Genomic DNA, 115,343 nt, shown 5'->3' with positions numbered 1-115,343 from the left:
TGCTGCTCAGCAACTATTTTTGTGTCAGAAAATCAAGGTAGGATTGAAAGTGTTGCAACAACTGAAAGCTATCGTGGTCGTGGTTTAATCGGCTATATGCTGCAGTATATCCAACAGCAATCAGTCAAGCTGGGGTTGGACGATCTTTGGATATTACCGATTAGTGAACAGGTTGCCGAAGTCTATGAAAAGGCAAATTTTAAATCAGTTGGCTCCATAGCATCGATTCATGCGTTTACAGAAGGGAAGAGCATTCAAGACATCCGCCAACAGGCTTAAATAGCTACACATAAAGCTCGCCAAATTCCTCAGGTCTCAGTTAACAGCATTGTTTATCCATTGTCATCTATCGCTTTGATATGAATTTGCGAGATGCAACTATACATGGCTTAGTTGGAGCAGGTGGATAGGTGTTAAAGGATAAGTAGGAATAAATGAAAACTAGTAAAATCCTGAATAGTATCGACTATTCGGGATTTTTGTTTTATTGTTAAAAAGAAGGATTTTCAATTATTAAAAGTTTTTTACTTGAAAAAATGCCGTATTCGATTTATTGTCTTTAGAGATACTTGTTTAATGGACTTGGAGGATATGAAATGCACGGAATTTATATACGCTATAATGTCTCAGATGAAACCCCAGCAGCACAATGGCCCAAAAAAATGGATGCATTTGCGTATGTTCAACGAGGAAAACCACAACAAGACAATGATAACTTGCTGTCAAAAGAGGAGCTAAAAAACCATGCCATTCGCTATATTAAAAGCTTGAAAGACAATGCAAGTGTCCATTTAGTAGAGCAGCGCAACGGTGAAATTGAACATTTTGATCGACGCTACATGGAGTCATTAAAGTTAAAGGAAAGCATCGATTCTCAACTTATTAATCTAGAAGAAATACGCTTATTATTGCAATTAATGAATGTCTTGAATTTATCCCATGCTTTTGGAGAAAATGCTGGCAAGCTACTTCGTCAAATAACGCCATATGCCAAAGAGGTAGAGCATCCAACATTCCAAACAACACGCGTGGAGCGCCATTTTTATTCGGAGCTAATTGAACAAATTGAAATGGTTTACGCACGAATTATGCGTCAACACAACCCATCTACTACGGAAATGCAACAATCAGAAAAGCTCTGGACAACAGTCTGTGAGCAAGCAATAGAAAAAGTAGAAGCACGAATCGAACGTTTATCATCTATTAAGTTAAAACATGAGAAAAATTTACTAGAGTTTAGTCACTTAAAACAGCAAAATATCGAAGCGAAGGAACGCTTAGATCTAGCTGTCCATGAACTGGATGCCATTTTAAATGTATTAGAATCATAAGAAAAGCATGTCTCTGTCAAAATCAGAGACATGCTTTTTATGTTGTTGTCGGATAGAAGGACAAAAGTGACGGTTAGTGCTGTGAATGTAGCGGTTAGCAGTGCGAAAGTGGTGGATAGCTTCGTAAGATTGACGGATAGCTATGCTTTACTTCGCTTTCTCCTCTGTTTGATCCCGCTTAGTTTGGCGTGAAAGGCGGATTAAATCCAATCCAAGCAGCACAACAATAATATAGAATAGAGGACTTGTGAACGATAGGCCAATTTGTGACTGACCGCCAAGTAATGTTAAAACAATCCATAATCCAACTGTATACAATGTTAATCCGATATAAGCCTTTTTTGATAATCTTTTATATCTACCCTTGTCGAAGGCTAGCTGAATGATGACAAGCCCAACTAATATAAGCAATACTATTTTTTTAGTCAGCATCGCAGCAATAGCTGTATCAGGGAAGAAATCATTAACGAATAATAACGTGAAAAATACTAGAATTACAAAATTTAAGATTGTCGAAAGCTTCATGCCATTTCTCCTTAGTTGTCAGAATACTTTTCTATTGTAACATGGTTCTAATGAAAGCAAAAAATAATACTTTAAAGAAGAGTTTGAAAAATTTTGAAACTTTTCCTGAGGTACATCCGTATAGTAGGTAATATGATGAAAAGGGGTGAGCAACTTGACGCTATTTGGCTATTCACTCGAGCAGATCTTTTTGGTGGTTTTGATTTTCGCTGGCCTTGCCACAGTATTGGTTATGTTTTTTGGTGATGCAGTCGAAGGTATTGGGGAAGGACTACCCATTTTTAATCCGAGTGTCATTCTATCTTTCATTACGTTGATGTCAGCAGCAGGTTTTATTTTAGAAAAACTAGCCTTGTTCTCTAGCGTTTGGAACATTATTGCTGCATGTATCATCGGTGCTATTTTAAGTTCTATCTTTTATTTATTTGTTCTCGTTCCACTACGTTCCGCTGATGTTTCTTTAGCTTACACAGAGGAATCGCTAGGCGGGCAATTAGGAAGAGTTATTGTGCCAATTCCAGTAGATGGTTTTGGCGAGGTTGTTATCGAAACGACAAGTGGCATGATTTCAAAACGGGCAACGGGCTATGATAATGAAGCTATTGACTATGATGAAACGGTTCTTGTTGTGGATGTGAAGGACGGAACACTTTTTGTTAGAACATACGAGAAAAAATTTGTTTAAAGGAGAGATATGTCTATGTCAACCGATATCTTAATTGTTTTAGGAATTGTAGCATTTGTATTAATTGCCCTAGTCGGCTTATATGTGACAAAGTATCGTACGGCGGGTCCTGATGAAGCACTGATTGTGACAGGTAGCTATCTCGGCTCTAAAAATGTACATAAGGATGAGTCGGGGAATCGTATTAAAATCATTCGTGGGGGCGGTACATTTGTATTCCCTATTTTCCAACAAGCACAGCCGTTAAGCTTACTTTCTAGTAAACTAGAAGTGACAACGCCTGAGGTGTATACAGAGCAAGGTGTTCCTGTTATGGCAGATGGTACAGCCATTATTAAAATTGGCGGTTCCATTTCAGAAATTGCGACAGCAGCAGAGCAGTTTTTAGGAAAGCAAAAAGCGGAGCGCGAAGGGGAAGCACGTGAAGTATTAGAAGGTCATTTACGTTCAATTTTAGGGTCTATGACGGTTGAAGAAATTTACAAAAATCGCGATAAATTCTCACAGGAAGTTCAACGTGTTGCTTCACAAGATTTAGCAAAGATGGGTCTTGTCATTGTATCCTTCACGATCAAGGATGTACGAGATAAAAATGGCTATTTAGACTCACTAGGGAAACCAAGAATCGCACAGGTAAAGCGAGATGCTGACATTGCGACAGCAGATGCAGAAAAAGAAACACGTATTAAACGTGCAGAAGCGTCTAAGGAAGCACAAAAGGCAGAACTAGAGCGTGCGACGGAAATTGCAGAAGCAGAAAAAGAAAATCAGTTAAAAGTAGCTGAGTTCCGACGTGAGCAGGATATTGCTAAAGCGCGTGCTGACCAAGCGTATGAGCTTGAAACTGCTCGTGCCAAGCAGGAAGTAACGGAGCAAGAAATGCAAATTCGCATTATCGAGCGTCAAAAGCAAATTGAATTAGAAGAAAAAGAAATTTTACGTAGAGAAAAGCAATATGACTCTGAGGTTAAAAAGAAAGCAGATGCAGATCGCTATGCAGTGGAGCAAAATGCCGCAGCTGAAAAGATGCGCGAGCTTGCACAGGCTGATGCGGAAAAATATCGTATTGAATCATTAGCAAAAGCAGAGGCAGAGAAAATTCGTTTGGATGGTCTTGCCAAAGCAGATGCAGAGCGAGCACAAGGGGAAACGGAGGCAGATATCATTCGTTTACGCGGTCTGGCGGAAGCTGAAGCTAAACGTAAGATTGCCGAAGCCTTTGAATACTATGGTCAAGCAGCTGTGCTGGATATGGTTGTGCGCATGATGCCAGAGTATGCAAAAGAGCTTGCAAGCCCACTTGGCAATATCGATAAGATTACAGTGGTCGATACTGGTGGTGGAGAGGGAAGTGGTGCGAATAAGGTGACATCTTACGCAACCAATTTAATGTCTACACTTCAAGAAACATTAAAAGAAACTTCTGGTCTCGATGTAAAAGAGCTGATCGAGAGCTATGCTGGGAAGCACACATTGCGTCCAGAATTAGAGCAGATTGCTTTAGGCCTTGAAAAAAAGCAGGCACCTGAAGAAACGAAAGAAGCGGTGGAACAATCCTAACAAAAAACGAGGCTGGGACAAAAAGAAAAAATGTTAGACCAAGATATAATTGGTCTAACATTTTTTTGATTTAGGAAGGCATATTTAACTGCTTGAAGTGGAAAAGTTAATATTCATTTTTATTGTTTTTCAATATAATCGAGTTATGTCCCAGCCTCTTTTTTTATTGTTGTTGCTGCCATTCACTTACAAGCATGCCATAAATAACGTGATTTACATAATGATCGTAGAGCCATTCTGCAGCTCAAATGGTTCCTTCTTGCATGAAACCAAGACGTTCTGGGATTGCGCGACTTTTGTGGTTGGCTTCAGCAACACGAATTTCAACCTTATGAAGCTTCAATGTTTCAAAGGCATATTGTAATAAAGCTTTTACTGTTTTCGTCATGATGCCATGCCCTTGTGCTCCTTCGCTCAACCAATAGCCAATAGTGCCTATTTTATTGCTCGGGTTAATCGCGTTAAAGCCTGCAATGCCAACAATTTCATTTTTAAAGAGAATGACCAGGGAGAGGCTACTGTTCGCTTCATGCCCCTTAATACAGCCATCAATATAGGCTTTTGTATCCGCCAGTTCTTTCGTGAAATCCAGCCATGGTAGCCATTCTTTCAGATATTCCCTCGAGGCATCCGTTAATGCAAAAACCTTCTCTGCATCCTCAGGTGTGATCATCCGTAAAACTAAATCTTGGTTCATGGTAATCTGCATTATTGTTCACCTCATTTTTATTTTAATGCATTGTGCATAAAGCCTTTCATTTCTCGGCTAAGTAAAGTTAATTCTTCTATAATTTCGCTGAAATCCTGTACGAGCTGTGCTTGCTCATTTGTTGCATCATTGATTTGTCCCATATTTTGCTTGAGATTATCAAGATTTCTATTGATATTTCGTAATGATGATTCTATATTTTCGGTAGCACTAGATGTCTCAAAGGACAGTTTTCGAACTTCTTGTGCCACAATATTAAAGCCAGCGCCATGCTGTCCAGCACGTGCAGCCTCGATGGATGCATTTAAACCTAGTAAATTAGTTTGGCGAGATATACTTTTAATTAAATCTGTCACGGCATTTGTTTTTTCAGAGTCTTCTAGGGCATGCTGTGCTTGCTTATTAATTTCCTCACTAGTGGCCGCTAATTCCTCAGAATGGGAAGCGATTGTATGTACTTTATCCTGTAGACTGTTGACGATCTTATCCATCGTAGCCATATAATCTTCAAGTTTGAGCTCATTATCTATTGGTAAGCCAAAAGCTAATGCGCCTACTACTTGACCATTTTCACGAATGGGGAATGAAAAAGCATTGATTGCTACACCATAAACATCCTCTGGTATCACCACATCTGCATTTTGTCCATTAAAGGCGATGAAAACATTTTGGTCATTGGCGTTAACTTTTTGTCCATCATGGTAGCCGGAATCCACACGTTTACCTGCTAAATATTTAACGACTGTTTCACTTTCCTTTTCAACAACAGCTACAATGGCTTCTTGCTTTAATGCTAGATGAATATAAGGTGTTGCGAGGGCTAAAGCTTCAATAATTTTCATAAAAATTCCTCCAAGTCTCGTCAATGAAAATGGTTGTGTCATCTATCTTCATTGTGACAATGGTTCTAGATGATTACTTTTACTGTAGCACAATATTTGCCAAGTCAAAATAACTATTTATTTTTTTATTAAAAGACGTTTATACAAATTTGATATGCTTTTATTTGTCAATTATTTTTTGTGATTCATAGGTGGTAATGTGGGTCTTTTTGTCTGAAATTTGACAAGGAGACGTGTGTTTTGCGAAATATTGTATTAGAATAATAGTAGCATGTGGAAGAAGCTAAGGAGAGAGTTTCATGGACTATATACAAAAGGGTACGAGGGCGTTTCATAAAGCGAATTGGGCCTTATTTTTAGCAGGCTTTATTACGTTTGCTAACCTATATGTAACGCAGCCATTACTACCAACGTTTTCAGAAGCATTTGACGTCTCACCAGCTGTAGCAAGTTTATCTCTTTCGGTAACTACCTTTGCATTAGCGGTGAGTTTAATCATTGTCAGTTCGTTATCAGAAGCATGGGGAAGAAAATCATTGATGACGATTTCTATTTTTGCCGCTTCTGTCCTGACCCTAGCTCTTGCATTTTCACCTAACTTTGAAACAATTTTAGTTTTGCGTGTTGTACAAGGCATCGTTTTTGCTGGTTTACCTGCAATCGCTATGGCTTATTTGGGAGAAGAAATGGAACCAGCAAGCTTAGGGGTTGCTATGGGCTTATATATTAGCGGTAATTCAGTAGGGGGACTTAGTGGCCGCGTTATTATTGGTACCTTAACGGACCATTATAACTGGCATACAGGCATGATAGTACTAGGAGGAATCAGCCTGCTAGTTAGTTTGTTGTTTGTCTGGATGTTACCAAGCTCCAAACATTTCAGCGCGCGACCTTTACAATTAAAAGCATTAACCAAAACCCTACTGCAACATTTAAGAGATCCTTCTATGCTGTGTCTTTATGGGATGGGGTTTCTTTTAATGGGAAGCTTTGTCACACTCTATAATTATATTGGCTTTAAACTAATGGCGCCTCCCTATAATTTAAGTGCCACAATTGTAGGTTGGATATTTGTCATTTATTTAGTTGGGACATTTAGCTCAGCATGGTTTGGCAGTTTAGCCGATCGTTTTGGTCGCCAACGAATGCTTTTACTGGCCATTGCCATTATGTTAGCTGGAGCTATAGTAACGCTCAATGGGCTCCTTACTTTAAAGGTTATAGGGATAACAGTTTTTACCTTTGGCTTTTTTGCAGCTCATTCAATCGCAAGTGGCTGGGTGAGCAAACGAGCATCCCACGATAAAGCTCAAGCATCTTCTCTCTATTTATTTTTCTATTATTTTGGTTCAAGTGTTGGAGGAACGGTAGGAGGCGTTTTTTGGATGAAATATGGGTGGATGGGTGTTATCGTGATGATTGCTCTGTTTTTATTCATTGCTTGTGTCCTATCATTTTTATTAAAAAGATTCATTGTTAGACAACGTATCACAACATGATGTGAGGTGTCATTTTGCAGGAATTATTTTTATACTTTTTCATTATCCTAGCAGCTTCTATTTTACAAACCAGTACAGGTTTTGGCTTTTCCGTTATGGCTACGCCTTTTTTACTGTTGCTTTTTACACCACAAGAGGCGATGCAAATAAATATAATACTGTCCCTTGTTATTTCGTTTTCTCTCATATGGAAGGTGAGACATGATATTGATGTAGCGTTGCTTAAAAAGGTGATGATCGGTAGTGTTGTAGGTGCTCCTTTTGGTAGTATACTCTTTGCCTTAGTCGATGTGACGACATTTAAGCTGCTCATCGCCATCCTTCTTATAGGGCTTACGATTCTGTTGATTAAAAATCTCTCTATTCAACAAACAAGGAGTAGAGTTTATGGCGTTGGTTTTATATCAGGTATGTTCACAACAAGTATTGGGATGGCTGGACCACCACTGTTGCTCTATTTTGCGAGCACACATAGAAATAAAGAAACCATTAGAGCTGTTTCACTAGCCTACTATATATTTATCTATCTTATTAGCTTACTTTCTCAAGTCATTTTTGAGGGTACAAGTAAAATGGTTTGGGTATATAGTATGTATGCTTTGCCAATTGTTTTCTTAGGACTTATTTTTGGACAAATGCTATTTACTCGATTAAATCAAAAATTGTTTAAAATCTTAATTTATTTTCTATTAGTAGCAGCAGGCTTAATTTTGTTGATCCAAAGTTTATGGTCAATGCTATAACAACAAAAAGAAGTATGGAAGGATGATACATCCTCCCATACTTCTTTATTGTTAACCCATAATATTGTAGCCAGCGTCGATGTAGATCGTCTCACCAGTCACACCACGTGATAGGTGAGATAGCATAACAATCGTCATATCTGCTACTTCATCTTGTTGAACATTACGTTTTAAAGGAGCTGTTTCTTCAATTTTGTGTAAAATTGTGTTAAAGGAAGGAACACCTTTTGCAGCAAGTGTACGAATAGCACCAGCTGAGATAGCATTGACGCGAATATTATCTTGGCCAATATCAGCAGCAAGGTAGCGCATAGAAGCCTCTAATGCAGCTTTTGCAACGCCCATCACATTGTAGCCATCAAGTACTCGTTCTGCACCTAAGTAACTCATCGTAACGATAGAGCCACCCTCTGTCATGTATGGATGAGCTGCTTTTGCTGTGGAAATAAGTGAATAGGCGCTTGTATCTTGTGCGAATGCATAGCCTTCTCGAGTTGTTTCAAGGAAGCGGTTGTGTAAATCTTCTGCATGCGCAAAAGCCACTGAATGGACAATCCCATGAATAACGCCAACCTTTGAGCCGATTTCTTCAAAGGCTGCTTTTGTGCTGTCGTCACTATTCACATCACATTGAACAACAAGAGAATCGGGTTGTCCGATATTTTCTAATTGTTTTTGTAATTTTTTTAATGAGCGTTCTTGACGATACGTAAAGATGACATTTGCACCAACGTCAAATAAACGTTTTGCAATGCCCCAAGCAATACTGCGATCATTTGCTACGCCCATGACAACAATGTTCTTATCTTTTAATTGTAATAAATTATCCATCATTATGAAGAACTCCTTTGTGAGATAATATCTGTTATTAGTACCAACTACTAAAATCTTATCATACATAAAATATCGTTGCAATAACAAGATGAAAAGAGAAGTAGTTTAGGGAGCAAAAAAAATTCATCTCTTTGCAGTAGAGACGAATTGAAAAGTATGCTATTTTATTTTGTTACACAATGATCATACAAATCTACTGCTCGATTAACAGCACTACTGACAGTGATTCGAAAGCAATTTTGTGACCGAATGACCTGTGCCAATATTTTGATTGCTCTTGTTTGATTTTTATGGAATAAAGCATTGTCAGTTTGAAAATCATCGTCTAAAAAGGCAAGATAATAAGGTATTCGGTTTTGTGGTTTTAACAAATCAGATTCTGCACTTTTTTCAAGTGTTTTGTACACCCATAAATCGATGGCATTTCCTAAGTGGAAGGCCGCAAAATACTGAAAATCATCATTCTCGCATTCTTTTATTTTTTGAATTATCTGAATTTTTTTGAAGCTCATCTAATAAGAATGTATTGATGGAATAATAGATGGCTTTAGAGGGATTGAGAATGAGCTCATCGGTCTGCTGCGATTTTAAGAAAACCCAGTTATTTAACACGTTTGCCCATGCGTCCACAGTATTCAAACATTTCGCACAAACATCGGGAAATATTGATTGCCACTTTGCAGCAAGATTTTTAAATCTATTCATATGGTCTTGATCAATATAAAATAAACTATGCTCAACTTGTAACTGCTCAAACATTCACATTCCTCCAATAGATTGGTATGTATAGCAATGGACCATATACCTATTATCTTGATGCAAAAGATAGCAATTTTTTAATCAATAAGAAGGCATCCCCTAAAGGATGCCTTTTAAGATATACATCAATTGAAGACTATTCAAATTTTAATGAGTCACCATCGAATGTTTCATCTGCTACTTTGATAGAGTCTGTTGGACAACCTTCAAAAGCGTCTTGCATATCTTCCAATAGATCCTCTGGAACTTCAGCAGTTCCCATGTTATCATCTAAAATAACGAAGGCAATGCCTTCATCATCATAATCATAAATGTCTGGCGCTGCGGCTCCACATGCGCCACAAGCGATGCATGTATCTTTATCAACTATTGTGTATTTAGCCATTTTATTCTCTCCTTTAACGATGTTCCTATAAAGCTTCATACTCATTTTAAAGATGTTTATCTTACATTTCAACTTAAATACTATTAAATTGGAGGAATTTGCGTCAATGTTTCATCAAATTTTATTGCAAATCTTTCAAAAACTCAATAAAGAGCGGACGATTTCGGCTGCCTATCATGTCCTAAGAGGGAAGCGTTCAGGCCAGACGATTCAAGATATTGGCCTTTTTCAACTGCATCAATATTTTGGCCTATTGCCAAAACTATCTCGTACTACATTTGATGAGGCTGTAAACTTATTTGTGCAGAATAGTTGGTTAAATGTGCAGGAATCTGGTCATTTTTACATGGAAACGCTAGGATTACAACATGCACAACAAACGCCACCCTTTTTCTTTGATGGTTGGCACTATCGGGGAAATGAGCATGTGTTTTTTTCGAGGCTCTCTCTCATTGTACAAAGTTTGTCACATCAAGCTGCAGCTGTTCGTACCTTTTCACCGATTAGTAGAGATACAATGATTCAAGCGTGGGTGCGAACTTTTTTACAGGCACATCACTATAAGGAAGGTCATTTACAGCAGCAATTATTGACAGAATGTAATCATTTGCTAACTATTCTCCCTGTGTCAGATGCAAGCAAACAGCTTGTTCTGTATCGTTTAAGTGGTTATCAATTACCAGGATGGACATGGCAACAACTTGCAGATGAACGGAAGGAAACTGTAATGGATAGTCAATTAGCTTTTATTGAAACCCTACATATATTATTAAATGAAGTGCATCCAAAAATCGATGATTACCCATTACTAGGGCATGTGGCAGAAGGATTAAAAGTTAAAATATTGCTAACAGATTCTGCACAACAAACCGCACAATTATATGAACAAGGTTATTCGATGGAGCAAATTGTTCATGTGAGAAAACTAAAGCAAAGTACAATTGAGGATCATTTTGTGGAATTAGCTATGTATGAACCGAACTTTTCTATTGGCCCATTCGTCTCCTATGATGAAGCTCAAAAAGTGTGGCAGGCATCGAAGCAGTATCAAACAAAAAAATTGAAAATATTACATGAAGCTTTAAACGATATGAGCTATTTTCAATTAAGGCTTGTCCTTGCGAAAGGAGAAGTATAAATGGAACTTGAACAATTATTGTATAAGCATTTTGGTTATTCATCATTTCGACCAGGACAGAAAGAAGTCATTGAGGCCTTACTGCAAGAACAAGATGTTATTGCGTTATTGCCAACGGGAATGGGAAAATCACTCTGCTACCAGCTACCAGCCTATACACTAGATAAGCCTGTACTAATTGTTTCACCATTACTCTCATTAATGCAGGATCAAGTAGAAGAGCTGAAGCGTTTTGGGGAAAAAAGGGTGGTAGCTTTAAATTCCTTTTTATCGCTAACAGAGAAACGTTATGTATTACATTATTTAGAGCAATATCGTTTTATTTTTACTTCCCCAGAGATGCTGCTCCAGCAACAGGTACAAGAGAAACTGACGCAGATGAAGCTAGGTTTAATCGTAGTAGATGAGGCACATTGTATCTCACAATGGGGCTTTGATTTTCGACCAGATTATTTACGAATAGGTGACTGGCTATCGAGAGAAAATCGTCCGCCAATTTTGGCATTATCTGCTACAGCAACAAAGAAGGTTGTTCGAGATATATGGGAAACTCTATCTCTCAAAGCTCCATTCGAGTTTATGTATAATGTTGACCGCCCGAATATTCATCTTGGTCGTGTAGTAGTGGAGGATAAGGCTGATAAAGCTAGATGGCTCATGCGCCATGTTACGGAAACGGCAGGACCTGGTATTTTATATGTTTCCTCACGTAAACGGGCGCAACAATATAGCGAAGCCTTATTACAAGCGGGCGTTCGTGTTGCTGCGTATCATGCTGGCTATGGGGTGGAGGACCGTCAATTTATTCAACAGCAATTTATAGCTGGTGAACTTGATTGGATTGTTGCAACAAATGCTTTTGGCATGGGCATTAATAAGCTTGATATACGGCAGGTCATTCATGAATCAATGCCTGCCAATATAGCGAATTATATGCAGGAAATTGGACGTGCAGGACGGGATGGTCATTCTGCACTTGCTATTTTACTGTATGCTGAAGGTGATGAGGAGCTGGCTAAATTTGTTGTGACAGGCGATTTACCAACTTTACATCATGTTGACCGCTATCAGGAGCTGCTATCTCAGCAAATACAGCCAATCCAAATGCTGAAAAATGGGGAGTTAAGTGAGACAGCCTTCCGTGTGTTAGACTATTGGCTGCAGCGAGAGTCTTCGGAACAAGTGAAGGTCCGATTAAATCATTTAGCACTAGAGAAATACAATGCAGTGAATGAAATGCTTCAAATCATACAGACAAAAGACTGTATTCGTGAACATTTAGTCGGGTATTTTGGGCAAAAATTGCAGAAAAAGCCGGAAAACTGTTGTGAAAATTGTGGAATCCATTATGATGTAATCAAGAAAGTACGCTTAAAAGAGAAAAAAAAAGTAGAAATGGCAACGTGGGAAAGTCGATTGCAACAACTATTAATGGGTAATTAGACTAAAACTGACGGTCATTTACTTTTTTCTTAAAATTCGTCATAATAGAGATGATAGAAAGCGTAGTAAGGTTGGGGGAAAGGCGAATGAATAAAGAAGATTATCGCGATAAAATAGAAGAGCATCGTCAATCATTTGAAGATGAGCAAAAAGAACAGCAATCCTTATCAAGAGTTTCCAGAATGAATAAAAACGGTAATAAAGACAAAAAGCCCAAAAATTCGAAACGTAAGACACCGTTAATGACGATTCTTTTTGTTATTTTTATCTTGATACCATTAACAATTCTTATTTATTTTTGGAAATTTTATGAACCTGGAAAAACAATTGAACAAGCCGAAAAGGATACAGCTGAACAGGTTGTCGAATTAGATCCTTCAGAAGCATCTGCGTCAGATAAAGATAAGGATAAAGATGATAAGGGTCAAGACGCTCAGGGGGATAAGAAGGCTCAAGAGCAATCTCAAAAAGATGCTGATAAATTAGCAGCGGAGCAAAAAGCTGCTGAAGAAGCGAAAAAGGCTCAAGAGGCGAAAAAGGCAGAGGAAGCAAAAAAAGCCGAAGAAGCTCGAAAAGCTGAAGAAGCAAGAATAGCTCAACAACAAGCAGAGGCAGCAAGAAAAGCAGAAGAGGCTAGAAAAGCGGAAGAAGCAAAACAAAATGCTAAAGCAACGACACATACTGTAAAAGCAAATGAGAACTTATACCGAATTGCATTAAATCACTATGGCGATGGCAGTGAAGCGACTTTAGCTAAAATTCGTGCTGCTAATGGGATGTCCTCTAATACTGTAATGGTGGGGCAAGTCATTAAGTTACCTTAATAGAATTTTTCTTTCGTTATATAGTTTTTCTAGTATAAAATTACAGACAAACGTTCACACCAAAACGTACGTCTGATTTAGCAAAAAGGCGATTCGTTTTTTAAGAAGAATCGCCTTTTTGCTGTCGTAAGGAGAAGTGAGAAAATGCTATATTTAGGGCTATTTCTTTTGGTAGTCATCGCCCTTCTACTTTATATGTGGAAGGTGGCACATGAAAATAATGTATTGTCTCACCAGCTTTCATTACAGGGTGAACAGGAGAAGGTACGATTATTTTTTATTTCAGATGTTCATTTACGTAAAATAAGTAAGAAAATGATTGCACAGTTACAGGGACATCATTTTGATGCAGTAATTATTGGCGGTGATTTTGCGGATAGCCGTACACCGATTGATCGCATTCATGGAAATTTAACATTATTAACGTCCCTTGGACCAACCTATTTTATTTGGGGCAATAATGACAGAGAAATTGGGGAAGAAAGACTGAAGGACATTTTACAGGCATACCATGTTCAAATTATTGTCAATGATGCCGTACAACTGCCGCTTAAAAATAGCTTTTGGTTAAGTGCCATTGAGGATACAACCGTAAAAGAATATAGTTTTGAAAAAGCTTTTGCAAAGATAGGAGATCAGGATTTCGTTGTTTTCATCGCTCATAATCCAGAGGTTTTTGCGAAAGTTCGGGCTAAGTTCCGTGCGGATCTAATGATGGGGGGACATTTACACGGAGGGCAAATCCGATTCGGCCCATATGGTGTCCATCCAAATGGTTCCTATCGTCAGCGTGATGGTGTCATGACATTAGTAAGCAATGGCTATGGGACGACATTAGTACCTTTTCGATTTGGTGCAAAGCCCCAATGTCATATAATTGATATTGATATTTCGAGTAAATAAACAACCAAAACGTGTGAGAAAGCGTATAATAAAAAGGTATCGTCTATTCTATGATAATGTGAAAGCATGGAGCAGCAATTGTTGCTGTTCAAATTCGATTGGAGTGTCAAGAAATGCAGCAAGCAGATGCAATTATTGTTGGAGGAGGCCCATGTGGCTTAGCAGCAGCAATAGCTTTGCAAAATATTGGTTTACAACCTATTGTGATTGAAAAAGGAAATATCGTCAATGCCATCTATCATTACCCTACACATCAAACATTTTTTAGTACGAGTGAACGGTTAGCCATTGGTGATGTACCATTTATTATTGAAGGACGTAAGCCGAAACGCAATCAAGCCCTTGTCTACTATCGAGAGGTCGTCCGTTTAAAAAATATACAAGTTAATCGCTTCGAAAAAGTACAAAGTGTTGTAAAAAATAATGATTTGTTCACTGTTACCTCCGAGAAGGAAACGTATGAAACGCCCTATGTTGTCATTGCAACAGGTTATTATGATCATCCGAATTATTTAAATATCCATGGTGAGCAGTTGCCTAAAGTTTTCCATTACTTTAAAGAGGGCCATGAATTTTTTGATACGGATGTTCTAGTTATAGGTGGCAAAAATTCAGCGATTGATGCCGCGTTAGAATTAAATAAAGCGGGTGCTCGTGTAACCGTAGCCTATCGTGGTAGCGAATACTCTTCAAGCATCAAGCCATGGGTATTGCCCGAATTTGAAGGGGTAGTCAAAACTGGAGAAGTTGACATGCTTTTTAATACAAATGTATTGGAAATACGAGAGCATGAAGTTGTTTTAGAAGTAGAGGGCCAAGAGAAAGTAGTAAAAAATGATTTCGTTTTTGCTATGACTGGCTATCATCCTGACCACTCCTTTATCAAAGCGATGGGAGTGGAGATAGAGGAAGAAACGGGTCGCCCTTATGTTACGCCTGAAACAATGGAAACCAATGTTGAAGGACTATTCATTGCAGGTGTTATTGCTGCAGGAAATAATGCCAATGAAATTTTTATTGAAAATGGTCGTTTCCATGGCGAATGTATCGCCCGAATTATTGAGCAGAGAAAAAAATAATGATCGAGGCTGTATAGGCATGTAGCTTATACGGCCTTTTTAGCAAGGAGGCAACTCAATGATTGGCTTGTATTGGCTCTTGAGTTATTTAATAGGAAACATCTTGACGGCTTATTTCGTTGGTAAGATATACGGTGTCAATTTGCAGGAAGAGCGGAGTAAAAATTTAGGCGCACGTAATGCAGGAAGTGTGATTGGGAAAACAGCGTTTATTTTGACGCTTCTTGGCGATTCATTAAAAGGTGTACTTGTTGTCGGATTAGGACGCATGTGGCAACTGGATGAATGGGTCGTTATTGGCGGAGCTGCATGGGTGATCATAGGGCATCTATTTCCGATCTGGCTGAAATGGAATGGAGGGAAAGGTGTAGCTACTTTTATTGGTGTGGGTCTTGCCTTATCGCCAAGTCTTTTTTTATGGATGATCATTGGTACAGCACTTATATCTGCATTTACTAGAAGTCTGACACTTGGCATGGTTGGTGGCTTTGTTTTTTATATAGCCGCAATTATACAAGCAGGGAAATTAGAGCCATATGTACTTTTAATCATGGCCATCGTGTGTATGCTTATTAAGCATATGTCTAATATTCAGGAATCATTGAAAAGAGGGAAGTGAAGGAAATGTATTGGTGTAAAATTGCCAAGACAAATGAGGAATTTGAGGCGATTGCTCGATTGAATTATGAAACATTTGTAGAAGAAATTCCTCAGCATGAGGTAAATGCATCGCGAAAAAAAGTTGACCGATTTCATCAGGAGAATACCTATGTCGTTGTTTATAAGCAAACAGAATTAATTGGCATGGTGGCGTTTAGAGATCAACGACCATTTTCTATTGATGAAAAGATTGGTAAGGTCGAGCAGTATTTATCGAAGGAAAATTGTGAGAAGCTTTGTGAAATTCGTTTGCTTTCCGTGAAGAAAGGTTATCGAACGGGTCGAGTTCTATTGAAGCTTACTCAGGCCTTAACTACATTCGCCTACGAAAAAGGCTATTCTGCGGCAGTGATTTCAGGTACAACGAGAGAGGAAAAACTATATAAGCAGATGGGTTTTAAGCAGTTTGCGCCAGCTGTCGGGGAAGAGGGGGCGATGTTTTTACCGATGGTGCTCACTAGGCATGAATTTGAACAATCATTACAACATAGACTAACGACGGAACCCTCTACATTTTATCCTGGACCAGTGAAGCAATTAGAGACAATTGCTTATTCAGAATTATCACATCGTTCATTAGCTTTTTATGCGCTTTATGAACGCGTGCAGAAGAAGTTGCTGCAATTATCGAAGGCCAATCATGTTGGTGTAATTGTAGGGACGGGAACGCTAGCAAATGAAGTGATGCTTGCACAACTAAAGGCACAGCAATTAGGAAAAGGGCTTATTCTAACAAATGGAGAATTCGGTGAGCGTTTACGGAAGCAAGCCGCTCGTTGGTCATTACAGTTTGAGGTGGTAGAAAAAGAGTGGGGAACGGTATTTGATGACAAAGAACTGGCTTCAAAGCTTGAGACGGGGTCTTATCAGTGGATGTTGGCAGTGCATGGTGAGACTTCCACGGGAACTTGTAATAACTTAGATATTCTTAAAAAGCTTGCTAAACAATACAATGTAAAGTTATGTATAGATTGTATTAGTTCGTTCGGTGCCATGCCGTTTTCTTTACAGGACTGCTATTTAGCTACGGCTGTGAGTGGTAAGGCCATTGGTGCATTAAGTGGGCTAGCATTTGTATTTTCGCAATCACTTGTACCCTCATCTGCCGATCTACCCGCTTATCTTGATTTAGCAAATTATCAGCAAGATGCCATACCATTTACATTACCTGCTGTATTACTGAGCAATGTGGAGACGGCATTGCAAGCCTATCCAGCACGTTATGAGCAGCTACAGCAACGCTTTCAATCGCTACTGCAGCTACCAATCATGCAATTTCAATATCCAACAATTCAATATCCGATGCTGATAACGGTTCAATTGCCTAATACTTATGCTAACCTACTTATGGATTTAGCATTAAATGGACTATTCGTTCATGGTGAAAGCCAGTATTTACGTCAAAAGAATTTCATTCAATTTTCTGTGATACAACCAGATTTTGATGAAGCTTTTGCTCGACTTAGCGAGATACTGAGCTATTATGAACAGGTGATCGAGGTGTGAGGAAAAATATTACAGGAAAAAGTCCTTTAAATTTAAAGGCGAGCCAGTTGTGTTAAGGCCTATTAATAATTTTAAACGTGCCTTTTGGCCATTAATACCTGTGGCGAATATGGCGCCTAAGTCTTCTAGCATTTTACCACCACCCACATAGCCATAAACACCTTCTGCAATTCCATTAAAGCAGCGGGAAACAAGTACAACTGGGATGTCTCGCTGTATAAGGCTTTCAATTCCCTTTACAACAGATGGTGGGACATTCCCTTGACCTAGTCCTTCTAGCACAACACCATCATATTTACATGCAAGCACGACATCCAATAAATCTTCTTCCATACCAGCATACACTTTTAGCATGGCGACACGCTTGGATAAATTGTTAACATCTACATATTGTCGACGAATTGGTGCGTGATGGAATAAGATTCGGGATTTAGTAATAAGTCCAATCGGTCCATATTGTGGAGATTGGAAAGTATTCACTGAACTTGTGCTTGTTTTTGTTGTATTTACAGCAAGATGAACCTCATCATTCATCACAACAAGCACACCTTTATCACGTGCTTCTTCATCAACAGCTACTCGGACTGCCTCCACTAAATTATAAATCCCATCTGCTCCAAGTTCGTTAGATGAACGCATAGCTCCTGTTAGCACAATAGGAATGGCTAAATTCGTTGTTAGCTCTAAGAAATAGGCGGTTTCTTCCAATGTATCTGTACCATGTGTGATGACCACGCCGTCAATTGGCTGTGCGTCAATTTGTTCCAAAATCAAGTTACGCAATAAAAGCATCTCTTTCGGCGTAATATGTGGAGAAGGAAGGTTAAAAGCTTCTATTTCTATAATGCTTGCTAGTGAAGCGAGTTTATTACTTTCCATCATTAGAGGATTTTCCTTATTTGGCATGACCGCTCCTTCAGCACTCATTGCCATGGAGATTGTGCCGCCAGTATGAATTAATAAAATTGTTTTTTTCATAAAAAATAAATCTCCTTTTAAAAAGTTTTTTTGTCATTACATGGTATAATAATAGCAGTCTATTGTTGAAAGGAGCCGGCATCATGATCATTTTATTATCTGCTGCCATTGCTCCCGGTCTAGCGCTTTTTAGTTATTTCTATTTGCGCAATCAGATGGCTACGGAGCCAAGAAGAACTTTACTACAAACGTTTTTATACGGCGCATTTTTAACGTTCCCAATCATGTTTTTACAGTATGTATTAACAGAGGAAGGGGTTTTTCGATATCTTTATCTTCAAGACGTACTATTTTCAAGTGTCATTGAAGAATTTTTTAAATGGTTTGTGCTATTAATTGCCATCTATAATCATATAGAATTTGATGACCCTTACGATGGTATATTGTATGGGGCAAGCATTTCGCTCGGCTTTGCTACGATTGAAAATGTTCTTTATCTACTTTCATTTGGCTTAGACACGGCATTTATGCGAGCCTTATTACCAGTATCAAGTCATGCTTTGTTCGGTGTCGTAATGGGCTATTATTATGGACGGGCTAAGTTTTCGAAACTTGTTAAGACAAAAGAAATGATTGCTATGGCGCTTTGTGCACCAGTCGTACTTCACATTCTATACAATACAATATTATCATTCAAAGGTCACTGGGTTTATTTAATGATTCCTTTTATGTTGTTTTTATGGTGGTTTGGCTTGCGCAAAGTGAAGCTTGCACATTATCATCTGGTGCAGCATTTGCATATGCAAAAGAAAATATAAAGCGTAGAAATCGTCAAAGATTTCTACGCTTTATTTCATTTTTATCATGTATAAATTACTCCTTTTGTTTCAAGCTATAAAAAAAAGGAGTGATAAAAGTGCGTTTAGTAAGCATACTTTTTGCTTTGATATTAGGAATTAGTATAATTGCGATTCCTCAAAATGATGCCAATGCATTTAGCGATCAGCAAATTACTCGGGGTGCATATGGAGATGATGTCGTTGAATTGCAAGCGAGGCTACAATACTTAGGTTTTTATAAGAGTAAAATTGATGGAAAATTTGGCTACAACACATACTGGGCTTTACGTAATTTCCAAGAAAATTATGGGTTACCAGTAGACGGAATTGCAGGCGCTAAGACAAAGAAAGCATTAACGGGCAATTCAGATTATGATGAAAAATGGGTGAAAGCTCAATTAAATGCAGGGAATCAATTTACTTATTATGGTGGGAAGCCACTTGATCAGCAAGTGAAAAAGAATACTAGTGGTGGCACTAGCAATAGTAGTGGAAGTAGTAATAATAATGGAACACAGACACAAGTTCCTCCCAAATATACAGAGCGTGATTTACAACTAATGGCGAATGCGGTATATGGAGAGGCAAGGGGAGAACCATATGAAGGACAAGTAGCAGTTGCTGCAGTTATTTTGAATCGTTTGGAAAGCCCAGATTTCCCGAATACTATTTCAGGGATCATTTTCCAACCGTTAGCATTTACGGCCGTTGCAGATGGACAAATTTGGCTTGAGCCAAATGAGCGAGCAAAAGAAGCGGTTATTGATGCCATGAACGGCTGGGACCCTTCAGAAAATGCATTGTATTATTTCAATCCAAAAACTGCAACGAGCAAATGGATTTGGTCACGTCCACAAATCAAACAAATTGGAGAGCATATTTTCTGTTCATAGAAAGGAGGAACCTAGATGAAAACTTGGCTCGTGGTCTTAACGATTGCCGTTATTGGGTTAGGGGCTTACAGCATTGATTTGCATGGAGATAAAGAAGATTTACAACGTACCGTGCTAGCACAATATACAGATAAGTTAACGGATGCATCTGAAAAACTTTCCCATCTTCAACGCTCGGTATCACAATCCCTGTTGTTTCAAGATGAGCAGGCGATTCACAATGAACTAGATTCGGTTTGGCGTTTAAGCTCAGAAGTTCGTTCTTCTATTGCGAATATTCCAATAGGACAAGAGCTATCAAGCGAATGGATGAACTATCTAGGTCGACTTGGCGATGAAGCAAAAAGGACAGCGAAAACAGGGGATTATGAAGCTTGGCGTGAAAAAATGCCCCAGGTTTCAACAAATTTACAATCTCTTTCCGATGAATGGACAGCTGCAACCGTCGATTTCTATAAGCATGATGGAAAAATGGATGTTTGGCTACAGCAAGTGGACAATAAAAATCCAAATAGCCAATTTGATACTGTAAAAGATACATTAAAGGGCTACGGCGAAAAGGATTTCCCGTTAACTTTATCTGAATCTGATTGGCAGAAAAAAATTGAGTTAAAGGCATTACAGGATGCGGTTATTACCGAAAAAGAAGCACTAGAAAAAGTGAAATACTTATTCCCAGTTATTAAAGATGCTACATTTACAGTTACAAAAAGTAGTGATACAGCACCATATCCTTTTTATCATATCCAATTCCACCAAGGGATTCGATTAGGGTATGTTGATCTAACAGAAAAGGGTGGACATTTATTATCCTATTTAGTAGAACGTCCTGTGGATGAAGCCAAGTTATCACAAGAGGAAGTTATGAAAAAAGCGCAGGAATATGTGAAGAAGTTAGGCATGAAAGATGTAGCCTATGTGGAATCACGCGAAAATCATCAAGCTTGGCATGTGACATTTGCTCGTGTCCATCCTGGAGATAATGCGTTAATCTACGCTGATGGTGTTCAATTGAAAGTAGCGAAAGATACAGGTGAGCTGTTAGGTGCAAATGCAATGGAATATATTCAAGAAGAAAATATTAAAAAGCAAACAGCTAAGCCGATTGATTGGAAAACGTTCTTCCAAGACGATATTCAAGTACAAGAGGTAAAAAATATCTACACAGATAATGGACAATTTGAGCAACGTCTTTGCTATGAGGTCATTGCATTGCGTGATGGTAATACGCAGGAAACATTTAGAATTGTAATTGATGCGGAAAACCATAATGTATTAAAAGTGGAATATCTAACTTAATCAATGATGCCTCCGCTCTGTATGAACTTGACATGAAAATACTACCAATTTTTATAGCCAAAATAAGCTTCTCATGAGATAATTAAACTATATTTTTCGCACGGGGAGATGCTCATGGAAATAAAAATTGGTACACAATTACAACTTGAACCAACTTATACAGAACGGTTGGAGAAATTCCGCTGTAAAGTTGTAGAGCAAAAAGATAATATTCTTTATATTGATTATCCGGTTAATATGGTAACAAAGAAAACGGCATTTTTAATAGATGGCTCAGAATTTAGAGCAACTTTTCGTACTGAGGATAAGCAATCCTTTGCCTTTAATACAGAGGTAGTTGGCCGTAAAGCAGGTAATATACCAATGATTATGTTGCATTGTCCAACACCAGAGGAGTTTATAAAAATTCAGCGACGAGAATATGTTCGTGTAGAGACACAAGTAGACGTTGCTATTCAGTTGAAAGACTATAAATATCAACTTGTGACTGTGGATATTAGTGCAGGAGGCCTAGCTGTCATGTTGAAAGGTCAAGTAGCTTTCACTGAGGGTGATGAAGTAAAACTAACCATTGTATTGCCATTTGCCAATGGAGATGTCAAGTATGTCATTACAGAAGCGCTGATCGTACGTATTTTTGAAAAAGAGGATAAACGCATTGCAACAATCCAACTAACAGATACAGATGACGTCGATCAACAGCATATCGTCCGTTTTTGCTTTGAACGTCAATTAGTCAATCGTCGTAAAGAAATGAACCCTTTTAATGTTTAATTTCCTTTATGAATATTTTGATGAAGCCCTCTCCTAGTAGAGGGCTTTTTTGAGGTTATATGATACAATAAGAGGTGCAGAAAGTAGGGAAGAATATGAAGAAAAACATTCAAATTGCGATAGATGGGCCTGCTGGTGCTGGCAAAAGTACAATCGCGAAAATTGTTGCTGAAGCACTTGGCTTTACTTACATTGACACAGGCGCAATGTATCGAGCAGTTACGTATAAAGCGATGCAACAAAACATACATTTAGATGATGAAGCAAAATTAGCAGAGATGCTTGAAGTAAGCACAATTGAATTAAAACCATCACCTCAGGGACAGCTTGTTTTTTTAGATGGTCACAATGTGTCAGCGGAAATACGCTCTAATGAGGTCACTTCATCAGTCTCACAAGTAGCTGCCCATGCGAAGGTTCGTGAACTATTAGTTGCCCAACAGCAAAAACTTGCAGCTAATGGTGGTGTTGTCATGGATGGCCGCGATATTGCTACACATGTCTTAAAGGATGCAGAACTAAAGATTTTCATGTCTGCAACAGTAGAGGAGCGTGCTAGACGACGCTTGATTGATAATCAAAAAAGAGGAATTGACTCCTCTCTTGAAAAACTTCAGGAAGAAATTGCACTACGTGATAAAAAGGATAGCGAGCGTGAAGCATCGCCACTGATTCAAGCTGAAGATGCGATCTTTTTAGATACAACAGCATTGTCCATTGATGATGCAGCACAAGCTATTTTAAAATTAGCAGAAGAAAAAATGCTATAAATCCTAAAATTTCAGACATTTTTTGAATTTAAAGGATTTATTTTTGTCTTTGTCTTCAATATCGAATAAAATAGTAAGGGAAGATGCGAAGGAGGGTTACATATGTCTGAAGAAATGAACTATGCAGAACAAACGTTTAACGAGGGTGATATCGTCAAAGGCATTGCCGCGCAAGTTGATGAAAAGGCAGTATCTGTATCAATTCCAGGTGCACCGTTTGATGGTATTGTACCGATTAGTGAATTATCAAGCTTACACATTGAGAAAGCGTCTGATGTCATCTCAGTTGGAGATGAATTAGAGTTGATGATTACAAAGGTTGAAGAAGAAAACTTTGTCCTATCAAAACGTAAAGTGGATGCTTTAAAAGCATGGGATACACTGGAGCAGCAATTTGCCGCTGAGGAAATTTTTGAAGCGGAAGTAAAGGATATTGTTAAAGGTGGTCTTGTCGTAGATTTAGGTGTACGTGGCTTTGTACCAGCATCGCTTGTAGAGGACTATTTCGTTGATGATTTTGAAGGCTATAAAGGGCAAACATTAAGCTTTAAAATTGTTGAGCTTGATAAGGATAAGAATCGCCTTATTTTATCTCATCGAGCAGTGGTTGAAGCAGAGAAAGCTTCACAAAAGAAAAATGTGATTAATCAAATAAAAGCTGGCGATGTATTGGATGGTAAAGTACAGCGTCTCGCGTCATTTGGTGCATTTATCGACCTAGGTGGTATTGACGGTCTTGTACACATCTCGCAAGTATCACATGAGCATGTGAGTGATGTGAGTGAGGTTTTAGCTGAAGGACAAGATGTAAAAGTAAAAGTTCTATCAGTGGACCCAGAAAATGAACGAATTTCTTTATCTATTAAGGAAACTATTCCTGGACCATGGTCCAATATTGAAGAACGTGCCGCAAAAGGCACTATTTTAGACGGTAGAGTGAAGCGACTTACTTCATTTGGCGCATTTGTGGAAGTATTCCCAGGCGTGGAGGGTTTAGTGCATATATCGCAAATTGCGCATAAGCACATTAACACGCCTCATGAAGCATTGAAAGAGGGACAAGAAGTACAGGTGAAGGTCCTTGATGTCAATGCTGACGAAGGCCGTCTAGCCCTAAGTATTAAAGAATTACTAGAAAATCCAGAAGCAGAAGAAGTAATCGACTATGAATTACCTGAAGAGAATACAGGCTTCTCATTCGGTGATGTCATTGGCGATAAACTAAAAAACTTTAAATAATGTATACAGCGAGGATGCATAAATGTATCCTCGCTATTTTTGTGGTTGATAGGATTATGAAAGTGAAGGATTTTAAGAAGAGGATAAAATCTTTGAAATGAAGGATAAAACTCTAAAAGTAGCAGATAAGAATCCTAAAGTGAAGGATAGCAATTATAAAGAGGATAGAATCTTTGAAATGAAAGATACAACTTTAAAAGTAGCGGATAAGAATTCTAAAGTGAAGGATAACAATTAAGAAATGGATAAAATCATTGAAATGAAGGATAAAATTCTAAAAGTAGCGGATAAGAATCTTAAAGTGAAGGATAGCAATTGAGGAGAGGATAAAATCTTTGAATTAAAGGATAAAACTTTAAAAGTAGCGGATAAGAATCCTAAAGTGAAGGATAGCGACTAAGAAATGTAAAATCTTTGAATTAAAGGATAAGGTTTTAGCAGCAGCGGGTAAGATTCTCAAAATAAAGGATAGTTAATTAAAAAGGCGATAAAACCTTTATGACATCTGATAGCACGCTTAAAAAATGAGGTAACACCGTTTATCACCATACATAGCATTCTACATTATGGATATGATATGATATGATATAATGGCATTTTTCGTGTATAATAGCGAAAGACAAGAAGTTGGAAGGATGAAGTACAGATGACGAAACCAGTAGTAGCCATCGTAGGTCGTCCGAACGTAGGTAAGTCGACGATTTTTAATCGTATCGTTGGAGAACGCGTTTCGATTGTGGAGGATATCCCAGGCGTAACACGGGACCGTATTTATAGTTCGGCAGAGTGGTTAACACACGATTTTAATATTATTGATACAGGTGGCATTGAAATAGGGGACGAGCCGTTTTTAGAACAGATTCGTCAACAAGCTGAAATTGCCATTGATGAAGCTGACGTTATTATTTTCATGACAAATGGTCGTGAAGGGGTAACGGCAGCAGATGAGCAAGTTGCTAAAATTCTATACAAAACAAAAAAACCAGTCGTATTAGCGGTTAATAAAATTGATAATCCTGATATGCGTGAAATGATTTATGATTTTTATGCACTTGGCTTCGGTGAACCTTGGCCAATCTCAGGTTCCCACGGTTTAGGTTTAGGGGATTTATTGGACGAATGTGCAAAACATTTCCCAAAAGAAGATGAAGAGCAATATGGTGATGATGTCATTAAATTCTCTTTAATTGGTCGTCCGAATGTTGGAAAATCCTCTTTAGTGAATGCTTTCCTAGGGCAAGAACGTGTTATTGTTAGTAATATTGCAGGGACAACACGTGATGCGATTGATACGCCTTATGCATATGATGGACAGGAATATGTCATTATTGATACGGCGGGTATGCGTAAAAAAGGAAAGATCTATGAAACAACCGAGAAATATTCTGTGTTACGTGCGCTACGTGCTATTGAACGCTCAGACGTTGTTTTAGTAGTGCTGAATGCAGAAGAAGGTATTCAAGAGCAAGATAAAAAAATCGCTGGCTATGCACATGAGGCTGGAAAAGCTGTGATCATTGTTGTGAATAAATGGGATGCCATTGAAAAAGATGAAAAAACAATGAATGTCTTTACACAGCAAATTCGTGAGCATTTCCTATTTTTAGATTATGCCCCAATTATTTTTGTGTCGGCGAATACAAAACAGCGCGTGCATCAGATTTTACCGATTATCCAACGTGTCAGCGAGAATCATGCGATGCGTATTCAATCCTCTATTTTAAATGAAGTGATTGAGGACTCAGTGGCTCGTAATCCTGCACCGACAGATAAAGGTCGTCGTTTACGTATTTACTATGCTACTCAGGTAGCGATTAAGCCACCAACATTCGTTATTTTTGTGAATGAACCTGAGCTTATGCATTTCTCATACGAACGCTTCTTAGAAAATCGTATTCGCGAAACATTTGACTTTGAAGGGACGCCAATTCGTTTAATTACACGTGCGCGTGCTTAAGGCAATAGCTATACACATACAATACGCCAACCCGACATTATTGTTGGGTGGCGTCTTTTTACAAGAAAGAACTTACTTAATAGACAACCCAGCAAAGGGAGGATTTTGTTATGGAAAAAGTTTGTGTGTTAGGGGCAGGCTCATGGGGTACTGCACTGGCAATGGTACTAGCGGAAAATGGACATGATACGCTTGTATGGACACATAGAGCTGAGCAGGCAGAAGAAATCAATCAACTGCATACGAATAAAAAATATTTACCAGAAACCATTCTACCTGTAAATTTACATGCGACGAGTGATATGGCGAAGGTAGCTACTCATGCAGAAACCATTGTTGTGGCTGTTCCAACCAAAGCGATTCGTGAAGTATGCGAGAAACTAACGGCTGAATTAACAAAAAAAGTGTTGTTTGTCCATGTTTCGAAAGGAATTGAGCCTGACTCATTAAAACGAATATCTGAAATTTTAGCAGAGAGCTTACCAGCTGTGTATGTGGAAGAAATTGTTGTTCTTTCTGGGCCAAGTCATGCAGAAGAAGTGGTGCTGCATCATCCTACTACGGTTACGGCAGCTTGTGCCAATATTGATGCTGCTGAAAAGGTACAGGATTTATTTATGAATCAGTTCTTTCGCGTCTATACAAATGAAGATATCATTGGTGTGGAAATAGGAGGAGCGTTGAAAAACGTTATCGCTTTAGCGGCAGGTATTACTGATGGCTTAAATTATGGAGACAATGCGAAAGCAGCACTTATCACGCGAGGTCTTGCAGAAATTTCACGGTTAGGTGTAAAAATGGGTGGTAATCCATTTACGTTCTCAGGGCTTACAGGTATGGGGGATTTAATTGTAACCTGTACAAGTGTTCACTCGCGGAACTGGCGTGCAGGAAATATGTTAGGGCAAGGTATGAAGCTACAAGAAGTGCTGGATCAAATGGGCATGGTCGTTGAAGGAGTCCGTACTACGAAGGCAGCCTATCAATTAGCAGAGAAATATGGTGTCGCCATGCCGATTTCCACAGAGCTCTATAGTGTGCTATTTAATGATGTTGAACCGAAAGTGGCAGTAGATGCCTTAATGATGCGTATGAAAAAACGAGAAATAGACGATATGAAGCATTAATATTAATTTTTTGATTAGACTTGTCATAAAATGGACATAAATAAGGTGTCTCAACGAATCTGTTGAGACGCCTTATTGTGTGCCACTAGTTGAATAGAAATACATGCTAAAAGAGTTGTCCATTTCTTGATAGTTATAGGACAACTATTTCTTTTTAGCAAAAGCACATAGTATAATATACTTTGATTGTGTCTTGACATTCAAAGAAAGGTGGTTTTTTGAAATGGGCCCGTTAGCTCATATGCCTGCGCTTGATGTAATGTGGGTGTCGTTTTATTGCATCGCATTTATGATTATATCAGTCGGCTTAATTTATTTAGCGCGAAATAAGATTTCAAATGTATTTTTACGAACAGTCGTAAATTTATGTGCATACATACTGTTTGGACTTGGCACATTTTTAATGGTACTTGTAGTTGCCACTTGGCCAGCATAAAAAATAATGAGGTGTCAGTAACATGAAAAAACTAAGTGCTTTGCTGTTGGTATTTGCAACCGCGATACTGTTAGTAGGATGTGCGTACCCAGAAGACGAAAAAAGGGCTAAGGTCACACCTGATGTCGATCAACTAGCTGCAGTTCAACGTGCCGTGGATGAATATCGTGAAGCAACAGGTGGACTAGTACCAATTAAAAATAGCGAGCTAGATACGGATATCTATATCAAATATTTAATCGATTTTGAAAAACTTATGCCGAAGTATTTGGCGACAATCCCTGGAAATGCCTATGAAAAAGGTGGTATATATCAATATATCATTTGGGACCCTGAAAATGAGGCAACCGTCAAATTAGTAGATTTAAATGCGGCAGAGCGTATACGTGAAATAGGTATTCGTAAACTATCTACACAGTATTTACCAATAAAAGGGTCAATTTCAGATAATGTTTATCAGATCAACTATAAAGATTTGGGTTATAAAACAGAGGTAACTGTAAAAAGTCCCTATTCTGGCGTCGAGTTACCACTTTTCATGACTGGTGATGGTGAATTACATGTAGACTATGCTGTGGATTTAGGACAGCTATTAAAAGAAGATAAGCCAAATGTAAAGCCAGGCGATGATATTCGCCAACTGCTTGTCGACAAATTTCCAGTGGTCCCTGCCTATTCTATTCCCTATACAGTGGACGAGAATGGAGAGCCTATCTATGATATGAAAACATATAATACGGATGTCAGAAAGGCGAAAGAACAACAAAAACAAGAGGCAGAAGCCGCCGAGAAAAAAGAAAAATAGCAAACAAGCTCCTTACATTTGTGAGGGGCTTTTTCATATTTGTCTACAGGCTCGCATATAGTGAAAAAGCGTAGATAAAGGAGGCAGAAACCTTGAGTGAAGCAGTATTTAGAGAAATTGCAGAGCGCACAAATGGCGATGTTTATATTGGTGTTGTCGGTCCAGTACGTGTAGGTAAATCAACATTTGTAAAAAAGGTAATGGAATCAGTCGTGTTACCAAACATTGTGGATGAAACGGAAAGAATGCGAGCACAAGATGAGTTGCCACAAAGTTCTCCGGGGCCAGTCATTATGACTGCTGAGCCGAAGTTTGTGCCTGCCCAAGCAACCCGTATTGTGGTCGGTGACGATGAAATGCCATTTCAAATTCGATTAGCAGATTGTGTGGGTTATATTATTGATGGGACAAAAGGCTATGAAGATGAAAATGGACCTAAATTTGTTCATACTCCTTGGCATACGGAGCCAATTCCATTTCAGGAAGCCGCTAAAATTGGCACAGATAAGGTGATTCGCGATCATGCGAATATTGGTATTGTCGTAACGACTGATGGTACAGTGAACGGAATCAGTCGACGAGCAGCAGAGAAGGCAGAAGAGGAAATTGTAGAGCAATTAAAAGAAATCGGCAAACCATTTGTCATCTTACTCAATTGCCAAATGCCAGCGAGAGAAGAAACGGTTCAGCTTCGCAATGAGTTGTTTGAACGTTACAATGTACCTGTTATTGCGATGTCCATTGATCAAATGAGAGAAGCGGATATTCAATATATTTTACAAGAGGCGTTATTTGAATTCCCAATTCGTACCATTGAAGTGGAAAAACCAGACTGGCTGGATGTATTAGATGCTACACATCCATTAAATGTTGCATTGATTGATTCGATGGAGGAAGTCCTATCTTCTGTGATGAAAATTCGAGATGTGCAACAGGCGTCAGATGCCTTCAAAGCGATTGACTTTATTGACCAAAGTGAGGTTGTTCATGTAGATGCAGGTGTAGGAACAGCTGTAATCCGTGTATCCCTACAAGGTGAATTGTATAAATCAGTTTGTAATGAATGGCTAGAAGAACCAATTGAAACGAAAAAAGATTGGTTACTCTTTATCAAAGAGGCGGCAGAGGCAAAAGAGGCCCAAAAACGCTTTAAAAGTGCTATTCACGATGCTGATACGACAGGATATGGGGTGACATTGCCAATGATGCAGGAATTTGAGCCAACAGCCCCAGAGCTCATTAAACAGAATAATTTCTTTGGTGTACGAATGAAGGCAAAAGCACCATCCTATCATATTATCCGGGTTGATATGGAGTCAGAATTTGCACCGTTAATTGGCTCAGAGTTCCATAGTCAGCAACTTTTAAAAGATTTAAATCATGCTTATTTACATGATCGTGATGCCTTATGGAATACACAATTATTTGGCACACCATTGCACGAAGTATTAAAAGAGGGGATTCGCTATAAAATGGATGCAGTTCCACATACTGCTAAAAAACGTATGCGTCAGACGATTGAACGTATGGTTAATGAAGGGGATCGTGGTTTAGTAACATTTATTTTATAGTGATAAAATTCAGAAAAAATGCAAAAAATATACGCAGGGCTTTTCGTTTTTATGCGAAAAGTCCTTTTATTTTTGTTTTTTGGGTGAAAAACTGATTTTTTGGTTATAATCATGTATGAATACAGTTGCGTAGCGGTTTTCTATGTGTTACTCTTTTTACAGAATTGGTTCATGACCCTTTGAGAGGAGGTGAATGGTGTGAATAAAACAGAATTAGTAAACTCTGTTGCTGAAGCTGCAGGTCTTTCTAAGAAAGACGCTTCTAAAGCAGTTGAAGCTGTATTTGATACAATTCAAGATGCTCTTGCAAAGGGTGACAAAGTACAATTAATTGGTTTTGGTAACTTTGAAGTACGTGAACGTGCGGCTCGTAAAGGTCGTAACCCACAAACTGGTAAAGAAATCGAAATCGCTGCTAGCAAGGTGCCTGCTTTCAAACCAGGTAAAGCGCTTAAAGACGCGGTAAAATAATACACGTCTAGTAGTTACATAGAGCAGTCTTCATGTTAACGAACATGAAGGCTGCTCTTTTTAGCTTCAAAATTTGTATTTTACATAATAATATACAGTGATTTGCTTATCTAGAAGCGAATTTCTGATGAATCAGGTAAGTCATTTTGCGCTTACCTTTTGGATGTGCTACGATGCATAGGGAAATGTGTAATGTTTTGATATGCAGGAGGTTTTTTTGATGTCGAATATTGATTTATTGAAAATAGAGGAAGCGGTAAAAATGATTTTAGAAGCGGTAGGTGAAGATGTTAATCGTGAAGGTTTATTGGATACGCCGAAGCGTGTAGCAAAAATGTATGCAGAAATGTTCAGCGGCTTGCATGAGGATGCTAAAGAGTACTTTAAAACGGTGTTTCATGAAGATCATGAAGAACTAGTGCTTGTCAAAGATATACCTTTTTATTCGATGTGTGAGCATCATCTAGTACCTTTCTATGGCAAAGCACATGTTGCATACATACCAAATGACGGCGTTGTTGCAGGACTGAGTAAGTTAGGACGTGCAGTGGAGACGATTGCCCGCAGACCACAACTACAAGAGCGTATTACCTCTTCAGTAGCGGACACAATTATGGAGATGCTTTCGCCAAAAGGTGTTTATGTTGTGATCGAGGCAGAGCATATGTGTATGACAATGCGTGGATTGAAAAAACCTGGTTCCAAAACGGTGACATCTGTTGCACGTGGTATTTATGAGGAAGATGAAGTGAAACGTAGAGAAGTGCTGTCATTTATTCAAATGTCTTAAATTGCGTGTCTAATTATGTTATGATGAACTAAGAATTTGTCGGATTTAAGGAGTGTACAAAGATGTCACAAGATTATATTGTTATTCAAGCAGAAGAAGATGGTGTACATGTCATTGGATTAACACGTGGAACAGATACGAAATTCCATCATTCAGAGAAATTAGATGCCGGCGAAGTAATGATTGCTCAATTTACAGAACACACATCTGCTATGAAAATACGCGGTAAAGCGCAAATTCATACAGCACATGGCGTGATCAATAGCGAAGCGAAAAAATAAGAGACTTTGTTTCTGACGATAGGTTTTAATGCTGTTCAACGTTCTACAGCACATATAAAAACACTAGATGTGAAAAACTGAGTATAAGGTCTATGGGCAGTTAGCATTCCAACATTCAATTTTGGGAGAGCTTTACTGCCTGTGCTATGAAGAAAGCAAATTTTTTTTATTCCGCATCGTTGCGTATGCTATAATGACTCAGTAAGCAAGCGTTTAGCCTTGTACAGGGCTAACGTATCTGAAAGTGAAATGGAGTAAGGTCTATGAATGCAACATACATTCAAAATTCAATTGCACAGTTAAAAACAGAGATTTTCATGGATGTTCGTCATAGAACTTTGCAAAAATACACAGGTGTACCTGTGCTAGATGAAAATCAACTGTTTTATTTGTTAATCCCGTTTTTGAATGGTGAAGAGTGGCAACAAGAGCAACAAGAGGCTGCAATTACTGTTGGCATAGTGTACGCAGCATTAGCGGCTCACGATCATATAAAAGAATTAGACGCAACATCAAAAGAACAGCAGCTTACCGTTTTAGCTGGGGATTTTTATAGTGGTCGTTATTATGAAATATTAGCAATGTCAGGGAATGTCGCATTGATTCGAAACTTGTCACAAGGTATTGTGGCACGATGTGAAAACCAAATTAAAGTTTATGAAAATAAACAACGAACAATGGAACAGTGGTATACGTCGATGAGTACGATAGAATCAGGGTTAATTGCTCAATTTTTTGATCTTTATTCTTTCGGTGAATATATACCACTTATAGAAAAAAGCTTATTAATCTTGCGTTTAGAAAAAGAATGGACAGCTTATCAACGTGGGCAAATGTCTTTAATGGGTAAGGCACTAGAAGAAAGTGTCAGACGTAATGGCGCAACCTTTAATAGCGTCATCCAAGGGAAAATTGTGCATTTAAAAACAGAGCTATCACAGATCATTAATCAGGCATCCTTTTTACAAAGTGATATCAAACAAGCTTTACATGCACATGTAGAGGCATCCATTGCTTCTACTAACGGATAAGAGAGGTTTTTCAAAATGGCTAAAACGAAAGAAGAACACGTTCACGAAGTATTTGAAAGTATTTCGGAAAACTACGATAAAATGAATGGTGTAATTAGTTTCCAGATGCATGTTGGCTGGCGTAACGATACGATGAAGCACATGGCTGTAAAACCTGGATCAAAAGCACTTGATGTATGCTGTGGCACCGCAGACTGGACAATCGCATTGGCAGAGGCTGTTGGTGAAAGTGGAGAAGTAAAAGGGCTAGACTTTAGTCAAAACATGCTGAAAGTTGGCGAAAAAAAGGTAGAGCCATACCCACAAATTGAACTAGTTCATGGAAATGCGATGGAGTTGCCTTTTCCAGATGATACGTTTGATTATGTGACAATCGGCTTTGGTCTTCGCAATGTACCTGATTATTTACAAGTTTTGAAGGAAATGCATCGTGTTGTTAAACCAGGTGGAATGGTGGTTTGTTTAGAAACATCTCAATCTGAAATTCCTGGTTATCGTCAGTTGTTCCGTTTTTATTTTAAATATATAATGCCGATATTTGGTAAAATATTTGCGAAAAGCTATAAGGAGTATTCTTGGCTTCAGGAATCTGCGAATGATTTCCCAGGTATGAAAAGGTTAGCGGCATTGTTTGAGCAGGCAGGATTAGAAAAAGTAACGTACAAAGCATACAGTGGCGGGGCTGCGGCAATGCATATGGGCTTTAAAAAGATACGTTAATGGGGGAAGGTTTTCACACGTGGAAAAGATGAAGTTAAAACTACTCTATTCCGATTTGAAATCAGATATCGAAATCATTGAACAAGAGTTAGAAAAAGCGGTGGACTCGTCTTCATATTTGATCAACGATGCTTCTCTCCATTTATTACAAGCTGGTGGCAAACGGATAAGACCAATTTTTGTGTTACTAGGCGCAAAATTTGGTGATTATGACATTGAGAAGATGAAGGATGTAGCAGTACCTTTAGAACTCATTCATATGGCATCGCTTGTACATGATGATGTCATTGACGACTCCAATATGCGAAGAGGGCGCCCGACTGTCAAATCACAGTGGAATAACAGGGTAGCAATGTACACAGGCGATTTTATTTTCGCACGTGCGCTGGAATATATAACAAAGTTAGAAGACCCACTTGTACATCAAATTTTAGCCCGTACGATGGTGGAGATTTGTAACGGTGAAGTCATTCAAATTGAAGATAAATTTAGATTAGATCAAGGTTTAAAAGATTATTTTAGAAGAATCAAACGCAAAACAGCATTACTTATTTCCTCAAGCTGTGAGCTAGGAGCTGTGGCAGCGGGGGTTGATAGTAAAACAGTTCGGCATTTAAAGCGCTTCGGCTACTTTGTAGGCATGAGCTTCCAAATTATCGATGATGTTTTAGATATTATGGCAACCGATAAAGAACTAGGGAAGCCAGCAGGTAGTGACTTACTACAGGGGAATATTACTTTACCGATTTTATTATTGAAAGATGATCCCGAGATGCAACCATACTTAGTTAAAGTGTTTGCAGGCACGTTAACAGAATCGGAACGTCAAAATATGTTGCAATATGTGCGTAAATCCCATGCAATTGAGCAAGCTAATCGTATGAGTGATAAATATTTGAAAAAAGCCTTACAGGAAATTGATGCTTTACCAAAACATCCCGTTAAGAAAAAATTACGTGATGTAGCATTGTTCATGGGTAAGCGCAAATTCTAGCTTTTTGTTGTACAAAAGCTCATTTTTTGTTAATATTTATCGGTAGGTGTAAAACCTGTTAGACGAATTTAAGGAGTGTTTTAAACATGGCAATTGAACAAACTTTTTTAATGGTTAAGCCTGACGGCGTTGAACGTCAAGTAATTGGAGACATCGTTGATCGTTTCGAACGTCGCGGTTTTGTAATGAAAGGTGCTAAATTAATGGTAATTCCTAAAGAATTAGCAGAAAAGCACTATGCTGAGCATGCTGAGCGTCCATTCTTCGGTGAATTAGTTGATTTCATCACTTCTGGTCCTGTATTCGCTATGGTATGGGAAGGCGAGAACGTAATCAAGCTTGCTCGTACAATGATGGGTGCAACAAAACCTGAAGAATCTAACCCAGGTACAATCCGTGGTGACTACGCAACAACTGTTTCTCACAACATCATCCACGGTTCAGACTCTCTTGCTTCTGCAGAGCGCGAAATCGGCTTATTCTTCGGTGAAGATTTAGTTTAATGTCGAATAGATCAAGCAATCTCATTTTTTGAGATTGCTTTTTTATTGCGCAAAAAAGGAGAGGGATCATTCTGACGAATAATTTCTTACTAGATACATATAGAATTGTTAAAAACTTCTTACTCATGTACAATAAATAATGTAATATTCTGATAATTAAGTTAGGAATAGTTGAGTAGACTCGTCAATAAACTATGAGGATGACGAGGAAAAGGGGTTATGGACATGAGAGAAGTGGTGATTGTAGCAGCTGTGAGAACTGCTGTAGGTAGAAGTAAGGGCGCATTAAGTCAAGTTCGAGCAGATGATTTAGCAGCTGATGTATTACAGGAGGTTGTAAAGCGTGCAGGCATTGGTAAGGAACAAGTAGACGATGTCATTTTGGGGTGTGTGACCCAAACAGCTGAACAAGGGGCAAATATTGCGAGGACCTCATTATTAATGGCTGGTTTCCCAGAGAGTGTGCCAGGAGTAACCATTGATCGTCAGTGTGGTTCAAGCCAACAAGCCGTGCACTTCGCAGCACAGGCAATTTTAGCGGGGGATATGGACATTGTCATTGCTGGTGGGGTAGAAAGCATGTCAAGAGTACCAATGGGCTCAAACATGCAACATGCACATGCTAGTAACCGCTTACAGGAAAATTATGATATTATCCATCAAGGATTATCAGCAGAGAAAATCGCTTCCCAATGGTCTTTATCGAAAGAACAGCTAAATAGCTATGCTTATCAAAGCCATCAACGAGCAATTTCCGCCATTAGAGCGGGTCATTTCCAAGCTGAAATACTACCTATTCAAGTTCCACAAGAGGATGGCTCAGTGACAACATTTGCGGTTGATGAGGGTCCTCGTGCAGAAACTACTGTTGATATTTTAAATGGATTAAAAACCGTCTTTCAAGAGAATGGCGCGATTACTGCGGGCAATGCGAGCCAAATGAGCGATGGGGCCTCAGCTGTAGTCGTGATGGCATTGGATAAAGCAAGAGAACTAGGCATTCAACCACTCGCTAAAATTGTGACAAGAGTGGTCGTGGGTTCTGATCCGACATTAATGCTGACAGGGCCAATCGAAGCTACTAGAAAAGCATTAGAACGGTCAGGTCTCAACATAGAGGATATCGACACATATGAGGTAAATGAAGCCTTTGCACCTGTGCCGCTCGTATGGCTGCATGAAATAGGAGGAGACCCACAGAAGCTCAATCCTGATGGTGGAGCAATTGCGCTGGGACATCCATTAGGGGCAACTGGTACAAAATTGTTAACGACTATGCTCTATCGCATGGAGCGAGAGAATTATCGTTACGGCTTGTTGGCGATTTGTGAGGGAATGGGAATGGCCAATGCCACGATCATTGAAAAAATGTAAAAGGGGATATGTCTGATGAAAGAACATGAAGTGGTGGCAGTCGTAACAGGGGGTGCCTCTGGTTTAGGAGAGGCAACCGTTCGGAAATTAATAGGACAGGGTGGCAAAGCAATTATTTTTGATGTCAATGATGAGCGTGGACAAGCTCTAGTGGAGGAATTAGGTCAAAATGTCCTTTATGCACGAGTGGATGTCACAAAGGAAGAGGACGTGGCGGCAGGCCTAGAGCAGGTTGTTGCAGCTTTTGGCAAGATCAATGTCGCAGTGAACTGTGCTGGTATAGCAGATGCGAGTAAAGTTATTTCGAAGCGTGGTATACATGCCCTTGGGTTATTTGAAAAAGTGATTGCTGTTAATTTAGTTGGCACGTTTAATGTCATCCGTCTAGTGGCAGATAAAATGCAACATAATGAGCCAAATGAAGATGGACAGCGTGGTGTCATTATTAATACCGCGTCTGTGGCAGCATTTGATGGGCAAATCGGACAAGCTGCTTATAGCGCGTCAAAAGGGGGCGTAGCAGCAATGACGTTGCCCATTGCAAGAGAGCTTGCGGAAATCGGTGTCCGAGTGATGACCATAGCGCCAGGATTAATTGAAACACCAATGTTTGCTTCGTTACCTGAGCCTGCACGAACAGCTCTTGCTCAAATGACACCATTCCCTAAACGACTTGGTAAACCTTCGGAATATGCTCTTTTGGTTGAAAGTATTATCCACAATGGCTTATTAAATGGAGAGGTCATTCGACTAGATGGTGCCATTCGAATGCAACCGAGGTAGCGTCAAAATCTAGTTCAAATAGTTTTTGTTTTGATTGTTTCTAAAATCGTAGATGAAGGGAAGCGGTATCATGCATATGATGGATACACCTTTATTATTAACAAGTTTTTTGAATCGCGCAGAACGATTTTTTCACTCAAAGAAAATCTATTCTCGAACAAGTGCCACTACTATTCACGAATTTACGTATAAAGAATATGTGAAACGGACTCGCCGATTAGCTGATGCTTTGACGAAACTAGGAATGGAGCGAGGAATGAAGGTTGGCACATTTGCTTGGAACCACCATCGCCATTTGGAAGCCTATTTTGCTGTACCATGTGCAGGAGCAGTATTGCATATGATTAATATTCGATTATCCCCCGAGCATATTGCCTATGTCATCAATCATGCCGAGGATGAAATATTATTAATAGATGATAATCTGGTGCCATTAATTGCACCGATCGTATCTCAGCTGAAAACGGTAAAGCATTTTATCATTATGGGTGATGCTGTTGCAGTAGAAACTTTACCGATTCCAAATGCTCTTTCCTATGAATCGTTACTTACGGAGGCAGATGAACATTTCACATTCCCAGAAGATCTAGATGAAAATACACCCGCAGGCATGTGCTATACAAGTGCAACGACGGGCATGCCAAAGGGAGTAGTCTATACACATCGCAGTATTGTACTTCATAGTTTAACAGCTGGTCTCGCTGACAGTATTGCGATTTGTGAGTCGGATGTGGTGTTACCTGTTGTACCAATGTTCCATGCGAATGCATGGGGATTACCATTTGCCAGTGTCGCATTTGGTTCTACACAGGTCTTACCGGGACCTATGTTTACACCACAGCTATTGCTTGAATTATTTGATGTATATAAAGTTACATTGACAGCAGGGGTACCGACTATATGGCTAGGCGTTCTACAGGAGCAGCGTCAAAATCCTCGTGACCTATCGTCTATGCGATTAATTGTTTGTGGAGGTTCTGCTTCACCAATTGGTCTTGTTCGAGGCTTTGAGCGAGAACTTAATATCCCGTACATGACAGGTTACGGTATGACAGAAACCTCACCACTTGTAAGCCTATCCACGTATTTAACACATATGCAGGACTATACGGCTGATGAAAAAATGAATGTTCGGATTACACAAGGTATGACAATGCCTCTTATTGATACAAGGATTGTCAATGAAAATGGTGAAGTGCCTTGGGATGGCAAAACGATGGGAGAGCTTACGATTAGAGGCCCATGGATTGCCAACGAGTATTATCAGGATGAACGAACGGAAGAGGCCTTTAAAGACGGCTGGCTCTATACAGGCGATATTGCTGTGATGACAACAGATGGCTATATAAAAATCACCGACCGTACAAAGGATTTAATTAAGAGTGGTGGCGAATGGATTTCTTCAGTAGAGCTTGAAAATGCATTAATGTCACATCCAAAGGTCTTTGAGGCGGCTGTTATTGCCATTCCACATGAAAAGTGGTTGGAGCGACCATTAGCTTGTGTCGTAGCAAAGCCAGAGTTTAAGGGTTCGATTACTAAAGAAGAGTTACTAGAGAGTCTACAGCACCAATTCCATAAAACATGGGTTCCTGATGATATTATCTTCATTGACGAAGTACCAAAAACGTCTGTAGGTAAATTCTTAAAGGCTAAATTACGAGAAGATTTAAAAGAGTATCGCATACAAGTCTAACGATAATGGATAGAATGAGGGTGGTGAAAATCTACCTTCATTTTTTATTGGAATAAATTCCTGAAAAATGAAACTATTTTTTCCATTTTGCCGTATAATCGTAATAACGAAAGGAAGTGAACGGATTGTCAATTGCCATTGTAGCGATAATTGGAGGCGTTATTATTTCTCTAGCTGGAATTTTTACAGACGCTCATACTAGACAACAAAAAATAAAACTGAAAGCTGTTGAAAAAGAAGTAGAATTAGAAAAGCTTAGGTTAGAAACTTATACGATTGAAACAGAAAAAATGAGACTTGAATTAGAACAGTCGAAAGTATTACTTTTAGAGGAAAAACAAAACGCAAGCAAGTAGATTTGCATGCATGAGAAAGACTATTTCAGGATTGGGACTTTTCCGCTATAATGGTAATACGACGCTAGAGGGGAAGATGACCATATGTCTGATTATGAACAGTTTATAGAAGGTATTAAGCGCAAAACAGGAATAGATTTAGCGTTATATAAAGAAGCGCAAATGAAAAGACGATTAACCTCTCTTTATGAGAAAAAGGGCTATCGTAATTTTGTAGACTTTCTAAAGGCACTCGAACAAGATCGAGATTTAATGAATGAATTCTTAGATCGTATGACGATCAATGTTTCTGAATTTTATCGCAACGGAAAGCGCTGGGAAGTATTACGAAAGAAAATATTTCCGAAACTTTTACAAACTAATAAGCGTTTAAAAATTTGGAGTGCTGCTTGTTCTACAGGAGAAGAACCATATTCATTAGTAATGGTATTATCTCAATTGGTGCCTTTATCTCAAATTCAAATTATTGCCACTGATTTAGATGAGAATGTAATACAAAAGGCGAAGTTAGGTGTCTACCCTGAACGCTCTTTAGCAGAGGTGCCAAGTGATATTAAAGCAAAGTATTTTGAACAAGAAGGCTCCTTCTATCGCGTGAAGGATGAGATTAAGCGTTGTGTAACCTTTAAGAAACATAATTTATTGAATGACTCTTATGACAGCAATTATGATTTAATTGTTTGTCGCAATGTCATGATTTATTTTACAGAAGAAGCGAAAGATCAAATTTATAATAATTTTAGTAAAGCACTGCGTAAGGATGGCGTTTTATTTGTTGGATCGACAGAGCAAATTTTTAATCCAGCACGTTATGAATTTGATGTAGAAGACACATTCTTCTATCGTAAAAATAATTAATAATATGGATGAAAAGCCTTGTACAAATGACACAATTGTACATAAAGTTGACCAAGCATTAAACATAGATAATTCATACGCTTTTCGCTTATCATAAGCAAAGGCGTATTTTTTATAAAATTTAGCTAGGTGTTTTTTATAACTTTCATTCAGAATATTCACATTTAGATCTATGAAAATGGTAACTACTTAAAAGACATTCGTAAAAGGACTGTTTTTTTAAAGAATATATGTTATAGTGAAAAATACATACTTTAGCGAGTTGAAGGGAGAAAGTGTTTATGCGTTACTTAACAGCAGGTGAGTCACACGGACCTCAATTAACGACAATTATTGAGGGTTTACCGTCACTCTTACCCATTACAGCAGAAAAAATTAATCACGATTTAAAACGTCGCCAAGGAGGTCATGGACGTGGGCGCCGCATGCAAATCGAAACAGATACAGTGGAGATTGTAGCTGGTGTTCGTCATGGTCAGACACTTGGATCTCCTGTTGCACTCGTTGTCACAAATGATGACTGGAAGCACTGGACTAAAATTATGGGAGCAGAGCCACTAGCTGATGATATCAATCCTGAAGATATCAAGCGTCAAATCTCACGTCCTCGACCAGGTCATGCAGATTTAGTCGGAGGCATGAAATATGGTCACCGAGATTTAAGGAATGTATTAGAGCGCTCCTCTGCGCGTGAAACAACTGTTCGTGTAGCAGTTGGGTCTGTAGCAAAGGCGTTACTTAATGAACTAGGCATTTCCATTGTTGCGCATGTTACAGAGATAGTGGGAATTAAAGCCGATACATCTTTAATAGAAGGAAAAACAACGGAAGAAATTCGTGCAATTGTCGAAGTGGATCCTTGCTACTGTGTAGATCCAATCGCCTCTGCGAAAATGGTTGAGGCAATTGATGAGGCGAAAAAAGCCGGCGATTCGATCGGTGGTGTTGTAGAAGTCATTGTAGAAGGCATGCCAGCAGGTGTAGGGTCTTATGTACATTATGATCGCAAGTTGGATGCGAAACTTGCTGCTGCTATGCTATCCATTAATGCATTTAAAGGAGTAGAATTTGGACTTGGCTTTGAAATGGCACGTCGAAAAGGTTCTGAAGTACACGATGAAATCATCTGGTCTGAAGAAGAAGGTTATACTCGTGCAACCAATCGACTTGGCGGCTTAGAAGGCGGTATGTCAACAGGTATGCCAATTGTTGTACGTGGTGTGATGAAGCCAATTCCTACTTTATATAAACCATTACAAAGTGTAGATATTGAAACAAAAGAGCCGTTTAAAGCGAGTGTTGAGCGCTCTGATAGCTGTGCAGTACCAGCAGCGTCTGTAGTTGCAGAACATGTTATTGCCTGGGAAATAGCGAATGCAATTTTAGAGCAATTCCATAGTGATCAACTACCACAATTACAAGCTCAAATTGACGAGCATCGTCAATATACAAAGGGGTTCTAATTTATGCGTGTACCAGTAGCAACAAAATCGCATCAATATGAAGTTGTTCTTGGGCATCATTTTCTAACTGAAGCTGTGGAGGCATTTGCTGATAAACTTCAAAAAGCGGATAAGCTCTTTGTGTTTACAGATGTCAATGTTTGGGCAGCACAGGGAGAGTATTTCAAAGCAAATTTCCCGTACCATTTTGAGGCCTTTATTTTGCCAGGTGGAGAAGCGTGCAAAACCTTTGATCAATACAACGCTGCTCAAACATTTTTATTAGAGCAAAAATGCTCCCGAAAATCCTTCATTTTTGCTTTTGGAGGAGGAGCAGTTGGCGATTTAACAGGTTTTGTTGCGGCAACCTATATGCGAGGGATTCCGTTTATTCAAATTCCAACGACTATTCTAGCGCATGATTCCGCAGTTGGTGGAAAAACTGCCATTAATCATCCACTAGGAAAAAATATGATTGGCGCATTTTATCAGCCAGAAGGCGTGATATATGATACAGCTCTTTTAGAAAGTTTATCAGAGCGTGAGGTACGTTCAGGAACAGCAGAGTTAATTAAGCATGCCATGATTTCTGACCCGAACTGGCTGGAGGAATTAATGACAGGAGATTCGGTGATCCATTTTAATCAAAATGAACTAGCAAAGCAACTAAAAAAAGGAATTGAAGTGAAAGCACAAATTGTTGCTGAGGACGAAACAGAGCAATCCGTTCGAAAATTTTTAAACCTAGGTCATACATACGGACATGCCATTGAAGCAGCTGCGGGTTATGGCAAAGTGGCTCATGGTGAGGCGGTTATGATTGGACTCGTCTATTGTCTTCTATTGAGTGAGCGATATGGAGAACTTGATCGAACGTTCACCCAATCCTTTTTACAGTTTGCGATAAAAAACGGCTATCCTTTTGAGGCTGTGGGTGATTATTCATTTGAACAATTATCTAGCTACCTAATGAAAGATAAAAAAGCGGAATATGGCATTTTACAGTTTGTTCTTTTGGAGAAAATTGGAAATCCTTTTGTCAAAGCTATTGATATAGAAGAATGTCAAGAAATAGATGCTGAATATAGACAGTTATTAGCGGAGGTGCTTGTATGATTCGTGGACTTAGAGGAGCAATAACAATTGAATCTGACAAGCCAGAGCTTGTATGGGATGAGACAGCAAGATTAGTGCGTGAGGTTGTGGCAGCAAATAATGTGGACATTGATGATATCGCATCAATCCTTATTTCAACAACGCCAGATATTACCTCAGCATTTCCTGCTCGTGCAGTACGCTTGATGGATGGCTGGCAATATGTCCCTGTAATGTGTACACATGAAATGGATGTGCCAGAAGCGCTACCGTTATGCATTCGTGTATTAATACATGCAAACATAGAGGTAGCACAAAAAGATGTAAAGCACTTGTATCTCAATGATGCAGTGAAATTAAGACCAGATTTGGCTCAGGCTAAATAAGTAGAGGAGATGTTTTAGATGAAGTGGAAACAACAATTGGACGGTATGCAAGCATATAAGCCAGGTAAACCAATTGAAGAAGTACAACGTGAATATGGCTTAAAGGAAGTTATTAAATTGGCATCGAATGAAAATCCATTCGGGTGCTCACCTAAGGTAACAGCTTATTTACAAAATAATGCAGTGAATCATGCACTTTATCCAGATGGCTATGCACAAAACCTACGTACTGCTGTGGCAAATCATCTAGGTGTGAAAGAGACACAGCTTCTTTTTGGTAACGGCTCTGATGACATCATTGCGATTATTACTCGTGCTCTGTTGTATCCAGGGGTAAACACGGTTATGGCCGACCCTTCCTTCTCTCAATACTGGCACAATGCAGAAATTGAAGGTGCTGAAGTACGTAAAGTGCCTTGTCAAGAGGGAGCACATGATTTAGAGGCGATGTTGGCTGCAATTGATGACCAAACTTCTATTGTTTGGGTATGTAGTCCAAATAATCCTACAGGAGTTGTCATTCCTGATGCTGCATTGCGTGCCTTTCTTGCAAAGGTTCCAAGCGATGTCCTTGTCGTACTTGATGAGGCATACATTGAATATGTTACACATCCAGACCACAAGGATACGTTACCAATCATTGACGAATATCCGAATGTTCTTTTACTGCGTACATTCTCTAAAGCATATGGCTTAGCCTCGTTCCGCGTTGGCTATGCAATTGGCCAACCTGATGTTATTGCTAAGCTCGATCCTGTGCGTGCACCATTCAATAATACAATCTTAAGTCAAGCTGTTGCTGTCATTGCGCTTAGTGACCAAGATTATATTGAAGCATGCCGTGAAGCCAATGAAAAAGGCAAAAAACAATATGTAGAATTTTGTGAAAAGCATAATTTAAAATACTTCCCATCTGATACAAACTTTATTTTCTTTGATACCCATGCTGATAGTGATGTTGTTTTCCAAGAGCTGATGAAAAGAGGCTTTATTGTGCGCAGTGGTAATGCATTAGGATTACCAGGATTTATCCGTGTGACAATTGGAACAGAGGCTCAAAATGCAGCTTTGCTTAGCCAACTTGATGAAGTGTTAAAACAACAAGGGGTATTTGCATGACACGCAAAGTACTCGTTATAGGGCTGGGATTGATCGGTGGTTCTATTGCCCTTGCTTTGCAAAAAGCACCTGAAACAAAAATTATTGGCTATGACATGGACGCACAAACACGTGAGCATGCGAAAACATTAAATATTGTGCATGATATTGTTCCAGATCCACAGGCTGTTGCGGCTGAGGTTGATGTTATTATCTTCGGTACGCCCGTTAATGCAACACTGGATTGGATGGAGCAATTAAAATCATGGCCATTGAAAAATAAAGTTATCGTAACAGATACAGGGAGTACAAAGAAATTAATTATGCAAAAAGCCAGCGAATTACGGGAACTTGGCATAACGTTTATTGGTGGACATCCAATGGCGGGGTCTCATAAAAGTGGTGTGCTGGCTGCTAAGGCCCATCTTTTTGAAAACGCATATTACATGCTTACGCCACTTGCTGGGGAAGAAATTGTTCATATGGCACAGCTTGAAAGTTTGCTGAAATTTACCCATGCAAAAGTAGTCAGTGTATCTGCCAGTGAGCATGATCATATGACAGCGGTGGTGAGTCATTTTCCACATGTTATTGCGGCCTCACTTGTCCATCAATTAGGTGGCGAAAATGGGGAATACCCAATGACACGTTCTCTTGCAGCAGGAGGGTTTCGTGATGTGACACGAATCGCCTCTTCGAATCCCATCTTATGGCGAGATATTACGCTGCAAAATCGCGAGGAGCTCCTCACGCAATTAGATGGTTGGGAAAAAGAAATGACGCGCATTAAGGAACTGCTGATGGAGGGTTCTTCACAGGAAATTGAAAACTATTTTGCTGTTGCCAAAGAACTGAGAGATGAATTACCGATTAGTGCAGGGGCTATGTATACACCATTTGACCTATATGTTGATGTTCCTGACTATCCAGGTGTTATTTCTGAAGTGACGGGCTTTTTAGCAGATGAAGCAATTAGTATTACAAATCTACGCATTGTTGAATCAAGAGAAGATGTTTTCGGTATTCTAGTCATTAGCTTCCAAAGTGAAAATGATCGCGAACGTGCTGCAGCCTGTATTCAAAAACGGGCAAATTTTGAAACGTATATTTCTTAGCATAAGAAAGCGTCGGCATTTCGGCGCTTTCTATCTTCATATTGGAGGGAATAAAGTTCATGAGTGAAAAAGTATTGCAATACAACAAGCCTTCTCTACAGGGCTCTTTAACTGTTCCAGGCGATAAGTCTGTATCTCATCGCTCTGTGATGTTTGGCGCCATTGCTAGTGGAACAACAACCGTAGAGGGCTTTTTACTAGGTGAAGATTGTTTAAGTACAATTGATTGCTTCCAGAAACTTGGCGTTCAGATTGAGGTGGAAGGAACAAATGTAACCATTCATAGTCCAGGGATGGATGGCTGGCAGGAGCCGACAGAAGTGTTATATACGGGTAACTCTGGTACAACAACACGCTTAATGCTAGGCATTTTAGCTGGTTCTACTGTCCATTCTGTCATGACAGGAGATGCATCCATTGGAAAACGACCAATGCGCCGTGTTATAGATCCACTTCGTCAGATGGGGGCACGAATTACAGGGCGTGCAGACGGGCAATATACACCACTAGCCATTCAAGGTACAAAATTACAAGCCATTGATTACAAAATGCCTGTAGCAAGTGCACAGGTGAAATCTGCTATTTTACTTGCGGGCTTGCGTGCTGAAGGAACAACTATTGTTAGAGAAATGGATGTTTCGAGAGATCATACAGAGCGAATGCTGCGTCAATTTGGTGCACAGGTAGAAGTAGATAATGGCGTAGTATCCATTGAAGGAGGACAAGCGCTCAATGGGACGCATGTTTCTGTGCCAGGAGATATATCATCCGCTGCCTTTTTCTTAGTGGCAGGAGCCATTTGCAAAAATAGTCAGCTAACACTAAATAATGTTGGCATTAATCCAACACGTGATGGCATTATTGAGGTGCTGCAAAAAATGGGTGCCACGATGACAGTAACGCCAAATGATGATAATCAAGCTGAACCAACAGCAATAATCCGGATCGCTACATCTTCTTTAACTGGTACAATAATTGAGGGAGACATTATTCCTCGTTTAATTGATGAAATTCCAATTCTTGCATTACTTGCTACGCAAGCACATGGTCAAACGATCATTAAAGATGCAGAAGAGCTAAAGGTGAAGGAGACTGACCGTATCACAGCTGTTGTGACTGAATTGAAGAAACTTGGTGCCCAGATCGAAGCAACAGATGATGGTATGATTATTGAGGGACCAACGCCTTTAAAAGGAGCAAACCTTCAAACTTATGGCGATCATCGTATCGGCATGATGGGTGCTGTTGCAGCTTTACTAACAGACGGCGCTGTTACACTAGATGATGCACAATGTATTGCTGTATCCTACCCATCGTTCTTTGAGCATATTGAGGCAGTGAAGTAACAATTAAAGAGAGGCTCTCCAAGCTTTTGGGGAGTTTTTTCTTGTTTCAGAGGTAAATGTTTTGTAGCATAAAGGTATCAACGAAAGAATAGGTGAATGACTGTGAACAATGCGATGACTGAAATGATGCAAGCACTTGAACAAGGGGATTTAGCATTAATCGATCAGCTACTAGAATCATTTTTAATGAAGGAGTTACCCGAGGAGATCTACGCACTTGCTGAAATTTTTATGCAGTATGGGTACATGAAGGAAGCTGACCGAGTGCTGGAGCATTTACAATTTTTATTCCCAGAAGAAGCACAGTTAAAAATAGATCGTGCCAATGTCCTAATGGAGCTTGGAAATGAAGATGAAGCATTAGATTTATTATTAGAAATTGAAGAAACCTCACCAGAATATCCACAAGCGTTATTGGTTTTAGCTGATTATTATCAAATGCAAGGGTTATTTGAGGTTGCAGAAAAGCGTATAAATGAAGCATTAGCGATTTTACCAGACGAGCCATTATTACATTTTGCGAAAGCAGAACTTTTATTTGAAACAGGTCGTTTTTTAGAGGCAGCAAGACTGTATGAGGACTTATATGAGCAGCAAAATGAATTTGCTGGTATTCAACTTGTCGAACGACTAGCAGAGGTTTATCGTGCAGGTGCAGCCTATGAGACGGCATTCGATTATTATGTCAAAGCCCTTGAAGATGAAGTAAAGCCCGATATTTTATTTGGAGCTGCTTATTCAGCTTTCCAGTCACAAAAATACGAGATGGCTATTAAACAACTAGAGGAATTGAAAGAATTAGATCCTGATTACTTCTCAGCCTATTTATTGCTTGCGGAAAGCTATGCAATGACAGAGGATAATCAAAAAGCTTATGCTGCCATTCAAGAGGGGTTAAAGCGTGATGAATATGATAAATCGCTTTATTTATTTGCTGGTAAGATGGCATTGAAGAATGGTTTGCCAGAAGAAGCTGAGCAACATCTGAGAGAAGCTATAGCACTCGATCCTGAATATATGGAAGCCGTACTGGCGCTTATTTCAGTGTTTGGACAACAGGAGCGCCATGAGGATGTGATCGAGTTATTTGAGACATTACAGCAAAATGATTTTGAATGGAGCACTTTATATCCATTTGCGGCAGAGGCATATGAAAATTTAGAATTGTACGACCGTGCATACGAATTTTACCGTTTGGCATATAATGATTTTAAGGAAGACGCAACATTTTTAGAAAAATATGTTTACTTCTTATTAGAAGAAGGAAAGCGTTCAGAGGCAAAAGAGGTTCTTGGACAATTAATCAACATTCAACCGGGTGAACCAGAGTGGCAGGAGAAGTTAGAAACCTTAGAATTTGAGTAAAGGAGGGAGTGGGTATGACTGCTTCTGTATCAGTTGTTGATAAAAAAGCATTTGTTCGATGGTTTTTAAAAAATTATCAATTGAAACGTCGTGAGTGTGTATGGATTTTAAATTACCTATTAAGTAATGATGACTTGTTAAAAAGAATCCGTTTTGTGGAAGAAGCTCACTATTGTCCTAGGGCAATGGTGATGTCGACAGTAGACTCAACAGGTGTGCCTTTTCGTTTCTATAAAGGCAATGTGATGACGGCAGATGCTGAGAAGTCTTTCCATGATTTACGCTTACATGAACAAGAAGATATGTATATACAATTGAATTTTCCTAATATACCACCAAGTGCACAATACTTAGCAGTTCTTGAAGAAAACCCTTATATGCCAGAAACACTGCTCGTCAGTGAAAAAGATCGTATACTGGCAGAAGAGCTGCTTTCCAATAGCTTACTCGTATTCCAAGAAGAGAAATTACTCGCACAAATTGATGAAGCCCTCGACCAGGGAGATGAAGCGCGATTTTATGAATTGTCTAATTTGTTACAAGCATTGAAGGAAACGGCTAATTTACGTTAATTATAGGTAAAAATTGAATGTCCTTTATCCATTTCAATATGGTAACATTACTAGTGAATGATTGTTTTCACTTTTAATTGGGTATCCTATCGAAGAGTGGAAAAGGACATTTTTATTTTGCGATAAAAGGAGGTTTGTTGAATGTATTTTAATGCAAACGATGTAACATCGTTTATGGCACAAAAAGATTTTATTGATACCGCGATAGTTCCACTTGTATCCATTGATCTCTCTTCTGAAAAAATGAAACAAAGTGGCGCCGAGGTAGATTTTGTCATGTCTTTAACTTCTTTTATAGAGCAGCAGTTTAAAGGTCGTCTACTAGTCATGCCACCATTTTCTTATATGACAACTTTAAAAAACGATGATTTACCACAGCAATTAGAAGCACAATTACATAATGCTGGATTTAGGCATGTGTTTTTCATTACTTGTGACCATTATTGGACAAAAAGTGGAGAGATAGTCAATATGATTTGGTTACCAGCGATTCCATTAGAAAGTATGGATGCTAGTGTGAAAAAATCCATTCTAGAAGATCAGTTGCGACAAGTGATTCCAATGCTTTCGACTAAATGGGCACAGATTTAACAATTAGTTTCAATAAATGTTCACATTCTCCAGCTTTCCACAGAATGCTATATTGACCAAGCTATGGACTTGATATATCATATATATGTCCTAGTATTACTATTTGTAAAAGTATGTCCGTTGGACTGACCTTTAAGTTAGAGGGGGGAAAATAATGAGTAATAATCGAGTTTCACGTCGTCAATTTCTAAGTTATACTCTTACTGGTGTAGGTGGATTTATGGCGGCAGGTATGCTAATGCCAATGCTTCGCTTTGCAATTGATCCTGTGCTACAAAAGCATGAGGGTGGAGATTTTGTAAAAACAGAGCATAAAATCGCTGACTTGACTGAAGAGCCTGTAAAAGTGGACTTTTCATATGAACAAGTGGATGCATGGTATAAATCACAGGTTACAGATGTAGCTTGGGTTTATAAAAGTGGCGATCAAATCATTGCCCTTTCACCTGTTTGTAAGCATTTAGGATGTATGGTTGACTGGAATGGAGATTCTGCACACCCAGGTCAATTCTTCTGTCCATGCCACGCAGGACGTTATGAGAAAAACGGGAAAAACATTGCAGGTACACCGCCTCTAGGTCCGTTGGATGAATTTGAAGTACAAGAACAAGATGGCTATTTAATGATTGGTCCAGCTAAAGCAAATTCTCTAGTTAAATAAGTAAGGGGGTACGACAACAGTGCTAAATAAAATTTATGATTGGGTCGATGAACGCCTAGATATTACACCGATTTGGCGTGATATTGCCGACCACGAAGTGCCAGAGCACGTTAACCCTGCACATCATTTTTCAGCATTCGTTTACTGCTTTGGTGGATTAACATTCTTCATCACAGTAATTCAAATTCTATCTGGTATGTTCCTAACAATGTACTATGTACCAGACGTTGTGAATGCATGGAAATCAGTTTATTATTTACAAAACGAAGTAGCATTTGGTGAAATCGTACGCGGTATGCACCACTGGGGAGCTTCATTAGTTATCGTAATGATGTTCTTACATACACTTCGTGTATTCTTCACAGGTTCTTATAAAAAACCTCGTGAATTAAACTGGATGGTTGGTGTAGGTATTTTTGGTGTAATGATGGGTCTTGGATTTACAGGATACTTATTACCATGGGATATGAAAGCATTATTCGCTACTAAAGTAGGTATCGAAATTGCAGCATCTGTACCGTTTATCGGTGGGATGATTAAAGTATTATTAGCGGGTGACACAACGATTCTCGGTGCTCAAACGTTAACTCGATTCTTTGCGATTCATGTATTCTTCTTACCTGCAGTATTGTTTGGGTTACTTGCAGCGCACTTTATCATGATTCGTCGTCAAGGAATTTCAGGACCGTTGTGATTGTCTTGACGGTTCGATGATCTTTAAAAGGAGGGGACACTATGCATCGCGGAAAAGGAATGAAATTTGTCGGCGATTCTCGTATTAAAGCGAATCACAGAATGCCGAACGTTCCAAAGGATTATTCCGAATATCCAGGTAAGACGGAAGCTTTCTGGCCGAACTTCTTACTGAAGGAATGGATGGTAGGTGCTGTATTTTTAATTGGATACTTATTATTAACTGTCGCTCACCCGTCACCACTTGAAGGGCCGGCAGATCCAACTAGAGCATATACACCACTACCGGACTGGTACTTCTTATTTATGTATCAACTTTTAAAATACTCATTTGCTTCTGGTCCATACAATGTAATCGGAGCTATTGTAATTCCAGGTCTTGCATTTGGAGCGCTATTATTAATGCCATTTTTAGACAAGGGTCCAGAACGTCGTCCATCTAAACGTCCATTGCCAACAGCGTTTATGTTATTAACTTTAGCTGCTATGTTCTACCTAACTTGGGAGTCAGTTGTTAACCACGACTGGGAAGCTCAAAAAGCTATGGGTGCAATTGTAGAAACAGTTGAATTCGATAAAGAATCAGAAGGTTATAAACTATACGCTGGCTCAGCTTGTATTACATGTCACGGTGAAGGCTTAGAAGGTGGAGCTGGTGCACCATCTCTAATGAACACTGGATTAACAGCTGATGAGATTAAGGACATTGCTCATAATGGTCGCGGTAACATGCCACCAGGATTATGGACAGGTTCAGATGAAGATCTTCAAAAACTTGCTGAATTCATCGAAAGCTTAAAAGCAGAGTAATAGTAAAAGAGTCAGGAAACTGGCTCTTTTTTTTCTACCTTGTTATACTATTGGGACTGGAAGCCATACAAAAAGGTTCCCTTGTATAAAGGGTTTTAGCGAAAGATGTCGAAAAAACATTTATTCCTGAAACAAGTTAGCGAATTAAAACAATAAAATAACACATATTGATGGTGAGATACAATTGAAAGGTAGAGTGAAGCTCTAGAATTTCAGAACTATACATAAATAATGGATTGTTTATATCGGAAGGAGTTAACATCATGCAACTAACAAGAGCAAATATTTGGTACCTTCTGACACATAAATCATTCTTGATTGCGCTGCTAATTGTTAATCTACTAGGTACAATTTATGGCTATTATTGGTATGGGTGGCAGCTTGCCATCACAGAGCCTATTTTTTATATTTTTGTTCCAGATAGTCCAACAGCCAGTTTATTCTTTTGTTTTGTGTTGATTGCTTGGATTAGAGGGAAAAGCTGGCCACTGATGGAAGTACTTGCCCTTGTTACGTTGGTGAAATATGGCTTATGGGCAGATGTGATGAATATTTGGACATTAATTGAAACAGGTTCTATTGGCTGGCAGGGGTGGATGTTAGTTGGTTCACATTTTGCCATGGCTGTACAAGCTGTACTATATATGAAGAAATATGTCTTCACTTATTGGCATGTAGTGATAGCAGCTGTTTGGACACTGCATAATGATGTCATTGACTATGTATTTGGGCAAATGCCTATGTATCGAGATTTAGCCAATTACACAAGCTATATTGGCTACTTTACATTCTGGTTATCAATTGCATGTATTTTACTTGCCATTTTCTCAATTAGGTGGCGCAAATATTTGCCGAATTAGGGTATAAATTATAGAATTATAGTATCGAGGTAGAAAGGGGTTAGAAAATTGTCAATGAGCATGTATATTGTTTATTTTGCGATTATTATGCTGCTTCCACTTTATGCTCAAATGAAGGTAAAGGGTACGTATAAAAAATTTGCAAAGCAACGTACAATGAAGGGGCAGACTGGTGCTGAGGTAGCGCGTGCGATTTTAGACGCGAACGGCTTATATGATGTACGAGTTGTGCCAACGCAAGGTGTGTTGTCTGATCATTATAATCCGGCAACCAAAACAGTGGCTTTGTCAGAAAGTAACTTTTATGAAGCGAGTGTTGCAGGTGCTGCAGTAGCTGCCCATGAGGTAGGTCATGCCATCCAACATAAAGAAGCTTATTCTATGCTTACATTACGTAGTAAGCTCGTTCCAGTAGCAAACATTTCTTCCAATATGTCTTGGCTTTTTGTAATGATTGGTATTTTTACAAGTATGTCGAATTTATTGCTGTTAGGTATCATATTATTAGCAGCAGGTGTTGTTTTCCAATTAGTGACACTTCCGGTGGAGTTTGATGCCTCAAAGCGAGCATTAGTTCAAATGAATTCACTTGGCATTATTACAAATGAAGAAGAACGACCAGCACGAAAAGTATTAAGTGCTGCAGCCTTAACATATGTAGCAGCGGCAGCGGTAGCTGTACTTGAGTTATTACGTTTAATTTTAATTTTTACTAATATGCGTAGCGACGACTAAGAAAAAACTTGTTATAGTGGTACACCACTATAGCAAGTTTTTTATCTTCGTATGCTTTAATGAAGGGGTTGCTTTTGATCGTCTAGTGTGAAGCCTTCTCCTGCCACATCTCGTACTTCAATGATGGAAACAAATGCGTGCGGATCAACTTCATGCACAATAGATTTTAACCGTACAACTTCATTGCGGCCAATCACACAATAAATCACCTCTTTAGGTTGTTTCGTAAAATGACCATGTCCTTCTAAAATGGTGATACCACGCTCCATTCGAAGAGCAATTGTTTCAGCAATGGCTCCCGACTTTTCCGATATGATAAGCGCACCACGAGCCGCATAAGCACCTTCTTGTACAAAGTCAATAACACGGGCTCCAACAAATACGGCTACTAATGTATACATCATCGAACGAGCATCCAAGAACGTCAGCCAAGAAAGGATGATGACGATGGCATCGAAGACAAACATGGTTTTCCCCATACTCCAGCCAAAATATTTATGTCCGAGTCGGGCCAAAATATCGACACCACCTGTAGTTCCACCGAAACGAAAGACAATCCCAAGTCCCAATCCAACAAAGACACCAGCAAAAAGTGCCACAAGCAACATGTCATCCTCTAAATGGATGGTAAATTGATATTTTTGAAAAATTTTTAGAAAAAGAGATACAGATAAAGTGCCGACAAGCGTATAGACAAATGATTTTTTTCCAAGTAATCGATAACCTATGATAAACATGGGAATATTTAATAACAGGTTCATTAAGGCGGGGTCCCATCCTAATGTAAAATATAGTATGAGGGTAATCCCACTTAGTCCACCTTCACCCAGTTGATTTTGGATGTTGAAGTGAACAAAGCCGAAGCTGAAAACTGCTGCTCCGAGCATAATTGCGATAATATTACGAATTTTAATCTGTTTTAGCATTTGACCTCCTGTAGTTCCAAACAAATGAAGTAGTGTTATCTATTATCTGACATTTTATTGGTTTTGACAACAATGGTGTAAATTTTATACGATGGTAAATAGGAGTGTGATTTTTATGGCAGATCAACTAACAATGCAAGCTTTACAACAGCGTGTCGATGACTATATAGGACAATTTAAAGAAGGCTATTTTCCACCATTTGAATTACTTGCACGTCTAACAGAAGAATTAGGTGAACTATCACGCGAAGTTCAGGATGTCTATGGACAGAAAAAGAAAAAGAGTACTGAGGATATAAATAGTATTGAAGAGGAACTAGGAGACTTTTTCTTTGTACTAGTCTGTTTTGCAAATGCTCAAGGTATAAAACTAGATGAAGCACTTTTACGCGTCATACATAAATTTGAAACTAGAGATAAGGATCGTTGGACTAGAAAGGATGAAGAATGATGTCGATTCGTGTAGCTATTGCGGGAGCAAGAGGAAAAATGGGAGCTGAGGCTGTACATACGGTCATGAAACATGACAAAATGGAATTAGTAGCTGTACTAGATTATAAGGAAGTAGGAAAAACTTTAGCTGATTTAGATATGTTTCCAGTAAGCTATACAGTGCCTATATTTACAGAAATGCATGATCTTGTAGAAGCAACTGCACCAGATGTACTAGTGGATTTAACTAATCCACATGCAGTCTACAAACATACAAAGGAAGCACTGAATTTAAATGTACGACCTGTAATTGGTACAACAGGATTTACAGATGCACAACTAGAGGAATTATCAGCCATGGCCAAAGAAAAAGAGTTAGGTTGCATTATTGCACCAAACTTTGCGATTGGTGCTATCCTAATGATGAAGTTTGCAAAAGAAGCAGCCAAATACTTACCAGATGTAGAGATTATAGAAATGCACCATGATCAGAAGCTTGATGCACCATCTGGGACAGCGGTGAAAACGGCTCAGTTAATACAAGAGGTCCGTACGCCTAAGGCACAAGGACATCTAGAAGAGAAAGAAACCATTAAAGGTGCAAGAGGTGGAGACTTTGACGGTATGCGCATTCATTCCGTACGTTTACCTGGTTTAGTGGCACACCAGCAAGTATTATTTGGAGGGGATGGGCAGCTACTAACGATTCGCCATGATTCATTAAACCGTAATTCTTTTATGTCGGGTGTTGCATTTTGCATAGAAGAGGTTATGAAAATGGATCAGCTTGTTTATGGTTTAGAAAACATCATCTAAAGATTGGGATGGAAGCTATATGAAAATCGCATTGATTGCACATGATCGTAAAAAAGATAATTTAGTACAGTTTGCTATTGCTTACCAAAATATTTTACAAGAACACACACTATATGCTACCGGCACAACAGGACAACGTGTCATCGAAGCTACTGGTTTGGAAGTTACACGTTTTCGTTCAGGGCCACTTGGTGGCGATCAACAAATTGGCGCAATGATTGCCAATAATGATATGGACATGGTGATATTTTTCCGTGATCCTTTAACAGCACAGCCACATGAGCCAGATGTTTCTGCACTAATCCGTCTTTGTGATGTTTACCAAGTGCCACTGGCAACCAATATGGGAACAGCAGAAATATTACTAAAAGGCCTCGAGGAAGGCTTTGTGGATTGGAGACTGATACAAGAAAGACGCAATTAACAAAAGACGTGATTCAGAAAGGATGATCATCGAATGAAAAAGCTAAAAATAGGCATTACCTGTTATCCTACAGTTGGTGGCTCTGGTGTCATTGCAACAGAATTAGGCAAAATGCTTGCAGAAAGAGGACATGAAATTCACTTCATCACCTCAAGCGTACCATTTCGATTGAATAAAATTTATCCAACCGTCTTTTTCCATGAAGTCGAAGTTAATAATTATTCAGTATTTCAATATTCTCCCTACGATATTGCATTAGCGAGTAAAATGGCAGACGTCATCAAGGATGAAGAGTTGGATGTGCTACATGTGCATTATGCCATCCCACATGCAGTATGTGCGGTGCTAGCACGTGAAATGAGCGGCCGAGACATTGGCATCGTTACGACCCTTCATGGCACAGATATATCGGTGCTTGGGCAAGATTCTACGCTCTCACAGGCCATTAAGTATGGGATTGATAAATCTGATATTGTGACAACCGTGTCACAGGCATTAAAAGAACAAACCTATGAACTGATTGATACAGTAAAACCAATTGAAACGATTTATAACTTTGTGGACGAACGCGAATACTTCCCACGAAATTTAGGAAACTTAAAAGAGCAATTTGGTATTCAAGAAGATGAAAAAGTCCTCATTCATGTATCAAACTTCCGTAAAATAAAGAACCTTCCACACATTGTAGACGCCTTTATGAAAATCCGTGCCAACATGAAAGCAAAGCTCTTATTAGTAGGTGATGGCCCAGAAAAGCATCGTGTCATGGATCAAGTAAAAGGAAGTCCTTATATGAAGGATGTTTTATTTTTAGGGAAACAAGAAAACTTAGCTGAACTGTATGCGATTAGTGACCTAAAGCTATTATTATCACAGCAAGAATCGTTTGGACTGGTGTTACTAGAGGCAATGGCTTGTGGTGTACCTTGTATTGGAACAAATGTAGGTGGTATTCCAGAAGTCATTGAGCACGGTGTAGACGGTTATATCGTGGAATTAGGGGATACAGAGGCAGTTGCGGCGTATGCAACCCATTTATTGCAAGATGAGGAACAATTACTGCGCTTCCGAGAAGCGGCCATCCGTGCAGTAAGTGAAAAATTCCACTCATCCAAAATTGTGGAACAATATGAAAATCTGTACGAGAAGGTTGCGGAAAGAAATCATGCAAAACAATAAAGAATGGCAAGCAGCCTATTCAGTCATTGAACAATTAGAACAGGCGGGATTTGAAGCAGTTATTGTTGGTGGAGCTGTAAGAGATGCTTTACTCAATCGTCCTGCCCATGATGTAGATGTGGCTACAAATGCCTTGCCTGAAGAAGTAAAAACTGTGTTTCAAAAGACTGTAGATATTGGGATTCAGCATGGGACGGTACTTGTTATCGTACCCGCTGGACCTGTGGAAGTGACTACCTATCGGACAGATGGGGAATATACAGATCATCGAAGACCACAGAATGTCCATTTTGTTCGATCTCTAAAAGAGGATTTACAACGCCGAGATTTTACGATGAACGCCATTGCCATGCGTCATGATGGCTCTTTTGTAGATTATTATGGTGGACGACAAGATATTGAAAAGCGCGTTATACGAGCGGTAGGAGAGGCAGAAAAACGGTTTGCAGAAGATGCTCTAAGAATGCTGCGAGCAATTCGCTTCTCCGCACAGCTTGATTTTACAATCGAGGCGAATACAATAACAGCCATCCAGCAAAGGGCTGCTGATCTGAGATTTATTGCAAAAGAACGCATTAAAGCAGAGCTTGATAAGCTTTGGATAGGACAAACAGTTTTTGGGGGTATACAAAAACTAGAGGACTGTGGGTTAACGGCCTATTTAACGGGTGATTTTCAAGCTTCACAATGGCGTAATTTTCAAACAAAGGATGCACTTCTTGGCTGGGCATACTTTGCCTTACTGCAAGGAACAGCATGGCGTGAGGTAGTTCGCGATTATCGATTATCTAATAAGGAAATGGCGTTTATTAAATCCGTTTTAACAGCTTATGACGATTTAAAAGATGGTTGGACAAATCGCCATTATTTTAACTACACAGAGCAAGAACTAGTGGCTGCACAATATTTTGCCCAACTTCGCCAATTAGACGCTTCGATACCTCAACAATCTATTCGAGAATTACAGGCAAAATTACCGATTCAACATAAGCAAGAATTAGTGGTGAATGGGGCTGATTTACTGAAATGGTCTGGCAAAAAGGGTGGGCCGTGGGTAAAAGCCGCATTGGAGGATCTGCTGATAGCCATTCTTCATCATGAACTTCAAAATGATCGACAACAGATTAAAAGCTGGCTTGAGCAGCAGGATCTTACTTAAAGCCCAATACATGATAGTCAAAAACCGTCTCCCATTTCGGGAGGCGGTTTTATTAAATTCCTATCGTTGGTGGTCATTTACGTTAATTTACAGTATGATTAAGACAAATTAAGTTACATAACAAGAGTACAGTTAACTAAAGGATGGATGTGAAGATGACAATTTCCATGAAGGACGAAATTTTAAAAAGAATATTGGCTGCTGATGGAGAAGCGGTTTCAGGTCAGGAATTAGCAAATTCTCTTGGTGTCTCAAGAACCGCTGTTTGGAAGCATATGCAAACATTACAAGAGGAAGGATATACATTCGAAACTATTAAGAAAAAGGGGTATGTATTGACAGGTGTACCAAATAGCTTGAGCCCCACACAGATTGAGCTTTTTTTAAAGACAGAGCATTTTGGACGTGAGATCCATTATTACGATGTAGTTGATTCAACACAAACGATTGCGCATAAGCTTGCACAGGAAGGAGCTCCACACGGTACAATTATTATTGGTGAGGAGCAAACAGCGGGGCGAGGTCGTATGGCTCGTCCTTGGGAGTCTGCCCATGGGACAGGTATTTGGATGACCGTTATCGTTCGGCCAGATGTTACACCCCAGCAGGCCTCATCCTATACACTTGTGGTGGCAGTAGCTGTCACAATGGCCATTAAAACATTATATAAACATGTAGAGCCAGCCATTAAATGGCCCAATGATTTATTGATTAATGGCAAAAAATGTACAGGTATTTTAACGGAAATGCAGGCAGAGGCGGATCTTGTGCAAGCTTTACTTGTTGGAATTGGCATAAATGCGAACCAAGCAGCAGCTGACTTTTCACCTGATATTGCGGATATTGCCACTTCATTACGATTAGAAGCAGGGGAAGAAATCAATCGTGCAGCACTTGTTGCCTCTATCTTACACTATTTAGAACAATTTACAGAATTATACGTCAAAGAGGGTTTTGCGAGTCTAAAGACACTATGGCAGCAATTGTCCTGTACAATTGGTCAACGTATAGAGGTAACGACGATACGTGAACGTTTTGAAGGGGTTGCCAGTGGCATTACAGACGATGGTGTTCTCCAGCTGACGCAGGACGATGGAACGATTCGCACGATCTATGCGGGAGACATCAAAATATTATAAACAAGAAGCTGCAAGTAATGTCCTATACTTGCGGCTTCTCATGTTGTTGCAAAAAGATGATGTCAACGGCAGAAAAAGCAACTTTGCAAGGTGAGGGGTTGATTTCCGTTCCGCCAGCGTCCTTTCCAGGGGGCGTCCGATGAGCCGCTTCACTCACTTACGTTCGCTCCAGGGTCTCATCTGTGACGCTAAATCCCCTAGGAGTGACGCTGGCTCCACTCCAATCAACCATTCTGCAAAAGTGTCTTTGCTTTATCTTTCATACTGGCCGTAGCGAACAAAATAATCCATTATTAGTATTACTAGAGAATCTATAGACTCTTATTTTCAATGTGGGGAAGTCATGCGTAACAGCACCTCTTCATAAAGACTCGTGAACACCTTCACTTTATTTGAAAACCTTTGCTAAAAGGTAACACTTTTGTAGGTTGAAGTGGAAGGGTACTTGACTCCCGTGGGATCACGAGACAGCCAAAACTCTAAACGGAGCGGTTGCGGAGGAAGCGATTCGGCGCTCGCCTACAGGAAAGAAAGTAGTCTGCAACGGAAACCATTTTCACCTTTCACAAAAATTCTATTAATGGTTTTGTTTTTCAACAATATGAGAAGCTGCAAGTAACGTCCTGTACTTGCAGCTTCTTTTATTGTCTATTCTTTATTTTAATGACACATCTATATCACCATGTGATAAGGAAACATTCAGTTGGTGCTCACCCTTAATTACTTGTGTCACGGTGCCACTTTGTTCTTCATCATTAATGGTCACATCACCGAAGTCTGTTTTGAGATCATAGCCTACATCACTTTGTTTGTTTTGTAAGTGGAGCGTTGTATCGCCAAAACTAGAGGTAATGGTTGATTGGCCATTTAATGTGCCATCTATATCGATATCTCCATGCTCGCTCTCAATAGTGAAGCCGTTGCTAGTAAGTTGCTGAAGCGTTAAATCACCAAAGGACTGCCTAATCTCTGTTCTGTCACCAGTCGTGTTGTTGAAAGTAATATCTCCATAATCCTGGATGAGATTAAGCTGCTGATACTGTAGCCCATGAATGGCTGTATCGCCAAAATTACTGTCTATCACAATCGCCTCTATTTTTGTATCTTTTGGGACATAGAGTTTGATTGAAGGGGAAGAGAGGTTCCCGAAGCCAAATTGAAAACCATCCTTTTTCTTTGCCATTGTTTCGATGGTTAAAGTTCCGTTATCAATATGATATGTTACATCTGCTTGCTCAAGGACCTTTGTGTCTAATTTAAAGTCACGACCACTTGCAACAATCTCCACATCTCCATAATCATTTACGATATTAATACTTGTGAATGCATCTAAAGCATAAGACTGACTTACTAATTTAGTATTACTTGGGACATAAAGACCCTCTGAATCTTTTAGAATCAGCCAGCGCCCCCCTGAAAAATAGCCAATCAATGCGAGTAGAATGCCTAATGCAATCATTGTCATGGCAATAAGGGTATTTTTTGACGTCATTTAGAAGTCCCCCTTTTTTTGCTTCTTTGTCATTTTGTGGAATAGTCTGCCTAATGTTTCAACAGAGACAACAACGGTTTTCTTGATAACACGAGCAACAACTGGGAACAGTAGGACTCCCAAGCCTGTTACGATTAACCCGACACCCATAAAGAGCAGGGCAGTCGGCCAATGCTCTGTTAAAATTAAGAAACCTGATATGATTGCCACAACGCCACCGGCAAAAATACTAATTACAGTTGCGACAATAGCAAAGATTAAGCTGATAATGACTGCGCCAAATGAAAAAATGAGTGCAATGGCTGTTGCAAGTAATGGCAATGAAAGGGGCGCAGACAGTATAGCTAGAATAATGAGCCAAATAGCAGACATATTCTTTTTTGTTGATTTTGCCGAGGAGGTTTCTAAATCCTTTAATGCGAAATCAGCTAATATTTGTGAGGCGACATGTGAAGGAGAGCCAAGTTGTGAAATAACCTGATGTTCATTTTCCTCTCCAGCTTCCTCAAAGTATTCTTCATAATAGGCAAGCGCAGCGTCTAACTCATGCGCAGGAAGCCGACGTAATTTTCCTCGTAGCTGTTTCAAATAGCTTGCTCTATCCATCTAAATTCCCTCCTAAAAGTACACAATCAACCTTTTCCTTATACATTTGCCATTCTTTTAATAGCTCTAATAATCGTATACGTCCTTGCTCTGTAATTTGATAATAGCGTCTATTTCTACCTTGATAAGGCTGATCGTACGTTGTTAAGTAATGCGCTTTTTGTAAGCGACGTAATACAGGATACAGTGTAGACTCTGAAATCTCCATGACTGATTGTACCTGCTGTGTTAAAGAATAACCGTAGGCGTCCTCTTTCTCGACAATAGCCAGTACACAAGCATCAAGTAAAGCTGAACCAAGCTGAAATGTCATCTTTTCACCTCACATGTAATACCTATACTTCATTTTATATTATATGGCATATAGTATGTGGATAGTATATGACGTATAACATTGATTGTCAATTCTAAAAGAAAATTTTTTCCAATGTTGTTAGACGAAGATATTGTAAGAAAATAATATTTGAAGATTAATAGGGAAATCTGTTATAGTATGTGCGAAGGGCAGTATCCATTGTGAACGGCACCTTCAAAACGCAATAGACTATACTACCAAATATCTGCCTTGATCTTTTAGACAGGGACGGAAGAAAACGATACGTTCAAATATAGCTTTCATTTTGCAAGCTATTGCCTCTTTAAGGGGTCTTTTTATCATTGAACGACACACTACCCTTCTGTCTATTTTCGGCCAGAAGGGTTTTTCTGTTTTCTTCCTTTAAAAAAGGAGGACTACAAAATGAAAACGACAACCGATTTTTTAAAGATGAAAGCGGCAGGCGAAAAAATCGTGATGGTGACGGCCTATGATTATCCAGCTGCTAAATTCGCGGAAGAAGCTGGTGTTGAGATGATACTAGTCGGGGATTCACTTGGAATGGTCGTGCTTGGCTATGATTCTACAATGCCTGTAACTGTAACGGATATGGTTCATCATGCAAAAGCAGTAAGACGAGGGGCAAAGGATACGTTTATTGTTGTTGATATGCCCTTTGGTTCTTATCATGGCGATGTCAATGAGACACTCAAAACAGCCATTGCGATGATGCAACAAACAGGAGCAGATGCTTTAAAAGTTGAGGGGGCAGGTGAAGTTATACCTGTCATTCGTAAATTAACGTCAGCTGGTATTCCAGTAGTAGCTCACTTAGGCTTGTTGCCTCAATCAGCTGGAGTGCTTGGTGGTTATAAGGTACAAGGAAAAACAGCTGAACAGGCTGCTACACTGCTTGAAGAAGCAAAACAGTGTGAAGCGGCTGGAGCATGTGCAGTCGTGTTGGAATGTATCCCTCATCAGCTGACAGAGCTTGTTTCAGCTAGTCTTGTTATTCCAACGATTGGCATAGGCGCTGGTATTGAGGCTGATGGACAAGTGCTGGTGTATCATGACATGCTAAGCTACGGTTCGCACCATGTACCGAAATTTGTTCAACAATTTGCTGATATGGGCAAAGAAGCAAGCGCGGGGATGATGGGTTACGTAGAAGCAGTGAAAGCGGGTACTTTCCCAGCTCCAAAACATTTCTTCACAATGAAAGAGGAAGCATTAGATCAGCTATATGGAGGCGTTAAATGATGAAAGTCATCACGACCATACAGGCATTAGCCACAGAAATTCAAGCAGCTAAGCATGCTCAAAAAACGATTGGACTTGTTCCGACAATGGGCTATTTACATGAAGGTCATTTAACATTAGCACAAACAGCTCGTGTAGAAAATGATGTCGTTGTGATGAGTATATTTGTCAACCCAACACAATTTGGGCCAAATGAGGATTTTGAAAGTTATCCTCGTGATTTGCCTAGAGATACTGCATTAGCTGAATCTGTGGGCGTTGATATTGTGTTCGCACCAAGTGTGGAGGAAATGTATCCTCAAGATGGAGGCATTCGTCTACATGCAGGCGAGCAGGCTACCATTCTTTGTGGTGCGAGTCGTCCTGGTCATTTTGATGGTGTTTTACAGGTCGTCTCTAAATTATTTCATTTAACACTGCCAACAAGAGCTTATTTCGGTCAAAAAGATGCACAGCAGGTTGCGATTATTGCGACAATGGTACGTGATTTTAATTTCCCTTTAGAAATGCGTGTTGTCCCAATTGTACGCGAGGAGGACGGTTTGGCGAAATCTTCTCGTAATGTCTATTTAAGCAAGTCAGAGCGACAAGAGGCTCCAGCGATCAATGAAGCATTACAGTTGGCTCGCGATAGCTTTTTAGTGAATGGTGATGCTGATAGCGCACTTGCTAAAGCAAAAGCTCATATTCATGCAAGAACACATGGCCGCATTGATTATATTGAATTATTAGCATATCCAGATTTAACACCAGTGACAGCTACAACTCAGCAAGTACTGTTGGCAGCAGCTGTTTATATAGGTAAGACACGTTTAATAGATAATTGTATTTTTACCGTGAAAGAGGGAATATAGTATGTTACGTATGATGATGAATAGTAAAATTCACCGTGCAACAGTGACACAGGCAGATTTAAACTATGTAGGCTCCATAACAATAGATGAAGATATTTTAGATGCAGTAGGTATGCTGGCAAACGAAAAAGTACATGTTGTGAATAACAATAATGGCGCTCGTTTTGAAACATATATTATAGCTGGTGAACGAGGATCAGGTGTCATTTGTGTTAATGGCGCAGCAGCAAGACTTGTGCAGCGTGGTGATATTGTCATCATTATTTCCTATGTGTATGTGGATAATCATGAGGCTAAAGACCATCAACCAACTGTAGCCATCATGGGAGAGGGCAATACAATTAAGGAAATGATTGCACACGAGCCAGAAGCAACCGTGATGTAATTCAGCAATAGTATAACTTAATACTAGAGAGGAGGATGGCAAAGCATAGCCAATCCTCCTTTTTTATGATTGAATTTGTTATAAAAGTAACTGGTAAAATTTTGCTTTTATTACTATTAAACTAGTTTATAAAATTATAATTTTACAAATGTTCTAGTATTTTGCGTCATATTTATGTAGAATTTAGTTGTTAGTACATCATTTTACTAGTGGAGGTATCATTTGTCATGGAAAATAAACGTAACAAATTTTTAACAGTAACTGCAGCAGCATTGGCTGTAACAGCGGTAGCGGTAGTACCAGCATCAGCAGCAAGCCCTTTTTCGGATGTAAAGGAAAGTCATGCAGATTTTGAAGGCATTTCTACACTTTATGCAGCAGGGATTATTAGTGGTTACCCAGATGGTACATTCAAACCAGATACTAATGTCACACGTGGACAAGCGGCAAAAATGATTGCAGGCGCATTAAAATTGGATACAAAAGAAGTAGAGGATCCAAAATTTACGGATATTAGTGCATCAAATCCTTATTATGGCTCGATTGCAGCTCTAGTAGGATTAAATGTCATTACAGGCTATGGAGATAATACTTTCCGTCCAAACCAAACAATTACACATGGCGATTTAGCAAAAATCTTAGCATCTATTCCAACATTACCGGAGCTTGAAAGTGCAAAAAATCATGAGGCTAGTGAAAAAGTTACACGTGGACAACTGGCGACATTCATTGCAGAGGCTCTAACAAAGTCAAACCCAGAAACACCAGAAACTCCAGAGACTCCTGAAACACCAGAAGATGCCTTCTCATTATCGATTTTACATGTGAATGATACACATGCTCGTGCAAATGAATTACCTAAATTGGCGACAGCTGTAAAAGAACAAAGAGAAGCAAAGAAAAATGTTTTAACATTACATGCTGGCGATGCATTCAATGGTACATTGTATTTCAATGAATTCCATGGACAAGCAGATTTAGCGCTATTAAATGAAATTGGCTTTGACGCAATGGTATTTGGTAATCATGAATTTGATTTAGGTGCATCAGCAGAAGGCCATCAAGCATTAGCAGATTTTATTAAAGGTGCTAAATTCCCATTTGTGGATGCCAATACAGATTTCTCAGCAGATGATAAATTCACTGGTTTATTTACAGACTTAATTTCAAGTGAACCTGAAAATGGTAAAATTTACTCTGGTATTGTGAAAGAAATTGATGGAGAAAAAGTAGGTATTTTCGGCTTAACGACAGAGGAAACGGTTGATATTGCTTCTCCTGATAAAGTAACTTTTACAAATTATATAGAGGAAGCGAAAAAAGCAGTGGCAGCCTTTGAAGGAATGGGTGTCAACAAAATTATCGCTTTAACACATATTGGCTACAATGATAATCCGAATGTTGATAATGATATTTTACTAGCTAAAAATGTATCAGGCATTGATGTTATTGTTGGTGCACATGATCATACAAAATTAGACGAACCATTCGTTGTTGATACAAATACAGTAGGCGAAGCAAAGGATGCTACATTAATTGTACAGGCCAATGAGTATGTTAAATACTTAGGTACGCTTGATGTAACATTTGATGGAGATGGTGTAGTTACTGAATATGGTGGCGAATTAATCGACCTTGGTAAGGTAGCTGAAGACGAAACATTAGTGAAATTACTAGCACCTTATAAAGCAAAAGTAGATGAAGTGAACAACAAAGAAATCGGTGTAACACTAAAAGAAGCTTTAGCTAACCCACGTGCAAGTGAAGCAAGTCTTGAAAGTGTGCGTAGTAATGAAACAGCCTTAGGTAATATCATTACAGACGGTATGCTAGCAAAGGCACAAAAATATACTGATAAAACGGTTGTAATGGCATTACAAAATGGCGGTGGTATTCGTGAAGCAATTCCAGCTGGGAATATTACAGTTGGTCAAGTAATTACAGTATTACCATTTGGTAATACATTAGCATTAATGGATGCAACAGGTGCTGAGCTAAAAGCAGCATTTGAAGTGTCCTTGAAAAATGCACCTAAAGAAAATGGTGGCTTCTTACACATTGCTGGAGCGAAATTACAGTATGATTCGTCAAAAGAAGTAGGCTCACGTGTTGTATCTATCGAATATTTAGATAAAGCAACAGGTAAATACGTTACTATTGAAGATGGTAAAACTTACACAGTAGCTACAAATGCCTATACTGCTAAAGGTGGGGATGGCCTAGATATGTTTGCTAAAGCATATGAAGAAGGTCGTGTTACAGATTTAGGCTTATCTGATTGGGAAAACCTTCAAGAGCAATTACTATCACTTAAAGAAGTAAAAACAACAACTGAAGGCCGTATTGTTGATGTAGCAAAAAAACAATAAGCTTAATGTTTGTTTGAGTAAGTTCTCAATAAGCGATTCCACAACGCAACCTTAGGGGATTTCTCTAAGGTTGCGTTTTTGTATGGATGCGGTGATTTAACAAAGAGGAGAAAGGATGCCGCAGAGCCAATAATATGATAAAATTCAACTTATCTAATGTGAACTGTGAGTTGAGATGTATGATGGAAAGTCAAAAATATGCAATTGTAGATTTGGAGACAACTGGTCATTCACCAGCCAATGGGGACCGGATGATTCAAATTGCCATTGTTATTATGAAGGATTGGGAAATTGAGCATACCTATACGAAGTTCATTAATCCAGGGAAAGCTATTCCAACTTTCATTCAAGATTTAACGCATATAACAAATGAGGATGTAAAGGATGCCTTCCCATTTGAAGCGCATGCGGATTACATATATGAGCTACTGGCTGACTGTGTATTTGTTGCACATAATGCAGATTTTGACTTAACCTTTTTACAAGCAGAGTTTAAACGTGCTGGACTACCGAAATGGCAAGGTAAAAAAATGGATACGGTGGAGCTAGCTAAAATTTTGTTCCCTATGTCACTTGGTTTTAAGCTAGGGGATTTAGCGGCCGATTTAAATATAGAGTTAGCAAATGCACATCGAGCGGATGACGATGCACGCGCGACAGCTGAGCTATTCAAGCATTGCTGGAAGGAGCTACTAAGTTTACCGCAGCTTACACTTGAACAGATGCATAAGCGTTCATTTCGCTTGAAATCAAATATTTCTCAGCTTTTTTTTGAGGCGTTGCAAATTAAGCGCCAGCATACGACGGGCCGCGAAAATGTACATTATTACCGTAATTTTGCCATTGGCAATGGCCGAAATAAGCATGAGCATGTGACAGAAACGATTGCCTACCCTCAATCAGTAGATGAGAAAATAACTTTAATGGCAAAGGCACTGCCAAATTTTGAGGAACGTCCTGCACAATTTGACATGATGGACACGATTTGGCGGGCATTACATGAACAACAGGAGTGCGTGATTGAAGCTTCTACAGGTATTGGTAAAACTGCTGGCTATTTACTTCCAGCCATCTTATTTGCCCGTGCTGTCAATAAAAAGATTGCCATCAGTACGTATACTTCCTATTTACAAGAACAGCTTGTAGAAGAAGAGCTACCAAAGATCGAAAAAATCCTTGGGACAAAGGTGAATTTGTGTGTGCTGAAGGGAATGCAGCATTATATTGATCTCGATCGCTTTGAGCAATGTATGGCATATGCTGATGAATCCTATGATGATACATTTACTATTTTACAAATACTTGTGTGGTTGACCAAAACAGAGACAGGTGTGTTGAGCGAGCTCAATGTTTCTGGTGGCGGACAACTGTTTTTAGAAAAAATCCGAAAAATACCGAATGACAAGCCTTCAAAGGGCTTTGATTTCTATGAGCAAGCTTTAAAGAACAGTGCAGTTGCTGACTGTATTGTAACGAATCACGCCATGGTTTTAAGTGATTTAGTGCGTCAAACACCACTCTTTACAGAAATAGATGGCTGGATTATTGACGAGGCGCATCAATTTATTCAGGCTGCTATGCAGCAGGATGAAGTAGTCTTCTCCTACACACAATGGAAGTATATTTTTGGACAAATTGGTACGATGGAGGATACGGCTTTATTTCAGCAGTTTTGCCAGGCAGCGAAGAAAAAACAGCGAGTAGCCATGCGAAATTTACAGCATCTTGATGCACAATTTATACGTTTGCAGCGGACATTTGATGATACAATCCAGAGAACAATTCAAAAATTGCAACAGCAAATGAAAGGGAAACAAGCAGGTAGCAAATGTACCTTGTTTTTAGAGGATGTTTCACTTGCGAAAGAATCGTTTGCACAAGTAAGCAAACTAACCCAGCAATGGCTAGATCTCGCTACTACCATTACACAGTCGTTCGAAAATGCGATTGAGCAGCTAGATAAAAACGATCAATATGTATTATCTGAATGGCAATATTGGATTCGAGAAGTAAAGATAAAAATTGCTGAATGGGACGATATTTTTCTGTCACCACAGGAAGGCAATTCTGTTTGGTTAGAATTTGATGTACGGAGTGTCCCTGGCAGTCTCCATGTTTTTAAGAAGCCTGTCAATGTAACGCCGATAATTGAACAAGTATTAGCACCATTACGTCAGCAAGCAAGTATTGTTTGGACATCAGGCACATTAACGGTACCAGGCAATGAGCGCTTTGTTACACGCCAGTTGGGCATTTCTGATGATGTTGAAGTCTTGAAACTACAAGCTCCGCCAGCCTATTATGCTGGAGCTAAGGCATTTATCGTCACCGATATGCCAGATATTCAGCATGTCAGCCAAGAAGAATACATTGAGGCTGTTGCCCATGCAATTACGAGGACTGTTCGAATGACAGAAGGGCGTTGCTTTGTACTCTTTACAGCACAGGATATGCTACGAAAAACAGTCGAGCTTATCCAAGATAGTGAACTATTAGATGATTACATGCTATTTGCACAAGGTGTAACAGGTGGTAGCCGTATGCGCATTCTAAAATCATTCCAAAAATTTAGTCATGCCGTTCTATTTGGTACAAACAGTTTTTGGGAGGGTGTAGATGTTCCAGGAGATGCACTGGCCTCTGTCATTGTCGTACGATTACCATTTTCTTCACCAGAAGAGCCTGTTTTTAAGGCGAGGGCAAAGCACCTAACTACTCAAGGCCGCAATTCCTTTACTGAGCTTTCCCTACCAGAAGCGATCATGAGGTTTAAGCAAGGCTTTGGTCGATTAATACGTTCTTCGCAGGATAAAGGAGCTTTTATTGTCCTAGACCGACGAATTACTAGTAAGTCATATGGGAAAGAGTTTATTAAGGCATTGCCACCTATCGATGTCAAGAAATTGCAGCTACCCGAATTGTTAAAGGAACTAAATCATTGGCAAAAATAATAGAAACCCCTTTTAGCATTGCTAGAAGGGGTTTTTTACATATTGTTGAAGTCATAAAAGAGTGGCGATGTTTATGATTCTCGTTGCTTGTTTTTATTTTGCTCATCAAAAAGATTAGCGTTTTATTATTCAAAAGTCAATGTGTAAACAAGGACAAAGAGGCGTCAAGGTAATGACGCCTCTGTTTTCGTCTCCGGTTTTGTATGATCTAGTAAAAATTCCACACGATTTCTACCATGGTGTTTGGCCTGATATAAAGCCTTGTCACATCTAGATATTAAGGAATGAATTGTATCGCCCATCACAAAGCATGTCACACCAAAGCTTCCTGTTTTGTGACCAACAACTGGAAATGAATGCTGTTCAAGCTGCTGTCTTAGATTTTCAGATAGCTGCACAGCATCCTTTAAATGGGAACATGGGCAAATGACTAAAAACTCTTCACCACCCCATCTACCAACGATGTTCTCAGCTCGTACATTATTTTTCAATAGCTCTGCTACAGTTTGTAATACAATATCGCCTACCTGATGACCATGTTCATCATTAACGGCTTTGAAGTGATCAATATCTAACAGAATCGTAGAAAGAGGTGTTCCATTTCTTTGAGCTTGTTCTAATTCTTTTTCTAATACATCATCTAGGCGTACACGATTTGGAATCTGTGTTAGATGATCTGTGTTAGCTAATACTTCAAGCTTCAGCTTCGCTAATTCAAGCTCTTGGGTGCGAGCGTGTACTTTCTCTTCAAGTTGCTCATTTAACGTTTCTTGCATGATTTGATGTTCTTTCTTGATAATATTGATTTTATCTCCTAATGCTAAAGATAAAAAGATTGATTCAAAAATAGCTCCAATAGCCGGAACCTCCTCAAATATACGTGGATGGAACGGGATCACACTTAAAAAGGCTAGTGCTTGAACGATAATGGAGCCAAGTAAAACCGTCCAACCAATTAGATAAAATCGAGCCATTTTTTGGCCCTTTACTAATACAAAAATGCCTGACAACCATAAAAAAATAAAGACAACAACAGCAAAGCTAGTTGTAAAATTGTTGGTGATGGACACATCCGGAATGATAAAGGAGGCCATTAAAGAACAGATCGTAATCCATAAAAGCAATTTCCCTATTTTGTGGAATAGCGGTAGAAATTTTTTTAACTCTAAAAATTGAATGCAAAATAAAAGCATAAATACAAGCAAAAGATTTCCACTGACTGTTAAAGATTTGATAAAGAACGCTTTAGGCAACCATGATCCTAATAATTCAATGTCTAGTGAATTTAACGTAGCTTGATAGAAAATAAAGCTCAGCATATATAAAACATAGAAGAAATATGCTTTGTCTTTTAATGAAAAATATAAAAATAAATTATAAATTAAGAGGGCGGATAAAAAACCATAAAAGATACCTGTTAAAAATTTATATTCGCTGATCTTGTTGATGAAACTGATTTCACTATAAAGATAGGATGTTATACTGAATGGTAATGCTCCGTCTAACTTGAAATAAATTTCACGAATAGCAGGATCATTGATTTGAAATAAATTAGATCGTGAAGGTATCGATTGCTCCCCTAGATTGGTAATTCCTCTTTTTTGTACCTCGTAGGTCCCATCCGCTTTAATGACATACATATCAATGCTATCTAGTTTATCTGTTACCTCTAGCAAATAGGATTCATTTTTATCTATTAAAATATCATCCATGGATAAACGTAACCAAATCGTATCTCTCGTATGCCAAAAGAATGGATACGATTGATTACTAGCCACAAAAGAATGGTCATGGACACCACTCAATAAATCTTCGATAGAGGCCTTTTTGGAAGTGTCTCGAAAAATTTCATAATGCTGTCCTAACACAATAGGATCTAGCAGCTTATCTGTTGGGCTGATTGCACAAACAGAGGGGATAATGGCGAACATAACTAGGATAATAAGTGCGAATAAATTTATTTTTCTGACTATTTTATTTTTCATGTAAGGGTCATAGCTCCTATTCTTCAGTTACTAGATTATATGTAAACAATTGAATAGCCTATTACAAGATATTTGTTACAACATTATTATAGACCATAACAGCAAGATTGAGGACGAAATAAAAGGATAGTTCCTGATAATATAAGGTCTAACAAATAGCATGGAGGCTTATATTATGTCAAAAATTCAGCAATTTTATGATTTACATTTTTCACAAGAGCTATTATTTATTGGAAATGCTTGGGATGTTTTATCAGCATTCACATTAGAAAAGGCAGGTTTTCAAGCAATTGGCACAACAAGCTGGGGCATAGCAAACTCACTTGGCTATGCGGACGGTGAACAAATCGATTTTCAACGACATCTAACAATTATTCAATCCATTACAGAGCAAGTCAACATACCCGTATCAGCAGATATTGAAGCGGGGTATGGCCATGATGAACAAAGTATTATCGACAATGTTTTGAGAACGGCAGATGTGGGAGTAGCAGGGATTAACATTGAAGATTCCCTTAAACATCAAACAGGCTTAAGAAGCATAATTGAACACTGTTATTTATTAACAAACATGAAGAAAGAATTAGATAATCATGGCTATAAAGATTTCTTTATTAATGCTCGAACGGATACGTATTTTCAATTGGAGCAACCATTTGAGGAAACATGCACAAGAGCAAAAGCTTATATTGAAAGTGGAGCAAGTGGTATATTTATCCCAGGCTTAACAGATGCCAATGAAATAAGCACGGTGACTTGTAATATAAATGCGCCCATTAATCTTCTTTCTTTACCTAATTTAACGAATGTCAAGCTGTTAAAAGAATTAGGGGTGAAACGTTTTAGCTTTGGTAATGCACTTTCAGATAAAATAATTGCGCATTTAACACAGCATGCTGCAAAATTATTAAAAGACCAAGATACTTCTGTGTTATATATTTAGTCGATGGGAATGAGGTGAAATAATCATGGACGATGCAGTCAATTTATCATTTGAGGAAAAATGGGAAAAGATTATAACGTGTGATCAAACCTATGATGGGCTTTTTTATACAGCGGTTAAAACTACTAAGATTTATTGTCGTCCTTCCTGTAAATCCAGAAAACCGAAAAAGATGAATGTTGAATTTTATGAAGATATCCAAAAGGTAGAGGCGGCTGGCTATCGGGCATGTAAACGATGTCAGCCTGAAATCGAACATTCCCCACACTCGCAATTGATTAAAAATGTCACGACTTTTATGATGAACGAATATAAACAAAGAGTGACTTTACAGGATATGGCGGAGCATGTTGGCCTCAGTCCCTTTCACCTTGAACGACTATTTAAACAAGAGACTGCTGAGACACCCCGAACGTATTTAGAGAAAATCAGAATTGATAAGGCTGCCCATCTATTAAAACATACCGACTTTACAAATTTAGAGATATGTTATGAAGCTGGCTTTCAAAGTCCATCTAATTTTTATAAAGTTTTTCGACGGATGAAAAATTGTTCACCTACAGAATACCGTAACTTATCGTAACAGGGGGACATGATATGAAATGGACAAACGATGTTGGTTATTTAGTGATCAAGTTACCACAAGCATTTAATTATAGAGAGTGTTTGCAGTTCTTAAAGCGCTCACATCACGAAATTCTTCACCATATAAAGGATAATGTGCTCTACAAATTATTGAAGATTGATGAACAGTTTATTTTATGTGAAATAACTGAGCAAGCCCATAAAATAATAGTAACATTTCCAATGAAACAGCCAGCTAGCCATGAACAGGCAATCATCGCAAAATATGTCGCAGAGTGGTTTGATTTAACAAAGGATTTACAGGGGTATTACCAGATGGCTGAAAACGATCAAATCTTAAGTTCACTTGTGAAAAAATATAGCGGATTACGGTTAATCGGGATTCCTGATTTATTTGAAGCATTAGTTTGGGCAATTATTGGTCAACAAATAAATTTATCTTTTGCCTATACGTTAAAAAAGAGATTTGTCGAGCAATTTGGAGAATATATTTACTTTGAAGGGCAAAGCTATTGGCTGTTTCCAACGCCAGAGAGAATAGCTGTTATTGAGGTAGATAATTTGATCAACCTCCAATTTACACGGCGGAAATCAGAATACATTATTGATATTGCCAAAATGATCGCAAGCGGTCAATTGACAAAAGATTTGCTGTGTCAACAAGAGGACTACGAAGCCATGAAAAAAAGATTAATGGACATTCGAGGTATTGGAGCATGGACAGCAGATTATGTGCTTATGAAGTGTCTGCAACAACCGACAGCATTTCCTATAGCAGATGTTGGTCTGCATAATGCTTTAAAAACACAACTAGGCTTAGAACAAAAACCAACAATTGAAGAATTAAAGAACTATGCGGAACATTGGCAAGGCTGGCAAGCTTATGCCACCTTTTATTTATGGAGGTCACTGTATGAAACGGTATAAATTAGATTATCCATCACCAATTGGGATTATAGAAGTTGAGGGAAGTGATACAGCAATTGATGCCATTAACTTTGTAGAGCGAGAGCAAGTCGTCAATGCTCCTCAGCAAGACACACCTGAAGTTTTACTAGAATGTGTTAAGCAATTGCATGAGTATTTTCTAGGTGATCGTCAGGAGTTCTCATTTCCTTATGTTTTTCAAGGTACAGATTTTCAACAAGCTGTTTGGCATGTTTTACAGAGTGTAGGATTTGGTGAAACGGCTTCATATAAGGATATCGCCATTGCTATTAACAATGAAAAAGCTGTAAGGGCTGTTGGTAGTGCGAATGGTAAAAATAATATCAGCATTGTTGTGCCATGTCATCGAATTATCGGCTCCAATGGAACGCTAACAGGTTATGGAGGCGGGATGTGGCGCAAAGAATGGCTGCTTCAGCATGAGCAGACACATAAAAATCCATCCAAGTAACGCCATTCATCAGCGTACGTTATTTCGCCATTTGTACACAGTATAAAAAAGAGGTTATTGCAAAAAATAAGACCGTCAAAACGGCGGTTGTAATGACTAGTCTTTGTCATTTTATCGCTTCTTATGACACCTCCCTGCTAAGAAATATAGCTTGGAGTATTGAAAATAAAGGAGGTGTACACATGAGCGTGCTTTATAGAATCGCCTTAGTACTAGTTATTATAGGTGCAATCAACTGGGGACTCATTGGATTCTTTAGATTTGATTTAGTGGCTTATTTATTTGGTGGACAAACGGCGGTCTTATCTCGTTGGATTTATGCACTCGTTGGTCTTGCTGGGCTAGTTTCGATTCCAATTCTTGTAAAGCGATTTGAAGACGAGGATGATGTGGATACATTCACTCGTATGGATAGAAATCCTAGCTATGGCATGGAGGCTGGGGAAGAAACAGATTTCTCAGAAGTAAGAAAAACGGAAGAGAAAAAAGAGAACAAGTAGTTAAACTGTAAAAACTGATGACCATGTTGGTATGTCAGTTTTTTCAAAATATTCGCGTAGTTATTGACTACGCGAATATTTATTTTTTAGGATTAGTCCTGATTACTTGGAAATGCAAAGGAAGAGGTAACGTCATTCCCTTGTTCTATCCATTTTTCTGAAATGGTTTTCGCTTTTGTGAAGAAACGTACTTGGTCAGGTCCAAACATATGTCCCTCACCAAATCTTGAACGTTTCCAGCCACCAAAGTTATGATAGCCTACTGGAATAGGAATCGGTACATTGACACCTACCATACCTACTTCAATTTCAGTGGTAAACTTTCGAGCTGCTGCACCATTGTTTGTAAAGATGGTTACACCATTTCCTAATTCATGGTCATTAATAAGGGCTATAGCTTCCTCTAATGTTGCCACGCGGACGACATTCCGTGCAGGTCCAAAAACCTCTTGTTCATAAATTTCCATCCCAGGCTTTACATGATCGAGTAATGTAGGTCCAAGATAAAAACCGTTCGATTGTTTGGCAATTTCCGGATTTCGCCCATCGCAGACCAGTGTTGCGCCTTCTTCTAGGCTACGATCGATATAGCCAATGATGGCATCCTTAGATTGCTGAGTAATGACTGGTCCAAAATCAACTTCGGCATCTGTATAGGGACCCACTTTTAACTTGGCAATTTTATCGGCAAGAATACCCACTAATTTATTGGCTGTATCCTCACCAACAGGAATAATGGTAGACAGTGCCATACAACGCTGGGAGGCAGCTCCATAGGCAGCCCCTAAAAAGGCATTTGCTACATGCTCTAAGTCAGCATCTGGCATAACCACCATATTATTTTTACCTCCCCCTAGTGCCGTGACACGCTTCCCATGTTTAGAGGCTGTAGCATAAATGGCTTCTGCAACTGGCGTAGAGCCTACAAAGGAAATCGCTTCAATGTCTGGATGGCATAACAGCTCATTCACAGCATCTTTGTCCCCATTAATAACAGTCCAAACCCCATCTGGTAAGCCTGCCTCTTTCCACAGCTCTGATAAAAATAATGCGGAGCAAGGAACCCGCTCTGACGGCTTCAGAATCACACAGTTTCCTACAGCCACCGCCATGCTTGTAATTGCTAGCGGTACCATGACAGGGAAATTAAATGGTGAAATAGCCGCTACAATGCCTAATGGTTCTTTCAGAGAATAGGCATTGATATGACCACCAACATTCACCGAATACTCTCCTTTAAGTAAATGTGGAGCATTGATAGCTAAATCAACAGATTCTAACCCGCGAGTAATTTCGCCCTTGGCATCCTCAATCGTTTTGCCACTCTCTGTACAAATCATATCAATTAGTTCATCGATATTTTCTGTTATGAGTTGGCGGAATTTAAGGATAATTTCAGCTCGTTTACCAACTGATAAGGCACGCCAAGCAGGAAAAGCCGCTTGGGCAGCAGCAATCGCCTCCTGTACCTCTTGTTTTGTTGCCAAAGGTACGCGAGCAATGACGGTACCAGTGCTTGGGTTGAATACATCTGAAAACTGGCCGCTTTTCCCTAGAACTGTTTGTCCATTGATAAAATGACCTAAATCCTGTATGTCTGTATTCGTTACCATCTACTTATTCCTCCTACAGTTTAATAGAATGTAAGGCTTGTACAAATTTTTCAACAATGAAATTCTTCTCATCTGAGGAAATATTCAGAGGAGGAGATAAGGTTAACACATTATTGAAACCTGCCACGGTTACCCCGTTTTTCCCAATGATTAACCCTTGTTCCTTGCATTGTGTGATTACTTTGTTCACAAGCGTAATGTCGAGCGGTGTTTTGCTGTCTTTATCTTGTACTAGCTCTACGCCAATTAATAAGCCTTTCCCACGAACATCCCCAACATTCGGGTGCTCCTTTAATTGCTCCTGTAATGTAGTGAGTAATGTAGCACCTAGAGCAGCCGAGTGGGCAAATAAATTTTCCTTTTCCATTATTTCAATATTTTTTAATGCGACGGCACATGCTGCTGGTGATCCACCGAATGTGTTGACATGACGGAAAAAGTCATATTCCTCAGTTCCAGCAAACGCCTCATAAATTTCACGACGAACAGCTGTAGCAGACAGTGGCATATAAGCGCTTGTTAAGCCTTTCGCCATAGTCACAATATCAGGCTGGATGCCGTAGTTTTGGAATCCAAAAGCTTTGCCTGTACGACCAAAACCACAAATGACTTCATCGACAATGAGTAGTGCGCCATGCTTCTCACAAACAGCTTTAACTCCTTGTAAGTAACGGTCGTGGGGCATAATTACACCACCGCCAGTAATAATAGGCTCCATAATGACTGCTGCTATGGAATCTGACATTTCCCAAGTCATAACATGATCGATTGCTTGGACGGATGGTAATGCACAAGGGTCCTTACTTTGAATATGGTCCTCATTGGCACGATAAGTGTCAGGTGGTGTGACATGTAAAAAACCTGGTGCCAGTGGCTCATATTTATATTTTCGTTGAGCTTGTCCAGTTGCTGCAAGAGCACCCATCGAGCTACCATGATAGGCACGGTAACGAGAAATAATTTTCGTTCGATTGACGTGACCTTTTTGTTGATGATATTGTCTAGCTATTTTGAAGGCTGCCTCATTTGCCTCAGAGCCACTATTAGAGAAAAAGACGACATAATCATCCCCTAAAAGCTCATTAATTTTTTCACTTAATTGAATAGCAGGGATGTGCCCAATAGATAATGGGGTATACGTATTTTCTAGCAGTTGCTCATAGGCAACTTTGGCAATCTCCTCACGTCCATAACCAACGTTCACACACCATAAACCTGCCATTGCATCTAAATAGCGCTTACCTTCAATGTCAGTAATCCATGCTCCTTTAGAGGATTGGACGATCATTGTTGCATTTGGATTGTAGGGCTTCATAGAATGCCATACAAATTGTTCATCTTTTACTTGCCAATTGGGACTTGTTACATTTGTCACGAAGCTTCACTCCTTCTAAACAGGTAGTTGATTAGCATGCATATGTTTTCCTCAGATGTGGACAACAAAAATGCACAGTCGCCCCCATTTGTACTTTATATGTATGCTTCCAGAATTTTAGAAGGAGTATTTAACGAGAAAGATAATTCAGTTAATTTAAAATTGTGACAGGCTATTGATGCATTAAGACATCCTCAATTAAAAAGGCAATATACAAATTAGTCTTCGTAAAGGGATTGCCTAAGTCCATATCTAATAGCATTTCAATTTTCTTAATTTTATAGAGGACCGTGTTTCGATGTATAAATTGACGTTCACTAATCCTGCTTGTACTGCCATTTTCCTCAACGAAAATCCGTAAAAAAGGTACATAGTCTGTCCCATGTAATTCATCGTAGCGATAAAGCTGTCCTAAAATATCCTGACTGAACGATTTCATTAGGGGCTGATTTTTCACAGCCATCAATATTTTATAGGCACCGATTTCTTTATACTTATACAAATAACGGTTGTTATGAAGCTGTGCTAAATGGATGACGGTTAAGGACTCATCATAGCTTTGGCGAACATTTTCTAGCTCTTTATGAAAGTTACCTTTGCCGATAATAATATCCAAGTAACCATTTTTTAGTGTGATTTTTTCATAGATTTCTTCCACAACTTTTGAGAAGGGGATATTAGGTGTATTGATTTGTGCTTTATCAATTAAAAAGATGAGGTGATTTTTATGCTTTAATTTTAAGAAGCGTTGATAGCGATTTTGAAAAGCGAATTGGATCATGACCTCATAACGGTCAATAGCTGTTTGAGAGCCGATGGTTGTACAAGTTATGATCGCTAATTCTCTTCCTTGAGGAAATCCTAGCTGTGCTAGTTGATCTTTCATTGTGTTAGTGTTTTGTTTGTAATGAAATAGTAGATTGAAAAGAACCTTTTCTTCGATAGAAAGCTCTTGATGGTGATTGGCAATAAATTGAAAGGTAGTTTTTAATAGATCAGCAATGCGATAATTCCATGGCATTTGAAAAATTGGGAAATCATGTTGATTGGCAAAAGAGATGACGGCTTCTGGAATGCTAGGAATGAATGGTCCTGTATTAATGATAAAGCCAGCTACTTTTTTCGTGTATGCCTGTTTGACAAGATGTTCCAAGGAGTCTTGCTGCGCATCTAAATGAATACCTGTTGTGACGACTAATTCATTGGGTCTACAAAACATGATTAAATCACTGCTTTCCACAACATTAATACCAGTAACTCTGCGATACGTACCACTATGTCCAGCGACTAATGTGAGCATTGGGAAATGAACTCCCTCTACAATTTTACGAATCGTCCCCATACGTTCCCCCCTTAATTATGAACATAACTTACCATATATGATGTGCAGTTGCACATATTTTTTTAGTTTACTATCCATATCTCACAAATTTTATCTATTTTAGAATGTTTATTAACTACTGTGAAAGAGAGGACTTGCATATGTATAAATGTAATAGTAGACGATTGCAAGAGTTAATTGAACAATTTAGTCAATTTGGGGCCACCGAAAATGGTGGCGTCACACGTTTGTCTCTTTCGAATGAGGATGTATTAGCAAGAAACTATTTTTGTGAGTGTTGCAAAACGTTAGGAATGGATATTCAGGTGGACGATATGGGCAACATTTACGCCACTCTTCCTGGTAAAAAGAATGTGCCACCCATTGTCATGGGTTCCCATCTAGATTCAGTAGAAAAAGGTGGAAGATTTGATGGTGTGTTAGGTGTACTAACAGCGATCGAGGCCATTCGAACAATAAAGGAAAATGATATCGAAGTGGACATTCCTCTTACGATTGTCAATTTCACGAATGAAGAAGGGGCACGTTTTGATCCAGCCATGATGAGTTCAGGCGTCATCACCTCAAAATTTGACAAAGAAAAAATGCTCCAATCTACAGATAAAAACGGCATTCGTTTTCAACAAGCTTTACAAGCAAGTGGCTATGAGGGAGAGCAAGCCAATCGTCTGAAGGAGGCACTTGCTTATATCGAATTGCATATTGAACAAGGGCCAGTATTAGAAGCAAAACAGCAGGAAATTGGTGTGGTTGAAGGTGTGCTAGGCATGGTCTGCTATGAAATTACAATTAGTGGGCAATCAAACCATGCAGGTACAACCCCAATGTCAATGCGTAAAGACCCAATGATTGTGGCATCAACCATCATTAAAGAGCTATATGAACAATTAGGAAAAATTGACGAACAACTTGTTTTTACTTTTGGTCGTATGAATGTTTCCCCGAATATTCATACCGTTATCCCAAATAAGGTGACATTTACAATTGATTCACGTCATCAAAAGCCAGAGGTCATGCAACAGGTTGAGGATATTCTCAACGCGCTTCCTGAGACAGCGGGCGGATGCCATATTCAGCCTGTCAAGTTATGGGGCAGAGATACCGTGTATTTTGATAGTGCGATTTGCAATGAAGTAGAAAGAGCTTGTCAAAGCTTTGGCTATTCATCTCATCGTATGTTTAGTGGCGCTGGACATGATGCACAGTATATGGCAAGTATGGTTCCTTCCGCGATGATTTTTGTTCCAAGCATTCAAGGCAAGAGTCATTGTGAAGAAGAGGAAACAGCCTTTGAAGATTGTGCAAAGGGCGCAGATATTTTATTGGAAACGGTGTTAACGCTACAAACGAAGTTTAGTATGGGCGAAACATATACACTGCATTAACTATCAAGCATTCTCTAATTTTGTGATGAAGGGTGAGAGGCATAGTGAAAAAAATTATTAAAGGTGGACGAGTAGCAACTGCTGCTGATGTATTTGAGGCAGATATTTTAATTGAGAACGGTAAAATTGTTCAAATTGGACAAAATTTAACGGATGCTGGCGCTGAAATAATTGATGCTACAGGCAAGTACGTATTGCCTGGTGGCATTGATCCCCATACGCATTTAGACATGCCATTCAATAACACGGTGACGGATGATGACTGGAAATCAGGCACCATTGCAGCGGCTTTTGGTGGGACAACTACTATTTTAGATTTCTGTTTAACAGCAGGAGAAGAAAAATTATCGACAGCCGTAGAGAAATGGCACGACAAGGCAAAAGGAAAGTCTGCTATTGACTATGGCTTCCACTTGATGATTGGTGATCTAACACCTGAAACCGAAGCTGAATTACCACAATTATTGGAGCAAGAGGGCATTACTTCTGTCAAGGTCTTCATGGCTTATGCAAAAGAATTCCAAGCAACAGATCGTACACTATTTAAAGCCTTTAAAATCGCTAAGGATCTTGGTGCGATAGTGATGGTTCATTGTGAAAATGGCTCTGTTATAGATGAGTTAGTAGAGGAGGCAAGACGTGCAGGACATAAGGAACCGATCTATCATGCACTAACTCGTCCAGCGGAATTGGAGGGAGAGGCAACAAAACGTGCTATCGAATTAGCGCATATAGCTGGTGCGAAGCTCTATGTGGTGCATGTGACATGTAAAGAAGCGGTAGATGAAATTATTGCTGCTCGTGAAAAGGGCTATGATGTTTATGGCGAAACTTGTCCACCGTATTTAACGCTCGATCAATCCGCATTAGCGCAACCAGGCTTTGAAGGAGCCAAATATGTTTGGTCACCGCCACTTCGACCTAAATATCATCAAGAACATTTATGGAATGCCTTAAAGGCAAAACAGCTACAGACGATTGGCTCAGACCAATGCTCCTTTAGCTTTAAAGGTAAAAAGCAGTTAGGCTTAAATGATTTCTCGAAAATTCCAAATGGCGGACCATTCATTGAAGACCGCTTCAGTATTTTATACTCAGAGGGCGTGGCAAAAGGCAGAATTTCCATCAATGAATTTGTAGATATGATCTCTACTAGTGCCGCAAAAATATTTGGCTTATTCCCGCAAAAAGGAACGATTGCAATTGGTTCAGATGCGGATATCGTCATTTTTGACCCAGAGGCACAGCGCCAAATTTCAGCTAAAACACATCATATGAATGTGGACTATAACCCATATGAAGGCTGGGAGGTAACAGGTGAGCCTGTTAGTGTACTCGTACGTGGGGAATATGTCATTAAAAATAAAGAATTTGTAGGTGTACTTGGCAGTGGACGATACATCAAACGTCCATTAAAAACAGTAGCTGCGGAAGCACTAAACATTTAGCTTCCTGCAGGATAGGACCGATTGTTTTGACTGGAGAGCAAAGCAATCGGTCTACGTAATTAGGGTACGGAAAAAATGAACACATGAGGGGGATGTGGAAATGGTTCCGATTCAAGAAAATGCAATGACCGTTCAGCTTAGACGTAATTTTGTAGAATTAAAGGGTAAGATGACAAAGAATGAGGCTATTGAGGAAGCCAATCGTTGTCTGTATTGCTATGACGCACCATGTATTAAAGCATGTCCAACAAGTATTCAAATACCCAATTTTATAAAAAAAATTGCATCTGGTAATATGAAGGGTTCTGCTACGACTATATTAGAAGCAAACCCAATTGGTGCAAGCTGTGCAAGAGTTTGTCCAACGGAAGAACTGTGTGAAGGGGCGTGTGTCTTAAATTCTTCAACAAAGCCAATTAAAATTGGTGAGTTACAACGTTATGCAACGGATTGGGCAATGGAAACCAATGCTCAGCTATTTAAGGCAGGTCCACATAATGGACAGAAAATAGCCATTGTAGGGGCAGGTCCTGCTGGTTTGTCTGCAGCTCGTGAGCTCAGTCGCTTAGGCTATCAAGTAACTATTTATGAAGCTGAAGCGAAGGCTGGGGGCTTAGGAAGCTATGGAATTGTAGCATTCCGATTACCAAATGATGTCGTAGATTGGGAAGTAGAGCAGATTGAACAGCTTGGTGTGGACATTCAAACGAATACAGCTGTAGGTGTGGATATTTCTGCAGATGAAATTTTGGCGCACTATGACAGTGTGATTTTAGCTGTTGGTATGGGTGCTGTCCCAAACTTGGGCATTGATGGAGAAGATTTAGAAGGGGTACATGATGCAATTGAGTTTATTCGAAAAACAAAAATGGGACCGCTTACAAATGATATTGTTGGGAAACGAGTAGCCGTAATCGGTGCTGGAAACACGGCGATAGACGGTGCTACAAGTGCGGTGCGTTTAGGCGCAGATAATGTACAAATTCTCTATCGTAGAACAGAAAAAGAAATGACAGCATACAAATTTGAATATGAATTTGCCAAGCAGGATGGTGTGGAATTTAAATGGCTAACTGCACCTAAAAAAATTATTGGCAATGAAGCAGGAAAGGTGACAGGCATTGAATGTGTGAAAATGAAGCTTGGTGAGGCAGGTCCTGATGGTCGACAACGCCCTGAAGAAGTAAAGGGCTCTAATTTTATCATTGAAGTGGATGCTGTTATTAAAGCCATCGGGCAAACTCGTTTTGTATCGTTAATTGAAGCCTTTGGTTTAGCTCATACAAATGGTGTCGTAGACATTGATGAGACAACAATGCAAACGTCCAATGACAAAGTATTTGCATGTGGAGATGTTGTCTTTGGTAATGGACAGGGTGAAGCGATGGTAGTGACCGCTGTACAGCAAGGAAAAGATGCAGCATATAAGATTCATGAACGTTTAAGAAAACCAAGTGAGATTGCATAAAGTGAACCTTCAATCAGGGAGGCTCTTCCTCCACTGGTTGTTAGATTCACCAATCGGGTTTATACAGGCTGTTAATCCCCCATCTGAATGATTGCATTAGCCTATGTTTTGAAATGGTGGTCATACAGCCTGTATTTGGCACTATGCTTTCAGTTGACAAAAGATTGTTAGTACGGATAGAGGGGGAACTTATATGGCAGACTTACGCATTAATTTAGCGGGCATCAAATCGCCGAATCCATTTTGGCTAGCATCTGCTCCACCAACGAATTCAGGCTATCAAGTCCAACGTGCATTTGAAGCGGGCTGGGGTGGCGCAGTTTGGAAAACGTTAGGAGAACCGATTTTAAATGTGTCTTCCCGTTTTGCAGCAGTTAGCTATAATGGCCAACGTGTGGCAGGCTTTAACAATATTGAATTAATTACGGATCGACCATTAGAAGTGAATTTACAAGAAATTTATGAGACGAAAAAGAAATTTCCTAATCACGCAATTATTGCCTCGTTAATGGTGGAACCAAAGCAAGAAAAATGGCATGAAATTGTCAAACGAGTAGAAGATGTGGGGGTTGATGGTCTTGAGCTTAACTTTGGTTGTCCACATGGGATGGCAGAACGAGGCATGGGTTCTGCCTCTGGTCAAGTCCCTGAATTGGTGGAAAAACAAACGTATTGGGTAAAGGAAGCGGCGCGTACACCTGTTATTGTTAAACTAACGCCCAACATTACGGATATTACCGTGACGGCTGAAGCGGCAACACGAGGTGGAGCAGATGCTGTGAGTATGATTAATACGATTAACAGTTTAGCTGGTGTTGATTTAGATTCTTGGAATACAGTACCACATGTGGCTGGAAAAGGAGCTCATGGGGGCTATTGTGGTCCAGCAGTTAAACCAATTGCACTGAACATGGTTGCAGAATGTGCTCGTAATCCATTAGTCAATGTACCGATTTCGGGCATTGGGGGGATCTCCAATTGGCAAGATGCAGCGGAATTTATATTAATGGGTGCGACAGGCGTACAGGTATGTACAGCAGCAATGCATCATGGCTTTAGTATTGTGGAGGATATGATTGATGGGCTGAATAACTACTTAGATGATAAAGGTCTAGCTTCAGTCATGGATTTAGTTGGTCGCTCTGTACAAAGGTATTCAAACTGGGGTGATTTAGATTTAAATTATAAAATTGTCGCAGAAATTAATAATGATGTTTGTATTAATTGCAATAAGTGTCATATTGCTTGCGAGGATACATCCCATCAATGTATTGACCTTTATACGGAGGATGGTCGCCCAATGCTAAAGGTTCGTGAGGAAGACTGCGTAGGCTGTAATTTATGCTCAATTGTTTGTCCTGTCGATGGAGCCATTTCAATGGTTGAACGCCCATCTACAATTCCGTCAATGACATGGAATGAACGCCAATCACTTCTTAGCAGTCTATCAAAATAAAGGACCGTTGTTCATTTTTGAATAAAGATTAAAATCGAAATTCCACCTTCCTTCAGCATTTTGGGTGAAGGAAGGCACTTCAAGTAGGTTGTCACGGAAATTAGAAAAAAAGGAGAGAAACATTATGGAACGTGAAGGGAATTATTTAAAATCCCCAGATTTACTTCCAGTGACACATCAACAAAGAAATATTGGAACATTTGGTTTTGCGGTGATTTGGATAGGAATGGCAATTGTATTAGCGGCTTTTGCCATTGGTGGTTCGGCTATCATGAATTTATCCTTACCAATGGTGATTGTGGCAACATTGGTAGGTTCTTGTTTAATTGGCGTCTTTATGACGTTAATTGGTGACATCGGAATAGAGCATGGATTATCTTTCCCTGTTTATATGCGTGCACCATTTGGCACATTCGGTACTCATATACCTTCTCTTGTACGTGGTGTTACAGCTGCCTGTTGGTTTGGTTTGAATACGTATTTTGGTGCATTAGCGATAAACGGAATTTTAAATTTATTGTTTGGCTTTGATAATTGGTTTATCTGCTTCCTTGTGTTTGCAGCGCTTCAACTCTTTAATACATCTCTTGGTATTAAATCCATTGAGCGTTTTGCTGATTTAGCAGCCCCTGTCATTATTTTAATTTCTTGTTGGATGTATTACACATTGGCAGATAATGCAACATCTCAGGGAAAAAATATTTGGACGTGGGTGGAAACCCCAACAACAGGCTTCGCTGCTTTTACCGCCTTTATGGTAGTGGTGATGGCAAATATGGGCTTTTGGGCAACATTAGCAGCTGATATGCCATCCTTATCCCGTTTCTTTAAAGCACCTAAAAATGAGCGTAATTGGTTCAAGCGTAATAAAACACAGCTTGTAGGCTCTTTAATTGTCATGCCCATTACTAACACATTCATTGTTACGATTGGTGCAGTTTGCTATATGGCAGTTGCCTCGGCAGACCCAATTAATGCCTTACAGCAAAGTGCAAGCGGCTTTATTCTTGGGATTCTATTGCTGATGATTGTATTAGCACAATGGTCGACAAATACCTCTGCCAACGTTGTACCAGCAGCTACTATTTTCTCTAATATCGGGGGACCAAAAGTGCCATTCTGGGTAGGGGTAGTTATTGCAGGGATTATTGGTATTCTTGCACAGCCTTGGAGTCTATTTGATGTCATGGTCAATGTCCTATTAATCATTGGCGGTATTTTAACAGCGATTGTAGGTATTTTATTTGCTGATTACTACCTGATTCGTAAACGGCGCGTACATGTAAAAGAGCTTTATGAATTAGATGGGCAATTTAAATATTATAAGGGCTTTAATATGGCTGGGTTAATCGCCTGGGTAATCGGTGGTGCAGTTGCCAATATATTTTCAACTTACTCTTCTTTAGTAGGGTTCGCTGTAGGCGCGATTGTATATTATGTATTAGCGAAGTATTGGTGGTTTAAAAAGTATCCACAAGCTGAGCTAGATGATCCAAGTGATGCCAAATATTTAGGTATTACAGTCGGACATAATTTAGATGAAATATTTGGCCAACCAGCAGCTCCAACGGCGGTCCCAAATGAAGATGAACTGGTGGAGCAACCAGATCCTCTGTTAGAGATGAAGGGTGCCGAGTAAGTGAGACAACATCAAGACATTTTCAAAAGAAGGTGAGGTGATGGCATGTCTGAATTCCAACAAAGCACAGAGGAAATTCAAAAAGTAGACCATTATTTAGATAGTGGCTTTAAAATCAAATATGTCTACGAAAATTTAAGTGGGATGTTTGTAGAATTTGCACGTCAAGAAGAAGTGACTTTGCTACAAATTCTAACAGCAGATGCACGTAAATACTTCTCTGCTAAATTACACGAACAAACTTTATTACAATAACGAAGCAAACTCTATTCCTTTCGACTTGAACGGAATAGAGTTTTTTGAATTTTCTGATTTAAATAATGTTGAAGTAACATCATATTTCGTACAAACATCAATTAAATCGTCGTTATTACCTATTTTTCGTTATTCTATTAAAATAGCAATATTTTTTGTTTTTCCTAAAAATACATTTGTCTTTTTTAGAAAAATTGATTATTATTTTAAAGTAAAAACATCGTAGAAAGAACAACAGGAAAAGAGGCGTTATGGAGTGGCCAATAAGGAATTGAAAAGAGGATTAGAAGCACGTCATATTCAAATGATTGCACTTGGCGGTACGATTGGTGTTGGGCTATTTATGGGCTCAGCAAGTGCTATTCAATGGACGGGACCTTCTGTACTCCTTGCCTATGGTATTGCAGGTATTTTTATTTTTTTCATTATGAGGGCAATGGGTGAGATGCTTTATATGGAGCCAAGTACAGGCTCTTTTGCCACATTTGGCTATAAATATATTCATCCTTTAGCAGGGTATTTAACAGCTTGGAGTAACTGGTTCCAATGGGTTATTGTTGGGATGTCTGAAATTATAGCAGTAGGAACGTATATGCAATATTGGTATCCAGAATTACCGGCTTGGATACCTGGTCTAATTGCAATGGTGATTTTAGGTGTGGCGAACTTCATTTCTGTCAAATCATTTGGAGAATTTGAATTCTGGTTTGCGATGATTAAAATTGTTACGATTATTTTAATGATTATTGCAGGGGTCGGACTTATCTTCTTTGGCTTTGGCAATGATGGGATAGCAATCGGCTTATCCAATCTGTGGAGTCACGGTGGCTTCTTTACAGGTGGCTGGACAGGATTTTTCTTTGCCTTATCTTTAGTTGTTGCGGCCTATCAAGGGGTGGAGCTCATTGGAATTACGGCGGGAGAAGCAAAAAATCCGCAGAAAACAATTACCAATGCGATTCAAAGTATCATTTGGCGTATTTTAATTTTCTATATCGGTGCAATCTTTGTCATTGTTACAGTGTATCCTTGGGACGAGCTTGGCACAATTGGTAGTCCTTTCGTTGCGACATTTGCTAAGGTAGGTATCACAGCTGCTGCAGGTATTATTAATTTCGTCGTCATCACTGCTGCAATGTCAGGGTGTAACAGTGGAATCTATAGTGCTGGACGTATGTTATATACACTTGCTATGAATGGACAAGCACCAAAATTTTTCGCAAAGCTTTCTAGTAATGGCGTGCCTTTATTTGGAACAGCGGGCGTATTAGTGGGGTTAGTTATTGGTGTTATTCTAAGCTATATTGCCCCTAAAAACTTATTTGTTTATGTGTATAGTGCAAGTGTTTTACCAGGGATGATACCATGGTTTATCATTTTAATAAGTCAAATTCGTTTTAGAAAAGAAAAGGGAGCGCAGCTAGCTAAGCATCCTTTCAAAATGCCGTTCGCACCGATTACAAACTATGTAACAATCATCTTTTTAATCATGGTACTAGTCGGCATGTGGTTCAATGATGATACACGCGTGTCATTAATAGTGGGTATTATTTTCTTAGTTCTTGTAACAATTAGCTACTACGTATTTGGTATTGGTAAAAACCGATACAGCAAAGATTCTATAGAATAGCGTAAAAGGATGCATCTCTAAATGGGATGCATCCTTTTTGTATGGCTATTTTTGCTAGCACAATTTTTACATAATTAAATGAAAAAAAGACAAACTACTAAAAATTGAATGATATGGACTGGTATTTATCGGAACAAAAGGGGTGGAGCGAAAATGAACGAGATACCCGAGCAGATTGTCGCTAAATTAAAGCAGGAGATTAACGAAGTCGATGACGTAAAACTGAAAATGATTGCTACAGAAGAAGGGGATGTGACGGTCATTTATTTCTCCTCACTCATCGAAAAAATGACCTTACAAACCATGGTGACGATTCCACTAGCTAATAATTTGAAACAAATTCATCAAATGGCTCAATATGTGGACCCGAAGGATGTGAAAGGTGTCGTTAAAAAATTGAATGCTGGGCAAACCCTTCTTTTTTTTCACGAAACCAACGCCCTATTAAGCGTCGATACGTATAGCGCACCTACAAGGGCCATTACGGATACGGAAACAGAGTCGACTGTAATTGGTCCACAGGATGCATTTACAGAATCATTAGAAACGAATATATCGTTAGTGAGAAGACGTATTCAAAGCTCCATGCTAAAAAATGAAAATCGAATTGTTGGGTCAGAAGCCAATATTAAAATATCGATTATGTATATGGATAATATCGTGAGCCATGAAAATTTAGATGATTTAAGAAACCGTATTGACCAGGTAGATTATCCGTTATTTACGGATATATCCGTGTTGAAGCAATTAATTGAGGATAATCCATTATCGCCCTTTCCTCAATACTACATGACAGTCCGTCCAGATAGTATTTGCCGTTATCTTCTGGATGGGAGAATCGTCATTTTTATGGATAATAGTCAACTAGCCATTGTCTGTCCCACATCTTTTTTTGAAATGTTCGTGTCGATTGAGGATTACTACAACCGTTGGACAACAGCATCTTTATTAAGGATGCTGCGCTTTTTTGGTTTTTTCTTAACGATCATGATTACACCAATGTATATATCAGCCTTAACCTTTCATCCAGAAATTTTGCCATACGAATTATTACTAAATCTTCAAGAATCAAGAAGTAAGGTACCATTTCCACCACTGATTGAGGTATTATTTATCGAGCTTATTATTGAAGTATTGCGAGAAGCGGGCTCTCGAATGCCTGCCAAAGTCGGACAAACAATTGGTATCGTAGGAGGTATTGTAATTGGTACAGCGGCCGTAGAAGCTGGATTACTCAGTAATATACTCATTGTATTAGTCGCTACCTCAGCACTACTTTCCTTCTTACCGCCCATTTTCTTAATGAGTAATACTAGCCGATTTATCCGTTATATTTTTATCTTATCAGCAGGTTTATTTGGCTTGTTTGGACAGATGCTCGCCTTTGCGTGGTTAATCCACCATTTATTAAGTCTCAAATCTTTAGGAACGCATTATATGACACCTGCCATTCCAAGAAAGCCAACCGATTTATTAGATAGTGTCATCCGATTTCCAACTAAATATATAAGAAGTAAGACGGGTATTTCAAAAGCACAGAAAAAATAGCGCCAAAAGAGAATGAGGTGGTCAACTTTGAATACAACAAAAGGAAAGGTGTTAAATCGTTATCATGTCATCTTCTTAGCACAAAGTATTATGATTGGTACTGGTATCCTTTCACTACCTCAAAAATTAAGCTCCATGGGCTATACACAATCATTTATGCCACTTCTCTTCGGCGTGATTGCCAGTCTGACGCTATTTGCAATGGTATGGCTTTGTTCGAAGTTTCCCAATGATGATTTATTTCGAATGAATGAAATATTATTGGGGAAATGGTTCGGAAAGTTTATAAATCTACTCGTCATTATTCAATTTATTGTTTTTAGTGCAGGGATTATTAGTAATTATATGCACTTAATTCAAAGTACAGCTTTGCAAGAACAAACCATTACCATGCCTGTCCTTTGCTTTTTAGTGTTACTAATTTACATTGTAAGTGGGGGTATTAAATCTATTGCACGGTTTTGTATAATGACATTTTTTATTACCATTGGATTATTCTATTTTACGCGCTGGGCCATTGAAAAAGGTGATCCAAGTCATTTTTTACCTCTATTTAATTTTACGCCTCGGGAATTTTATGAAGCGTTAAAGCAAGGTTATTTTTCTATACTAGGTTACGAATTAATTCTATTTTATTTTCCATATATCATCGATCAAAAAAAGGCATTTCGTCATTCCTTAATCGGTATTTGGATTAGTATATTTTTATGTTTTATCACAACAGCTATTAGCGTCATGTATTATTCAGAGTGGCAATTAAAAAATGTAGAGTTTTCAGTATTAAACCTATTTAAGGCAGGAGAATTTACCTTTATCGAGCGAATCGATATTATTGGCATTACGCTTTGGGTTTTTCTAATCTTATCCTCGATTACAGCCTATGTATGGTGTGCAAAAAGGGGTATGGATACCTTCCTTAAAAAGAAAAAGCAAAGTTATCAGCTGTATATCATCGCCTGTATCATTTTCTTTATTGTAAAAATGCCCTTTTCGCGTGAATTCCAAGAAAAATTATTTATGGCAAGTAACTATGTGGGCTATGTACTGCTGATTTGGCCAGTGCTTTTAATCCTGATATATGTTATTCGCAAAAAGCAGGTGCAGGTATGAAAAATAAACGTCTATGCATCATTTCTTTTTTGATTTTAATTTTACTTGCAGGCTGTTCTAAAAAAGAATTAAAAGTTCCTCTCGAGGATGTTGGGATGGTAGATTCGATGGCCTTTGATTATATCGATGAAAACCAGATGAGACTCACAGTAGCGATCCCCCAATATTCTCCTGAAGCAGAAAAAGACACACAAACTTTTTCTATCACAACAGATTTAGTATCAAGCGGCATCGTGGAAATAGAAAAGCAATCCGATAAGAAAATAGTCTTTAATCAATTGCGCGTTGTCTTAGTAAACGAAGATTTTGCGCGGAAAGGGAATGTTCGAAAAATTGTTCAGCACTTGTATCGCAATGCGGAAGTAGGTAATAAAGTATTAATAGCTGTTGTGAAGGATAATGCGGAAGCGATTTTAAAAGGGGATTATCCTGATAAGCCAAGTATTAATTTTTATTTGAACAATCTATTAGAGCCGAGTATTAATACTGCTTTTAACCCCAATACCAATATTCATGATTTTATGTACTCGATTACAAATCCTGTAGTGGATACAGTATTACCCTATGTAGAAAAACGAGGGGAGAAATTAGAGATTAAAGGTGTTGCCATATTTAAAGGGAATCAGATGCACGAATTAATTAAACCTGAGGAAGCACTAGTTATTCAAGCTTTAAGTGGACAGAAAAACCTTGCTCCTTTGCACCTTGATTTAAATGCAGGACATGGAGAGGAAAAGGTAATGATTGATTTAATCGAGAGCAGTGTGAAAAAAGAGAGTAATAAAAATATGGAATCACCCAAATTAACGATTTTCTTAAAAATAAAGGGTACATTAAGCGAATATAAGGGAGAAAGAGAATCACATTTATTTACAGTTGAAAGGATTAGTGATCTGGAAAAAGATGTGAATAAACAGCTGGAACAGGATATTAGTGAATTTTTAGCGCGATTAAATAAAACAGAGGTAGATCCAGCTGGCTTAAGTGAAGAATTTAGAATGTATCATCATGGAAAATGGACATCGAAAAAAACAAGAGAGCTTATTAGAAAATTAGACGTGAATGTCCATGTAGAAACATCCATTATTAGTACAGGTACTTTAAAATAACAGCAAAGACCCATTCGATAAGAATAGGTCTTTGCTGTTAGTGTGTTTTTCGCATAATAAAGCTTAAATGTCTTCCAGCTTGTTTGTCTTGACGATAAGAAAAGCCATCAGGACTAAGGAATGTACAGGTTTCATCAATTTGTATTTGATTCGCTGGAATACCCGCAAGCTCACATTGCTTTTTGACTGTTTGCTGATTATCAATATGGTATTTTTTCGTTTCTGCATTGTAATACATAAATTCTTCGGCATAACCAAGACTGTGAAATTTTTCATAAACATCTGCGTCTACCTCAAATTTCTGCTGACTCAGTGCCATACCGATTTGAACATGAAAGTCCTCAGGTCGACACTGTTCTTCATTCATAAGATGCTGAAACAGTTTGGGTGTTATTTCTTTGACTGTTCCTTGCCATCCCGAATGAATCACACCGACAAGTCCATTCACAGCATTATAAAAAATAACGGGCACGCAATCTGCCGTAAAACTACATAATAGTAAGTTAGGCTCTACGCTATAAAGCGCGTCTGTATTCTTCACCGCTGTATCCATTTGCGCAGCTCCTCGTCCTTGATCGGCTAATGTGGCTTTATGAAAGTTCGCACTATGTGTTTGCTCTGTACAAATAAAATTTTGTAAATCACAGTTCAATGTCACAGCTAAATGCTGACGATTGTTAATGATAGCTTGAATATCATGGCAACTATGCAAAGCCATATTATTGTGTTCTACTTCCATCTCATCTTTTAAGGTCGTTCCCGCGATAAATTGCTCATTATCTATATACATTTTTATTTTCATTTAATCACCTCATTTTACTATATAGGATTGCTTATGGAATGTATAGGTTGCCGTTTTTTACTATTTAGCTACTCCTTTACCCGTCTATCAAACTTTTAGACATAAAGAATCGATTCCCTCATATAGTAGAAGGAATGCTAGAGAGGGGGAGAGCGTGAATGTTGAGTGAACAAGACATATTATTAATTTGCCAAGTAGGAATGGGTCTTTTTTGGATTTTTACATATATACTTGTTATTTACAAAGGATGGCAAGATAAAACCTATGGCATGCCTATGGTCGCTATTTGTGCCAATATTTCATGGGAATTTATCTTTGCCTTTTTCTATCCACAAAATGACCTGCAACGCTATATTACGCTGATTTGGTTTGTATTGGATGTCTTTATCTTGATGCAATTTTTACGGTATGCTCCAAATGAATATCGAAAGATGCTATCAAAAAAGCTATTGTATTTCTCCTTTTTGATCACATTAATTTTTAGCATGCTGATTATTTTAGGTCTAGTCTATGACTTTCAAGATTTCGAAGGTAAGTACGTAGCATTCTTCCAAAATCTTATGATGTCAGGACTATTTATTGCTTTATTATTGCAAAGAGGGAATTTAGCTGGTCAATCAATGGGGATAGCAGTTTGTAAGATGGTAGGTACATTATTTGCAGCGGTTGGCTTTTATCTATACTTCCGCACACCATTAATTACCATTATTTCTGTAGCAACGCTCTTTTATGATTGGCTTTATATTCTCTTAATTTATCGATTACAGCGTAAACAATTAGCAAAGTAGGATATATTGTGCAGCTATTGATCACTGAATCTATTAGTAATGTATGCCAATTACAAACATATTGCAACTTGATGACAATTCAAATGGTAAAGTATAGCGAGATAAAGGGCTTTAACCAAACATATGGCGAGCTTGTCATACAATTGTAAAAATCCTTCCAAATATTTTGTGATGATTATGGCTCAAAAACTATTTACGATAATGGTAGAGCAATTAGGAAGGGTGATTAACATGTTTAAAAAATTAAAAAAAGCAGCACTAGCTTCAGTAGTAGCAACTTTATTATTAGTGCCAGTTGCGGCAATGGCCGCCGAATCCTATACAGTGACATCTGGTGATACTCTATGGAAAATAGCATTAAAAACAGAAACGGGTGTACAGGAATTAATTGATGCCAACCCACAACTTGCCAACCCAAATCAAATTTCTCCAGGACAAAAAATTAACGTCCCTGTAAAAGAACAGGCAACAGTTGAACGAGAGGTTGTTAAACTTGTCAATGCAGAACGGGCAAAAGCAGGTCTATCAGCATTGCAAGAAGATTGGGAGCTATCAAGGGTAGCTAAATATAAGTCGCAAGATATGCACGATAAAAATTACTTTGACCACACAAGTCCAACGTATGGTACACCTTTTACAATGATGAAAAACTTCGGTATTGCGTATAAATCTGCTGGCGAAAATATCGCGAAGGGCCAACGTTCCGCACAGGAAGTTGTAACGGCCTGGATGAACAGTGAAGGACACCGTGCCAATATCCTTAATAAAAGCTACACACATATTGGTGTAGGCTATGTACAGGACGGTAACTACTGGACACAAATGTTTATTCAAAAATAAAAAAGAAAGAGTATCTATTGGCTTTTGGGATAGCTAGTAGATGCTCTTTTTCGCGTTAAATACTAAAGTATACCGTATTGGAAGCGTATATTACTTTTTAAATTCTCCTAAATCACTAAAAGGTTAATCAAGGCAAAAATGGCGATTTACTGAGCAGTAAAAACAACTTTACAGGTTGATACTCATCTTTTGAAACATCAAACTGGAGATATGTCAGGTATAAGGATAATGTAGCGTGTTTTTGCTGTCTTGACAAATAAAAATAACCAAAAAACAACACACTATTAGCAATAGACGAATAAGATGTCTCTGTAGTATGAAGATAGAGGTGGTGTTATGGTTGAAAAAGAAGTGGTTAGCTACATGCTGCGTTATCTGTATGATAGGTCTAGTAGGTTGTGAAAAAGAAGCAGTCCATCATAACAAGCTAGAACAAGAAATTCAACAACGTGAGGAAGTTCAGCAACCTGTTACATATGAACAAATGATTGATCCTATTGTAGAGGTTGTTGATCCAACTACGAGTAAGGTACTTAAAACAATATCTCCAAAGGAATGTGGCTTCGATACTGACCCACAAGCCTATCAAAAACATCTAGAACAATTAGCAAGAGAATGGGCGAGAGGAACGGACACATCAAATGGCTATGATCAGCGTATGCTGCTTGATCGATTGGATGAAAACGGGCAAGTGATTAAGGGGAAGCCGCAAATTATTTTAAAGGAAAGTGAGCTAGTGGAGCGTATTATCGAAGCTTCTGCGACTGGTGGTCAGGTAGAAATGCCGCTCTATATAACAGAAAGTGGCTATTATTTTGAGGATCTTCCTTTATTAGAGGAAGTGGTTGTTGCATCTTATACTACTTATTTCAATCGTGCTGATTTAGGAAGAAATAAAAATATAGAGCTGTCTGCCAGAGCCATTCATAATGTGATTGTAGGCAGTGGCGATTATTTTTCTTTTAATACAATTGTAGGTCCAAGAGATGAGGCAAATGGCTATCAACCCGCACCTGAAATTATTAATAAGAAGGTAGTCATGGGAATTGGCGGTGGAATCTGTCAAACTTCTTCAACCTTGTTTAATGCAGTAGACCAAATTCCCATCAAATATGTTGAGCGCCATCATCATTCGTTAGATGTAGGATATGTCCCAAAAGGAAGAGATGCTACGGTATCTTATGATACGTTAGATTTTAGGTTTCAAAACTCAAATGATGTACCATTTTTAATTAAGGCAAGCTATGGAGCGAATTCTCTAACAATTGAAATTCGAACGGCAGAAAAATATGTAGAATTATTGAAAAAATCATAATCTTGTAATGAGACACCACTGGACGTTGGTGTCTTTTTTCGGATCGCATGATATAGTTAAATTGATACAGTTCAGAAAATTTTAGGGAGGAAAAGACAATGCATCCTAAACTACAAGCAACTATCGATTCGATTGATTTATACCAAGCAACTTACCCAGAGGATGCTTGTGTCATCGTGGCAGATACGGAAAGAGTGCTTGCCTACAAACCAGGAAAAAAGGTTGACTTAAAAGTTGGGGTTGGTGATCCAGTACATAAATATCGAGGTACAGCAACAGAAATAGCGTTAAGTTCAGGGAAATTTGTAAAAGAGGAGCGTGGTGCAGAAGGTTTTGGTATGGCCTATATTGCCTCTGCCCAGCCTATTTTTGAAGGAGGACGTGTTATTGGCGTAGTAAGTGCCATTATTTCCAATGAAAAAATGGATAGTATGCGCCTACTGGCAACCGAGCTTTCAAGTGCTGTAGAAGAAATGACAGCTACAAATGAAGGATTAGCCACTGCCAGTAAGGATGTATCCAATCGTTTGGAAGAGTTGTCTAATTTCTCAGAATCAATGACAGGCGATATAGAACAAATTAATGTGATTGTCCATTTAGTAAAAGATTTAGCTATGAAATCGAGAATTCTTGGTCTAAACGCATCCATAGAAGCGGCACGTTCAGGTGAGCATGGGCGTGGCTTTGCGGTGGTCGCTTCTGAAATTCAAAAAATGTCTCAGAGTAGTACAGAAAGTGCTGATAGCATAACTGTGCAACTAGAAAACATTAAACAATCCATCGATCAGGTCAATGCATCATCGAATCAAATTGCTGCGTTTACACAGCAGTTTGCTGCGAGTATGCATGAATTAACAGATGCCTACAAAGGGGTTAATAGTACAGCAGAAAAGCTTATGCAAATTAGTGACATCAAAGGATAGTCATATAAAAAGGATAATAGACAAGTGCTATTATCCTTTTTCATGATTAAATGATCTCTAAAATTTCCTGTGGTGTTGTGACACTGTATTCAGGTTCTTCATTTTGCACGACCTCTTTGGCATCATAGCCCCATTCCACCCAAATAATTGGTACTCCGGCTTTCTTACACGCAACAATATCCCTTTGCTCGTCTCCAATATATACGACGTCAGATGAGTCAACATTCGCTTCCTTTAAAAACTTTTTCATTACTTTGTCCTTACCAAAAATGCGGTTGGAGCAAAGTACATCTGCTACACAATGAATACCGTTCATTTTAAGAAATTCTAAAATATTCTCTTTAGAGTTTGAGGAAATAATCAGGATTTTATAGCCTCTTTTATCAATCTCTATTAATACTTCCTTCATTCCCTCGAACAGATGAACATCATTTAATGATTGGCGATACAATTTATAAAATTGCGGTAAAATCATAGGCAACTTATACATTGGAAAGTCGAATAATTTACTGCGTTCTGAAATTGATAATTTTTTTAATGTATCAATTTCCTTCAATTCAATGCCTTTAAATTTATATTTTTGGGCTAAAGTATTCCATGCTGATGCAAACACAGCAGTAGAATCTGCCAGCGTCCCATCAAAATCAAAGATAATATGCTTCATTGCAAACTTTCTCCTTTTTCATCTCGTTGTATTGACGTTCTATGCTAAAAAATGTTACATGGAATGGGCGATCTAGTAATCCTGAAATAACAACCATTTTGAGCGTACGTAAACATCTTATGGTAAATATTATCAGAAAATGAGGCGATTGCAATGGAAATGCTACAACAAAAAGAGGTGTCTCATAAGTCCATTGAGACACCTCGGCCTTATTTTGTTTTATGATAGGTGCTGGTAATTTTTATAAAAGTTTTTCTGATTTTTCGCGTGTACGAATTAAATAATAGGCATTGATGCAGGAGGCGATCGGAATAATCAGTGCAATGCCGATACCTGCACAAAAAATGGTTGTCATTTCTGCACTAAAAACCTTGGAGTTAACAATTTCTCCAATCGAATAGGAGAGGTCCTTGAACCAGATTAACAAGCTTAAATAGCCACCAAAGAAAGCAAAAAATAACGTATTGGTATCGGTTCCTAATATATCTCTTCCTATACTTAAGCCAGCTGCAAATAGTTTTTTTCTACTAATCGAAGGATTACGATAAAAAATCTCATGCATGGAGGTAGCGATAGAAATAGCTACATCCATAATGGCACCTATCGTACTCATAATGATGACTGATGCACCAATCTGCACAAAATTAACACCAATGTAGAGAGAAAAGATGCTGATTTCTTCAGTTGATTCTTCGCCAAACCCTTGGATCATCGACTTTTCCGTTACAAAGGTAATAAAGAGTAGTAACACAACTATCGTCACCATCGTCGAGATAAAGGCTGTAATGGTTTTACTATTTGTTTTATTGATATAGAAAAGGCTAATACAGCTAATGATCGTACAGGCAATAAACGTCAAGATGATAGGGCTATTTTTAGGGTTTGTCATTAAAAAAATGGTGACAAAGAGTACACCAAAGTTTAGGAATAAAGAAAGAAATGAGCGTATCCCCTGTCTACCGCCGACTAGAACCATTAACACGCACAATATAACTGCTAATAAGACGACAACATTCATTCTCGAACCCTCTTTCGATTAATGAAAAATATAGCGGTATACAGACTAATAGGAATCGTAAGGACAACACCAATACCCCCTGCTAAGGCACGGGCTAATTCTAAAGAAAGATTTAAGGACAATGTAAGCCCTAATGTGGAAGAATTTTTTAAATAGAGAATAATCATAGGTATGGAGCCGCAAAGGTAGGCAAAGAATAAAATACTTGTAATAGTACCCATGATATCTTTACCGATTTCATGTCCCGAAGATTTAAGTGCTTTGACAGGGATCGTAGGATCTTGCTCGTATAAAGCAAAAATCGAGGAAGCCATTGTAATAGAAACATCCATTACTGCCCCGAGTGAGCCAATAAATAAACCTGCCATAAAGACGGTACGATAGGGACGCGTTAAAAATTGCATTTCTTCATAACGAAGACCATTTTCACCTGTCAACCACATTACAATAGAGCTTATGATAAGCGCTAGAATAGTGCCTAAAAGTGTGGACACGATGGCTACATATGTTTTTGTATTTAATCCACTAATAAGTAGTAGCGAGATAATTGTAAATAGCACCGCACAAATGCCGCTGACTACTAATAGGCTTACGCCCCCATGCTTCACATAAAGATCTAATGCGAATGATAAAATCACAGCATTGACCACCAGGCTAATGATAGAAAATAAGCCTTGTCTTTTACCTATAATAAGTAGGGCAAAAATAAAAATCCATGCAATCATTACCATGGTTTGATCACGTTTTAAATCGACAATGGTTCCTGTTAAAACTGATTGTGCTGTGCGATCATCTAGCGTGACAAAGATTTCATTGCCTACATGGTATTCTTGATCAAAAGCACCAGACGAAGAATAGTCATTCGTCAAATGAATGGATTGCCCCTTATGCTGACCATTTTTGATAATGGCCATAATTTCCTGTGTAAATAAAAAATCCTTATTTTCATACATGTCTTTCATTGGTTCTGATTTTGTTACATCCACTTGCGTTATTTTCGCTATCGGTCGATCATAAAATTGTTCATTATGATGTACGAAAACAATCGAAACCCCACAACAGAATGCTAATAGGGCATAGCAAATAGCTTGTTTAAAAGGTATATTTTTTAAAAATGTCAAGTAAATGACCTCCAAACGGCTAGACTGAATAGTCACTTGTAAAGGAACGTTTTTTTGATTAAGAAGTTCCATTAACAGGTTAAATGTCATCATTTTAATAACATCTTTTACATTTTTTAAGTCTCGTCAGAGCTGTTTAAAATTTATGCTTCCAAAAAAATTTAAAAAGAAGGATGGATAATATAATAAAATAGTGTTATCGTAAGACTAGCTAAATAAAAATATTCTTCGGGGTAGGGTGAAATTCCCGATCGGCGGTGATGAAGCAATTCAAAGTCCGTGAGCGCAAGCTGATTTGGTGCAAATCCAAAACCGACAGTTACAGTCTGGATGGGAGAAGGGTAAAAATGCGAACTTTTTAAATTGATTCTAATTTAGAAGGTTTATTTGACTATGCATTTATTACAAAACTTCCCAATCACCTTGTGGGAAGTTTTTTTATTTAGCTACAATCGAATAGAAGATGTTCTTCGGGGTAGGGTGAAATTCCCAATCGGCGGTGATGAAGCAATTCAAAGTCCGTGAGCGCAAGCTGATTTGGTGCAAATCCAAAACCGACAGTGATAGTCTGGATGGGAGAAGAACGAATGAGATAACAGTCTATGAAAAAATTGTTTTCAAATAGGCTTATTTGTTGATGTCTTATACTCCCAAAACCCCTTTGATGTAAAGGGGTTTTTATTTTTATATTGTTAACGAGAGAAGGGAGAAGGATAAGGATAAGGCACAAAAACAGGTGGATCAACTTTAAAAGTAAAGAATAGAAGTGCTAATAAAGTAGAGTAGGTGATGGAATGTTTACTGGACTTGTAGAGGATATTGGTATCATAAAAGCCGTGCAAAGCGATCGGAACAGTATGAAAATTACGATTCAATCAGCCAAGATAACGGAGGATGTCAAGCTTGGTGACAGTATAGCGGTCAATGGAGTTTGTTTAACGGTGACACATTTCACACAACAGCAGCTTACGATGGATGTTATGCCTGAAACAGTCAAAGCAACAAATTTACAGCAGCTGGCAATAGGTGATTCTGTTAATTTGGAGCGGGCCATGCCTGCTAATGGACGATTTGGAGGTCATTTTGTTGCTGGTCATGTTGATGGAGTCGGCAAAATTTTGCGAAAACGTCCAGTGGCAAACGCCGTTTATATTGATATCGAAATGTCTGAGGAACTAACCAACTTTTGTATTCCAAAGGGTTCCATAACAATTGATGGCACAAGCTTAACCCTTTTTCATGTTGAAGCCAATAGTGTCACGATTTCGCTCATTCCTCATACTTACAAAGAAACCGTTTTAGGTTTGAAGAGGGTTGGAGCAATCGTTAATATCGAAACCGATTTAGTCGGAAAATACATTATAGGGCAATTAAAAAAAGGGCAAACAACGCCAGCTATTACAAGAGATTATTTAGCACAACATGGTTTTTAAATCATAGAATAGGAGTTGATCATCGTGCTACATTCAATTGAAGAAGCCATAGAGGATTTAAGGCACGGCAATATGATTGTGGTGGTTGATGATGAGGATCGAGAAAATGAAGGAGATCTTCTGGCACTCGCTGAATTCATCACACCAGCAACAATCAACTTTATGGCAACCAATGGTAGAGGTTTAATTTGTACGCCGATTTCGCAGCAGCTTGCACAACAGCTAGATTTATATCCAATGGTTCAGCACAATACGGATAACCATCAAACCGCATTTACGATAAGCATCGACCATGTAGAAACAACGACAGGGATTAGCGCCTTTGAGCGTGCGCTAACGATACAAAGGATGATAGAAAAGCAAGCTAAGCCGACTGATTTTCGTCGACCAGGCCATATTTTTCCGTTGATTGCGAAAGAGCAAGGAGTGCTGCAACGGAGAGGGCACACAGAGGCGACGATTGATCTAGCGAAGCTTTGTGATAGTGTACCAGCAGGTGTTATTTGCGAAATTATGGGGGATGATGGGCACATGCTTCGGTTTGAAGAACTGACAAAGTTCGCTGCACATCATGGCTTAAAAATGATATCGATAGAAGCATTGGTTGCATATCGTAAACAATTATCCACTAATAAATCTAAAATTTCTATGTAAAAAGGAGAAAAAACAATGGGTCAAACATTTGAAGCACAATTAATTGGAACGGATTTGAAAATTGCAGTAGTAGTGGGTCGTTTTAATGAGTTCATTACTAGCAAATTATTGGATGGGGCAATGGATGGTTTAACTCGTCATGGGGTTGATCCTGCATTTATTGATGTTGCATGGGTACCAGGGGCTTTTGAAGTTCCTTTTATGGCAAAACAACTGGCAGAAACAAAGAAATATGATGCCATTATTGGTTTAGGTACTGTTATTCGTGGCTCTACAACACACTATGACTATGTTTGTAATGAATCTGCAAAAGGCATTGCCAATGTGTCATTGTCAACGAATGTACCTGTTATTTTTGGAATTGTTACTACCGAAAATATTGAACAGGCAATTGAACGTGCAGGAACGAAATCTGGTAATAAAGGCTATGATGCGGCAATGTCTGCAATTGAGATGGCAAATCTAAAGAAAATGATTAGTTCAGGACAATTTAAATAGTCGTCACAACATTTGTTTCTTTGAATATTTTGAACAACCATGGGAAAAATATGCTTAAGTGTATTTATTGAATGTGATTGTTTTCATAAATGTACTAATCTTGAGCTGGCTCAGTAGGAGATGAGAAGTATTTCATCAATGGAACAAATTAATTTGAAAATGTTGAAATCACTATTTCAACGCTCTGCTGATGTGATTTTCCAACAATATAATTTTCAGCAATATACAGTACATTTGATAACTTGTGATGCAATGGTCAATGAGCAAATTCTTCAAACTGTGGTTGTTCAACGTGTTCAATCTTTGTTAAGCAATGTCACTGAGGACATGCTAGAGGAAGAAATCGAACAGCATTTACACATTCCCTATTTACAAAAGATTTTATCGAAAGAGGATGCGGTAACTAGGGTCTATAAAGGACATGTCTTATTGTATTTTGAAGAAAATCAATTACTTTATTCTAGTGATATTTCAAAAAGACCCAATCGAGAGCCAGGGGAAACAACATTAGAACTAGTAGTAAAGGGACCTAGAGATGACTTTATTGAAGACGTTTTTATTAATATTGCTTTATTAAGAAAACGATTACCCACTAATTCTTTTAGTGTAGAGACATTAGAAATTGGCAAGCGTTCTAAAACAACCGTAGCCATTTTATATATGGAAGACATCGTAAATTTAGATATGCTGGAACAAATTCGACTTCAATTACAAAAAATTGATACGGATATTGTTATCAATGGTGACTTATTAATGGAAACAGTTGAAAAGACAGCGACAATTCTTCCAAGACATGATTATACAGGTAGACCTGATTTTGCAATGCAGGCGTTAATTAGAGGAAGAATACTCTTAATGATTGATGGTGTGTCCTATGCTATAATTACACCTACGAATATTATGTTGCTCTTTAAATCGGCAGAGGATAATGAGTACCCAATCATTGTTAGCTCGATGGAACGATTACTCAGAATTGTCGGGATATTAATAAGTATGCTGCTGCCAGGTTTTTGGCTTGCATTGACAACTTATCATCAAGAACAGCTTCCATTTCTACTACTTGCAACAGTTGTCGAATCGAGAACGGGATTGCCTTTTCCAACTATTCTAGAAATTTTAATGATGCTATTTATGTTTGAATTGTTTCGTGAAGCCAACTTACGTCTTCCAAGTGCAGTCAGTGGCTCAGTTAGTGTGGTAGGGGGGCTAATTATTGGAGATGCTGCTATTAAAGCAGGTGTTACAAGCCCCTCAATGATTGTTGTAATTGCCATTTCCAGTATCGCTGCATTTACATTGGTCAATCAATCGTTTGTAACGGCTATGAGTATTTTTCGATTAATCATTATTATGGCTTCGGCGTTTTTTGGTTTATTTGGTTTTTTTATAGCCGTGTTTTTCATCCTTTTGTATACTACAAATATGAAAGTCTTAGGAGTACCGTATGTAAACTTTAGTGCAGATTTTGAAAAAGGGGATGTTGGTAAGTCATTATTACGACTCTCTCCCAAGGGCTATAGTAAACGGCCTGCCTTTTTAAAGCCCCAGGATCGAACACGTACTTCAGAAAAAAAAAATAAGTAATTTTATTAAAGATCAGGTATAGTGGATACCTGATCTTTTTGTTAGTCTTTTAATTTTCCATTTAAATTAGGAAATGAGACATAAAACATTATTGCTTACCTTTTTAGTTTACTTTCTTGTCAGGGATTATTAAACTATTTGTTACAGTGTGTAATTTTGGGTATGAATAAAATAAAAATTGATTTTGTGTTTTAATTTATGTAGGATATACAAGCAATGTTTGCTTTACAAACAAAAAAATAGAGTTAATTATAATATAATAATATTCTAGAATATTTATAGATGAGGAAGTACCGTTTTTTATGAAAAATAGAAAAATAAAACTAATATTAATTCTATCAACGATTTTATTATGTTTGTTTACAAGTTTAAACGTCTTTACATCCTATGTAAAAATAAAAAAGACCGTTGAAGAGTCGATTGCCAATCAAAGTTTAGAGGCAGCCCATTCTATTGCTGCATCCATTGATACGGATGCCTATCAGCGATTTTTAAATAATCCACAGGAAAATGATTATTATTGGAAAGTAAGAAATTATTTAAACGATGCTAGGATAAAATTAGGTGCACTATTTGTTTACACTTTAAAGGTGGATAATCCTGAAGTATCTATAGCCATGATTACAGGCATGCCAAAAGAAATGAAAGAGGGCTTCGGTATTGGAGTAGTTTGTACTGTTCCTGCAAAGCATGTAGAAAAGGCCTATAATGGTGAAACCTATGTTACAGAGGTAATTCATGATTCTGAACATGGGTCTTATTTATCTGTTGGTGCACCCATCAAAGATGATAATGGAACAATTATCGGGTATTTGGGCATTGACATTAGTGCAGATACGCTAAATGGTATTAAGGGTAAAGTCATTGAAGACAACCTATTTAATTTTATTTTTAATGGTGTACTTATTTTAATTGTCATCGGTTCTTTTTTATTTTTACAAAGATGGTATCAAAAAGAGGTGGCGAAGGAAGTTGGCGCTACAGAAGACACGTATCTAGCAGAAATCAAAACATTGATTACTTCGGTGTCGTCCCTACGTCATGATTTTACAAACCATATTCAAGTGTTACATGGTTTATTACAATTAGAAAAAACAGATCAGGCGAAACAATATTTATCCTCACTATCGAAAGAAGTTCAAGCGATTAAGTCATTAAAATTAAATATTGATCATCCAGGTTTGTCCATCTTATTGCAAACGAAGAAATTAACGGCTCAAAATCATCATATTGATATGGATTTTACGATTTCTCAAAATGACTTTAATAGGATTAAAACGACAGATTTAATCAAGATTCTATCCAATTTAATTGATAATGCGATTGATGCTGCTGTTGAATTACCTGAGGAACAACGTAAAATTAAGATTTGCTGTACTGCAGATGAATCACAGTATGAATTTAAAATTACCAATACAGGGCCAAATATTGCGAATCCTGATCAAATATTTAAACAAGGATTTTCAACGAAAAAACATGAGAATGGTAGACTAAGAGGACAAGGCTTATTTATTGTCAAAGAAATTATCACTAAATATAATGGTCATATTTCAATTGATTCATCAAAACATTTAGAAACGACTGCTATTGTCAGAATTCCAATAAAATAACAGAAAAAAAGCTTCCTACAAAAAGTTGTGGGGAGTTTTTTCTATGTATAGCACATACATTACAAAGTAGAAAGTGATATGATGAAGGAGATGAAGAAAATGGAAAAGGGTCTCCTAGCGTTATTGAGAAGGGGTGGGCTCACTTTATATGCAAGACACGGGACAGCAACTATTGGTGTAGATCAAGCATATAGTACATTTCAAAGTTGTCAAAATCAACGGAATTTATCAGATCAAGGTCGTAGGGAGGCAATTTATTATGGTCAAATGCTACGCTATTGGCAAATTCCCATCCTTTCCACCATCACTACCAGTCCTTTTTGTCGGACCATTGAAACAGCACGTTTGGCATTTCCAAACAGCAATATCCAAATTGACCCCTTCTTGTTTGAAATCTTTATGCTAGGTGGCAGTCTTCCTACAGTAGTGCAAAGCAGTATATTAACGATTTCTACAACAATGCTGGAAATCATCCCACCCGAGGGCATAAACAACATAATTATTGGTCATAGCTTTCCAAGAGATGTGGGGCTGGGTATCATTTCGAATATGGGGACGGTTGTCATAAAGCCTAAAGGTCAAGGACAAGGTTATGAGATTGTGAAAAAACTAACCTTAGAAAATTTAGCAGCATTAGATTCCATTTGAAAAGAGGGAGAGTATGAAGATTAAAACAGTTGCACAATGCACATTAGATGAAGTATTGAAAGCATGGAACAAAGGCTTTGAAGGTTATTTTATTGAAATTAATATGACAGCAGAAATGTTTTTACAGCGACTAGTGGGGGAGGGGCTATCTCCTGAGCATTCTATCGTCGTTTTTGATCAAGAGGAACCAATTGCCATTGTGATGAATGGCTTTCGTACCATCGACGGCCAAAAAACAGCTTGGAATGGGGGGACTGGTATTTCTCCAGCGTATCGTGGTAAGGGAGTCTCGCGCCTACTAATGGAGGAAACCCTAGCTATCTATAAGAGAGAAAATGTTGAATTGGGCACGTTAGAAGCGATTAAGGAAAATCAAGTAGCCATTGCTTTGTATAAAAAATATGGCTATGTGGTTGCCAATCAATTACTATTTTTAAGCGGCGAGTATGAAGCGAAGGCGATACCTACAGTAGCCCTTCAAATAGTGGCCATTCGCCCAGAGCAGCTAGCACATCGATCTTTCTATCAGGAAAATGTTCCATGGCAGTGTAGCTGGCAGAGCGTAAAGCAGGGAGAAGCAAGGGTGTTTTATAATGATAGCAATGAACCACTGGGCTATATGCTATACAAAACCTTGTGGAATGAATGTGGTGAGGTGGAACGTATTCTACTTTACCAATTGGTAATACTAGAAGATAGTAATGTAGATTTACTCCCGCAGTTTTTAGCAAGTATTACAACAGATAAAGTCCATTTGACGACAGTGAATTTCTTAGCGAGCAATCCAGCAACAAGCTATTTATTGAAGCAAGGATTAAAGGTGACAACAGAGCAGGTACAGATGACAAAGGAACTATAGGAAGTTGTCGTTCAGTATACGAGCCATAAAAAGTAATCCATTATTACAAAACAAGAAAGTACTCCCTATGGTGATGTATACGCCATAGGGAGTACCTGCTATAAAAAATAATGGACCAATTAATTAATTTGAGGGTCTTGGGCCGCCTCATTATTGATATTATCAGGAGATTTCTGGAGTTGCACTGAATTATTGGATGTGTTTGATAGCGAATAAGTTCCTTTCGCCAAAATCAGAACCTTAGCAACATATTCTGTAGATGAATCAAGTTGATTACCAAATGCATCTAAAGGTGTGCTTAGCGCTTGGCTAACGTTGGGAAGGCTATTCGGAAAAATTCTAGTACTATGTGTACTTTTAATAGCATCCTCCAATTTGAAACTATCTTCTTTATCCTTAGGTAACATAAACACTCTATACTCCGTTACGCTTTGACTATTTTTGACATCAAAGCTAATGTTTATATCGTTATATTTATATCCCTTATTCAAAATACTAAGTGTCACTTTCTCCACTGATCCAGAGGCTGAAAGGTCTTCCAAAGCAATGTAGGAAGATGGGTAGGATAAGCTATAGATTTCCTTAGAATTCCCACTGCCTACAGACAATATATATACGCGATATTCTTCGCCATTCGTTATAAGTCTACCGTCTGTATCTTTACTAGTAGCTCCCAATTTCATACTATACTGGCCTTTACCCCAACCTGTATAATTAGTTGCTCTAATAGCTGTGTTCAGATCAAAGTCATTTGCCTTTGATGCGGGTACAACTAGAATACGGTAGCTATCTATATTTGATTCATCAGAAGGTTTTGTAAACGATATCTGTAGATCTCGACCATCTCCATAATCACCAACATCGCTTACATTAATATTGCTTACTGCCTGAACAGCTTTGCTTTTACTAATTGTAATCACAGATGAAGGAGAGGACAGTGCATAGGCATTTGAAGAATTACCATTTGCAACAGTCAGTACATAGACGCGATAGCTAGTTCCTTCTGTAATAAAATTACCTCGTACATCCCTAATCCCATCCAATGTTCTATTTGCTACTAAATTTCCACCTTTGCCTTCTGTGATGTAATAAGAGCTACTATTAGCTTGTGAAAGATTAAAGCTACTGTAATATGCAGTTGGTACCATTAGAATCCGATAATGATTAACATTCGATTCATCCGTAGGCTTCGTGAATGTTACTTGCACATCACGGCCATCCCCTTTATCATCTATATCTGCAACATTTAGATTAGTTACAGCTTGCACAGTGAAGTTTTTAGTTAGTGTAATCGTAGATGTTGCGGCAGTTAGCGCATTGTTTCCTATGGTATTTCCATTGGCAACCGTCAATACATAGATACGGTAGTTCGTACCTTCTTTAATAGAATTTCCGCGTACATCCCGAGTATTTTCAGATAACGCTTGCTCATATATGGATTTCCCAGTTTTGTTAATAGTCGTGTAATTGCTGCTGGATATGCTATTAGCATCCGTCAGACTAAAACTATTGTAATTTGCTGTTGGTACCACCATAATTCGATAGTGATTAATAGGTGTCTCATCAACAGCTTTATTGAATGACACAAAGAGGTCGCGACCGTTACCATAGTCGCTCACATCGCTGGCAATAATATTCGACACTGCACCCACATTGTTGCTAAGCAGCGAAATCATATTGGAGGCTGAAGATAGCACATTATTTGCAGAGTTATTAGTTACTGCCATAATAAATACACGATAGCTAACGCCATTTTGAATGGCATAACCGTCAGTATCTTTTGCCCCTGCAGAGAGTACCTGAGTAATATTGTTGCCTGTTTTGTTCACTTGTGTGTAATAAGTGTTAGATAAACTGTTGGCTTTAGTCAATGTGAAGTTCGTATAGTTGTTAGCTCTTACAACAAAAATTCGGTAAGAGTTAACATTAGATTCATCAGACACTTTGTTGAAGCTAACTCTCAAATCGCGTCCATCACCAAAATCATTAACATCATCTACTTGTGTAATAGTCGGAGTAGATACAGTAAGCGTTACTGATAATGAAGCAGGCGAGAGTTTATTCATGCCCGAATTCGTATTACTTACAGACATAACGAACGCTGTGTAGGATTCGTTATGCTTTATAAAGTCACCTGAAGTATCTCGTGTTGAGGAGGACAGTGTTGCTATCAACGTACTGCCGTTGCTTCCCGATTTGTCCACTGTTGTATAATAATTGCTGGATAAATTATTTGCAGTGGTAAGACTAAAATTGTTAGCATCCTTGGTCTTTACTATAAACACACGGTAATTGGAAGTATTGCTATCATTTTGTGGACGAGTAAAGCTAACTGAGACATCACGTCCATCGCCAAAATCATTAATATCGCTAATCTTCACATTTGTTACCGCGGTAACAGTAGACATGTTTGTTAGTGTAATTTTCGGTGAAGAAGTTGATAATACGCTAGAATAAGAACCTTTGCCAATGGCAAGTATATAAACCACATAAGACTGATCATTTTTTATGTAGTCTCCGTCCACATCTCGTGAGCTTTGCGATAAAGTTACGGCACGATTCGAATTTGAAGTCGATACCACCGAATAATTAGAAGAGGAGACTTTCAGAGCTGATGAAACATTAAAACTTTTAGAAGCCTTCACAACCATAACCCGATAATGATCTACGTATGATTCTGTAGACGATTTAGAGAAGTTAACCTCAAGATCACGCCCATCTCCCTGATCATTGACATCTCGAACTGACACATTGCTCACTGGAGCAATACTATTATTACTTGGGATGTCTTTGTCAGTTTTAATAGATACTTGCTGCTTTTCCGAGTTCCAATCAACATCCTGACCAAGTGCTTCACTGACGAAGCGTACTGGCACCATTGTTCTACCTTTTAATACCTGTGCTGGTACATCAAGCGTTACTGTCTGGTTATTAATAGTAGCTGTCTTTGATTTAATCTTGAGAACTACCGTTGTATCACCTTTTATCCCTGTGACTGTTTGAGTCTTTTGGTCCCAGTTTACGCTTGCATTCAATGCTTCAAAGATCGCTCTAAGTGGCAACATAACACGTCCTTGAATCATCGCTGGTGGCTGATCGGTTTTTAATTGAACCCCATCCACATTAATTGTGATGGCTTTTGCCGCTTGTGCGGTTGCCGGCTGTAATAATAACGGTACAATAAGTATCGCAGCAAAAAGTAAAGTCCATATTTTTTTCATAAATTCCACCCTTCTGCATGCCATTTGATTGACTTAGCATGACACCTAATTAAACGTATGAGCAGCATAAAAGTTTCACCCTTTTACCTTTTGAAGAAAATTTAACCATCACACAGTATTGATACTTTTTCTGGCTTATTTTCCTTATAACTGGACTGAAAAGAGTTAGGGGATTTTGAGTGGATATCGTCCCACTATTCAACGCAGGAGAGTTGAATAAAGCAGGTTAAATTGAAGGACGACGTTACAATGCTTAGGCAGTGGCAATTTTCTTGCTCATAATTGTTTATACCATCACTAGCTTGCTATTTTATTAAAAAATAACCGAAAATATATTGGATTTTACCAACTAAATTTTTTATGACATATTTTTTGTACACTTTCACCAAACTAATGGAAAGGCAGAGGAAGGTGAAGAGATGCAACAACCATTTGATGTGGGTGATATTGTTTATATTTTTTACCGCAATCCACATATTCAAGATGTAACGAATATACAGGAAGCAGCAGTCGTTTATCATCCAGAAAAACCAGAGGAGCTAGCTCTATTTTTATTTGAAACCTATTATCCAATCACGAATGATATGGTAATTTTTGCAAGTGAGATGGCGGCTGAACAGGCCTATCACCAGTATTTTCATTAAGGGAGGACTCACATGATGAAGCCATTTACCCCTCAGCTTGTTTATTTTGAGCCAGATGCCCTCCAGTATCTATTAGGTCAGGAGCTAAAAGAGAAGTTTGAGCAGATGGGAATTGAAATTCGCTATACCACTTCCCATAATCAAGTGAGAAACCTTCCTGGAGACAATGATTTTCAAAAGTATCGGGTAGCAAAATCGACCTTAGTAGTGGGTATCCGAAAAACATTAAAGTTTGATACATCTAAGCCCTCAGCGGAATATGCCATCCCATTTGCGACTGGCTGTATGGGACATTGTCATTATTGCTATTTACAAACAACTATGGGCAGCAAACCTTATATTCGGACGTATGTCAATGTCGATGAAATCCTAGAACAGGCCGATCACTATATGGCAGAACGAGCACCTGACATCACTCGCTTTGAGGCATCCTGTACTTCTGACATTGTAGGGATTGATCATCTTACACATACCTTAAAGCGAGCCATTGAGCATTTTGGACAAAGTGAGCTAGGTCAGTTACGATTTGTAACAAAATTCCATCATGTGGATCATTTATTAGATGCCAAGCATAATGGTCGTACAAGGTTTCGTTTTAGTGTCAATGCTGATTATGTGATTAAGCACTTTGAGCCAGGTACATCACCATTGGAAAAGCGCATTGAGGCAGCGGGGAAAGTGGCAAGAGCTGGATACCCACTCGGATTTATTGTTGCCCCAATCTATCTTCATGATGGCTGGCAGGAGGGCTATTATCGTATGTTTGAGCGATTGGATGCTGAATTGCCAAAGGATGTGCGCGATGACATCACCTTTGAATTTATTCAACATCGCTTTACAAAACCTGCAAAACGAGTGATTGAAAAAAATTATCCAATGACAAAGCTAGAGCTCGACGAGACGGTAAGACGATATAAATGGGGTAAATACGGCATTGGTAAATATATCTATCAAAAAGAGGAAGAGGAAGATATAAAAGAGCATCTGTATGGTTACATGCAGAAGTTTTTCCCTCAAGCAAAATTAGAATATTTTACATGACAATTAGAGAGAGAACGGCTTGTTTTCTCTCTAAATTAATTATGCGATATATCGATGGTCTTTTAAATCGTTTGGTAAATGGAGAAGAGATAAATATTGCCGTATCTCTGATTCATTGTAATCAATCACTAAATGACCGAGTCCATCTCTTGTATAGAAGAATGCGGTAACGGCGTACAATTGACTTTAAGGTAACAATTAGTACGTGAAAAACCACCTAGTAACTGTAAATCCGTAATGGCTAGTCCTTTTAACAGTATTCTTTAAGCCCTTGCCTAATTTCAGGAAACTACCAGGAAGTCCCCATCCTCCCTTCTATCTTTTTTACAGTAATAGACCACCAAACCAGGTAAAACGATTGTTTAATACCTACATTTAATTGGGAAAATTTTCTTGATTATGGTCCTTGTATAATCTTAAAGTCAATGGTAACGCTAACAGAGATTGTTGTGAAGAAGGAGAGAATACTTGAATGGATTCATTTCAACTAAATTGTTGGTCAGAACATGGAGAACTGAAAGTGGTGATGCTTTGTGCACCTTCCGTCGTAGATGTAACGGATTTAACAATAGCAGAGCAGGTTGGTTGGAGTGATGCAGTCAACCATCAGAAGGCAATGGATAATTTCATGGCATTCAAGACAACATTCGAAAACGCAGGGGTACATGTACTTGATTATGCAAGGGAACTAGCCCATGATCAGCAGCTATTAAGTGAACAGCTGCTTAATCGTTATTTTGTGCGTGACCTAGCCTGTGTCATTGGGAATCGACTTTTACTTGGAAATGCTGGAAGCTCACTTAGAAAACCAGAGTACCCTCTTGCACATTCACTATTAGAAAAATGGTTTCCACAACAATGGAAAGCTAATTTGCAACCGCTTCATTCCTTCGAATGCGGAGATTTGTTAATTTTAAATAAAGATGCTGTGCTTATTAATCTTGGAATGAGAACATCGATAGAAGCTATCGAAAGCTTAAAGGAAAGCATTTTTCAGGAGGGGTTTTCTGAAATTGCCGTAATTGATTTACCGAAAAGCAATGATACGCTGCATTTAGATATGAATTGTAATGTTGTAAACGCGAATCTGGTTGTTGCTAAAAGCTTTGTACGCCATTATCCTGTTCAGGTATTAACAGTTCAAAGCAGTCGTTTTGATATGGTAGAGTCATTTTTAAAGCGTCATGGTTTGGATGTTTACTGGCTTGACTCGTATAAGACCATTCCAGACATCAACTTTATTAACCTGAATCCAGAAACTATCATAATAAGTAAGCAGGCAAAGCCACAACAATTATTGGCGCATCCACTACTGAAGAATAAAAACTTGCTTGAAGTTGATGTCACTGAGCTTGAAAAAGGCGGTGGTGGCATTCGATGTATGACATTGCCATTGGTAAGAACGTAACGAAGGGTTGAGAACAATGACTTCAAAATCAGCTAAAGGAAGTATGGCCTGGTGGCAGCTTTCGCTTCTAGGTATTGGTTGTACTTTGGGCACTGGCTTTTTTCTTGGGACAAGTATGGCCATTCATAAAAGTGGGCCTGCCGTATTAATTCCTTTTTTATTAGCGGCCATTTGTACGTATATCGTGTATGATGCACTTGTTAAAATGTCTGTGGAAAACCCAGATAAAGGCTCATTTCGTACCTATGCCAAGCAAGCCTTTGGACGCTGGGCAGGATTTAGCAATGGCTGGGTGTACTTAATTTCTGAGCTATTAATCATGGGAAGCCAGCTGATGGCGCTCGGCATTTTTACGAAATTTTGGTTTCCGGCGCTGCCCCTGTGGGTTGCTGCCTCGATTTATGCTGCTATTGGTTTAGTTGTTATTCTCACAGGCATGAAGGGCTTTGAAAATTTCCAAAATATCTTCGGTGCCTTAAAGGCAGCTGCCATCATTATGTTCATTATTGTAGCAGTGTTCATCATCATGAGAGGTACACCATCTACTACAATGGCTTCACTTCAGGCTAATTATGAAGCATTTTTTTCACAAGGACTAAAAGGTATTTGGCTCGGATTACTTTATGCCTTTTATGCCTACGGAGGAATTGAAGTGATGGGTTTAATGGTCATCGATTTGAAAAATCCAAAAGAGGCGCCAAAAGCGGGGAGAATTATGCTGATCGTGATTACCGTTATTTTCATCATGGCCATCGCCCTTGCATTAGCACTCGTTACGTGGAAAGACTTTTCGATCGATGAAAGTCCTTTTATTACAGCGCTTCAAGGATACCATATCCCTTATGTGGCAGATATATTTAATGGTGTGCTAATCATTGCTGGTTTTTCAACAATGGTGGCCTCGCTTTATGCGGTGATCACCATTCTCACTACACTTGCAGAGGATCATGATGCACCGGCAGTACTTGCAAAGAAAGGAAAAATGAAAGTTCCTTTTCCAGCCCTTTTATTTTTAACGAGTGGCCTAGTAATCACAATTGTGATTGGTTTTTTGATGCCAGAAAAAATCTTTGAATATTTGATTACAGCGGCGGGTTTAATGTTGATCTATAATTGGCTTTTTATTTTAGTGACCTACTGGAAGCTCATGGAGTTAACAAAGTGGGGGCATGTAAAGAATGGTATGGGGATGTTGCTCATTGCTGTGACGGTATCTGGAACTTTAGGTGAAAAAACAAGCAGACTCGGTTTTTACGTGAGCCTGCTCTTTATAGTCTTAATCAGTGTGGCGACCTGGATTGTTGTGAAAAGGCAAAAAAACATTACGTAATGAACCATTTGCCTGAGACATCCTTAAAAAAGGACATTTGGATGGACTATGGTTATCATCACTTAAGAAGTATTGTTTCCATTCATAACTATCTTCTTGCCCATACCATTTTAAATCTGGATGTCCTGGGACTGTGTCGTAGTCTGCAATCCGCTGACGAATGAGCTTTTTGATTTTTCGCCCAAAGGCTGTGGTGTCGTTTATATCATCGAATATCCAACGTGGTTGAATGGCCATTAATAAAGTGGAAAAATGACGACTCTTTCGTAATTTATGAGCTGGTGTTGCACAAGAGATAAAATAGGGTTCACCATGAAAGCAAAACTCCCATTCATGGTGAGTAGGCTCCATTGGTATTCCCTCAGGCCAATTCATCTCATCCAAATTGGTTAAATTATTTAATATGGACCAAAATAACTGCTGATAATCTGCCACCTCAAAGCTATCTTGCATATCGTGAGGGGTATGAAAGAACACAGTAAGAGTTGTATACTTCCCGAAAGTTCGTGATGCTTTCGTATAGTCCTTTAAGCATTGTGCTAACATTTTAATCGATTGCTCTTCCCGTGGATCCCCGATAAAACTATAGCGCAAATGGTTTGATAAAAAGCCCATTCTTGCTGGTATACATGGAAACGTATTCGCTTCATCCGCAATCGTGGTAGCAAAATCTGTATAGGCCGACTGTTGCCATAATGGAAGTGTTTCAAACTGTTCTTCAATCCACTCCCGATCAAATACTACTACTTCCACTTGAGACTCCTCCTTCTACTCACCTTTATACTATTAAAGAAAAGACAAAGTGGTTACGAATCTGTGGTGCGTGACACTAAAGATTTTTAATGAATCAAGTCAAATTATGGCTAACCTTTTTGCGTGAAAAGAAAAATGATTCCATGAAGAAGAATGAGCAGTTTTTGGTTTAGAAGTGATCACTTCGAGCAAGGAGATGAGCAATTTAAAAGAGAGAGCTACAAGCCAAGGAAAGAGCGGCTGTGAATAAGAAGTGAGCACTTTAAACCAAAGAAAGAGCGGTAGGGTACTTCTGTCAATAAAACGGACACTAAAATAAGAGAGGTTTTTGGCTACCGCCCTTCGGTTGCTCTGCTCTTTCATGGAGAATGGTTTCTAGCGTAACCATTCCCCATGAAAGACCTTGTGAGAA

Annotated in this window: 113 protein-coding genes, 1 pseudogene and 2 riboswitches (1 of these 116 running past the window's edge); of the genes and pseudogenes, 92 read left to right on the top strand and 22 right to left on the bottom strand. The window is 38.7% G+C overall.

From position 1 onward, the window contains the following. Positions 1-279, top strand: the end of a protein-coding gene (locus tag RCJ95_RS03230; protein WP_446721887.1) for a GNAT family N-acetyltransferase. 513 nt of this gene lie to the left of the window's left edge; the window shows 279 of its 792 coding nt (coding positions 514-792); its start codon lies beyond the left edge, outside the window; its stop codon occupies positions 277-279. Between the two features lie 317 nt (positions 280-596). Continuing rightward, entirely contained in the window at positions 597-1,331 is a 735-nt protein-coding gene (locus RCJ95_RS03225; RefSeq protein WP_221680584.1) for a hypothetical protein, read from the top strand. A gap of 147 nt (positions 1,332-1,478) precedes the next feature. Here the strand turns inward: RCJ95_RS03225 and RCJ95_RS03220 are convergent, their stop codons facing one another. Continuing rightward, positions 1,479-1,856, bottom strand: coding sequence for a hypothetical protein (locus RCJ95_RS03220; protein WP_312129834.1), 378 nt, complete (start codon positions 1,854-1,856; stop codon positions 1,479-1,481). A 154-nt stretch (positions 1,857-2,010) separates the two neighbouring features. Between RCJ95_RS03220 and RCJ95_RS03215 the strand changes: the two genes are divergently transcribed. Together RCJ95_RS03215 and RCJ95_RS03210 are read left to right on the top strand one after the other, a co-directional pair. Next, a complete protein-coding gene (locus RCJ95_RS03215) occupies positions 2,011-2,541 on the top strand; it encodes a hypothetical protein (protein ID WP_274772251.1) in 531 nt (176 codons plus the stop codon). A 15-nt stretch (positions 2,542-2,556) separates the two neighbouring features. After that, positions 2,557-4,101: a flotillin family protein gene (locus RCJ95_RS03210; RefSeq protein ID WP_004232547.1), complete on the top strand. Its 1,545-nt coding sequence runs from the start codon at positions 2,557-2,559 to the stop codon at positions 4,099-4,101. A 163-nt stretch (positions 4,102-4,264) separates the two neighbouring features. Here the strand turns inward: RCJ95_RS03210 and RCJ95_RS03205 are convergent. Together RCJ95_RS03205 and RCJ95_RS03200 are read right to left on the bottom strand one after the other, a co-directional pair. Next, a pseudogene (locus RCJ95_RS03205) lies at positions 4,265-4,810 on the bottom strand (GNAT family N-acetyltransferase). A gap of 17 nt (positions 4,811-4,827) precedes the next feature. Continuing rightward, positions 4,828-5,652, bottom strand: a complete 825-nt coding sequence (locus tag RCJ95_RS03200; RefSeq protein ID WP_004232551.1) for a methyl-accepting chemotaxis protein — start codon at positions 5,650-5,652, stop codon at positions 4,828-4,830. Positions 5,653-5,951: 299 nt separating this feature from the next. On the opposite strand from RCJ95_RS03200, the gene RCJ95_RS03195 reads away from it, so the two are divergent. Both RCJ95_RS03195 and RCJ95_RS03190 read left to right on the top strand, forming a co-directional pair. Next, entirely contained in the window at positions 5,952-7,151 is a 1,200-nt protein-coding gene (locus RCJ95_RS03195) for an MFS transporter (protein ID WP_221680587.1), read from the top strand. Positions 7,152-7,165: 14 nt separating this feature from the next. Beyond that, a complete protein-coding gene (locus RCJ95_RS03190) occupies positions 7,166-7,894 on the top strand; it encodes a sulfite exporter TauE/SafE family protein (protein WP_446721886.1) in 729 nt (242 codons plus the stop codon). A 51-nt stretch (positions 7,895-7,945) separates the two neighbouring features. On the opposite strand, the gene RCJ95_RS03185 is transcribed toward RCJ95_RS03190, so the two are convergent. The 4 genes from RCJ95_RS03185 to RCJ95_RS03170 all read right to left on the bottom strand — a co-directional run bounded on the left by RCJ95_RS03185 (position 7,946) and on the right by RCJ95_RS03170 (position 9,872). Further along, on the bottom strand, positions 7,946-8,728 hold the full coding sequence (locus RCJ95_RS03185) for an enoyl-ACP reductase FabI (RefSeq protein ID WP_446721885.1): 783 nt from the start codon (positions 8,726-8,728) through the stop codon (positions 7,946-7,948). Between the two features lie 164 nt (positions 8,729-8,892). After that, the gene (locus RCJ95_RS03180) at positions 8,893-9,099 is read right to left on the bottom strand and encodes a hypothetical protein (RefSeq protein WP_446721884.1); all 207 of its coding nucleotides are present in this window, start codon (positions 9,097-9,099) and stop codon (positions 8,893-8,895) included. 88 nt (positions 9,100-9,187) lie between these two features. Continuing rightward, positions 9,188-9,487 carry a hypothetical protein gene (locus RCJ95_RS03175; protein ID WP_446721883.1) on the bottom strand — a complete coding sequence of 100 codons (300 nt, stop codon included), beginning with the start codon at positions 9,485-9,487 and terminating at the stop codon, positions 9,188-9,190. A gap of 136 nt (positions 9,488-9,623) precedes the next feature. Next, positions 9,624-9,872 (bottom strand): ferredoxin, encoded by a 249-nt coding sequence (locus RCJ95_RS03170; RefSeq protein WP_004232564.1) that lies wholly within the window; start codon positions 9,870-9,872, stop codon positions 9,624-9,626. A gap of 106 nt (positions 9,873-9,978) precedes the next feature. Here RCJ95_RS03170 and RCJ95_RS03165 point away from each other — a divergent pair, with 106 nt between their 5' ends. From RCJ95_RS03165 to RCJ95_RS03135, 7 genes are all read left to right on the top strand, one after another. Beyond that, complete coding sequence (locus tag RCJ95_RS03165; protein WP_257521444.1) at positions 9,979-11,010, top strand: helix-turn-helix domain-containing protein; 1,032 nt, start codon at positions 9,979-9,981, stop codon at positions 11,008-11,010. After that, a complete protein-coding gene (locus RCJ95_RS03160) occupies positions 11,011-12,453 on the top strand; it encodes a RecQ family ATP-dependent DNA helicase (protein ID WP_221680591.1) in 1,443 nt (480 codons plus the stop codon). Between the two features lie 86 nt (positions 12,454-12,539). Beyond that, positions 12,540-13,277, top strand: coding sequence for a LysM peptidoglycan-binding domain-containing protein (locus RCJ95_RS03155; RefSeq protein WP_221680592.1), 738 nt, complete (start codon positions 12,540-12,542; stop codon positions 13,275-13,277). 144 nt (positions 13,278-13,421) lie between these two features. Then, positions 13,422-14,180 carry a metallophosphoesterase gene (locus RCJ95_RS03150; RefSeq protein WP_221680593.1) on the top strand — a complete coding sequence of 253 codons (759 nt, stop codon included), beginning with the start codon at positions 13,422-13,424 and terminating at the stop codon, positions 14,178-14,180. A 113-nt stretch (positions 14,181-14,293) separates the two neighbouring features. After that, the gene (locus tag RCJ95_RS03145; RefSeq protein WP_257521448.1) at positions 14,294-15,259 is read left to right on the top strand and encodes a YpdA family putative bacillithiol disulfide reductase; all 966 of its coding nucleotides are present in this window, start codon (positions 14,294-14,296) and stop codon (positions 15,257-15,259) included. Between the two features lie 58 nt (positions 15,260-15,317). Continuing rightward, the gene (locus tag RCJ95_RS03140) at positions 15,318-15,878 is read left to right on the top strand and encodes a glycerol-3-phosphate acyltransferase (protein ID WP_257521449.1); all 561 of its coding nucleotides are present in this window, start codon (positions 15,318-15,320) and stop codon (positions 15,876-15,878) included. Between the two features lie 5 nt (positions 15,879-15,883). Further along, positions 15,884-17,425, top strand: coding sequence for an aminotransferase class V-fold PLP-dependent enzyme (locus tag RCJ95_RS03135; protein ID WP_446721882.1), 1,542 nt, complete (start codon positions 15,884-15,886; stop codon positions 17,423-17,425). Positions 17,426-17,434: 9 nt separating this feature from the next. Here the strand turns inward: RCJ95_RS03135 and RCJ95_RS03130 are convergent, their stop codons facing one another. Continuing rightward, the gene (locus RCJ95_RS03130) at positions 17,435-18,403 is read right to left on the bottom strand and encodes an asparaginase (RefSeq protein ID WP_221680597.1); all 969 of its coding nucleotides are present in this window, start codon (positions 18,401-18,403) and stop codon (positions 17,435-17,437) included. 83 nt (positions 18,404-18,486) lie between these two features. On the opposite strand from RCJ95_RS03130, the gene prsW reads away from it, so the two are divergent. The 38 genes from prsW (at position 18,487) to RCJ95_RS02940 (ending at position 52,679) form a co-directional block, all read left to right on the top strand. Further along, positions 18,487-19,161 (top strand): glutamic-type intramembrane protease PrsW, encoded by a 675-nt coding sequence (prsW, locus tag RCJ95_RS03125; protein WP_004232588.1) that lies wholly within the window; start codon positions 18,487-18,489, stop codon positions 19,159-19,161. A 98-nt stretch (positions 19,162-19,259) separates the two neighbouring features. Beyond that, positions 19,260-20,075, top strand: coding sequence for a spore cortex-lytic enzyme (sleB, locus tag RCJ95_RS03120; RefSeq protein WP_004232594.1), 816 nt, complete (start codon positions 19,260-19,262; stop codon positions 20,073-20,075). A 15-nt stretch (positions 20,076-20,090) separates the two neighbouring features. Then, positions 20,091-21,374 carry a PepSY1/2 domain-containing protein gene (locus RCJ95_RS03115; protein ID WP_004232596.1) on the top strand — a complete coding sequence of 428 codons (1,284 nt, stop codon included), beginning with the start codon at positions 20,091-20,093 and terminating at the stop codon, positions 21,372-21,374. Between the two features lie 114 nt (positions 21,375-21,488). Next, the gene (locus RCJ95_RS03110) at positions 21,489-22,148 is read left to right on the top strand and encodes a flagellar brake protein (RefSeq protein WP_066037612.1); all 660 of its coding nucleotides are present in this window, start codon (positions 21,489-21,491) and stop codon (positions 22,146-22,148) included. Between the two features lie 95 nt (positions 22,149-22,243). Then, positions 22,244-22,918, top strand: a complete 675-nt coding sequence (gene cmk / locus RCJ95_RS03105) for a (d)CMP kinase (protein WP_004232599.1) — start codon at positions 22,244-22,246, stop codon at positions 22,916-22,918. Positions 22,919-23,020: 102 nt separating this feature from the next. Then, on the top strand, positions 23,021-24,157 hold the full coding sequence (rpsA, locus tag RCJ95_RS03100; RefSeq protein ID WP_048389803.1) for a 30S ribosomal protein S1: 1,137 nt from the start codon (positions 23,021-23,023) through the stop codon (positions 24,155-24,157). 97 nt (positions 24,158-24,254) lie between these two features. After that, the gene (locus tag RCJ95_RS03095; protein ID WP_446721881.1) at positions 24,255-24,395 is read left to right on the top strand and encodes a hypothetical protein; all 141 of its coding nucleotides are present in this window, start codon (positions 24,255-24,257) and stop codon (positions 24,393-24,395) included. A 408-nt stretch (positions 24,396-24,803) separates the two neighbouring features. Then, positions 24,804-26,114: a ribosome biogenesis GTPase Der gene (gene der, locus RCJ95_RS03090; protein WP_004232601.1), complete on the top strand. Its 1,311-nt coding sequence runs from the start codon at positions 24,804-24,806 to the stop codon at positions 26,112-26,114. Positions 26,115-26,224: 110 nt separating this feature from the next. After that, positions 26,225-27,241 carry an NAD(P)H-dependent glycerol-3-phosphate dehydrogenase gene (locus RCJ95_RS03085; protein WP_446721880.1) on the top strand — a complete coding sequence of 339 codons (1,017 nt, stop codon included), beginning with the start codon at positions 26,225-26,227 and terminating at the stop codon, positions 27,239-27,241. A gap of 223 nt (positions 27,242-27,464) precedes the next feature. Then, the gene (locus RCJ95_RS03080; RefSeq protein ID WP_004232605.1) at positions 27,465-27,677 is read left to right on the top strand and encodes a DUF2768 domain-containing protein; all 213 of its coding nucleotides are present in this window, start codon (positions 27,465-27,467) and stop codon (positions 27,675-27,677) included. Positions 27,678-27,699: 22 nt separating this feature from the next. Further along, positions 27,700-28,482 carry a hypothetical protein gene (locus tag RCJ95_RS03075; protein ID WP_369354418.1) on the top strand — a complete coding sequence of 261 codons (783 nt, stop codon included), beginning with the start codon at positions 27,700-27,702 and terminating at the stop codon, positions 28,480-28,482. A 92-nt stretch (positions 28,483-28,574) separates the two neighbouring features. Continuing rightward, positions 28,575-30,053 carry a stage IV sporulation protein A gene (gene spoIVA / locus RCJ95_RS03070; protein WP_004232609.1) on the top strand — a complete coding sequence of 493 codons (1,479 nt, stop codon included), beginning with the start codon at positions 28,575-28,577 and terminating at the stop codon, positions 30,051-30,053. 198 nt (positions 30,054-30,251) lie between these two features. Then, positions 30,252-30,524 carry an HU family DNA-binding protein gene (locus RCJ95_RS03065; RefSeq protein ID WP_004232618.1) on the top strand — a complete coding sequence of 91 codons (273 nt, stop codon included), beginning with the start codon at positions 30,252-30,254 and terminating at the stop codon, positions 30,522-30,524. Positions 30,525-30,744: 220 nt separating this feature from the next. Beyond that, on the top strand, positions 30,745-31,314 hold the full coding sequence (gene folE / locus RCJ95_RS03060; RefSeq protein WP_274772298.1) for a GTP cyclohydrolase I FolE: 570 nt from the start codon (positions 30,745-30,747) through the stop codon (positions 31,312-31,314). A gap of 62 nt (positions 31,315-31,376) precedes the next feature. Continuing rightward, the gene (gene mtrB / locus RCJ95_RS03055; protein WP_004232621.1) at positions 31,377-31,595 is read left to right on the top strand and encodes a trp RNA-binding attenuation protein MtrB; all 219 of its coding nucleotides are present in this window, start codon (positions 31,377-31,379) and stop codon (positions 31,593-31,595) included. Positions 31,596-31,858: 263 nt separating this feature from the next. Next, positions 31,859-32,626 carry a heptaprenyl diphosphate synthase component 1 gene (locus tag RCJ95_RS03050; protein WP_221680599.1) on the top strand — a complete coding sequence of 256 codons (768 nt, stop codon included), beginning with the start codon at positions 31,859-31,861 and terminating at the stop codon, positions 32,624-32,626. Between the two features lie 15 nt (positions 32,627-32,641). After that, complete coding sequence (locus tag RCJ95_RS03045) at positions 32,642-33,346, top strand: demethylmenaquinone methyltransferase (RefSeq protein ID WP_004232623.1); 705 nt, start codon at positions 32,642-32,644, stop codon at positions 33,344-33,346. 19 nt (positions 33,347-33,365) lie between these two features. After that, a complete protein-coding gene (gene hepT, locus RCJ95_RS03040; protein ID WP_221680600.1) occupies positions 33,366-34,340 on the top strand; it encodes a heptaprenyl diphosphate synthase component II in 975 nt (324 codons plus the stop codon). Between the two features lie 86 nt (positions 34,341-34,426). Beyond that, complete coding sequence (gene ndk / locus RCJ95_RS03035; protein WP_004232627.1) at positions 34,427-34,843, top strand: nucleoside-diphosphate kinase; 417 nt, start codon at positions 34,427-34,429, stop codon at positions 34,841-34,843. A gap of 225 nt (positions 34,844-35,068) precedes the next feature. After that, positions 35,069-36,217: a thiolase family protein gene (locus RCJ95_RS03030; protein ID WP_446721879.1), complete on the top strand. Its 1,149-nt coding sequence runs from the start codon at positions 35,069-35,071 to the stop codon at positions 36,215-36,217. Positions 36,218-36,232: 15 nt separating this feature from the next. Continuing rightward, positions 36,233-37,000, top strand: a complete 768-nt coding sequence (locus tag RCJ95_RS03025; protein ID WP_446721878.1) for a 3-hydroxyacyl-CoA dehydrogenase — start codon at positions 36,233-36,235, stop codon at positions 36,998-37,000. A 70-nt stretch (positions 37,001-37,070) separates the two neighbouring features. Further along, the gene (locus tag RCJ95_RS03020) at positions 37,071-38,696 is read left to right on the top strand and encodes a long-chain fatty acid--CoA ligase (RefSeq protein ID WP_446721877.1); all 1,626 of its coding nucleotides are present in this window, start codon (positions 37,071-37,073) and stop codon (positions 38,694-38,696) included. Positions 38,697-38,821: 125 nt separating this feature from the next. Next, positions 38,822-39,052 (top strand): hypothetical protein, encoded by a 231-nt coding sequence (locus tag RCJ95_RS03015; protein WP_004232641.1) that lies wholly within the window; start codon positions 38,822-38,824, stop codon positions 39,050-39,052. A gap of 84 nt (positions 39,053-39,136) precedes the next feature. After that, positions 39,137-39,910, top strand: a complete 774-nt coding sequence (locus RCJ95_RS03010; protein ID WP_221680618.1) for a CheR family methyltransferase — start codon at positions 39,137-39,139, stop codon at positions 39,908-39,910. Positions 39,911-40,191: 281 nt separating this feature from the next. Next, a complete protein-coding gene (gene aroC, locus RCJ95_RS03005) occupies positions 40,192-41,373 on the top strand; it encodes a chorismate synthase (RefSeq protein WP_274772335.1) in 1,182 nt (393 codons plus the stop codon). A gap of 3 nt (positions 41,374-41,376) precedes the next feature. Further along, positions 41,377-42,468 carry a 3-dehydroquinate synthase gene (aroB, locus tag RCJ95_RS03000; protein WP_274772337.1) on the top strand — a complete coding sequence of 364 codons (1,092 nt, stop codon included), beginning with the start codon at positions 41,377-41,379 and terminating at the stop codon, positions 42,466-42,468. Further along, the gene (gene aroH, locus RCJ95_RS02995; protein ID WP_202341471.1) at positions 42,465-42,833 is read left to right on the top strand and encodes a chorismate mutase; all 369 of its coding nucleotides are present in this window, start codon (positions 42,465-42,467) and stop codon (positions 42,831-42,833) included. The genes aroB and aroH overlap by 4 nt, the downstream gene beginning before the upstream one ends. A gap of 18 nt (positions 42,834-42,851) precedes the next feature. Beyond that, the gene (hisC, locus tag RCJ95_RS02990; RefSeq protein WP_274772339.1) at positions 42,852-43,952 is read left to right on the top strand and encodes a histidinol-phosphate transaminase; all 1,101 of its coding nucleotides are present in this window, start codon (positions 42,852-42,854) and stop codon (positions 43,950-43,952) included. Further along, complete coding sequence (locus RCJ95_RS02985; protein WP_004232652.1) at positions 43,949-45,046, top strand: prephenate dehydrogenase; 1,098 nt, start codon at positions 43,949-43,951, stop codon at positions 45,044-45,046. Before hisC ends, RCJ95_RS02985 begins: the two co-directional genes overlap by 4 nt. Before the next feature lie 59 nt (positions 45,047-45,105). After that, a complete protein-coding gene (gene aroA / locus RCJ95_RS02980; protein ID WP_312130893.1) occupies positions 45,106-46,392 on the top strand; it encodes a 3-phosphoshikimate 1-carboxyvinyltransferase in 1,287 nt (428 codons plus the stop codon). A 96-nt stretch (positions 46,393-46,488) separates the two neighbouring features. Then, a complete protein-coding gene (locus RCJ95_RS02975; protein WP_004232654.1) occupies positions 46,489-47,757 on the top strand; it encodes a tetratricopeptide repeat protein in 1,269 nt (422 codons plus the stop codon). Between the two features lie 14 nt (positions 47,758-47,771). After that, a complete protein-coding gene (locus RCJ95_RS02970; protein WP_004232655.1) occupies positions 47,772-48,329 on the top strand; it encodes a ReoY family proteolytic degradation factor in 558 nt (185 codons plus the stop codon). A 141-nt stretch (positions 48,330-48,470) separates the two neighbouring features. Continuing rightward, entirely contained in the window at positions 48,471-48,920 is a 450-nt protein-coding gene (locus RCJ95_RS02965; RefSeq protein WP_004232658.1) for a DUF2487 family protein, read from the top strand. Positions 48,921-49,074: 154 nt separating this feature from the next. Then, positions 49,075-49,581: a QcrA and Rieske domain-containing protein gene (locus RCJ95_RS02960; protein ID WP_004232660.1), complete on the top strand. Its 507-nt coding sequence runs from the start codon at positions 49,075-49,077 to the stop codon at positions 49,579-49,581. A gap of 19 nt (positions 49,582-49,600) precedes the next feature. Continuing rightward, a complete protein-coding gene (qcrB, locus tag RCJ95_RS02955) occupies positions 49,601-50,275 on the top strand; it encodes a menaquinol-cytochrome c reductase cytochrome b subunit (RefSeq protein WP_004232663.1) in 675 nt (224 codons plus the stop codon). Between the two features lie 41 nt (positions 50,276-50,316). After that, positions 50,317-51,084, top strand: coding sequence for a menaquinol-cytochrome c reductase cytochrome b/c subunit (locus tag RCJ95_RS02950; RefSeq protein WP_004232669.1), 768 nt, complete (start codon positions 50,317-50,319; stop codon positions 51,082-51,084). A 263-nt stretch (positions 51,085-51,347) separates the two neighbouring features. After that, entirely contained in the window at positions 51,348-51,944 is a 597-nt protein-coding gene (locus tag RCJ95_RS02945) for a DUF1405 domain-containing protein (protein ID WP_446721876.1), read from the top strand. A 54-nt stretch (positions 51,945-51,998) separates the two neighbouring features. Beyond that, positions 51,999-52,679 carry a zinc metallopeptidase gene (locus RCJ95_RS02940; RefSeq protein ID WP_225341019.1) on the top strand — a complete coding sequence of 227 codons (681 nt, stop codon included), beginning with the start codon at positions 51,999-52,001 and terminating at the stop codon, positions 52,677-52,679. A gap of 56 nt (positions 52,680-52,735) precedes the next feature. Here the strand turns inward: RCJ95_RS02940 and RCJ95_RS02935 are convergent, their stop codons facing one another. Next, entirely contained in the window at positions 52,736-53,605 is an 870-nt protein-coding gene (locus RCJ95_RS02935; RefSeq protein ID WP_004232676.1) for a YitT family protein, read from the bottom strand. 115 nt (positions 53,606-53,720) lie between these two features. Between RCJ95_RS02935 and RCJ95_RS02930 the strand changes: the two genes are divergently transcribed. From RCJ95_RS02930 to RCJ95_RS02905, 6 genes are all read left to right on the top strand, one after another. Continuing rightward, positions 53,721-54,056 (top strand): nucleotide pyrophosphohydrolase, encoded by a 336-nt coding sequence (locus RCJ95_RS02930; protein ID WP_054550714.1) that lies wholly within the window; start codon positions 53,721-53,723, stop codon positions 54,054-54,056. Then, complete coding sequence (dapB, locus tag RCJ95_RS02925) at positions 54,056-54,853, top strand: 4-hydroxy-tetrahydrodipicolinate reductase (protein ID WP_446721875.1); 798 nt, start codon at positions 54,056-54,058, stop codon at positions 54,851-54,853. The genes RCJ95_RS02930 and dapB overlap by 1 nt, the downstream gene beginning before the upstream one ends. A 19-nt stretch (positions 54,854-54,872) precedes the next feature. Then, positions 54,873-55,277 (top strand): methylglyoxal synthase, encoded by a 405-nt coding sequence (mgsA, locus tag RCJ95_RS02920; RefSeq protein WP_221680622.1) that lies wholly within the window; start codon positions 54,873-54,875, stop codon positions 55,275-55,277. Positions 55,278-55,310: 33 nt separating this feature from the next. Continuing rightward, positions 55,311-56,456, top strand: a complete 1,146-nt coding sequence (bshA, locus tag RCJ95_RS02915) for an N-acetyl-alpha-D-glucosaminyl L-malate synthase BshA (RefSeq protein WP_221680623.1) — start codon at positions 55,311-55,313, stop codon at positions 56,454-56,456. Continuing rightward, positions 56,443-57,615, top strand: a complete 1,173-nt coding sequence (locus RCJ95_RS02910) for a CCA tRNA nucleotidyltransferase (RefSeq protein WP_221680624.1) — start codon at positions 56,443-56,445, stop codon at positions 57,613-57,615. The genes bshA and RCJ95_RS02910 overlap by 14 nt, the downstream gene beginning before the upstream one ends. A gap of 155 nt (positions 57,616-57,770) precedes the next feature. Further along, positions 57,771-58,754, top strand: a complete 984-nt coding sequence (locus RCJ95_RS02905; protein WP_221680625.1) for a biotin--[acetyl-CoA-carboxylase] ligase — start codon at positions 57,771-57,773, stop codon at positions 58,752-58,754. A 655-nt stretch (positions 58,755-59,409) separates the two neighbouring features. On the opposite strand, the gene RCJ95_RS02900 is transcribed toward RCJ95_RS02905, so the two are convergent. From RCJ95_RS02900 to RCJ95_RS02890, 3 genes are read right to left on the bottom strand one after another with little or no spacing between them, the layout of a single operon-like run. Beyond that, complete coding sequence (locus tag RCJ95_RS02900; protein ID WP_446721874.1) at positions 59,410-60,246, bottom strand: DUF4097 family beta strand repeat-containing protein; 837 nt, start codon at positions 60,244-60,246, stop codon at positions 59,410-59,412. Beyond that, complete coding sequence (locus RCJ95_RS02895; RefSeq protein ID WP_066037628.1) at positions 60,247-60,852, bottom strand: DUF1700 domain-containing protein; 606 nt, start codon at positions 60,850-60,852, stop codon at positions 60,247-60,249. Beyond that, a complete protein-coding gene (locus tag RCJ95_RS02890; RefSeq protein ID WP_004232706.1) occupies positions 60,845-61,165 on the bottom strand; it encodes a PadR family transcriptional regulator in 321 nt (106 codons plus the stop codon). Before RCJ95_RS02890 ends, RCJ95_RS02895 begins: the two co-directional genes overlap by 8 nt. A gap of 426 nt (positions 61,166-61,591) precedes the next feature. Between RCJ95_RS02890 and panB the strand changes: the two genes are divergently transcribed. The 5 genes from panB (at position 61,592) to dinG (ending at position 68,987) form a co-directional block, all read left to right on the top strand. Beyond that, positions 61,592-62,428, top strand: coding sequence for a 3-methyl-2-oxobutanoate hydroxymethyltransferase (gene panB, locus RCJ95_RS02885; RefSeq protein ID WP_221680628.1), 837 nt, complete (start codon positions 61,592-61,594; stop codon positions 62,426-62,428). Beyond that, positions 62,428-63,282, top strand: a complete 855-nt coding sequence (gene panC / locus RCJ95_RS02880; RefSeq protein WP_221680878.1) for a pantoate--beta-alanine ligase — start codon at positions 62,428-62,430, stop codon at positions 63,280-63,282. The genes panB and panC overlap by 1 nt, the downstream gene beginning before the upstream one ends. A gap of 1 nt (position 63,283) precedes the next feature. Continuing rightward, positions 63,284-63,667 carry an aspartate 1-decarboxylase gene (panD, locus tag RCJ95_RS02875; protein WP_009370842.1) on the top strand — a complete coding sequence of 128 codons (384 nt, stop codon included), beginning with the start codon at positions 63,284-63,286 and terminating at the stop codon, positions 63,665-63,667. A 227-nt stretch (positions 63,668-63,894) separates the two neighbouring features. Further along, positions 63,895-66,036: a 5'-nucleotidase C-terminal domain-containing protein gene (locus RCJ95_RS02870; RefSeq protein WP_446721873.1), complete on the top strand. Its 2,142-nt coding sequence runs from the start codon at positions 63,895-63,897 to the stop codon at positions 66,034-66,036. A gap of 179 nt (positions 66,037-66,215) precedes the next feature. Beyond that, the gene (dinG, locus tag RCJ95_RS02865; RefSeq protein WP_446721872.1) at positions 66,216-68,987 is read left to right on the top strand and encodes an ATP-dependent DNA helicase DinG; all 2,772 of its coding nucleotides are present in this window, start codon (positions 66,216-66,218) and stop codon (positions 68,985-68,987) included. Positions 68,988-69,151: 164 nt separating this feature from the next. On the opposite strand, the gene RCJ95_RS02860 is transcribed toward dinG, so the two are convergent. Then, positions 69,152-70,972 (bottom strand): sensor domain-containing diguanylate cyclase, encoded by a 1,821-nt coding sequence (locus RCJ95_RS02860; protein ID WP_446721871.1) that lies wholly within the window; start codon positions 70,970-70,972, stop codon positions 69,152-69,154. 175 nt (positions 70,973-71,147) lie between these two features. On the opposite strand from RCJ95_RS02860, the gene RCJ95_RS02855 reads away from it, so the two are divergent. The 5 genes from RCJ95_RS02855 to RCJ95_RS02835 all read left to right on the top strand — a co-directional run bounded on the left by RCJ95_RS02855 (position 71,148) and on the right by RCJ95_RS02835 (position 74,399). Further along, positions 71,148-71,915 (top strand): isocitrate lyase/PEP mutase family protein, encoded by a 768-nt coding sequence (locus tag RCJ95_RS02855; RefSeq protein WP_446721870.1) that lies wholly within the window; start codon positions 71,148-71,150, stop codon positions 71,913-71,915. 25 nt (positions 71,916-71,940) lie between these two features. Then, positions 71,941-72,498 carry a bifunctional transcriptional activator/DNA repair enzyme AdaA gene (locus tag RCJ95_RS02850; protein ID WP_257521727.1) on the top strand — a complete coding sequence of 186 codons (558 nt, stop codon included), beginning with the start codon at positions 71,941-71,943 and terminating at the stop codon, positions 72,496-72,498. 14 nt (positions 72,499-72,512) lie between these two features. Further along, positions 72,513-73,427 carry a DNA-3-methyladenine glycosylase family protein gene (locus RCJ95_RS02845; RefSeq protein WP_446721869.1) on the top strand — a complete coding sequence of 305 codons (915 nt, stop codon included), beginning with the start codon at positions 72,513-72,515 and terminating at the stop codon, positions 73,425-73,427. After that, entirely contained in the window at positions 73,414-73,899 is a 486-nt protein-coding gene (locus RCJ95_RS02840; RefSeq protein WP_221680634.1) for a methylated-DNA--[protein]-cysteine S-methyltransferase, read from the top strand. Before RCJ95_RS02845 ends, RCJ95_RS02840 begins: the two co-directional genes overlap by 14 nt. 182 nt (positions 73,900-74,081) lie before the next feature. Further along, complete coding sequence (locus tag RCJ95_RS02835) at positions 74,082-74,399, top strand: DUF378 domain-containing protein (protein WP_004232735.1); 318 nt, start codon at positions 74,082-74,084, stop codon at positions 74,397-74,399. A 92-nt stretch (positions 74,400-74,491) separates the two neighbouring features. Here RCJ95_RS02835 and RCJ95_RS02830 read toward each other — a convergent pair whose 3' ends face one another. The 3 genes from RCJ95_RS02830 to RCJ95_RS02820 all read right to left on the bottom strand — a co-directional run bounded on the left by RCJ95_RS02830 (position 74,492) and on the right by RCJ95_RS02820 (position 78,729). Then, entirely contained in the window at positions 74,492-76,012 is a 1,521-nt protein-coding gene (locus RCJ95_RS02830) for a CoA-acylating methylmalonate-semialdehyde dehydrogenase (RefSeq protein WP_337976065.1), read from the bottom strand. A gap of 13 nt (positions 76,013-76,025) precedes the next feature. After that, complete coding sequence (locus RCJ95_RS02825; RefSeq protein ID WP_369354410.1) at positions 76,026-77,387, bottom strand: aspartate aminotransferase family protein; 1,362 nt, start codon at positions 77,385-77,387, stop codon at positions 76,026-76,028. Positions 77,388-77,559: 172 nt separating this feature from the next. Beyond that, complete coding sequence (locus RCJ95_RS02820) at positions 77,560-78,729, bottom strand: PucR family transcriptional regulator (protein WP_221680637.1); 1,170 nt, start codon at positions 78,727-78,729, stop codon at positions 77,560-77,562. A 140-nt stretch (positions 78,730-78,869) separates the two neighbouring features. Between RCJ95_RS02820 and RCJ95_RS02815 the strand changes: the two genes are divergently transcribed. The 10 genes from RCJ95_RS02815 (at position 78,870) to RCJ95_RS02770 (ending at position 91,777) form a co-directional block, all read left to right on the top strand. Continuing rightward, entirely contained in the window at positions 78,870-80,114 is a 1,245-nt protein-coding gene (locus RCJ95_RS02815; protein ID WP_054550727.1) for a Zn-dependent hydrolase, read from the top strand. A gap of 44 nt (positions 80,115-80,158) precedes the next feature. Continuing rightward, entirely contained in the window at positions 80,159-81,562 is a 1,404-nt protein-coding gene (hydA, locus tag RCJ95_RS02810; protein WP_313149980.1) for a dihydropyrimidinase, read from the top strand. A gap of 100 nt (positions 81,563-81,662) precedes the next feature. Continuing rightward, positions 81,663-83,030: an NAD(P)-dependent oxidoreductase gene (locus RCJ95_RS02805; protein WP_221680640.1), complete on the top strand. Its 1,368-nt coding sequence runs from the start codon at positions 81,663-81,665 to the stop codon at positions 83,028-83,030. A 193-nt stretch (positions 83,031-83,223) separates the two neighbouring features. Continuing rightward, the gene (gene preA, locus RCJ95_RS02800; RefSeq protein WP_369354409.1) at positions 83,224-84,486 is read left to right on the top strand and encodes an NAD-dependent dihydropyrimidine dehydrogenase subunit PreA; all 1,263 of its coding nucleotides are present in this window, start codon (positions 83,224-83,226) and stop codon (positions 84,484-84,486) included. Between the two features lie 124 nt (positions 84,487-84,610). Continuing rightward, entirely contained in the window at positions 84,611-86,125 is a 1,515-nt protein-coding gene (locus RCJ95_RS02795; RefSeq protein WP_369354408.1) for an NCS1 family transporter, read from the top strand. 45 nt (positions 86,126-86,170) lie between these two features. Continuing rightward, on the top strand, positions 86,171-86,380 hold the full coding sequence (locus RCJ95_RS02790) for a hypothetical protein (RefSeq protein ID WP_004232753.1): 210 nt from the start codon (positions 86,171-86,173) through the stop codon (positions 86,378-86,380). A 256-nt stretch (positions 86,381-86,636) separates the two neighbouring features. Further along, the gene (locus RCJ95_RS02785; protein WP_221680643.1) at positions 86,637-88,010 is read left to right on the top strand and encodes an amino acid permease; all 1,374 of its coding nucleotides are present in this window, start codon (positions 86,637-86,639) and stop codon (positions 88,008-88,010) included. A gap of 153 nt (positions 88,011-88,163) precedes the next feature. Beyond that, complete coding sequence (locus RCJ95_RS02780; RefSeq protein WP_369354407.1) at positions 88,164-89,558, top strand: spore germination protein; 1,395 nt, start codon at positions 88,164-88,166, stop codon at positions 89,556-89,558. Positions 89,559-89,585: 27 nt separating this feature from the next. Further along, a complete protein-coding gene (locus tag RCJ95_RS02775) occupies positions 89,586-90,668 on the top strand; it encodes a GerAB/ArcD/ProY family transporter (RefSeq protein ID WP_369354406.1) in 1,083 nt (360 codons plus the stop codon). Further along, positions 90,665-91,777 carry a Ger(x)C family spore germination protein gene (locus RCJ95_RS02770; protein ID WP_369354405.1) on the top strand — a complete coding sequence of 371 codons (1,113 nt, stop codon included), beginning with the start codon at positions 90,665-90,667 and terminating at the stop codon, positions 91,775-91,777. Before RCJ95_RS02775 ends, RCJ95_RS02770 begins: the two co-directional genes overlap by 4 nt. Before the next feature lie 37 nt (positions 91,778-91,814). Here the strand turns inward: RCJ95_RS02770 and pgeF are convergent, their stop codons facing one another. Beyond that, the gene (gene pgeF / locus RCJ95_RS02765) at positions 91,815-92,579 is read right to left on the bottom strand and encodes a peptidoglycan editing factor PgeF (RefSeq protein WP_446721868.1); all 765 of its coding nucleotides are present in this window, start codon (positions 92,577-92,579) and stop codon (positions 91,815-91,817) included. A gap of 158 nt (positions 92,580-92,737) precedes the next feature. On the opposite strand from pgeF, the gene RCJ95_RS02760 reads away from it, so the two are divergent. The 4 genes from RCJ95_RS02760 (at position 92,738) to RCJ95_RS02745 (ending at position 96,445) form a co-directional block, all read left to right on the top strand. Beyond that, a complete protein-coding gene (locus RCJ95_RS02760; protein ID WP_274772398.1) occupies positions 92,738-93,367 on the top strand; it encodes a transmembrane-type terpene cyclase in 630 nt (209 codons plus the stop codon). A 231-nt stretch (positions 93,368-93,598) separates the two neighbouring features. Next, entirely contained in the window at positions 93,599-94,207 is a 609-nt protein-coding gene (locus RCJ95_RS02755) for a CAP domain-containing protein (RefSeq protein ID WP_257521734.1), read from the top strand. 340 nt (positions 94,208-94,547) lie between these two features. Then, positions 94,548-95,522 carry a VanW family protein gene (locus tag RCJ95_RS02750; protein ID WP_221680649.1) on the top strand — a complete coding sequence of 325 codons (975 nt, stop codon included), beginning with the start codon at positions 94,548-94,550 and terminating at the stop codon, positions 95,520-95,522. 98 nt (positions 95,523-95,620) lie between these two features. Continuing rightward, on the top strand, positions 95,621-96,445 hold the full coding sequence (locus RCJ95_RS02745; RefSeq protein ID WP_221680650.1) for a methyl-accepting chemotaxis protein: 825 nt from the start codon (positions 95,621-95,623) through the stop codon (positions 96,443-96,445). Positions 96,446-96,491: 46 nt separating this feature from the next. Here the strand turns inward: RCJ95_RS02745 and RCJ95_RS02740 are convergent, their stop codons facing one another. The 3 genes from RCJ95_RS02740 to RCJ95_RS02730 form a co-directional block, all read right to left on the bottom strand. Continuing rightward, on the bottom strand, positions 96,492-97,109 hold the full coding sequence (locus RCJ95_RS02740; RefSeq protein WP_257521737.1) for an HAD-IA family hydrolase: 618 nt from the start codon (positions 97,107-97,109) through the stop codon (positions 96,492-96,494). 241 nt (positions 97,110-97,350) lie between these two features. Next, on the bottom strand, positions 97,351-98,127 hold the full coding sequence (locus tag RCJ95_RS02735; RefSeq protein ID WP_257521738.1) for a YibE/F family protein: 777 nt from the start codon (positions 98,125-98,127) through the stop codon (positions 97,351-97,353). Then, complete coding sequence (locus tag RCJ95_RS02730; RefSeq protein WP_446721867.1) at positions 98,124-99,248, bottom strand: YibE/F family protein; 1,125 nt, start codon at positions 99,246-99,248, stop codon at positions 98,124-98,126. The genes RCJ95_RS02735 and RCJ95_RS02730 overlap by 4 nt, the downstream gene beginning before the upstream one ends. Before the next feature lie 220 nt (positions 99,249-99,468). Continuing rightward, a riboswitch (FMN riboswitch) is annotated at positions 99,469-99,594 on the top strand. Between the two features lie 116 nt (positions 99,595-99,710). Further along, positions 99,711-99,836, top strand: a riboswitch (FMN riboswitch). A 206-nt stretch (positions 99,837-100,042) separates the two neighbouring features. On the opposite strand from RCJ95_RS02730, the gene ribE reads away from it, so the two are divergent. The 7 genes from ribE (at position 100,043) to RCJ95_RS02695 (ending at position 106,534) form a co-directional block, all read left to right on the top strand. After that, entirely contained in the window at positions 100,043-100,681 is a 639-nt protein-coding gene (gene ribE / locus RCJ95_RS02725; RefSeq protein WP_004232779.1) for a riboflavin synthase, read from the top strand. A gap of 24 nt (positions 100,682-100,705) precedes the next feature. Continuing rightward, complete coding sequence (gene ribB / locus RCJ95_RS02720; RefSeq protein ID WP_446721866.1) at positions 100,706-101,335, top strand: 3,4-dihydroxy-2-butanone-4-phosphate synthase; 630 nt, start codon at positions 100,706-100,708, stop codon at positions 101,333-101,335. A gap of 15 nt (positions 101,336-101,350) precedes the next feature. Beyond that, the gene (ribH, locus tag RCJ95_RS02715) at positions 101,351-101,833 is read left to right on the top strand and encodes a 6,7-dimethyl-8-ribityllumazine synthase (protein ID WP_274772407.1); all 483 of its coding nucleotides are present in this window, start codon (positions 101,351-101,353) and stop codon (positions 101,831-101,833) included. 138 nt (positions 101,834-101,971) lie between these two features. Beyond that, on the top strand, positions 101,972-103,417 hold the full coding sequence (locus RCJ95_RS02710) for a spore germination protein (protein WP_257521741.1): 1,446 nt from the start codon (positions 101,972-101,974) through the stop codon (positions 103,415-103,417). 302 nt (positions 103,418-103,719) lie between these two features. Further along, complete coding sequence (locus RCJ95_RS02705) at positions 103,720-105,027, top strand: ATP-binding protein (RefSeq protein ID WP_274772410.1); 1,308 nt, start codon at positions 103,720-103,722, stop codon at positions 105,025-105,027. 99 nt (positions 105,028-105,126) lie between these two features. Further along, positions 105,127-105,675 (top strand): histidine phosphatase family protein, encoded by a 549-nt coding sequence (locus tag RCJ95_RS02700; RefSeq protein WP_257521743.1) that lies wholly within the window; start codon positions 105,127-105,129, stop codon positions 105,673-105,675. A 13-nt stretch (positions 105,676-105,688) separates the two neighbouring features. Continuing rightward, a complete protein-coding gene (locus RCJ95_RS02695) occupies positions 105,689-106,534 on the top strand; it encodes a GNAT family N-acetyltransferase (protein ID WP_446721865.1) in 846 nt (281 codons plus the stop codon). Between the two features lie 119 nt (positions 106,535-106,653). Here the strand turns inward: RCJ95_RS02695 and RCJ95_RS02690 are convergent, their stop codons facing one another. Beyond that, positions 106,654-109,755, bottom strand: a complete 3,102-nt coding sequence (locus RCJ95_RS02690; RefSeq protein ID WP_446721864.1) for a stalk domain-containing protein — start codon at positions 109,753-109,755, stop codon at positions 106,654-106,656. Between the two features lie 419 nt (positions 109,756-110,174). Here RCJ95_RS02690 and RCJ95_RS02685 point away from each other — a divergent pair, with 419 nt between their 5' ends. The 4 genes from RCJ95_RS02685 (at position 110,175) to RCJ95_RS02670 (ending at position 114,178) form a co-directional block, all read left to right on the top strand. Then, positions 110,175-110,399, top strand: a complete 225-nt coding sequence (locus RCJ95_RS02685) for a transcriptional regulator SplA domain-containing protein (protein ID WP_004232790.1) — start codon at positions 110,175-110,177, stop codon at positions 110,397-110,399. A 12-nt stretch (positions 110,400-110,411) separates the two neighbouring features. Next, positions 110,412-111,440, top strand: a complete 1,029-nt coding sequence (gene splB, locus RCJ95_RS02680) for a spore photoproduct lyase (RefSeq protein ID WP_446721863.1) — start codon at positions 110,412-110,414, stop codon at positions 111,438-111,440. A 472-nt stretch (positions 111,441-111,912) separates the two neighbouring features. Next, complete coding sequence (locus RCJ95_RS02675; RefSeq protein WP_446721862.1) at positions 111,913-112,848, top strand: arginine deiminase family protein; 936 nt, start codon at positions 111,913-111,915, stop codon at positions 112,846-112,848. 16 nt (positions 112,849-112,864) lie between these two features. Next, entirely contained in the window at positions 112,865-114,178 is a 1,314-nt protein-coding gene (locus tag RCJ95_RS02670; protein WP_274772421.1) for an amino acid permease, read from the top strand. Here the strand turns inward: RCJ95_RS02670 and RCJ95_RS02665 are convergent. After that, on the bottom strand, positions 114,125-114,931 hold the full coding sequence (locus tag RCJ95_RS02665; protein WP_446721861.1) for a YqcI/YcgG family protein: 807 nt from the start codon (positions 114,929-114,931) through the stop codon (positions 114,125-114,127). The genes RCJ95_RS02670 and RCJ95_RS02665 overlap by 54 nt on opposite strands. Between the last annotated feature and the right edge of the window lie 412 nt (positions 114,932-115,343).

This window comes from Lysinibacillus sp. BSL11 (genome assembly GCF_052928325.1).
This window is presented reverse-complemented; position numbering and strand designations above follow the sequence as displayed.

Coding starts and splice junctions, on each gene's coding strand:
- RCJ95_RS03225 (WP_221680584.1), top strand. CDS start 597: ATGCACGGAATTTATATACGCTATAATGTCTCAGATGAAACCCCAGCA.
- RCJ95_RS03220 (WP_312129834.1), bottom strand. CDS start 1,856: ATGAAGCTTTCGACAATCTTAAATTTTGTAATTCTAGTATTTTTCACG.
- RCJ95_RS03210 (WP_004232547.1), top strand. CDS start 2,557: ATGTCAACCGATATCTTAATTGTTTTAGGAATTGTAGCATTTGTATTA.
- RCJ95_RS03200 (WP_004232551.1), bottom strand. CDS start 5,652: ATGAAAATTATTGAAGCTTTAGCCCTCGCAACACCTTATATTCATCTA.
- RCJ95_RS03195 (WP_221680587.1), top strand. CDS start 5,952: ATGGACTATATACAAAAGGGTACGAGGGCGTTTCATAAAGCGAATTGG.
- RCJ95_RS03185 (WP_446721885.1), bottom strand. CDS start 8,728: ATGATGGATAATTTATTACAATTAAAAGATAAGAACATTGTTGTCATG.
- RCJ95_RS03175 (WP_446721883.1), bottom strand. CDS start 9,487: ATGTTTGAGCAGTTACAAGTTGAGCATAGTTTATTTTATATTGATCAA.
- RCJ95_RS03170 (WP_004232564.1), bottom strand. CDS start 9,872: ATGGCTAAATACACAATAGTTGATAAAGATACATGCATCGCTTGTGGC.
- RCJ95_RS03165 (WP_257521444.1), top strand. CDS start 9,979: ATGTTTCATCAAATTTTATTGCAAATCTTTCAAAAACTCAATAAAGAG.
- RCJ95_RS03160 (WP_221680591.1), top strand. CDS start 11,011: ATGGAACTTGAACAATTATTGTATAAGCATTTTGGTTATTCATCATTT.
- RCJ95_RS03155 (WP_221680592.1), top strand. CDS start 12,540: ATGAATAAAGAAGATTATCGCGATAAAATAGAAGAGCATCGTCAATCA.
- RCJ95_RS03150 (WP_221680593.1), top strand. CDS start 13,422: ATGCTATATTTAGGGCTATTTCTTTTGGTAGTCATCGCCCTTCTACTT.
- RCJ95_RS03145 (WP_257521448.1), top strand. CDS start 14,294: ATGCAGCAAGCAGATGCAATTATTGTTGGAGGAGGCCCATGTGGCTTA.
- RCJ95_RS03140 (WP_257521449.1), top strand. CDS start 15,318: ATGATTGGCTTGTATTGGCTCTTGAGTTATTTAATAGGAAACATCTTG.
- RCJ95_RS03135 (WP_446721882.1), top strand. CDS start 15,884: ATGTATTGGTGTAAAATTGCCAAGACAAATGAGGAATTTGAGGCGATT.
- RCJ95_RS03130 (WP_221680597.1), bottom strand. CDS start 18,403: ATGAAAAAAACAATTTTATTAATTCATACTGGCGGCACAATCTCCATG.
- prsW (WP_004232588.1), top strand. CDS start 18,487: ATGATCATTTTATTATCTGCTGCCATTGCTCCCGGTCTAGCGCTTTTT.
- RCJ95_RS03115 (WP_004232596.1), top strand. CDS start 20,091: ATGAAAACTTGGCTCGTGGTCTTAACGATTGCCGTTATTGGGTTAGGG.
- RCJ95_RS03110 (WP_066037612.1), top strand. CDS start 21,489: ATGGAAATAAAAATTGGTACACAATTACAACTTGAACCAACTTATACA.
- cmk (WP_004232599.1), top strand. CDS start 22,244: ATGAAGAAAAACATTCAAATTGCGATAGATGGGCCTGCTGGTGCTGGC.
- rpsA (WP_048389803.1), top strand. CDS start 23,021: ATGTCTGAAGAAATGAACTATGCAGAACAAACGTTTAACGAGGGTGAT.
- RCJ95_RS03095 (WP_446721881.1), top strand. CDS start 24,255: ATGAAGGATAAAACTCTAAAAGTAGCAGATAAGAATCCTAAAGTGAAG.
- der (WP_004232601.1), top strand. CDS start 24,804: ATGACGAAACCAGTAGTAGCCATCGTAGGTCGTCCGAACGTAGGTAAG.
- RCJ95_RS03085 (WP_446721880.1), top strand. CDS start 26,225: ATGGAAAAAGTTTGTGTGTTAGGGGCAGGCTCATGGGGTACTGCACTG.
- RCJ95_RS03080 (WP_004232605.1), top strand. CDS start 27,465: ATGGGCCCGTTAGCTCATATGCCTGCGCTTGATGTAATGTGGGTGTCG.
- RCJ95_RS03075 (WP_369354418.1), top strand. CDS start 27,700: ATGAAAAAACTAAGTGCTTTGCTGTTGGTATTTGCAACCGCGATACTG.
- folE (WP_274772298.1), top strand. CDS start 30,745: ATGTCGAATATTGATTTATTGAAAATAGAGGAAGCGGTAAAAATGATT.
- mtrB (WP_004232621.1), top strand. CDS start 31,377: ATGTCACAAGATTATATTGTTATTCAAGCAGAAGAAGATGGTGTACAT.
- RCJ95_RS03050 (WP_221680599.1), top strand. CDS start 31,859: ATGAATGCAACATACATTCAAAATTCAATTGCACAGTTAAAAACAGAG.
- RCJ95_RS03045 (WP_004232623.1), top strand. CDS start 32,642: ATGGCTAAAACGAAAGAAGAACACGTTCACGAAGTATTTGAAAGTATT.
- ndk (WP_004232627.1), top strand. CDS start 34,427: ATGGCAATTGAACAAACTTTTTTAATGGTTAAGCCTGACGGCGTTGAA.
- RCJ95_RS03030 (WP_446721879.1), top strand. CDS start 35,069: ATGAGAGAAGTGGTGATTGTAGCAGCTGTGAGAACTGCTGTAGGTAGA.
- RCJ95_RS03025 (WP_446721878.1), top strand. CDS start 36,233: ATGAAAGAACATGAAGTGGTGGCAGTCGTAACAGGGGGTGCCTCTGGT.
- RCJ95_RS03020 (WP_446721877.1), top strand. CDS start 37,071: ATGCATATGATGGATACACCTTTATTATTAACAAGTTTTTTGAATCGC.
- RCJ95_RS03010 (WP_221680618.1), top strand. CDS start 39,137: ATGTCTGATTATGAACAGTTTATAGAAGGTATTAAGCGCAAAACAGGA.
- aroC (WP_274772335.1), top strand. CDS start 40,192: ATGCGTTACTTAACAGCAGGTGAGTCACACGGACCTCAATTAACGACA.
- aroB (WP_274772337.1), top strand. CDS start 41,377: ATGCGTGTACCAGTAGCAACAAAATCGCATCAATATGAAGTTGTTCTT.
- aroH (WP_202341471.1), top strand. CDS start 42,465: ATGATTCGTGGACTTAGAGGAGCAATAACAATTGAATCTGACAAGCCA.
- hisC (WP_274772339.1), top strand. CDS start 42,852: ATGAAGTGGAAACAACAATTGGACGGTATGCAAGCATATAAGCCAGGT.
- RCJ95_RS02985 (WP_004232652.1), top strand. CDS start 43,949: ATGACACGCAAAGTACTCGTTATAGGGCTGGGATTGATCGGTGGTTCT.
- aroA (WP_312130893.1), top strand. CDS start 45,106: ATGAGTGAAAAAGTATTGCAATACAACAAGCCTTCTCTACAGGGCTCT.
- RCJ95_RS02975 (WP_004232654.1), top strand. CDS start 46,489: ATGACTGTGAACAATGCGATGACTGAAATGATGCAAGCACTTGAACAA.
- RCJ95_RS02970 (WP_004232655.1), top strand. CDS start 47,772: ATGACTGCTTCTGTATCAGTTGTTGATAAAAAAGCATTTGTTCGATGG.
- RCJ95_RS02965 (WP_004232658.1), top strand. CDS start 48,471: ATGTATTTTAATGCAAACGATGTAACATCGTTTATGGCACAAAAAGAT.
- RCJ95_RS02960 (WP_004232660.1), top strand. CDS start 49,075: ATGAGTAATAATCGAGTTTCACGTCGTCAATTTCTAAGTTATACTCTT.
- RCJ95_RS02950 (WP_004232669.1), top strand. CDS start 50,317: ATGCATCGCGGAAAAGGAATGAAATTTGTCGGCGATTCTCGTATTAAA.
- RCJ95_RS02945 (WP_446721876.1), top strand. CDS start 51,348: ATGCAACTAACAAGAGCAAATATTTGGTACCTTCTGACACATAAATCA.
- RCJ95_RS02940 (WP_225341019.1), top strand. CDS start 51,999: ATGAGCATGTATATTGTTTATTTTGCGATTATTATGCTGCTTCCACTT.
- RCJ95_RS02935 (WP_004232676.1), bottom strand. CDS start 53,605: ATGCTAAAACAGATTAAAATTCGTAATATTATCGCAATTATGCTCGGA.
- RCJ95_RS02930 (WP_054550714.1), top strand. CDS start 53,721: ATGGCAGATCAACTAACAATGCAAGCTTTACAACAGCGTGTCGATGAC.
- dapB (WP_446721875.1), top strand. CDS start 54,056: ATGTCGATTCGTGTAGCTATTGCGGGAGCAAGAGGAAAAATGGGAGCT.
- mgsA (WP_221680622.1), top strand. CDS start 54,873: ATGAAAATCGCATTGATTGCACATGATCGTAAAAAAGATAATTTAGTA.
- bshA (WP_221680623.1), top strand. CDS start 55,311: ATGAAAAAGCTAAAAATAGGCATTACCTGTTATCCTACAGTTGGTGGC.
- RCJ95_RS02910 (WP_221680624.1), top strand. CDS start 56,443: ATGCAAAACAATAAAGAATGGCAAGCAGCCTATTCAGTCATTGAACAA.
- RCJ95_RS02905 (WP_221680625.1), top strand. CDS start 57,771: ATGACAATTTCCATGAAGGACGAAATTTTAAAAAGAATATTGGCTGCT.
- RCJ95_RS02900 (WP_446721874.1), bottom strand. CDS start 60,246: ATGACGTCAAAAAATACCCTTATTGCCATGACAATGATTGCATTAGGC.
- RCJ95_RS02895 (WP_066037628.1), bottom strand. CDS start 60,852: ATGGATAGAGCAAGCTATTTGAAACAGCTACGAGGAAAATTACGTCGG.
- RCJ95_RS02890 (WP_004232706.1), bottom strand. CDS start 61,165: ATGACATTTCAGCTTGGTTCAGCTTTACTTGATGCTTGTGTACTGGCT.
- panB (WP_221680628.1), top strand. CDS start 61,592: ATGAAAACGACAACCGATTTTTTAAAGATGAAAGCGGCAGGCGAAAAA.
- panC (WP_221680878.1), top strand. CDS start 62,428: ATGAAAGTCATCACGACCATACAGGCATTAGCCACAGAAATTCAAGCA.
- panD (WP_009370842.1), top strand. CDS start 63,284: ATGTTACGTATGATGATGAATAGTAAAATTCACCGTGCAACAGTGACA.
- RCJ95_RS02870 (WP_446721873.1), top strand. CDS start 63,895: ATGGAAAATAAACGTAACAAATTTTTAACAGTAACTGCAGCAGCATTG.
- dinG (WP_446721872.1), top strand. CDS start 66,216: ATGATGGAAAGTCAAAAATATGCAATTGTAGATTTGGAGACAACTGGT.
- RCJ95_RS02860 (WP_446721871.1), bottom strand. CDS start 70,972: ATGAAAAATAAAATAGTCAGAAAAATAAATTTATTCGCACTTATTATC.
- RCJ95_RS02855 (WP_446721870.1), top strand. CDS start 71,148: ATGTCAAAAATTCAGCAATTTTATGATTTACATTTTTCACAAGAGCTA.
- RCJ95_RS02850 (WP_257521727.1), top strand. CDS start 71,941: ATGGACGATGCAGTCAATTTATCATTTGAGGAAAAATGGGAAAAGATT.
- RCJ95_RS02845 (WP_446721869.1), top strand. CDS start 72,513: ATGAAATGGACAAACGATGTTGGTTATTTAGTGATCAAGTTACCACAA.
- RCJ95_RS02840 (WP_221680634.1), top strand. CDS start 73,414: ATGAAACGGTATAAATTAGATTATCCATCACCAATTGGGATTATAGAA.
- RCJ95_RS02835 (WP_004232735.1), top strand. CDS start 74,082: ATGAGCGTGCTTTATAGAATCGCCTTAGTACTAGTTATTATAGGTGCA.
- RCJ95_RS02830 (WP_337976065.1), bottom strand. CDS start 76,012: ATGGTAACGAATACAGACATACAGGATTTAGGTCATTTTATCAATGGA.
- RCJ95_RS02820 (WP_221680637.1), bottom strand. CDS start 78,729: ATGGGGACGATTCGTAAAATTGTAGAGGGAGTTCATTTCCCAATGCTC.
- RCJ95_RS02815 (WP_054550727.1), top strand. CDS start 78,870: ATGTATAAATGTAATAGTAGACGATTGCAAGAGTTAATTGAACAATTT.
- RCJ95_RS02805 (WP_221680640.1), top strand. CDS start 81,663: ATGGTTCCGATTCAAGAAAATGCAATGACCGTTCAGCTTAGACGTAAT.
- preA (WP_369354409.1), top strand. CDS start 83,224: ATGGCAGACTTACGCATTAATTTAGCGGGCATCAAATCGCCGAATCCA.
- RCJ95_RS02795 (WP_369354408.1), top strand. CDS start 84,611: ATGGAACGTGAAGGGAATTATTTAAAATCCCCAGATTTACTTCCAGTG.
- RCJ95_RS02790 (WP_004232753.1), top strand. CDS start 86,171: ATGTCTGAATTCCAACAAAGCACAGAGGAAATTCAAAAAGTAGACCAT.
- RCJ95_RS02780 (WP_369354407.1), top strand. CDS start 88,164: ATGAACGAGATACCCGAGCAGATTGTCGCTAAATTAAAGCAGGAGATT.
- RCJ95_RS02770 (WP_369354405.1), top strand. CDS start 90,665: ATGAAAAATAAACGTCTATGCATCATTTCTTTTTTGATTTTAATTTTA.
- pgeF (WP_446721868.1), bottom strand. CDS start 92,579: ATGAAAATAAAAATGTATATAGATAATGAGCAATTTATCGCGGGAACG.
- RCJ95_RS02760 (WP_274772398.1), top strand. CDS start 92,738: ATGTTGAGTGAACAAGACATATTATTAATTTGCCAAGTAGGAATGGGT.
- RCJ95_RS02755 (WP_257521734.1), top strand. CDS start 93,599: ATGTTTAAAAAATTAAAAAAAGCAGCACTAGCTTCAGTAGTAGCAACT.
- RCJ95_RS02745 (WP_221680650.1), top strand. CDS start 95,621: ATGCATCCTAAACTACAAGCAACTATCGATTCGATTGATTTATACCAA.
- RCJ95_RS02740 (WP_257521737.1), bottom strand. CDS start 97,109: ATGAAGCATATTATCTTTGATTTTGATGGGACGCTGGCAGATTCTACT.
- RCJ95_RS02735 (WP_257521738.1), bottom strand. CDS start 98,127: ATGAATGTTGTCGTCTTATTAGCAGTTATATTGTGCGTGTTAATGGTT.
- ribE (WP_004232779.1), top strand. CDS start 100,043: ATGTTTACTGGACTTGTAGAGGATATTGGTATCATAAAAGCCGTGCAA.
- ribH (WP_274772407.1), top strand. CDS start 101,351: ATGGGTCAAACATTTGAAGCACAATTAATTGGAACGGATTTGAAAATT.
- RCJ95_RS02710 (WP_257521741.1), top strand. CDS start 101,972: ATGGAACAAATTAATTTGAAAATGTTGAAATCACTATTTCAACGCTCT.
- RCJ95_RS02705 (WP_274772410.1), top strand. CDS start 103,720: ATGAAAAATAGAAAAATAAAACTAATATTAATTCTATCAACGATTTTA.
- RCJ95_RS02700 (WP_257521743.1), top strand. CDS start 105,127: ATGGAAAAGGGTCTCCTAGCGTTATTGAGAAGGGGTGGGCTCACTTTA.
- RCJ95_RS02695 (WP_446721865.1), top strand. CDS start 105,689: ATGAAGATTAAAACAGTTGCACAATGCACATTAGATGAAGTATTGAAA.
- RCJ95_RS02690 (WP_446721864.1), bottom strand. CDS start 109,755: ATGAAAAAAATATGGACTTTACTTTTTGCTGCGATACTTATTGTACCG.
- RCJ95_RS02685 (WP_004232790.1), top strand. CDS start 110,175: ATGCAACAACCATTTGATGTGGGTGATATTGTTTATATTTTTTACCGC.
- splB (WP_446721863.1), top strand. CDS start 110,412: ATGATGAAGCCATTTACCCCTCAGCTTGTTTATTTTGAGCCAGATGCC.
- RCJ95_RS02675 (WP_446721862.1), top strand. CDS start 111,913: ATGGATTCATTTCAACTAAATTGTTGGTCAGAACATGGAGAACTGAAA.
- RCJ95_RS02670 (WP_274772421.1), top strand. CDS start 112,865: ATGACTTCAAAATCAGCTAAAGGAAGTATGGCCTGGTGGCAGCTTTCG.